General features: G+C 40.2%; 104 protein-coding genes, 3 pseudogenes and 2 riboswitches (2 of these 109 only partly in view). Of the genes and pseudogenes, 36 read left to right on the top strand and 71 right to left on the bottom strand.

Annotated elements, in window-relative coordinates:
* The 3 genes from LC090_RS19570 to LC090_RS19580 form a co-directional block, all read right to left on the bottom strand.
* Nucleotides 1–290, bottom strand: partial view of an ABC transporter permease gene (locus tag LC090_RS19570; protein ID WP_226659793.1) — the 5' end (the start) only. It extends 502 nt beyond the left edge of the window; 290 of the gene's 792 nt are visible here — the first part of the coding sequence; it begins with the start codon at nucleotides 288–290; the stop codon falls past the left edge of the window.
* A 4-nt stretch (nucleotides 291–294) separates the two neighbouring features.
* The gene (locus tag LC090_RS19575) at nucleotides 295–1,239 is read right to left on the bottom strand and encodes an ATP-binding cassette domain-containing protein (RefSeq protein WP_226659795.1); all 945 of its coding nucleotides are present in this window, start codon (nucleotides 1,237–1,239) and stop codon (nucleotides 295–297) included.
* Between the two features lie 138 nt (nucleotides 1,240–1,377).
* Nucleotides 1,378–1,746 (bottom strand): DnaJ family domain-containing protein, encoded by a 369-nt coding sequence (locus LC090_RS19580; RefSeq protein WP_226659797.1) that lies wholly within the window; start codon nucleotides 1,744–1,746, stop codon nucleotides 1,378–1,380.
* A gap of 185 nt (nucleotides 1,747–1,931) precedes the next feature.
* Between LC090_RS19580 and LC090_RS19585 the strand changes: the two genes are divergently transcribed.
* A complete protein-coding gene (locus tag LC090_RS19585) occupies nucleotides 1,932–2,057 on the top strand; it encodes a DUF2639 domain-containing protein (RefSeq protein ID WP_194220132.1) in 126 nt (41 codons plus the stop codon).
* Nucleotides 2,058–2,107: 50 nt separating this feature from the next.
* Here LC090_RS19585 and LC090_RS19590 read toward each other — a convergent pair whose 3' ends face one another.
* Nucleotides 2,108–2,809, bottom strand: a complete 702-nt coding sequence (locus LC090_RS19590) for a VCBS repeat-containing protein (protein WP_226659798.1) — start codon at nucleotides 2,807–2,809, stop codon at nucleotides 2,108–2,110.
* A gap of 123 nt (nucleotides 2,810–2,932) precedes the next feature.
* Here LC090_RS19590 and rarD point away from each other — a divergent pair, with 123 nt between their 5' ends.
* Nucleotides 2,933–3,874 carry an EamA family transporter RarD gene (gene rarD, locus LC090_RS19595; RefSeq protein WP_226659800.1) on the top strand — a complete coding sequence of 314 codons (942 nt, stop codon included), beginning with the start codon at nucleotides 2,933–2,935 and terminating at the stop codon, nucleotides 3,872–3,874.
* A gap of 12 nt (nucleotides 3,875–3,886) precedes the next feature.
* Here rarD and LC090_RS19600 read toward each other — a convergent pair whose 3' ends face one another.
* Nucleotides 3,887–4,609 carry a YqjF family protein gene (locus LC090_RS19600; RefSeq protein WP_226659804.1) on the bottom strand — a complete coding sequence of 241 codons (723 nt, stop codon included), beginning with the start codon at nucleotides 4,607–4,609 and terminating at the stop codon, nucleotides 3,887–3,889.
* A gap of 244 nt (nucleotides 4,610–4,853) precedes the next feature.
* Here LC090_RS19600 and LC090_RS19605 point away from each other — a divergent pair, with 244 nt between their 5' ends.
* Entirely contained in the window at nucleotides 4,854–5,885 is a 1,032-nt protein-coding gene (locus LC090_RS19605; protein WP_226659806.1) for an NADP-dependent oxidoreductase, read from the top strand.
* 123 nt (nucleotides 5,886–6,008) lie between these two features.
* Complete coding sequence (locus LC090_RS19610; RefSeq protein WP_226659807.1) at nucleotides 6,009–6,740, top strand: TspO/MBR family protein; 732 nt, start codon at nucleotides 6,009–6,011, stop codon at nucleotides 6,738–6,740.
* A gap of 45 nt (nucleotides 6,741–6,785) precedes the next feature.
* Here the strand turns inward: LC090_RS19610 and LC090_RS19615 are convergent, their stop codons facing one another.
* From LC090_RS19615 to LC090_RS19640, 6 genes are all read right to left on the bottom strand, one after another.
* The gene (locus tag LC090_RS19615; protein ID WP_226659809.1) at nucleotides 6,786–7,634 is read right to left on the bottom strand and encodes a YitT family protein; all 849 of its coding nucleotides are present in this window, start codon (nucleotides 7,632–7,634) and stop codon (nucleotides 6,786–6,788) included.
* A gap of 255 nt (nucleotides 7,635–7,889) precedes the next feature.
* Nucleotides 7,890–8,522, bottom strand: coding sequence for a response regulator (locus tag LC090_RS19620; RefSeq protein ID WP_226659810.1), 633 nt, complete (start codon nucleotides 8,520–8,522; stop codon nucleotides 7,890–7,892).
* Entirely contained in the window at nucleotides 8,519–9,547 is a 1,029-nt protein-coding gene (locus LC090_RS19625; protein ID WP_226659812.1) for a sensor histidine kinase, read from the bottom strand. Before LC090_RS19625 ends, LC090_RS19620 begins: the two co-directional genes overlap by 4 nt.
* The gene (liaF, locus tag LC090_RS19630; RefSeq protein ID WP_226659813.1) at nucleotides 9,544–10,269 is read right to left on the bottom strand and encodes a cell wall-active antibiotics response protein LiaF; all 726 of its coding nucleotides are present in this window, start codon (nucleotides 10,267–10,269) and stop codon (nucleotides 9,544–9,546) included. Before liaF ends, LC090_RS19625 begins: the two co-directional genes overlap by 4 nt.
* Before the next feature lie 107 nt (nucleotides 10,270–10,376).
* Nucleotides 10,377–11,015: a PspA/IM30 family protein gene (locus tag LC090_RS19635; protein WP_226659815.1), complete on the bottom strand. Its 639-nt coding sequence runs from the start codon at nucleotides 11,013–11,015 to the stop codon at nucleotides 10,377–10,379.
* Between the two features lie 23 nt (nucleotides 11,016–11,038).
* Nucleotides 11,039–11,371 carry a flagellar basal body rod protein gene (locus LC090_RS19640; protein WP_226659817.1) on the bottom strand — a complete coding sequence of 111 codons (333 nt, stop codon included), beginning with the start codon at nucleotides 11,369–11,371 and terminating at the stop codon, nucleotides 11,039–11,041.
* A gap of 195 nt (nucleotides 11,372–11,566) precedes the next feature.
* Between LC090_RS19640 and ytzI the strand changes: the two genes are divergently transcribed.
* Complete coding sequence (ytzI, locus tag LC090_RS19645; protein ID WP_226659819.1) at nucleotides 11,567–11,740, top strand: YtzI protein; 174 nt, start codon at nucleotides 11,567–11,569, stop codon at nucleotides 11,738–11,740.
* Nucleotides 11,718–11,912, top strand: a complete 195-nt coding sequence (locus LC090_RS19650; RefSeq protein WP_226659820.1) for a YwbE family protein — start codon at nucleotides 11,718–11,720, stop codon at nucleotides 11,910–11,912. Before ytzI ends, LC090_RS19650 begins: the two co-directional genes overlap by 23 nt.
* Before the next feature lie 42 nt (nucleotides 11,913–11,954).
* Here LC090_RS19650 and LC090_RS19655 read toward each other — a convergent pair whose 3' ends face one another.
* Entirely contained in the window at nucleotides 11,955–12,857 is a 903-nt protein-coding gene (locus tag LC090_RS19655) for an amidase (protein ID WP_226659821.1), read from the bottom strand.
* 45 nt (nucleotides 12,858–12,902) lie between these two features.
* Nucleotides 12,903–12,989: riboswitch (cyclic di-GMP riboswitch) on the bottom strand.
* 121 nt (nucleotides 12,990–13,110) lie between these two features.
* Entirely contained in the window at nucleotides 13,111–15,216 is a 2,106-nt protein-coding gene (locus LC090_RS19660) for a HelD family protein (RefSeq protein ID WP_226659823.1), read from the bottom strand.
* 219 nt (nucleotides 15,217–15,435) lie between these two features.
* Between LC090_RS19660 and LC090_RS19665 the strand changes: the two genes are divergently transcribed.
* The gene (locus LC090_RS19665) at nucleotides 15,436–16,779 is read left to right on the top strand and encodes a copper amine oxidase (protein WP_226659966.1); all 1,344 of its coding nucleotides are present in this window, start codon (nucleotides 15,436–15,438) and stop codon (nucleotides 16,777–16,779) included.
* A gap of 68 nt (nucleotides 16,780–16,847) precedes the next feature.
* On the opposite strand, the pseudogene LC090_RS19670 reads toward LC090_RS19665, so the two are convergent.
* The 7 genes and pseudogenes from LC090_RS19670 to LC090_RS19700 all read right to left on the bottom strand — a co-directional run.
* A pseudogene (locus tag LC090_RS19670) lies at nucleotides 16,848–17,285 on the bottom strand (peroxiredoxin-like family protein); the annotation flags it as partial.
* Between the two features lie 146 nt (nucleotides 17,286–17,431).
* Entirely contained in the window at nucleotides 17,432–18,043 is a 612-nt protein-coding gene (locus LC090_RS19675) for a DedA family protein (RefSeq protein WP_226659828.1), read from the bottom strand.
* A 244-nt stretch (nucleotides 18,044–18,287) separates the two neighbouring features.
* The gene (locus tag LC090_RS19680; protein ID WP_226659830.1) at nucleotides 18,288–19,616 is read right to left on the bottom strand and encodes an aspartate aminotransferase family protein; all 1,329 of its coding nucleotides are present in this window, start codon (nucleotides 19,614–19,616) and stop codon (nucleotides 18,288–18,290) included.
* Between the two features lie 27 nt (nucleotides 19,617–19,643).
* Nucleotides 19,644–21,041 (bottom strand): YjiH family protein, encoded by a 1,398-nt coding sequence (locus LC090_RS19685; RefSeq protein ID WP_226659832.1) that lies wholly within the window; start codon nucleotides 21,039–21,041, stop codon nucleotides 19,644–19,646.
* 118 nt (nucleotides 21,042–21,159) lie between these two features.
* On the bottom strand, nucleotides 21,160–22,545 hold the full coding sequence (locus LC090_RS19690; protein ID WP_226659839.1) for a sigma-54 interaction domain-containing protein: 1,386 nt from the start codon (nucleotides 22,543–22,545) through the stop codon (nucleotides 21,160–21,162).
* A 145-nt stretch (nucleotides 22,546–22,690) separates the two neighbouring features.
* Complete coding sequence (locus tag LC090_RS19695; protein WP_226659842.1) at nucleotides 22,691–23,134, bottom strand: staygreen family protein; 444 nt, start codon at nucleotides 23,132–23,134, stop codon at nucleotides 22,691–22,693.
* A 106-nt stretch (nucleotides 23,135–23,240) separates the two neighbouring features.
* Nucleotides 23,241–24,416 (bottom strand): endonuclease, encoded by a 1,176-nt coding sequence (locus LC090_RS19700; RefSeq protein WP_425590677.1) that lies wholly within the window; start codon nucleotides 24,414–24,416, stop codon nucleotides 23,241–23,243.
* A 271-nt stretch (nucleotides 24,417–24,687) separates the two neighbouring features.
* On the opposite strand from LC090_RS19700, the gene LC090_RS19705 reads away from it, so the two are divergent.
* Nucleotides 24,688–26,244 carry an ABC-F family ATP-binding cassette domain-containing protein gene (locus LC090_RS19705; protein WP_226659844.1) on the top strand — a complete coding sequence of 519 codons (1,557 nt, stop codon included), beginning with the start codon at nucleotides 24,688–24,690 and terminating at the stop codon, nucleotides 26,242–26,244.
* Nucleotides 26,245–26,261: 17 nt separating this feature from the next.
* Here the strand turns inward: LC090_RS19705 and LC090_RS19710 are convergent, their stop codons facing one another.
* Genes LC090_RS19710 through LC090_RS19735 form a run of 6 tightly spaced genes read right to left on the bottom strand, consistent with a single transcriptional unit; the run spans nucleotide 26,262 to nucleotide 36,906 of the window.
* Nucleotides 26,262–29,153 (bottom strand): ATP-binding protein, encoded by a 2,892-nt coding sequence (locus LC090_RS19710; protein WP_226659846.1) that lies wholly within the window; start codon nucleotides 29,151–29,153, stop codon nucleotides 26,262–26,264.
* Nucleotides 29,146–29,511, bottom strand: a complete 366-nt coding sequence (locus LC090_RS19715; protein ID WP_226659849.1) for a response regulator transcription factor — start codon at nucleotides 29,509–29,511, stop codon at nucleotides 29,146–29,148. Before LC090_RS19715 ends, LC090_RS19710 begins: the two co-directional genes overlap by 8 nt.
* 49 nt (nucleotides 29,512–29,560) lie before the next feature.
* The gene (locus LC090_RS19720) at nucleotides 29,561–32,836 is read right to left on the bottom strand and encodes a hypothetical protein (protein ID WP_226659851.1); all 3,276 of its coding nucleotides are present in this window, start codon (nucleotides 32,834–32,836) and stop codon (nucleotides 29,561–29,563) included.
* A complete protein-coding gene (locus LC090_RS19725; RefSeq protein ID WP_226659968.1) occupies nucleotides 32,837–34,225 on the bottom strand; it encodes a glycosyltransferase family 2 protein in 1,389 nt (462 codons plus the stop codon).
* A 13-nt stretch (nucleotides 34,226–34,238) separates the two neighbouring features.
* Nucleotides 34,239–35,282: a HEAT repeat domain-containing protein gene (locus LC090_RS19730; RefSeq protein WP_226659854.1), complete on the bottom strand. Its 1,044-nt coding sequence runs from the start codon at nucleotides 35,280–35,282 to the stop codon at nucleotides 34,239–34,241.
* A 25-nt stretch (nucleotides 35,283–35,307) separates the two neighbouring features.
* Complete coding sequence (locus LC090_RS19735; RefSeq protein WP_226659857.1) at nucleotides 35,308–36,906, bottom strand: diguanylate cyclase; 1,599 nt, start codon at nucleotides 36,904–36,906, stop codon at nucleotides 35,308–35,310.
* Between the two features lie 219 nt (nucleotides 36,907–37,125).
* Here LC090_RS19735 and LC090_RS19740 point away from each other — a divergent pair, with 219 nt between their 5' ends.
* The 4 genes from LC090_RS19740 (at nucleotide 37,126) to LC090_RS19755 (ending at nucleotide 41,809) form a co-directional block, all read left to right on the top strand.
* Complete coding sequence (locus LC090_RS19740) at nucleotides 37,126–38,658, top strand: FAD-dependent oxidoreductase (protein WP_226659859.1); 1,533 nt, start codon at nucleotides 37,126–37,128, stop codon at nucleotides 38,656–38,658.
* Between the two features lie 127 nt (nucleotides 38,659–38,785).
* Nucleotides 38,786–39,217 (top strand): MarR family winged helix-turn-helix transcriptional regulator, encoded by a 432-nt coding sequence (locus LC090_RS19745; RefSeq protein ID WP_226659861.1) that lies wholly within the window; start codon nucleotides 38,786–38,788, stop codon nucleotides 39,215–39,217.
* A complete protein-coding gene (locus LC090_RS19750) occupies nucleotides 39,210–40,400 on the top strand; it encodes an MFS transporter (RefSeq protein WP_226659862.1) in 1,191 nt (396 codons plus the stop codon). Before LC090_RS19745 ends, LC090_RS19750 begins: the two co-directional genes overlap by 8 nt.
* A gap of 98 nt (nucleotides 40,401–40,498) precedes the next feature.
* On the top strand, nucleotides 40,499–41,809 hold the full coding sequence (locus LC090_RS19755) for an alanine/glycine:cation symporter family protein (protein WP_226659969.1): 1,311 nt from the start codon (nucleotides 40,499–40,501) through the stop codon (nucleotides 41,807–41,809).
* A 39-nt stretch (nucleotides 41,810–41,848) separates the two neighbouring features.
* Here LC090_RS19755 and LC090_RS19760 read toward each other — a convergent pair whose 3' ends face one another.
* A complete protein-coding gene (locus LC090_RS19760; protein ID WP_226659864.1) occupies nucleotides 41,849–42,502 on the bottom strand; it encodes a histidine phosphatase family protein in 654 nt (217 codons plus the stop codon).
* A gap of 270 nt (nucleotides 42,503–42,772) precedes the next feature.
* On the opposite strand from LC090_RS19760, the gene LC090_RS19765 reads away from it, so the two are divergent.
* Nucleotides 42,773–43,768 carry an LLM class flavin-dependent oxidoreductase gene (locus LC090_RS19765; RefSeq protein ID WP_226659867.1) on the top strand — a complete coding sequence of 332 codons (996 nt, stop codon included), beginning with the start codon at nucleotides 42,773–42,775 and terminating at the stop codon, nucleotides 43,766–43,768.
* 102 nt (nucleotides 43,769–43,870) lie between these two features.
* Here LC090_RS19765 and LC090_RS19770 read toward each other — a convergent pair whose 3' ends face one another.
* The 8 genes from LC090_RS19770 to LC090_RS19805 all read right to left on the bottom strand — a co-directional run bounded on the left by LC090_RS19770 (nucleotide 43,871) and on the right by LC090_RS19805 (nucleotide 51,114).
* On the bottom strand, nucleotides 43,871–44,950 hold the full coding sequence (locus LC090_RS19770) for an AI-2E family transporter (protein ID WP_226659869.1): 1,080 nt from the start codon (nucleotides 44,948–44,950) through the stop codon (nucleotides 43,871–43,873).
* 165 nt (nucleotides 44,951–45,115) lie between these two features.
* Complete coding sequence (locus tag LC090_RS19775) at nucleotides 45,116–45,646, bottom strand: acyl-CoA thioesterase (protein WP_425590678.1); 531 nt, start codon at nucleotides 45,644–45,646, stop codon at nucleotides 45,116–45,118.
* Nucleotides 45,647–45,724: 78 nt separating this feature from the next.
* Nucleotides 45,725–45,908, bottom strand: a riboswitch (cobalamin riboswitch).
* A 142-nt stretch (nucleotides 45,909–46,050) separates the two neighbouring features.
* Complete coding sequence (locus LC090_RS19780; RefSeq protein ID WP_226659875.1) at nucleotides 46,051–46,701, bottom strand: DsbA family protein; 651 nt, start codon at nucleotides 46,699–46,701, stop codon at nucleotides 46,051–46,053.
* 4 nt (nucleotides 46,702–46,705) lie between these two features.
* Nucleotides 46,706–47,140 (bottom strand): DoxX family protein, encoded by a 435-nt coding sequence (locus LC090_RS19785; protein WP_425590679.1) that lies wholly within the window; start codon nucleotides 47,138–47,140, stop codon nucleotides 46,706–46,708.
* A gap of 107 nt (nucleotides 47,141–47,247) precedes the next feature.
* Complete coding sequence (locus tag LC090_RS19790; protein ID WP_226659877.1) at nucleotides 47,248–47,697, bottom strand: threonine/serine exporter family protein; 450 nt, start codon at nucleotides 47,695–47,697, stop codon at nucleotides 47,248–47,250.
* A 15-nt stretch (nucleotides 47,698–47,712) separates the two neighbouring features.
* A complete protein-coding gene (locus LC090_RS19795) occupies nucleotides 47,713–48,474 on the bottom strand; it encodes a threonine/serine exporter family protein (protein ID WP_226659878.1) in 762 nt (253 codons plus the stop codon).
* A 161-nt stretch (nucleotides 48,475–48,635) separates the two neighbouring features.
* Nucleotides 48,636–50,021, bottom strand: coding sequence for a tetratricopeptide repeat protein (locus LC090_RS19800; protein WP_226659879.1), 1,386 nt, complete (start codon nucleotides 50,019–50,021; stop codon nucleotides 48,636–48,638).
* A gap of 157 nt (nucleotides 50,022–50,178) precedes the next feature.
* A complete protein-coding gene (locus LC090_RS19805; RefSeq protein ID WP_226659880.1) occupies nucleotides 50,179–51,114 on the bottom strand; it encodes an alpha/beta hydrolase family protein in 936 nt (311 codons plus the stop codon).
* Nucleotides 51,115–51,435: 321 nt separating this feature from the next.
* On the opposite strand from LC090_RS19805, the gene LC090_RS19810 reads away from it, so the two are divergent.
* Nucleotides 51,436–52,854: an alanine/glycine:cation symporter family protein gene (locus LC090_RS19810; RefSeq protein WP_226659881.1), complete on the top strand. Its 1,419-nt coding sequence runs from the start codon at nucleotides 51,436–51,438 to the stop codon at nucleotides 52,852–52,854.
* Between the two features lie 96 nt (nucleotides 52,855–52,950).
* The gene (locus LC090_RS19815; RefSeq protein WP_226659882.1) at nucleotides 52,951–53,124 is read left to right on the top strand and encodes a CsbD family protein; all 174 of its coding nucleotides are present in this window, start codon (nucleotides 52,951–52,953) and stop codon (nucleotides 53,122–53,124) included.
* A gap of 43 nt (nucleotides 53,125–53,167) precedes the next feature.
* Here LC090_RS19815 and LC090_RS19820 read toward each other — a convergent pair whose 3' ends face one another.
* From LC090_RS19820 to LC090_RS19930, 23 genes and pseudogenes are all read right to left on the bottom strand, one after another.
* Nucleotides 53,168–54,268 carry a toxic anion resistance protein gene (locus LC090_RS19820; protein ID WP_226659883.1) on the bottom strand — a complete coding sequence of 367 codons (1,101 nt, stop codon included), beginning with the start codon at nucleotides 54,266–54,268 and terminating at the stop codon, nucleotides 53,168–53,170.
* An 18-nt stretch (nucleotides 54,269–54,286) separates the two neighbouring features.
* Nucleotides 54,287–55,900 (bottom strand): YceG family protein, encoded by a 1,614-nt coding sequence (locus LC090_RS19825; RefSeq protein WP_226659884.1) that lies wholly within the window; start codon nucleotides 55,898–55,900, stop codon nucleotides 54,287–54,289.
* A 167-nt stretch (nucleotides 55,901–56,067) separates the two neighbouring features.
* Nucleotides 56,068–56,880, bottom strand: a complete 813-nt coding sequence (locus LC090_RS19830; RefSeq protein ID WP_226659885.1) for an HAD family hydrolase — start codon at nucleotides 56,878–56,880, stop codon at nucleotides 56,068–56,070.
* Entirely contained in the window at nucleotides 56,880–57,965 is a 1,086-nt protein-coding gene (locus tag LC090_RS19835; RefSeq protein ID WP_425590681.1) for a cysteine protease StiP family protein, read from the bottom strand. Before LC090_RS19835 ends, LC090_RS19830 begins: the two co-directional genes overlap by 1 nt.
* A 38-nt stretch (nucleotides 57,966–58,003) precedes the next feature.
* A complete protein-coding gene (locus tag LC090_RS19840) occupies nucleotides 58,004–59,347 on the bottom strand; it encodes a phosphoribosyltransferase family protein (protein WP_369522776.1) in 1,344 nt (447 codons plus the stop codon).
* On the bottom strand, nucleotides 59,274–60,434 hold the full coding sequence (locus LC090_RS19845; protein WP_226659887.1) for an HpcH/HpaI aldolase/citrate lyase family protein: 1,161 nt from the start codon (nucleotides 60,432–60,434) through the stop codon (nucleotides 59,274–59,276). Before LC090_RS19845 ends, LC090_RS19840 begins: the two co-directional genes overlap by 74 nt.
* Nucleotides 60,435–60,514: 80 nt before the next feature.
* Nucleotides 60,515–61,240, bottom strand: coding sequence for a TerC family protein (locus tag LC090_RS19850; RefSeq protein ID WP_255648230.1), 726 nt, complete (start codon nucleotides 61,238–61,240; stop codon nucleotides 60,515–60,517).
* An 88-nt stretch (nucleotides 61,241–61,328) separates the two neighbouring features.
* Nucleotides 61,329–61,907, bottom strand: a complete 579-nt coding sequence (locus tag LC090_RS19855; RefSeq protein ID WP_226659889.1) for a TerD family protein — start codon at nucleotides 61,905–61,907, stop codon at nucleotides 61,329–61,331.
* A 68-nt stretch (nucleotides 61,908–61,975) separates the two neighbouring features.
* Entirely contained in the window at nucleotides 61,976–62,557 is a 582-nt protein-coding gene (locus LC090_RS19860) for a TerD family protein (RefSeq protein WP_226659890.1), read from the bottom strand.
* Nucleotides 62,558–62,587: 30 nt separating this feature from the next.
* On the bottom strand, nucleotides 62,588–63,193 hold the full coding sequence (locus tag LC090_RS19865) for a TerD family protein (protein WP_226659891.1): 606 nt from the start codon (nucleotides 63,191–63,193) through the stop codon (nucleotides 62,588–62,590).
* Nucleotides 63,194–63,446: 253 nt separating this feature from the next.
* Nucleotides 63,447–64,112, bottom strand: a complete 666-nt coding sequence (locus LC090_RS19870; protein WP_226659892.1) for a vWA domain-containing protein — start codon at nucleotides 64,110–64,112, stop codon at nucleotides 63,447–63,449.
* A gap of 18 nt (nucleotides 64,113–64,130) precedes the next feature.
* Nucleotides 64,131–65,165, bottom strand: a complete 1,035-nt coding sequence (locus LC090_RS19875; RefSeq protein ID WP_226659893.1) for an ATP-grasp domain-containing protein — start codon at nucleotides 65,163–65,165, stop codon at nucleotides 64,131–64,133.
* A gap of 25 nt (nucleotides 65,166–65,190) precedes the next feature.
* A pseudogene (locus tag LC090_RS19880) lies at nucleotides 65,191–65,814 on the bottom strand (TerD family protein); the annotation flags it as partial.
* Between the two features lie 124 nt (nucleotides 65,815–65,938).
* Nucleotides 65,939–67,885, bottom strand: coding sequence for a PTS fructose transporter subunit IIABC (locus tag LC090_RS19885; protein WP_226659894.1), 1,947 nt, complete (start codon nucleotides 67,883–67,885; stop codon nucleotides 65,939–65,941).
* A 102-nt stretch (nucleotides 67,886–67,987) separates the two neighbouring features.
* Nucleotides 67,988–69,925, bottom strand: a complete 1,938-nt coding sequence (locus tag LC090_RS19890; RefSeq protein ID WP_226659895.1) for a BglG family transcription antiterminator — start codon at nucleotides 69,923–69,925, stop codon at nucleotides 67,988–67,990.
* 142 nt (nucleotides 69,926–70,067) lie between these two features.
* On the bottom strand, nucleotides 70,068–73,139 hold the full coding sequence (locus tag LC090_RS19895) for a carbohydrate binding domain-containing protein (RefSeq protein ID WP_226659896.1): 3,072 nt from the start codon (nucleotides 73,137–73,139) through the stop codon (nucleotides 70,068–70,070).
* Nucleotides 73,140–73,169: 30 nt separating this feature from the next.
* Nucleotides 73,170–74,510, bottom strand: a complete 1,341-nt coding sequence (locus LC090_RS19900) for a glycoside hydrolase family 30 protein (protein ID WP_226659897.1) — start codon at nucleotides 74,508–74,510, stop codon at nucleotides 73,170–73,172.
* Nucleotides 74,511–74,527: 17 nt separating this feature from the next.
* Entirely contained in the window at nucleotides 74,528–75,874 is a 1,347-nt protein-coding gene (locus LC090_RS19905; RefSeq protein ID WP_226659898.1) for a GH1 family beta-glucosidase, read from the bottom strand.
* Nucleotides 75,875–75,888: 14 nt separating this feature from the next.
* A complete protein-coding gene (locus LC090_RS19910) occupies nucleotides 75,889–76,719 on the bottom strand; it encodes a carbohydrate ABC transporter permease (RefSeq protein WP_226659972.1) in 831 nt (276 codons plus the stop codon).
* Nucleotides 76,720–76,803: 84 nt separating this feature from the next.
* Nucleotides 76,804–77,703 (bottom strand): carbohydrate ABC transporter permease, encoded by a 900-nt coding sequence (locus LC090_RS19915; RefSeq protein ID WP_226659899.1) that lies wholly within the window; start codon nucleotides 77,701–77,703, stop codon nucleotides 76,804–76,806.
* Between the two features lie 60 nt (nucleotides 77,704–77,763).
* Nucleotides 77,764–79,077, bottom strand: a complete 1,314-nt coding sequence (locus LC090_RS19920) for an ABC transporter substrate-binding protein (protein WP_226659900.1) — start codon at nucleotides 79,075–79,077, stop codon at nucleotides 77,764–77,766.
* A 155-nt stretch (nucleotides 79,078–79,232) separates the two neighbouring features.
* The gene (locus tag LC090_RS19925) at nucleotides 79,233–80,249 is read right to left on the bottom strand and encodes a LacI family DNA-binding transcriptional regulator (protein WP_226659901.1); all 1,017 of its coding nucleotides are present in this window, start codon (nucleotides 80,247–80,249) and stop codon (nucleotides 79,233–79,235) included.
* A gap of 147 nt (nucleotides 80,250–80,396) precedes the next feature.
* Nucleotides 80,397–81,203: an alpha/beta fold hydrolase gene (locus LC090_RS19930; RefSeq protein ID WP_226659902.1), complete on the bottom strand. Its 807-nt coding sequence runs from the start codon at nucleotides 81,201–81,203 to the stop codon at nucleotides 80,397–80,399.
* Nucleotides 81,204–81,422: 219 nt separating this feature from the next.
* On the opposite strand from LC090_RS19930, the gene LC090_RS19935 reads away from it, so the two are divergent.
* The gene (locus LC090_RS19935; protein WP_226659903.1) at nucleotides 81,423–81,800 is read left to right on the top strand and encodes a PH domain-containing protein; all 378 of its coding nucleotides are present in this window, start codon (nucleotides 81,423–81,425) and stop codon (nucleotides 81,798–81,800) included.
* A gap of 79 nt (nucleotides 81,801–81,879) precedes the next feature.
* Here LC090_RS19935 and nhaC read toward each other — a convergent pair whose 3' ends face one another.
* The 4 genes from nhaC to LC090_RS19955 form a co-directional block, all read right to left on the bottom strand.
* Complete coding sequence (gene nhaC, locus LC090_RS19940) at nucleotides 81,880–83,313, bottom strand: Na+/H+ antiporter NhaC (protein WP_226659904.1); 1,434 nt, start codon at nucleotides 83,311–83,313, stop codon at nucleotides 81,880–81,882.
* 84 nt (nucleotides 83,314–83,397) lie between these two features.
* The gene (locus tag LC090_RS19945) at nucleotides 83,398–83,652 is read right to left on the bottom strand and encodes a hypothetical protein (RefSeq protein ID WP_226659905.1); all 255 of its coding nucleotides are present in this window, start codon (nucleotides 83,650–83,652) and stop codon (nucleotides 83,398–83,400) included.
* Nucleotides 83,653–83,703: 51 nt separating this feature from the next.
* Nucleotides 83,704–84,993 (bottom strand): Glu/Leu/Phe/Val family dehydrogenase, encoded by a 1,290-nt coding sequence (locus LC090_RS19950; protein WP_226659906.1) that lies wholly within the window; start codon nucleotides 84,991–84,993, stop codon nucleotides 83,704–83,706.
* Between the two features lie 27 nt (nucleotides 84,994–85,020).
* Complete coding sequence (locus LC090_RS19955; RefSeq protein ID WP_226659907.1) at nucleotides 85,021–86,223, bottom strand: ornithine--oxo-acid transaminase; 1,203 nt, start codon at nucleotides 86,221–86,223, stop codon at nucleotides 85,021–85,023.
* Nucleotides 86,224–86,519: 296 nt separating this feature from the next.
* Here LC090_RS19955 and LC090_RS19960 point away from each other — a divergent pair, with 296 nt between their 5' ends.
* From LC090_RS19960 to LC090_RS19980, 5 genes are all read left to right on the top strand, one after another.
* On the top strand, nucleotides 86,520–87,896 hold the full coding sequence (locus LC090_RS19960) for a sigma-54 interaction domain-containing protein (RefSeq protein WP_226659973.1): 1,377 nt from the start codon (nucleotides 86,520–86,522) through the stop codon (nucleotides 87,894–87,896).
* 180 nt (nucleotides 87,897–88,076) lie between these two features.
* Nucleotides 88,077–89,813, top strand: coding sequence for a sensor histidine kinase (locus LC090_RS19965; protein WP_226659908.1), 1,737 nt, complete (start codon nucleotides 88,077–88,079; stop codon nucleotides 89,811–89,813).
* Nucleotides 89,814–90,545 (top strand): LytR/AlgR family response regulator transcription factor, encoded by a 732-nt coding sequence (locus tag LC090_RS19970; RefSeq protein WP_226659909.1) that lies wholly within the window; start codon nucleotides 89,814–89,816, stop codon nucleotides 90,543–90,545. It abuts the gene before it with no gap.
* Nucleotides 90,546–90,683: 138 nt separating this feature from the next.
* Nucleotides 90,684–92,141 (top strand): carbon starvation CstA family protein, encoded by a 1,458-nt coding sequence (locus tag LC090_RS19975; RefSeq protein ID WP_226659910.1) that lies wholly within the window; start codon nucleotides 90,684–90,686, stop codon nucleotides 92,139–92,141.
* A gap of 41 nt (nucleotides 92,142–92,182) precedes the next feature.
* Nucleotides 92,183–92,356 carry a hypothetical protein gene (locus LC090_RS19980; RefSeq protein ID WP_226659911.1) on the top strand — a complete coding sequence of 58 codons (174 nt, stop codon included), beginning with the start codon at nucleotides 92,183–92,185 and terminating at the stop codon, nucleotides 92,354–92,356.
* Nucleotides 92,357–92,404: 48 nt separating this feature from the next.
* Here the strand turns inward: LC090_RS19980 and LC090_RS19985 are convergent, their stop codons facing one another.
* Nucleotides 92,405–93,229 (bottom strand): nucleotidyltransferase domain-containing protein, encoded by an 825-nt coding sequence (locus tag LC090_RS19985; RefSeq protein WP_226659912.1) that lies wholly within the window; start codon nucleotides 93,227–93,229, stop codon nucleotides 92,405–92,407.
* A 174-nt stretch (nucleotides 93,230–93,403) separates the two neighbouring features.
* Between LC090_RS19985 and LC090_RS19990 the strand changes: the two genes are divergently transcribed.
* From LC090_RS19990 to LC090_RS20010, 5 genes are all read left to right on the top strand, one after another.
* Complete coding sequence (locus LC090_RS19990) at nucleotides 93,404–93,646, top strand: hypothetical protein (RefSeq protein ID WP_226659913.1); 243 nt, start codon at nucleotides 93,404–93,406, stop codon at nucleotides 93,644–93,646.
* A gap of 187 nt (nucleotides 93,647–93,833) precedes the next feature.
* A complete protein-coding gene (locus tag LC090_RS19995; RefSeq protein WP_226659914.1) occupies nucleotides 93,834–94,784 on the top strand; it encodes an L-lactate dehydrogenase in 951 nt (316 codons plus the stop codon).
* A gap of 33 nt (nucleotides 94,785–94,817) precedes the next feature.
* Nucleotides 94,818–96,467, top strand: a complete 1,650-nt coding sequence (locus tag LC090_RS20000; RefSeq protein ID WP_226659915.1) for a lactate permease LctP family transporter — start codon at nucleotides 94,818–94,820, stop codon at nucleotides 96,465–96,467.
* Nucleotides 96,468–96,607: 140 nt separating this feature from the next.
* On the top strand, nucleotides 96,608–96,796 hold the full coding sequence (locus LC090_RS20005; RefSeq protein ID WP_160920597.1) for a spore germination protein: 189 nt from the start codon (nucleotides 96,608–96,610) through the stop codon (nucleotides 96,794–96,796).
* Between the two features lie 133 nt (nucleotides 96,797–96,929).
* The gene (locus tag LC090_RS20010) at nucleotides 96,930–97,730 is read left to right on the top strand and encodes an alpha/beta hydrolase family protein (RefSeq protein ID WP_226659916.1); all 801 of its coding nucleotides are present in this window, start codon (nucleotides 96,930–96,932) and stop codon (nucleotides 97,728–97,730) included.
* 63 nt (nucleotides 97,731–97,793) lie between these two features.
* Here the strand turns inward: LC090_RS20010 and LC090_RS20015 are convergent, their stop codons facing one another.
* Nucleotides 97,794–98,156: a winged helix-turn-helix transcriptional regulator gene (locus tag LC090_RS20015; protein ID WP_098446173.1), complete on the bottom strand. Its 363-nt coding sequence runs from the start codon at nucleotides 98,154–98,156 to the stop codon at nucleotides 97,794–97,796.
* Nucleotides 98,157–98,337: 181 nt separating this feature from the next.
* Here LC090_RS20015 and hxlA point away from each other — a divergent pair, with 181 nt between their 5' ends.
* The 6 genes from hxlA (at nucleotide 98,338) to LC090_RS20045 (ending at nucleotide 103,382) form a co-directional block, all read left to right on the top strand.
* Nucleotides 98,338–98,967, top strand: coding sequence for a 3-hexulose-6-phosphate synthase (hxlA, locus tag LC090_RS20020; protein ID WP_226659917.1), 630 nt, complete (start codon nucleotides 98,338–98,340; stop codon nucleotides 98,965–98,967).
* 6 nt (nucleotides 98,968–98,973) lie between these two features.
* Complete coding sequence (hxlB, locus tag LC090_RS20025) at nucleotides 98,974–99,528, top strand: 6-phospho-3-hexuloisomerase (protein ID WP_226659918.1); 555 nt, start codon at nucleotides 98,974–98,976, stop codon at nucleotides 99,526–99,528.
* A gap of 116 nt (nucleotides 99,529–99,644) precedes the next feature.
* Nucleotides 99,645–100,316: a phosphatase PAP2 family protein gene (locus tag LC090_RS20030; RefSeq protein WP_226659919.1), complete on the top strand. Its 672-nt coding sequence runs from the start codon at nucleotides 99,645–99,647 to the stop codon at nucleotides 100,314–100,316.
* Nucleotides 100,317–100,465: 149 nt separating this feature from the next.
* Nucleotides 100,466–101,524 (top strand): fatty acid desaturase, encoded by a 1,059-nt coding sequence (locus tag LC090_RS20035; protein WP_226659920.1) that lies wholly within the window; start codon nucleotides 100,466–100,468, stop codon nucleotides 101,522–101,524.
* Between the two features lie 125 nt (nucleotides 101,525–101,649).
* Nucleotides 101,650–102,786 (top strand): sensor histidine kinase, encoded by a 1,137-nt coding sequence (locus LC090_RS20040; RefSeq protein ID WP_226659921.1) that lies wholly within the window; start codon nucleotides 101,650–101,652, stop codon nucleotides 102,784–102,786.
* On the top strand, nucleotides 102,783–103,382 hold the full coding sequence (locus LC090_RS20045) for a response regulator (RefSeq protein WP_226659922.1): 600 nt from the start codon (nucleotides 102,783–102,785) through the stop codon (nucleotides 103,380–103,382). The genes LC090_RS20040 and LC090_RS20045 overlap by 4 nt, the downstream gene beginning before the upstream one ends.
* Nucleotides 103,383–103,396: 14 nt before the next feature.
* Here LC090_RS20045 and LC090_RS20050 read toward each other — a convergent pair whose 3' ends face one another.
* Nucleotides 103,397–103,633 carry a hypothetical protein gene (locus tag LC090_RS20050; RefSeq protein WP_226659923.1) on the bottom strand — a complete coding sequence of 79 codons (237 nt, stop codon included), beginning with the start codon at nucleotides 103,631–103,633 and terminating at the stop codon, nucleotides 103,397–103,399.
* A gap of 329 nt (nucleotides 103,634–103,962) precedes the next feature.
* Between LC090_RS20050 and LC090_RS22265 the strand changes: the two are divergent.
* Nucleotides 103,963–104,049: pseudogene (locus LC090_RS22265) on the top strand (YjcZ family sporulation protein); the annotation flags it as partial.
* A 133-nt stretch (nucleotides 104,050–104,182) separates the two neighbouring features.
* Nucleotides 104,183–105,208: a hypothetical protein gene (locus tag LC090_RS20060; protein ID WP_226659924.1), complete on the top strand. Its 1,026-nt coding sequence runs from the start codon at nucleotides 104,183–104,185 to the stop codon at nucleotides 105,206–105,208.
* Nucleotides 105,209–105,367: 159 nt separating this feature from the next.
* On the opposite strand, the gene LC090_RS20065 is transcribed toward LC090_RS20060, so the two are convergent.
* Together LC090_RS20065 and LC090_RS20070 are read right to left on the bottom strand one after the other, a co-directional pair.
* Entirely contained in the window at nucleotides 105,368–106,018 is a 651-nt protein-coding gene (locus LC090_RS20065) for an SDR family oxidoreductase (RefSeq protein ID WP_226659925.1), read from the bottom strand.
* A 113-nt stretch (nucleotides 106,019–106,131) separates the two neighbouring features.
* Nucleotides 106,132–107,439, bottom strand: coding sequence for an aldehyde dehydrogenase (locus LC090_RS20070; protein ID WP_226659926.1), 1,308 nt, complete (start codon nucleotides 107,437–107,439; stop codon nucleotides 106,132–106,134).
* A 266-nt stretch (nucleotides 107,440–107,705) separates the two neighbouring features.
* On the opposite strand from LC090_RS20070, the gene LC090_RS20075 reads away from it, so the two are divergent.
* The gene (locus LC090_RS20075; protein ID WP_226659927.1) at nucleotides 107,706–108,530 is read left to right on the top strand and encodes a Cof-type HAD-IIB family hydrolase; all 825 of its coding nucleotides are present in this window, start codon (nucleotides 107,706–107,708) and stop codon (nucleotides 108,528–108,530) included.
* Between the two features lie 332 nt (nucleotides 108,531–108,862).
* On the top strand, nucleotides 108,863–111,100 hold the full coding sequence (katG, locus tag LC090_RS20080) for a catalase/peroxidase HPI (RefSeq protein WP_226659928.1): 2,238 nt from the start codon (nucleotides 108,863–108,865) through the stop codon (nucleotides 111,098–111,100).
* A gap of 104 nt (nucleotides 111,101–111,204) precedes the next feature.
* Here the strand turns inward: katG and LC090_RS20085 are convergent, their stop codons facing one another.
* The 4 genes from LC090_RS20085 to gatB form a co-directional block, all read right to left on the bottom strand.
* Entirely contained in the window at nucleotides 111,205–111,516 is a 312-nt protein-coding gene (locus LC090_RS20085; RefSeq protein WP_226659929.1) for an iron-sulfur cluster biosynthesis family protein, read from the bottom strand.
* A gap of 223 nt (nucleotides 111,517–111,739) precedes the next feature.
* Nucleotides 111,740–113,107: a 23S rRNA (uracil(1939)-C(5))-methyltransferase RlmD gene (gene rlmD / locus LC090_RS20090; RefSeq protein WP_226659930.1), complete on the bottom strand. Its 1,368-nt coding sequence runs from the start codon at nucleotides 113,105–113,107 to the stop codon at nucleotides 111,740–111,742.
* 240 nt (nucleotides 113,108–113,347) lie between these two features.
* Nucleotides 113,348–114,295 carry a diacylglycerol kinase gene (locus LC090_RS20095; RefSeq protein WP_226659931.1) on the bottom strand — a complete coding sequence of 316 codons (948 nt, stop codon included), beginning with the start codon at nucleotides 114,293–114,295 and terminating at the stop codon, nucleotides 113,348–113,350.
* 296 nt (nucleotides 114,296–114,591) lie between these two features.
* Nucleotides 114,592–115,343: the 3' portion of an Asp-tRNA(Asn)/Glu-tRNA(Gln) amidotransferase subunit GatB gene (gatB, locus tag LC090_RS20100; protein ID WP_226659932.1), read on the bottom strand. Its footprint extends 682 nt past the window's final position; 752 of the gene's 1,434 nt are visible here — the last part of the coding sequence; its start codon lies beyond the right edge, outside the window; its stop codon occupies nucleotides 114,592–114,594.

A 115,343-nucleotide genomic window follows, 5' to 3' on the forward strand; every position in this document is an offset into this window, starting at 1 on the left:
GAAAAATACCCGTTTTCTAAATCCTTCACAAGAGCTTGCCCCGCACCACCCGCTCCTCCAATTGCTGCTGAAACGATTGATACTGGTAAAATAAATGCAAGATAGTTAGCCCCTTCAAATGCTGGAAGCTCTGAAATACCGCTTAAACCGCCTTCATAAACAAACAAAAAGAAAAGACTAATAATTAAGTTTGGGATAAAAATCAATGGGTTTCGGATAATTGTTACGATACTTCTTTTCGTAAAAACGAGTGTATCAACTAAGAAAGAGCCCTTTCTTTGTTCACTCATGTCCTCACGCCCTTTCCTTTTGCTCGTTCGTCACATTAATAAATACATCATCCAAAGAAGGAGGTTTAACATTTAGCTTCTTAGGTGAAAGGTTGTTTTCATCAAGCTTTCGGACGAGTTCAGAAAGGAGTTGCGTTCCATTCTCCGTATATAGCGTTACTTCATCCTTAGAACATTCAATATTTTCACCGAGATCTGCCAAAACCTTACTTGCTCTCTCTGCTTCTTCATCCGCTTCAAAAACGAGTTGGATCGCATCAAATCCAAGTGTTCTTTTTAACTCTTCAGCACTTCCAGAAGCTACGATCTTTCCTTGATTAATAATGCTGATTCGATCTGCAAGTTGATCAGCCTCTTCAAGATATTGGGTAGTGAGAAAGATCGTTGTCCCTTCCTCTCGATTTAACCGTTTAATTTCTTTCCAAATCGCTTGTCGGTTTGAAGGATCGAGTCCAGTTGTTGGTTCATCAAGAAAAAGAATTTTAGGTTTATGTACAAGCGTTAAGGCGAGATCCAGCCTTCTCCTCATTCCTCCAGAATATTTTCCGCAGGGGCGATCAGCAGCATCATTCAAATCAACTAGCGTAAGTAACTCATCAGCTCTTGTTTTCGCCTCTTTTTTAGTGAAGCCAAATAGCCTTGCCTGCATTTCAATTAATTCTCTTCCTGTGAGAACCGGGTCAATTCCCGTTTCCTGTAAGGCTACCCCGATATTCCAGCGGACGCGTTCTGGTTCTTCTCCAACATCTACACCGCCAATCCGAATCGTGCCCGTTGTTGGTTTTACAAGCGTGGTTAGAATCTGAACAGTGGTCGATTTCCCTGCCCCATTCGGACCGAGAAAAGCAAAAAACTCTCCTTCACCCACTTCAAAACTGACGCCCTGCACAGCCTTCACGTCTCCCTTATACGTCTTTACTAACTCATGAACTGAAATAGAACCATCCATTAGTACTCCCCCTCTTTTTCAGTGCGTCTTCGAACCCACTCTTCCATACTGTTATACATACATTCGCTTCAAAGGAACCTTCTCCTTTAAGCGAATGTGTAAAAAAAAGAACCCTTCAAAGTAAATGAAGGGGGGATATTACGATTCAGAAAGTTTCTTATTCACTTTATCCTGATATTCTGGAGGAAGATTTGCACGTCGCTCATAGGCAACTTGATTGTATCGAATCTGTTTCTCCGATAGACGCTTTTTTAATCTCTTCCTGTCTGTTTCATCTTCACAAAAGGTTAGGAGCTCTTCTAAAGATTGAATCTCACTTTTTAATTCAGCTTCTTCAGGGAGATAGCCACTATTCTTCATGACTTTGTAAGCAATTCGCAGATCCTCTGGAATCATCGATAGATCCTCAAGTTTTTGTGGTTTCCCCTTACCAGGCAGATTGTCAAAGTCACCGTTTTTCAAGGCAGTTTTAATCTTGTCTTCCGCGACAAGCCAGGCAAAATCCATGCGAATCCCTCCTTTCTTCTATTATCCATTTCGCTTTCTATTTTGTCATGAATAAGAAGAAGGAATTCTATTAAAAAAATTACTGTTTTACCCTTTTCAATAAATCCAATGGATGATAACATGGTTGACGGTTAAGGTTTATAGAATAATCCTTATAGAATTTTCACTAGAGAAAGGATGGTTCGATGCATTACGCAAGCAAAGGCTGGTACGTTGAACAGCTTAAAAAACATGATGTACGTTATATTGAAGGTCGCAAGACAGAGAAATTCAAGAAACACGTACTTGCATCTCTTCTTGAAAAGCAATAAATCAAATTTTCATTAAAAAAGGGGGAACAATTCCCCTTTTTACATACAACCTACCCAAAGATACATAACGTTTGATACATCGGAACGAATTGGTTTTCTTTCCACTGAAGCGGTGTTGAAAGAAAGCCTAGACCATCTGCATTATACCTTCCAATTACTCTCTGATAGACTAATAATTCATCAATACCGTCGCGCTGCAAGTCAATGGGATAGACGCCTCCTGGGGGCAACACGTCACCTGTTATCGGTGCTTTTAATAGACCATTCTCCTTATAAATTTCGGACAGGTATTCTCTTCCTTTATAAAGCAAACTTACAAGATAACTCTGGTTTAAGGTTTTATTTTCCACCTTCGCCTGATAGTGATCGAGATAATTCACTTCATACATAAACGCTTCATAAAAGCTTTGTTGATCAAAAAGTAATCTTAAAGATTGATTGAGAAAAGAATACAGAAAGTCATATGTGATTCCTCCACTTCCTCCTGAATCTGTACGCACTAATATTTCCTTTACCTTATTCCCTGTAAACTCTCCCAAATAAAGAGTAGGACGATAGCCGCTACTTCCAGGCAGTGAGAAAGAAACATCTAATCCTGAACCATCATTCTGAATCGTTAACACCACGTTATCGACAAACGGCGTGTCGGATCCATAAGGTTTCGTACCAGTAAGACGAACAAGATCCGGAAGCCCATTACCCGTTACGTCTCCAATTTGTTGATCTAGTAAAATCCGTTCAATTCTCATCACCTTTTCATCCTCCCTCTCTTCTACAATGTAATGTATGTTGCATCCCGAATTCTTTTTCATTGTAATGATTTGGAAAGGAAGCTAAACTGGTAAGAGTAACATGAGGGAAACGAGGATTAGCTTATGAAAAACTTAGATAATGAACAAACAATTGGCATACTTTCTGGTGCCGGCGCTTACTTCTTATGGGGCATTCTCCCGCTATATTGGAAGCTTGTTGGAAGTGTTCCCTCTGAAGAAGTACTTGCTCATCGTATCATTTGGTCGTTTGTTTTTATGACGATCATTTTAGCTGTGATGAGGAAAATGACTTCTTTTAAAGATGAACTGTACACAATCGTCCGTCAGCCTAAGAAACTGGCAGCCATAGCCTTTGCTTCCTTATTTATCACCATCAATTGGTATGCGTTTATTTGGGCGGTTAATCATGATCACGTGATTCAAACAAGTCTTGGCTACTACATCAACCCACTCATTAGTGTTCTTCTTGGAATCCTATTTTTAAAAGAAAGACTGTCATTCTGGCAGCTGATTTCTTTCTTGCTTGCGACAATTGGCGTACTAAATCTCGTATTTCGTTTTGGAGAAATACCGTGGGTTTCTCTTATTCTTGCGATGAGCTTCGGTTTATATGGCTTATTGAAGAAAAAAGCAAGACTCGGTGCTCTAACTGGATTAACGATTGAAACGCTACTTATCACACCGTTTGCATTAGTCTATTTGATAACAGTACGCTCTAGCGTTGCGGATGCCTTATATATACAGAATTCAGTTACTTTCAGTCTATTGCTTGGGGCAGGTGTAGTAACAGCTGTTCCTCTCTTACTATTTGCAAGTGGGGCTAACCGCATCTCTCTTTCGATGATTGGCTTTTTGCAGTACATTGCACCTACATTAATGCTCATACAAGGTGTCTTTCTTTATGGGGAGTCGTTCACTTCTGTACACATGGTTAGCTTCACGTTAATCTGGGCAGCGCTTGTCCTTTTCACTTTTGCTCGCACAAAACTATTTCGCAGGATTGAGCCTCGCTCCTTTCAAAGGAAACATTCACTCGAATCATAATCGAACACCAGGCTACTCTATAGGAGAGCCTGGTGTTTTTGTTAGCTTTTCAAACGGCCATAAATAAGTTGTCACAGATCGAGAAAAGTGAGTAATAAATGACTCATGATAATTGTATGTCTGAGAGAGCGTATCACGAAGCACGGCAACATCTACTTGTTGTAGTGGCCACTTATGATGCTTGATTTTTCCCTGATAGACGTTGTGCTCACGTACAATAAATAGTCGATCTCTCTCTGTCAACCAGTAATCAAGATTTCCTTTTGTCGTTTCGTAGGCTTCCCCTACTGGTTCGTATATAATATGATAGTCCGCTTTATTCGCATTTTTATGCGTTCGTGATGACCAGAAGCTAATTTGGTTTCCCTCTCTCTTTTTTCCCATTTTAGCGCGAAAGTACGGAAGATGAAAAAGATTCCGAGCAATACTGACTCCGGCTCTATGACTGGCATCAAGACTAAAGAAATAGACGCCGCGCTTTTCACCGTACTTCACATAAGTGCGAACATTTAACTCAAGTAGCCTTGAAGCAAATGGAACGGGAGGCAACCCTCTAAATCGAATATGCGTCATTTCAAATGGAACGATTCCAATCCATGCTTTACCATCAAATGTATCAACTTCTAATTGAGGTGGAAGCATTGATTGAAGCCAGGAGCGATTAACGGACCAGTGCAGGAATAAGAGGTCCTCCCAGGTTTGTTTCATGATCCATCCGCTTGTCTTTTGACTCAAATGGCTCCCCTCCTCTCACTTGTATCATAACCAATTAAGATGATTCTTTTCAAAATAAAGAAGCATTTGAATGTGCTCTTCTGCAAATATCTCTCATACTTCATGGGAATCCTAACAAGTAACCATTATCCTCTTTACAGAGCGAATGTTTTGATAAACTGTAACGTTTTATGGTACCGTTTAGGTGGAACAGCTTAGATAGGAAATGAATGAAGGATCAATCATATTAATGGAGGGATTATGAATGAGTAAACAAAGACAAATTCATCTAGCAAAGCGACCAGAAGGCATGCCTTCAATGGAACACTTCAACATTGTTGAAGCGGATATTCCAGCACCTAAAGATGGAGAAGTTCTTCTACGTGCACTATACCTTACAGTGGACCCATACATGAGAGGTCGTATGAGAGATGCAAAATCATACGTAGCCCCATTCCAACTTAATGAACCTTTAAATGGTGGGGTAGTAGCTGAAGTAACAGAGTCTAAATCTTCTCATTTTACTCAAGGTGATATTGTGATTGGTCACCTCAACTGGGAAGAATATTCCGTTGTCAACGAAAAGCACCTTCGCAAAATTGATCCAAGCGTAGCACCGATTACAACGCACCTTGGCATTCTTGGCATGCCTGGTCAAACGGCTTATTTTGGACTTCTAGACATCGGTCAACCTAAAGAAGGCGAAACAGTCGTTGTATCAGGTGCTGCTGGAGCAGTAGGTTCGGTCGTTGGACAAATCGCTAAAATCAAAGGTTGCCGTGTAGTTGGTATTGCTGGTTCTGATGACAAGATTGACTATATTAAAAACGAACTTGGCTTTGATGAAGGAATTAATTACAAAACACAGGACGTCTATCAAGCACTAAAAGATGCTTGTCCGGACGGCATTGACGTTTATTACGAGAACGTTGGTGGCGAAATTGGCGATGCTGCTATTAGCTTACTTAATAAATTTGCTCGTATCCCTGTATGTGGTGCTATCTCTTCTTACAATAAGAAAGAAGCGGATCTTGGCCCACGTGTTCAAGGTAAACTAATCCAAACTAGTTCACTTATGAAAGGCTTTACTGTTGGCGACTATTCTGATCGTTTTAATGAAGGTGCTGAACAACTAGGTAAATGGTTACAAGAAGGCAAGTTAAAATATGAAGAAACCATTGTAGAAGGATTCGAAAACGTTCCTAACGCATTCCTTGGTCTATTTGAAGGGAAAAACCTTGGTAAACAACTTGTAAAAGTGGCAGATCCAGAATATGCTACACTTCCAAATCGTTAAATACACTCACCTGCTCCTTAAACGGAGCAGGTTTTTTGTATGTGCTCATGCACATACAAAGACGGTTATCTTTAAGATGAAGAAGGAATAGTATGTACTATAGACTTTAACGAGGAGGTTCTTATGGGAAGATTTCTTCTTAACTTTATTGCATATATTGTCGTCGTAACGGTAAACGGGCTAGCTAATGCACTACCACTAAATGGACAAACGACTGGAGAAATTTCAAATAGACTAAATGTATTGTTCACACCTGCTGGTTATGTGTTTAGTATTTGGGGACTGATTTATCTTTTATTAGGCATTTGGGTTATTCGCCAATTTCCAAAAAGTCGTCGTGATCTGCCAATCTATCAGGAAACGAGTGGCCTATTTGTTGTAAGCTCTATCCTGAACAGCGTTTGGATCTTCCTATGGCATTATGAATTCTTCGGTTTATCCGTTATTGTCATGTTACTATTACTGTTTACACTCATTAGACTATACATGAAAGCCAAAGCAGCAGACGCATCTTTCTTTGATTTACTTCCTTTTTCCGTGTATCTTGGCTGGATTAGCGTAGCGACAATCGCAAATATTAGTTATTATCTAACCTACATCGACTGGGATGGAATTGGCCTCTCTGATGCAATATGGACATTCTTATTACTACTAATTGCTACCATTTTAGCTCTTACTTTCTTAAAGAAAGAGCACGATTGGGTTTATCCTCTCGTTTTCGTATGGGCCTTTATTGGAATTGGAGTAAAAAATCAAAATGCTGATGTTCCGCTAGTGGTTTATTCATCTTACGTGCTTGCCGCACTGATCTTTATCGTTACAATCGTTTATGCTTTTAAGTCTCAGAAACAATAAATAAAAGCCTCGCTTCCGAATGGAAACGAGGCTTTTTATCTATTATTAAGCAAGTGATTTAAAGTCCTGACCAAGAATTTCCTTCATACTGTGAACTGTAATAAAGGCTTTTTGATCAACCGCACCAACATGCTTTTTAAGTTTTAGAAGATCTTTTCTACCAAGGATCGTGGTAATGACTTCTTTTTCGTCTGAAGTGAAAGCACCTCTAGCTGTGTGAATGGTTGCGCCTTTCCCAATCACTTCGACAATAAAGGAACGAATTTCTTCGCTTTCTTTACTAATGATAACAATCTCTTTCTTCGCCTCGAAGCTTTGAAGCGTATAATCAATGACTAATCCGTTCAAAATGACACCGAAGATGGCATACATACCAATCTCAGGTCCGAAGAGTACGACTGAGAATAGGGCAATGGAGATATCTGAGATAAGAACGGCTTTTCCAACATCCATCGAGAAGTACTTATTTAGAATCATCGCAATGATATCGGTACCCCCAGTTGATGCTTTCTGATGAAACACAAGTCCCATACCAGCTGCAGCGATGCACTGCCCAATAATTAATTGAATTAAAATATCCTGGCTGAATGGCTCTGTTACTGGAATAAAGCGTTCAAATGCCCATACTGCAAGCGATAGAGCAAAACTCGCATAAATGGTTTTAACACCGAATTTAGGACCGAGAAAAAGAATTCCAACTAACAAAAGAACTGCATTCAAGATAATCATAAACATTCCGACTGACAGGTTTGGGACTAGATGGTTCATCAGAATCGACAAACCACTGACTCCCCCTGTTGCAAGACTATTAGGAGATAGGAAGAAATGAACGTGGGTAGCAACACCGAGCGCACCCAAAGTAATTAGCAGATAAGTTTTGATGTGATGAAGCATCTATTATCCCTCCCGTTGTTTTGTTTTCGTTTCATAAGCACAATCGGGATTATAATAGGGATTTCGAGCTTTGTAAACAACCTAAACCTAAGATTTTAAATTGAAGCGGTTACAAATAACAAACAGGTCTTTTGTACTATTAAATCAACCTTTTTCGACAGTTATATACAAGAATATTCTTAATTTTCGGTTGCGGTTGTTTTATTCTTTGCATAAAAAAAAGCAAAAACGCTTTTTGTTTTTGCTTTTTTCTTATCAGTTCACAAGGTTATGTTTAAATGCATAAATGACTGCCTGCGTTCGATCTTGGACTTCAAGTTTACTAAGAATGTTACTGACGTGAACTTTTACTGTTTTAAGAGCAATAAAGCATTCATCTGCGATGGTTTGGTTCGCTTTTCCTTGGGCCATTAATAAGAGAATTTCCATTTCTCTCTCCGTCAACTCTTCATGAGGTAGCGTTTGAACCGGACTGCGCATGCGAGACATCATCTTACCAGTGACTTCAGGTTCAAGAACAGATTCCCCATGATACGTTTTTCGAACGGCATTCGCAATTTCCACAGCTTTTGATGTTTTTAGCATATAACTAGTGGCTCCAGCTTCAAGTGCAGGATACACTTTCTCATCATCAAGAAAGCTTGTAACAATAATAATCTTGGCATCTGGCCACTGTTCAATAATGTGTTTTGTTGCTTCAATGCCATCCATCTCTTCCATCACAAGATCCATCAGAATGATATCAGGACGAAGTGATAGGGCTAATTCTACCCCTTTCTTTCCATTGTCTGCTTCTCCGACAACTGTAATATCCGCTTGAGCTGACAAATAAGATGATACCCCAATTCGTACCATTTCATGATCGTCAACAAACAACACGTTAATCATTTCGTTCCTCCTTCAACATGCGGTACGCTCACCTCTAGTCTTGTCCCCTTTTGTGGTAAGCTAACTAACTTCAGAACGCCTCCTATTTCTAGTGCTCTTTCGTTCATATTTTGCAGGCCATAGGAGGCAGCTTTCTTTTCATCCATCTTAAATCCAATACCATCATCAACAATCCTTAAAATCGTTCGGCCTTCCCGACGTATAAGAAGAACATCCAAAGTTGAAGCCTTGGCATGTCTCAATGTATTGGATACGCACTCTTGTAAAATACGAAAGAGATGGTCTTCCACACCTTTATCAAGCTCAAGGGTTTCAAGCTTCCAATTCACTTCAATCGGAACCTTTTGAGACAATTCGTTAAGAAGTTCCTTTATCCCTTCCTCAAGTGTGCGATCTTTCAACGCGGCTGGTCTAAGATGAAGCAAAAGGGCGCGCATTTCCAGCTGAGATTGATGAATGGTTTCCTCCACCATCCTAAGGTGCTTTGTTTCTTGATTATCCGTCTCATCTCGCGTTTCAGTAATCGCACTCATGAGCATCGAAGCAGCGAAAAGCTGTTGGCTAACCGAGTCATGTAACTCTCTCGCAAGACGATTCCGTTCTTCTGAAACAACTTGTTGAACACGTTTTTCATGATCCTCTGCTTTTTCATTCGCTAACTTTTGAGCTAGTCTAACCTGCTCATTCATTCTGTTTTGAAGCTTGGTGATCTGTTCAAAAACACCATTCAGACTTGTTCTATTTTTATTATGTATCGTTCGTCCTTTATCCAGTTCTTCAAGTGAATCCGCTACGTACTGAAGTTCTTTACTAACATATAAGCCCGATACTCCTCCTGCAGCACCTCCAAATAAAATGGATATGATGGGAACGATGAGACCGAATGGTAAATCCATTAAATCCTTTTCAAACAAAAGAGACAATGAAGCGATCGGATAGACAGATAAATAAGCCGCAGTAAAGAGGAAAAGCAGCAGAAGGGAAAGCAACGCACCAATGAACATATGACGCTGTATCACACTCATACGCGCTTCACCTCTAGATCCCCAGCAAACATAGATGTGACAAGCTTCACTTTCTCAGAAGCTTCCTCATACCCTTTTGTCTTATAAGAAAGCACTTGATTGAACATACCAGGCTCTTCATGATGAAATAGTATGGCAGATCCGAGTATAGATGAATGCTGAATACTTACTTCAAGCTCATAAGGAACAAGAATTTGAATTTTGCCCACGATGTTACGAATCATAATAATCGATTCGCCTTTCGGGAGGACCGTATAGCTTAAATCAATAACCGTTTCTCCAAAGCCTGCCTGGATGTTCACATCGTTCCATTCGTACACATGTTCATGTGTCCTTTGTTTTCCAACCCATCTGTTTTGAAAAATCGTCTCCTGGTGAACAAGGCACTCTTCCACATGCTCAGGCTTTTCTAATACGGGACGGATTTTTTTCGGTTTTTGTTTTGATTGGTAAAGTTGAAACCCAAGATATACTAACAATACGAGTAGAAAAAATTTAACAACAACCATATTCATAATGGTTGTAACAAAAAAGAAAATTCCTCCCCCCAGAAACACCTTTCCGGAAGCTCGTGGTAAACGCTTTCTTCCCATGTAAATCAATACACCGGATACGATTAACAAGAATAGAAGGCCACCATTTAAAGAAACTTCTAGTAATATTAGAATCACTCCAATAATAAGAAGCCCTTTAACCGTGTCACTATTTAAATTCCTCCACATTGGTGTCCCTCCATTCCTAAATCCATCTATCTGATCATTCTTGAATCGCTCATGACCAAAAAAGGCGCATGCGCCTCTTTTAGAATACCACTATTCTTCTGATGGTTTTAATGAGTCTCTTGTTTTTTTGTCTTTTTTTCTAAATCATGAAATTTCATATCCATGCTCGAAACATAATAATCTCGATTCACTTTCTTCTCAAGTCTTTCAATATACTTTTCCATCTCATCAAAGCGATTGAATGGTTGGTTTCCATGATGACTCTCTTCAAGAATCACGTCCATTTTGTGATGGGCTCTTACGCTATTTTCTTTCCCCATCAGCTCCATTCTCTTGAGTAACATATCTTTCAGTTTATGCTTCATCTTCTCATATTTTTGTTCAAGGTGTTTCAGCTCAAGTCCTGCTTCATCTACTAATTGAGATAACCGATCTGCTCTTTCTTCGTACTGAACTTCCTCTTGTTTAGCAAATTCATATAAATCCGTTTCACCAGCTTCACTTGCTAGAACAGCCTGTCCCGCTCGCTTCTCTGCATTTCTTCTCGCTTTAACAAGTTCTCTTCTAATTTCATCTAGAAGTGTCGACTGTCGTTCAACAAGTTTCTCCGCCTTCTCGACTTCCTGTTCGCACTGTCTGAGGTAGTGATTTAACAAAGACAGTGGATTTTTTTGTTCTTTCTGGTCCAGCATATTGTGAAAGTCAGCTTCGATTGAATGTTTGATGCGCGTTAGTAAGTTGCCCATATCATTTTCTCTCCTTTTTATTTTTAGCTTCGTTTAAGTTCATCCCACTGCTTCTCGAAATTAGTGAATGGATCTTCTGACTCTCCCGGCTCATCCCATTTTTTATAAATAACATAGAGAACATAGACCGCTACCAGGCCAAGGATAGCTGGCATATTTGCCACGGCCGTGCTTAAACCTATGATCCCTATAAACCCCCAGATGACTTTTCCAGTTGTTGAATCCGTTTGAAGAAATTTCTTAGATGCAACGTATAAGATACCCAGACTTATGATCATTCCTACTAGCGAACCAAGGTTTGCTAGCAAAACAATCGCAGCAATGATCCCTACTAATAGTAACCCTGCTTTCTTCATCAAGGTCGCCTCCTTTCATATCCTTATTCTATCTTCTGTCACTCGCTTTCATAATGAGCTAAAGCTATATCTTTACATACGACTTGAGGCCTAGTTAAATGATAGAACGTGTATCTATAAGGTTAGTGACTTTTCTATCTTCACCGAGCGAATCATGGTAAAGTGAAAACAGACAGCACGGAAAGGAGTTCGGGAATGGTTATTATCATTACAATTATCGTTGTTATCATTATGACGATTGTCATTGCCGCTGCTTTTGGAATGGCTGTATCAAAAGGATACAGTGTCAAACATACTGTCGATCCGTTACCAGAGGAACAACGGGAGACAGAGAAAGAGGGTAAACATGAACGGACAGAATCGAAGTAATATCACCCCTGGAAAAACCGTTGATATCGTTTTAAAACAGGACCAGCGTTCAGGTAAAACAACACGAGGCGTTGTAAAAGATATTTTAACAAAGTCTCCAACTCATCCTCACGGCATTAAAGTTCGTCTTGAAGATGGACAGGTTGGTCGTGTTAAAAGCATCTTGTCATAATCGTAAAACCCCCCGGAACAGATTCCGGGGGGTTTTACTTTCCTATGGCTTTAACGCCATCCAACTATCAAGATAATGAATGGAAAAACCATCTACAGCTGTTGAATTCTCATAAGCTGTTTTTATTTTGAGAAGCTCATCATTCATGATCGCTTCTCCTTCTTCAAAAAATGAGATATACGAAGCTTCTGACGTTTGTCCCGTCTCTACTCCGATGGAAACTTTTGTATGATGCTGTTGAGCAAATGCGATTTCATTACGAACAAGGGCAATAATTCCATTGCCTCCATCTGCACGATCTCGGTAAGCCATTAATGTTGTGACATCTACTGTCTGAATAATCCATTCAGCTAAATTTCCTGATCCATAACGATTTTGATAGGATTGCTCGTCAAACCAGAACGGTGTGTCGACTCCGAACATAATACCCAGGCTCTCCGTTCGTGCTTTTGCATTTGATAACCGATCCTGATAAAAGGCGATCGTGTTTTGGTAATTGTTCGTCCATCCTGAATGAAGATAAGGCTCAATATCAAGATGAACACCGCTAAACTTCTGGTAATCTGATGCATTCGCTTGATAAGATTCTAGCCAGTTAAATAAGTTACTTTGGTACGTAGCTCCTTTAATCGTTGCCCAGTTTGGCGCTCCATCAAGCGCATGAACACGGATCCCTTTAGCTGTTGCTTGTTCAATAAATGAGCGATAGGAAGATAGCGCGATTGAGCGGTTAATTTGTAAGTAGGCATCACTTACTTGTTTCTCTTCCATAAATTGAAGAACTTCTTCTGGTTTCGTTTCAATATCTCTTGTATTCCAAATCCATGTAGCAAGATCTTGATCCATTTCGCTCGCCTCAGCTTTCCCTTCAGACAGTGCTACTGACGGTGCAACACAGGCCAGTATAAAAAAGAGAATAACGCTAGCAACAGATAAATTCCTCACTTGTATGCTCTCCTTTTTTCTGAACCCAGGGCTCAGAATAAGGAGCCTGGCAGTCTGGCAGCCATTCGCATGAATGCGGGCAGGCCCATAACTTTGCGTCCCTATTTTTCAATAGGTTTGCCTTTTTCAGTTTTATCTTCCAACTACTTTTATTATCGGTAGACGGATCACGAGAGTTTAGATGAATTTCAGCATGTTTATTAAATAAAAATGCCCAGTCGATCATGCAAGTGTAACGGCTTTAAAGAAACGTTTAACCAGGCAACAATAGTGAGGGAGCATCGGTATAAAAGAGTTTTAGCTCATGAAGCGCTCTTGTACACCCTACGTATAAAAGTTTTGCATCTTCAGCGTTTAGCATGTAATTTTCTTTATTCACATTCGCTACGATTACACCATCAAATTCTAGGCCCTTTGTTAAATAGATTGGTACTACGGAAATGCCACCTGCATATGACCGATCGTCTCTTGATAGAAGGTTAACATCCTGCTCCTTAGAAAGCTCCTGATACAAGCCTTGGCATTCTTCTTCACTTCTTCCAACAATGGCAATGGTTTTCAACCCACGTCCCTTCATTTCCTGCGCTGTTTCAAACAAGGAGTCCACGAGTCTGTCTTTTGGTCTTTTACTAACGATAACTTTCTCCCCACTCCGAAATACCGGTATAGCCGGCTGAACCGGTATTTCAGCATGAGCGATCACTTTATTTGCAAATTCAATAATTTCTAATGTAGAACGATAGCTTTGTTCTAATTCTATATAAAGCTCTTTACCTTCAAAAAGATCCCTGAATTCTTCCCACCGATGAATTCCCTTATAGGCGTGAATTCCCTGTGCAAGATCTCCTAATATCGTGAAAGAGCGAGCGCGATTCACTTCCATTAACAATGCTAATTGAAATGGAGAGAAGTCCTGCGCTTCATCAATCACGATATGCTGAAAGACATCGTCCTTATGCACGCCATTTAATTTAAATTGTATATAGAGAAGGGGAGCTAGATCAGAGGAAGATACATTTTTCTTCTTTAAACCTTTTGCCGTTTCTATTATAAGCGCCTCATCTAGTATAGACTTTCTTTCGTTCTTAGTTATATATACCGGAGGATTTGCCTGAAATAACGACTTATAAAATGACAGTGCTGTTTGCTTCGGCCATTTTTTAAAATATTGCTTCAGTTGATCATTCGCTAGCTTACGATACTCTTTTTGTACATGACTTCCTTCAATCGACTTGATCTCATCTTTGATCCAGACTTTAAAGCGATTTATGATCATTTCACGCTTCCGTCCGACTGGGTATGCCGAGAGATCTTCTAGCCACTGTCGAATTTTACCTTCAGAGAGCGTACTTCCTTCAAATGGAGTGAACGACCCTTCTGGATTTACTGATTGACTATAGCTGGAAAGGGCAGCATCGATCCATTTTTTAAATGCGATCGATCCCTTCACTCTTCCGGCAGCCAAATCCATGTCAGGGCGCTCTTCTCCAAACCATTTTTGAAGATCATCTTCTGAGACATCTACGTTTATTTTTTCTTCAATCATCTTTATTGTCCAATCCGTAAAGGTTGATTGTTGAATTCCTCCAACACCCAACTCCGGAAGAACGCCAGAAATATAATCAAGGAACATACGGTTCGGTGCAAAAATAATCATTCTTCCTGCCTGAATCGTATCGCGATACTCGTACAATAAGTAAGCTAATCGATGCAGGGCGACGGTTGTTTTCCCACTCCCTGCTGCACCTTGAATGATTAATGGGGTCGACTGCTCTGCACGTATAATATCATTTTGCTTTGCTTGTATTGTGGAAACGATATCGCGAAGGCGATTATCTTTATTTTCACTTAGGCGGTATAGAAGAAACTCATCGGATCCACTTAATTCATCGCTTCCTTCTACATAAGTGTCCACCACTCGCTGAAGTTCTTTATCTCGAATCACAATGTTTCTTTTCAGTTCAATATTTCCTTCAATGACCCCATCTGGGGATAAGTAATAAACATCCTTTTCTGCTCCTGTAAAGGCATAGAACATACTGGCAACAGGCGCTCGCCAATCAACCACTAGAGAATCCTGTGACTCTCCATGTGCTACACCAACCTTCCCAATATAATAGGAACGTGATGACTTCTCTTCTTCTTGAAAATCCATCCGAGCAAAGTACGGTTCTTTTGCTGCAATGGCAAGTGATTGGCGCTTTTCCTCTCGAATGCTTTCAAGTGCCTGTTCTGTTACATTATCACCTGAATACCGGGGATATCCTTCCAACGCTTTTTCCTGCTTTGTAATCTCGGCAGCGATTTGATCGAGTTGCTGCTTCTCTTTTCGATAGGCACTTTGAGTCTTATGATCCAAGATCAGTTACCTCCTTATGAGATTTGTCTTTCAATGAGACAGAAATTTAATACTATCACAATGACAGTCTATCCACCAAGTTATTTTTAGAAAATTTAAAAATAAAATCTTTTCGAAAGAATGGTCTCTAAAAATGATCCAAATTCTTTATCACTTCGTTAGCTATGTGTAATCAAAAGTAACGGTAAAAAAAACGAGGAGCGTGAAGAGAAAATGAACATGAAAAAAGCATTTAAAAAATTAATGGTTCCAGCTCTAGGGCTAACCTTATTGTTCCCGACAGTTGCTGGTGCAGCTGAACCAGAACCAACGGTGAGTACACCAGCAGCAGATCTAAGAGCAACTCTTGACCAGCTCTTATCCGAACATTTTGTACTAGCTGTTACGTCTATGACAAAATCGTATGATGGCACCGAGGATGCTGAAGAAGTAACAGAAGCGCTTGATCAAAACGCTGCTGATATGACACCAGCCATCGCATCTGTTTATGGTGATGAAGCCGCACAACAATTTGAGGACATCTTTAGAGGTCACAATGATTATTCCGCAGATTTCGTAGAAGCTGCAACAGAAGATGATGCAGAACTTCGGAAAGAAGCTGAGAAGGAAGTAGATGAATTTGTTGATGAATTTTCCACGTTCCTTGATACTGCAACAGAAGGAAATCTTCCAAAAGAAGCAGCTGCAGACGTTCTGGAAGTTCATGAAGACCAAGTATTAACGACATTTGATGAGTATACAGAAGGAAATTATGAACAAGCTTACACGACATTCCGCGAAGGACATAAGCATATGTTTGCGATCAGTAAAGCATTATCGAGTGCGATCGTAACGCAAATGCCCGATAAATTTGAAAACACAAAAGCTGATACACCAGCTGCAGATTTACGCTCAACTCTAAACGGTTTAGCATCTGAACACTTTGCGCTTTCTTCACTTGGTCTTGAAAAGGGCTATGATCAATCAGAAGACTACGACTTTGTAAACTGGGCAGAAGACAGAAACACTGCTGACTTTAAAGCTGCAATCGGCTCAATCTATGGAGATGAAGGTGCCGCTCAGTTTGAGAAGATTTGGCAGGAAGACCACATCGCCGCACAAGCTGATCTTGTCGTAGCCTCTCTTTCTGAAGACGAAGAAGCGATGAAAATGGCAAAAGAACGTCTATTAACAACTTTCCCTGAAAATTTCGGTGCCTTCCTTGGAACATCAACAGAAGAAAACCTTCCAACTGATGCGGCAACGGAAGCACTTATGGCTCATGAAAAACAAGTCGTTGGATCATTTGAATCATACATGTCTGGTGATTTTAAAGCTTCAACTGATCAATTCCGTGAAGGCTATGCGTTCATGTTTGGTGTAGGTGAATCTCTAGGTGGAGCGATTGTTAAACAAATGCCGGATATGTTTGCTGGAGAAGCAATGCCTGGTGATATGCCTAAGACAGGTATGGGTGGCGCGAGCGAACAGTCATCTGACCTAACAGCTCTTTGGATTACAATAGGTTCTCTTGCAGTAGCTGGTTCAGCATTTGCTATTCGAAGAAAAGTCGTTAATCAGTAACTTACCTAATATCACCCCAAAAAAATAGATCGTAAAAATCGCTTCTAACATTGTTAGAAGCGATTTTACTATACATTATGTTTTTTTAACTCTTCAATGACAGAGTCGATTTTCGCATGATCCTCAGGAGATTGGTCGATATGATGCCAGATTAAATTCCCTCTATCATCATAAATCCACGTTCCACCTTGAATATAAACATCCTGCGTTTTCATAGATTTTAAGACAAAATCTTTTTTCTTTTGTTCTTTTGGAATAAATCCATCCATCTTACGAGTGATGAACCCGATAGCTGCTTGTCCAAGCAATTTCCATTTCGGCATCGTATGGTGACCCATTCCTCGATAGGCTTCTCTCTTCGGGTCCCCTGCAATAACAAACGGAAACTCTCCAAAAGCTTCAATAAACTGACGAATATATGTGGCATTTGAAGGAGCAATGGCTATAATTTGAAAGCCTTCCTTCTCGATTTCATTTACGCGCTTACGCAACTGCGTAAGATAGGCTCGACAAACTGGTCAGCCAAGATGACGAACAAATACAACCATCGATTTCTTATGATTAATCAGGTGGCGAAGTGTAACATTTTCACTTTCTGGAATTTCAAGCTGATAAGTTAATTGATCCAAAGTAACCTCTCCTTACTTACTTGTTATGACGTTTGGTCAGTGTTAACAACCTGTTTCTTGTGTTCAATTTTACACTTTTTCTGATAGTAGTGATACCCAATGAATCCAATAACTGCCACAATCAGAATCAAGAAGAGATATTTTTGAATACTACCAAAGATCGCTTGAACGGATTTGATGTTTCCATTTTTCCCTATCCATAACATCGCAATTGTCCATGGGAAAATTCCTATAAAGGTAAGAACACCAAATAACCATGCTTTCACCTTACTCATTCCAGACACATAGGATACGTAATTGCCTACACCAAGCGGTCGTGTAATCGCAATACTCCAAGAGCCACACTTTCTGAACCAGCGTTGCACTCGTTCTACTTTCTTCTTTTTAAGTTTTTTTTCTATCTTATCTTTTACTTTCAGTCCGATCCCATAAGGAATAAAGCTGAAAATTGTATAGATCACACTTGTCAGAAATGCATAACCAATCATTTCGATAACGGAAGCATTTAATAAGTAACCATACGTTAGTGTCATCATGCCACCAGGAAAAGGCAAAGATGATGCTTCAATCGCATTGCTTATCAGAAGGCCCCAGATTCCAAGCTCTTTTAGGAAGTGAATCAGAAATTCCAGCATAGTGGATCCGATCTCCTTTGCTCTCAAATTATGTCTGTTTATTAAGTTCCCTGATTGCCGAGCATGAAACCGAATTAGACCTGTCTAAATCTTCCATTCCGACGAATATCTTTGTTTTATCTGCGAAATTTAAAATATTTCCGCGGAAATGAAAAGATATTCTGAAATCTCTCGCCAAAATATGAGAAAACATCTTAAAATCATAAAAATCCCTATCACCATAAGAGTGATAGGGATTTTTCCATTATGATCCTACAGTGACGACCTGTTTTTCTTGTTCAAATGAAATCACAGCTTCTTCAAAAATGCGTAGCCCTTCGTCCAATTGTTCTTTCGTAATAATCAGCGGAGGAATCATACGAATGACTTCCTGATGTTTTCCGCAAAGATAGAAGAGCACTCCTTTTTCAAGCGAGAGATCTAAAATACGCATCATCCCGTTTCCATCAGGAGCCCCCGTATCTGGATCAATAATTTCAATTCCAATCATAAGACCTACGCCACGAATATCACCAATTACATGATGCTTTTCCTTTATAAGGGCTAATTTTTCTAACGCATATGCACCCATTGCCCGAGAATTTTCAAGTAATCCTTCCTCTTCAATCACATCAAGAGTCGCCAGAGCTGCTGAACAGGCAATTGGGTTCCCACCAAACGTTGTCCCATGTGTTCCCATTGGCCATTGACTCATTAATTCTTTTGAAGCGACTGTCGCACTTAACGGCAGCCCAGAAGCAATGCCTTTTGCGATCGCCATAATATCTGGTGTTACATCAAACGTCTGGGCAGCAAACCAATCCCCTGTACGGCCAAAACCTGTTTGAACTTCGTCAAAAATGAGTAACATACCGTGACGATCACAAATCTCTCTCACTTTTTGTAGCCATTCTTTCGGTGGAATGATATAGCCGCCTTCACCTAATACAGGTTCCACGATGACACAAGCCACTTCCTCAGGGGTTACTTGGTGGTCAAAAAGCTTTTCAAAATCTTTCTCAAGCTCAGAAACACAATAATCTTCTACATTTTGCCCTTCTGGACAACCAGCTACATCCGCATATGGAATTTGGTAGGTTAGTCCATTAGGCTGCAAGAATTTGCGGTATTTGCTTTTTGATGTACTCACCCCAAGTGCACCAAGTGAGCGTCCATGGAAACACCCAGTGAATGAAATAACATAAGGGCGCTTCGTTACATATTTCGCCAATTTCATTGCACCTTCAATGGCTTCTGTACCACTGTTTGCAAAGAAAAAGCAATCCAAATTTTTCGGCATAATGCCTTGGAGCCGTTCAGCTAGTTGAAGAATAGAGTCATACATAATGACGCCTGATGGTCCGTGCATCAAAGAATCAGCACCTTCCTTAATCGCTTGAACCACTTTAGGATGACGATGTCCCGTGTTTGCCACTGCAATCCCTGAAGTGAAATCAAGGTATGTCTTTCCATCAGCACCATAGTAATAGCATCCTTCTTCTTTCACAACAGGTAAGTTGGGATGATCCTTCGCCATACTGGGTGCTAGATAGTCTGACATGTTGTGATATCTCTGTTCAAAAGATGTAGCCAATGTGATGTCCTCCTTTAAATTCAACTTTTATAAAAAGAAATGAGCCATGATAACAATAATTGGAAGCGTAATAACCGTACGCTGTAAGAAAATGATCGCCAATTCAAGAACGGAAATAGGAATCTTTGATTTTACTAGTAAAATACCAATCTCAGACATGTAGATAAGCTGTGTTAACGAAACAGCCGCAATCACAAAACGAGTCAGTTCACTTTCGATCCCTGTTCCAATGACAGCCGGTAAAAACATATCCGCAAAACCAACGAGCATTGCTGGAGCTGCAGCAGCTGCCTCAGGAATTCGCATTAGCTCTAGAATCGGAACAATCGGCATTGATAAGTAGGTGAAGAAAGGAGTAAACTCCGCAATAATCAGAGCAATGGTACCAAGTGCCATCACCAGTGGAATCAAAGCGAAGTAAATATCTAGAACGGTATTCACGCCTTGCCCCGCTACATACTTAACCCCTTTAACTTCTGAAGCTTTTTCTAGCGCTTTTTGCATTCCCCATTTAAAGCTAGAAACACCTTTGGGGACCTCTTCTGAAATCTGCTTTCCTGTGCCTTCATAGTATGTGTCCGCTTTTCTCGATAGAGGCGGGATTCGCGGGCAAACAATCGCTGCTACTAGGCCGGCCACAACTACTGTAAAGTAAAATGGCACAAACATCTCTTCTAGACCTATGAAACTAATAACAACAAGACTAAACGCAATTGAATTGATCGAAAAGTTTGTGGCAATTACAGCTGCTTCTCTTTTCGTGTAATAACCTTCTTCATACTGTTTTGTCGTGATTAGTACTCCTACTGTTCCTGCTCCCATCCAAGAAGCAAGCGCATCGATGGAGGAACGACCAGGTAATTTAAACAAAGGTCGCATCACATGGCGGAGGGCTGTTCCAAAGAAATCCATTAAACCAAATTCTAGCAGTAGCGGCATGAGAAGACCTGCAAAGAGAAACCAAGCGGCAAGGACTGGCACAAGTGAATAAAGCATCGTCCCGCCTGATACATCTGAAATGATAAATTCTGGGCCAAATTTAAATAGTGTCATAACAGCGAAGAGCGCGCCAATCAATCTTGTACCGATCCAGAACCAGTTTACATAAAACAATTGTTTAAGAAATGGACGAAGCATGATGGCTTTAGGTTCGAACGCTTTTGCAACAATAGGAATAATAGCAGACAAAATAAGAATAGCTGTCATAAAACCAGGTAAGAATGGAGCGAGTGCCGTTTGAATGGATTCAGCTAATATCCCTACACCAATTGTCATTTTTCCGTTAAAAGGTACTGGGACAAGAAATAACAAGATACCAATTAAAGACGGAATGATAAACCACGCGTAAGCTTTTTTCGACTGAGATCCCTCTACCGACTGACTAGTACTTTCCAGAGGATACGACTTTTCCTGTTTCACTTCCATTTTTCACTCTCCTTCGACATTTTTAATATTAATTCATATTCTTGCATATAAATTACAAAAGAAGCAAGAGGTATTTTTACTCTTTGCTTCTTTTAACATGCAAGTATTATGCCATGATTTATTTAATTCTGTATTTTTTAAGTTTTCTAACTACTGTCGGTTGACTCATGCCAAGAGCCTCAGCGATCTTCGTCGTTGTACGAAAGTAACGTCTCGCCTGCTCAAGTCGTTCTTTCTCTACTTTTTCTACTGTTTCTTGTAATGTTTCATTAAAATTATTCATTTCTGAATAAGCTTCTGTTGATTTTTTATATGTAGGCGGCAAATCCTCTTCATGTATAACGAATGCATCTGAAGTAACAATAAGACGTTCAATCAAATTCATCAGCTCACGAACATTTCCTCTCCACGTATGTTGTGTTAATTCGTGAATCACTACCTTATTCAATATTCGCTTCCGTTTATACGCATTGCAGAAGTGATCGACAAACGATTGAATGAGAGGGAGGATATCTTCCTTTCTCTCTCGTAAAGGGGGAATCACTAACGGAACAACATTCAATCGAAAATATAAATCCTCTCGAAACATTTTTTCTCGTACCGCTTGTTCCAAATCTTTATTCGTCGCACTGATGATTCGAAAATCTGAGGTAACCTCTTTTCTTCCTCCTAAGCGATAAAAGCGTTTTTCTTGTATGAGTTTCAATACTTTCACTTGATTTTGGAGCGAAAGTTCTCCAATTTCATCGAGAAAAAGCGTTCCGCTAGCTGCCATCTCAGCAAGACCAATGCGCCCTCCTTTTCTAGCTCCAGTAAATGATCCATCTTCATACCCGAAAAGTTCCGCTTCAAATAAGGACTCAGGAATTGCCCCACAGTTCACTTCAATAAAAGGCGCATCTCTACGTTCACTTTTAGAATGAATGTAACGAGCAAGCTCTGTCTTTCCTACCCCCGATTCACCTAAGAGAAGAACGTTCACATCTACTCCAGCAACCTGCTTTCCAGTAGCCAGAATTTTTCTCATAGCATCACTTCGGGCAATCAGTCCCCCATCATCCTGCTGCTGTTTGAGCTGCTCCAGCTCATTTCTCACACGCTCCATCTCAGAAGACATTTCTTCCATTCCAGCCTTAATTTCCATTAACTCGGTTATGTCGTGTGAATAACTGACAATCCTTACAAGCTCTCCGATCTCGTTAAAAACAGGGAGGCCGGTTACGAGAAGCTTTTTCCCATCAGGGCCGGTTTGCACGAACGTAACACGCTTCTTTTCCTTCACGACTAGTGGTGTTGCAAGTGGTGTAAACAATCCTTCTTTTTCAAGATCATATACCGATCTCCCCATCAAATCATTGGCCTTCACGCCATAAACCATACCCGTTCCTTCACTTACTTTAACGATAATCCCATTTCGATCTGTTACTAAAATATCGTCTTGTAATGAATGAAAGATCGCTTTATATTCGTTCCACTCTGTCAAATGACCACCCCTATTATTCATTTTTGAATACTACTCGTACACCAACTTGAAAATCCGCTCATATACTTGTTTATTATTATTCATTTTTGAATAATTTCACATTTACATCTTACCATAAGTTAGCACTTCTAACAGATGGTAACCAAGATAATAGATAAAATGCCGCCTACTTCTGCTGGCTGTTTGTATACTGTCTAAATGACCCATAATATTCGTATGCTTCCCATTGCTCTTCATTAGAATCAAAGTAAATCCAAATTGGCACGTTATCCAACTCTGGATATTCTTGAAACAACGATCTATCACCTAATCTTATAGCCGTTAATGCTCCAGGCAACTCTTCACGAAAGATTCGATTTCTTATATTTGTTCTTCCTTCTTCTGTTGGATCATCAATCAAGACATAGACATAATAATAGAGTCCACAATCATTTCGGAATGTTCCAAGCACTTCATCTCTTAAAGAAGAAATACGGTCGATGGCATATTCTGTTCCAACTGTTAAAAATAATTCTCCCGTTAAATCAGAATGCGTTAATGTATACTTTCTTCCTACGATCCTTTTCTTCTCCTTCATTCCATCACGATACGTTACATAAGGTTGCCGCATTGATATTCCCCCTAATGAAAAGCCTATGGAGAATCATAAAATTTGGTGCCAGTTCATCTATTCCACAAAAAAAGCATCTGCTTTTACTCAGATGCTTCTTACATACTTACCAGATTGCTTCCACCCATTCCGGATGATCAATAAACGGATTCCGGTTGTGCTGATACTGATCATAAATCACATTATTTCGATTTTCTTCAAAAGAATCGACTGGATCCATTTCATTCCATGCTTTCAATACCGAAACTTTCCCGATATATGGTGCTGAACCATTGTTTACAAGGTCGTTCACTTCAAGGTCAACTTCCCCGCTATCCCCTTCGTACCGAACAGCCATGTAGAAAATCATTCGCGCTACATCACCTTTCACACTCTCACGTGGCTCCCAGGAGTCACTATCATAATAGTTACCAGGTGCTTCTGATTGAGGGGAACCACCGTTATCGAAATCGAGATTACCACGGGAGCTATTAACCGTTACATCTGTTGGACGCAGGTGATGAACATCGGTTCCTGGTCCCATCGATGTTCCAAAATCTCCGTGAGATTTTGCCCAAACGTGTTCCCGGTTCCAGTCGTCTACTCCTCCGCCGTTCTCATACTTGCTTTGGGACCTTCCACTATAAAGAAGAATGACGTTATTAGGATTTAACGGATCTTCGTCGGTAACCCTCAGGGCATCCCATACTTCACTATAAGAAAGCTCTGTATGATCATCAATAATCATGTGCAATTCTGTTTTCAAAGCACTACCGGTTTTACCTACAGCAGAGCGGTAGTATGTATCATCGTAAGGAGAGGATTCTTCTTCTCCTGAATCACCAGGATTTCCACTTCCCGCACCATCACCGAGTTCGATAGCCGATACGCTCTTAACACCTGCATGAGCAAAATAATCTGTTAAACTTCCATTTACAACAACGGATTCACCTATTAAATCCGGGTTGCTTTTTAACCCAAAATCACTTCGTAACGAAGATGGTACTTGAACAAAAAGCATCTCATTGACATTTGTTTCATTTGCTTGATCTGCAATTGCGATGGCATAATCATCTGAAAAATTAAAGGTTGCAATGGAAGATGTTGATTCTGGTTTTCCTACAATAAATCCTTCAACTGCTCCACTGCTCCCCTGATTTGCAATCCCCTGTGTAACGGAATATGGTGATGATGCTGTTCCTGAACCATCTGCAAATGATGGTGTAATCGTGAAATACATCATGATTAACGAAACAACTAACATAAAAACGACCGTTCCATAAGTGCGATGTGCCGTGTTCATTTTGCTTCCCTCCCCATAATAAATCCTTCTTGTACATGAAGCATCTTCTAGTTTAAACCTACACGATTAAGCTAGTGGAAACACGATGTAAATGTTCCTTTATTTTTAATAGGTCATATGCCTTAGGACGATTAAAACCATGCCTTTTTTACTATAAATTCTGTTCGTACGGAAATTCCCAACGTTTTCTCTTCTTCCTGACTTTCATCAAAGCTCATTGTCCGATATAATCAATGAGGATTGTTAAACCATTAATAAAGGATGTTTTCCTATGAGTATATTAACCGTAAAAAACCTTACGCACGGATTCGGTGACCGTGCCATCTTTGATGATGTATCTTTTCGTCTTTTAAAAGGCGAACACATTGGACTTATTGGTGCTAACGGCGAAGGTAAGTCAACATTTATGAACATTATTACTGGAAAGTTAGAACCAGATGAAGGAACTGTTGAATGGTCTAAAAATGTACGAGTTGGCTATCTTGATCAGCACACTGTTCTTGAACGCGGTATGACGATTCGTGATGCCCTTAAAGGCGCATTTCAGTATTTGTTCGATTATGAATCTGAAATGAACGAATTATTTGCAAAGATGGGCGAAGCTTCTCCTGAAGAGCTTGAAAAGTTATTAGAAGAAACAGGAACGATGCAGGATATGCTTGCAAATAATGATTTTTACGTCATTGATGCAAAGGTTGAGGAAATCGCACGCGGACTTGGGCTCGATGAAATCGGACTTGAAAAAGATGTTCAAGATTTAAGTGGTGGACAGCGTACAAAAGTCCTTCTTGCCAAACTACTTCTCGAAAAACCGGATATTCTTCTTCTGGATGAGCCAACAAACTATCTTGATGAGCAACATATCGTTTGGCTACGCCGTTATTTACAAGAATATGAAAATGCGTTTATTTTGATTTCGCATGATATTCCTTTCTTAAATAGCGTAATTAATTTGATTTATCATATGGAAAACCAAGAATTAACTAGATATGTTGGTGACTATGATAACTTCCTTTCAGTTTATGAAGTAAAAAAACAGCAGGTTGAAGCAGCCTTCAAAAAACAACAGCAAGAAATTTCTCAACTGAAAGACTTTGTTGCTCGTAACAAAGCCCGCGTTGCCACCCGTAATATGGCCATGTCGCGGCAGAAAAAGCTTGATAAAATGGACGTTATTGAGATTGCAAAAGAAAAACCAAAACCAGAATTTCATTTCAAACAAGCTCGTGCTTCTGGCAAGCTCATTTTTGAAACAAAGGATCTTGTAATTGGTTACGATGAGCCATTATCTAGACCGTTAAACCTTTCAATGGAAAGAGGTCAAAAAATCGCGCTCATGGGGGCAAACGGTATTGGTAAAACTACGCTGCTTCGCAGTATTCTTGGTGAAATCAAACCAATTGAAGGTTCAGTAGAGCTTGGTGACTATTTATATACTGGTTACTTTGAGCAAGAAATCAAAACTAGAACATCAAACACCTGTATCGAAGAAATGTGGCGAGAATTCCCGCACTACAGCCAGGCACAAATTCGCGCAGCTTTATCGAAGTGCGGTTTAACAACAAAGCATATCGAAAGTAAGGTCGATGTGCTAAGTGGTGGTGAAAAAGCAAAGCTTAGACTTTGTAAATTAATGAATACAGAATCAAACTTACTTGTCTTTGATGAGCCAACAAACCATCTTGATGTGGAGGCAAAAGCCGAATTAAAAAGGGCTTTAAATGAATACAAAGGAAGCATTATTCTCATCTCTCACGAACCAGAGTTTTATCAAGATATCGCCACCGATGTGTGGAATTGTGAAGATTGGACAACGAAACTCGTCTAGAAAAAAGGCTTATCCGATTAATCGGATAAGCCTTTTTCATTTTCTTCAATCGAATAATCAGGTACGAGTATCTTCCCGTTGTTATTCTCATTCATAAGAGATTTAATCAATGACTTTGTTAAATTCTTAGGAGGATACGGTTTAATGAGATAGTCTTTCGCCCCTAAATCAAATCCACGCTGCTTCTCTTCACTAACGGTGGAAACAAAGATCGGTATATTTTTTGTCCGCTCTGTTTCCTTTACTGCCTTTAGAACATCCCAGCCGCTCATTCGCCCATCTAACATAATATCAAGTACGATTCCTTTTGGCGTGGTTTGCTTAAGTAATTCAATCGCAGATTCTCCACTTCGACAATGATGAGCCGTAAATCCACTCTCCGTGATTTCTTCCATGAGTAAGAGTGCAAGACTATCATCATCTTCTACTATTAGCACTCCGCCATCTACTAATTCACCAAATTTTAGCGGCTTCTCTTCTAATTCAAGAGGGAAAACGAGAGTAAACGTGCTTCCTTCCCCTAATTCTGAGGTAACTAGGACGTCACCGTTATGGGCTGTCACGATCTCTTTTGATATTGCCAGACCGAGGCCCGTTCCACCAATTTGACGACGATCTGAATTATCGACACGATAAAATTTTGTGAAAAGTTTTGATAGTGCATCCTGTGGAATCCCAAGTCCTTCATCTTTAATATCTACGTAAAGATGATTCTTCTCTACTCTCAATCTTGTTAAGATCACTCCACCTTCTGGAGAATATTTAACTGCATTGCTGACAAAATTATTGAAAACCTGTTTAATTTTATCCTCATCACCAATAATCTCATGATGATCGGCCAGATCTTCCATTACAAAGGAGTGAAGTCTGGAATGATCACGATAACTATCAAGCACCTCTTCTATAAGTTCTTTTACATCAATACGTGTTTTGTCGTAGTTTTGTTTGCCCGCTTCCATCCGCTGAATATCAAGAAAATCATTGATCAATGACGTTAACCGCTTTGCTTCTTTATAAATTGTATTCAAATACTTTTTTTGTTTTTCAGGTTTTAACTCTTTTGAAAGCATAAGCTCTGTAAAACCAAGGACACTAGAAAGCGGTGTTCGTAATTCATGGCTAACGGTACTCACAAACTCGTTTTTCATTTCATCTACTTCATGTTCACGTGTTATATCCCGATGGACGAAAATTGAACCAATGAATTTATCTCCGTTATATAAGTGCTCGTAGTACATTTGAATACATAGCGATGGTTCCGTATTGGTTTGATAGATAAGTTCACTTTGCTTAGGCTTTACACCAGCTATCACATCGTGAATATACGAATTTACGACATTACGATCATCTATATCGACTTGCAATAGAAACTTCGAACTCCACTCAATAAATGGTTTTTCATTCGCACCATCAGGGAAACATGCATCTAACATCGAACACATCTGGTCATTAACAGCACGCGTTGTCCCTTCTCTGTCAACGAGCTGAATTCCTTCGCGTATCGTATTCAAGATCTCTCTATTAACCTGTCGCTCATTTTCTGTCGTTTCATATAGTCGGAGTTTATCGAGAGCGAGAGAAATTTGACGCGATAAATCGGATAGTTCCGTTACTTCTTCAGTAGTAAATTCCCCACCGATCCTCGTGATACAGAGCAAAGCAACGGCTTCGTTATCTGAAAGGACTGGAATGTAAAGATCATAGGAAACGCTATTTCCATCATGATAACCTGCTTCCCCAATCGAAGCAGCTCTTTGAACAATATGAAACTTTTTTTGTTCAATCGCTTTAACACCTGGTCCCTCTACTAGATGATCGATCCACTGGTGAACTTTCTCTTGACTAACACCGAGGGATGCATAATCCTTCCCTTGATTTAACATGACGATTATGCCTTTATCCGAGTTAAGGATGTGAATCATATTTGTAATGATACTTTGAAGTAGTTCACTTTTCGTTAAGGTAGACGCAAGCGAACGATTTAATTCGTTTCGATGTTCCAGCACCTTCTTTTGAATGTTCATCGCTTTAACATTTTGTTCAAGCGTAAATTTACTCCCTTTCAGCTCTTCGCTTTGCTCAATCAATGCTTCATTTGACGTAATAAGTGCTTTTTCATTTTGTTTAATGTTTTTTACCATTAAATTAAACGATCGAGCGAGTTCTCCAAGTTCGTCTGATCTTCTGAGATGAGGAACTTCCAAATTCCCTTCATTTTCACCTGACGACACTTGACTGGAAGCTAACGCCAATTCCCGAAGTGGTTTTCCAATACGTCTAGCCATAACACCAGCAAGAATCGTTGCAATTAAGAGTAGGAAAATAACAAATGAGACGAATACTATCTGTAGATTTGATAAGCGATTGATCAGGTTTTGCTCGGTTGTATAAATTTCGTTCTCCACATCAGAAACAAGCTCTCTCGTTTGATCTCTTAAATCATAGACTAAACTACTTCCCCCTCGATCTTGAGAAAGATTTTGCAACCCTTCTGTATCATCAGAAGCTACGTTTACTTTCGCTTCTTCAAACAAGTTATAATAATTGATTAACTCGTTCTGTAGATTTGTGATATAAGCTCTCTCTTCTTTAGTTTCTAGCTCTGGTTCAAGCTGTTTGATTTTATCAACAATTGAATTTTTCTGAGCCACATAATTCGTTAAAAAGGGCTTTTCGATGCGAAACCCTAAATACCCTCGCGCCTCAAAAAACATGTCGTTTAAACTATCTTCTAGCTCAACGGCATACTGTTGTTTTTGTCTAAGATCAATCACTTTCTTCTCGTACTTTGCTTCGATTGACTGACTATACAGCCCCATCCCAACTGCCGCAACTAAAATCAGAAACAAAAAACCACTCATAAACCAGACAAACTGCCGTGATAAACTACTTTTCCACCGTCTATTCACCTAAAATATCCCCTACCACGTTTGCTAGTTCTATCGGGCTAAACGGTTTGGAAATAAAATAGTCCGCACCTGCTTCTCTTGCAATCTCTTCATCTTTCTTTTGAGCTTTTGCAGTAAGCATCATAATTTTCACATCAAACTTTCCTTGCTCTCGAACCTTTTTAATTACTTCAAGTCCAGTCATTTCAGGCATCATATAATCAAGTAGGACAAGATCATACTCATTCGTTTCAATATAATCCAGTGCTTTCGCACCATCTTCCGCCTCATCGATTTCATAGTCATCAACTTCAAGCGTATCGACGATTAACATTCGTAGAATTTCTTCATCTTCTGCGACTAACAATTTTGGAGCCATGAAAATCACCCTTTTCAATTAATTGAAATAAGAATAGAGGGGCTTCCCTCTATTCCTTATATCGGCTAAACTCTTCCTGCATAATATAGTAAGATTGTTTTAATCTTTCATGGTAATTTGGTTCTCTCCATTTGTCCCAAGTAAATTCATGAAATTCGTCTAACTGTCCTTTTTTAGTAGATGGGCTTGTTTCATTAATGGAAGTGAGCGAGAGATTTGCATCTTCCACATCTCCTTCATATAACACAACGCCAACCTTAAAATCGTCTACTTTCTTTGAAGCTTTCAAACCTTCTTTCCACATATCACCCATAATTTCTTTTTCACTAGGATCTTTCACATTGAATAGAGCCCATGGTAAACGTACTTCAATAGAATCTCCTTTCACAATAAAATCTGAAAGGGAATTGTAATCAGCGCTCTCTGGATTTCCATTCCCATAGGTAAGAATGCCTGTTTCATAATCATCAAATGGAAACGTTTCGTTTGTGCTCGGAATCGTTAATTGCTTGTTCAATGCTAAACGGATCGGATGAAACACATCGTTATCCATTTTACTGGCATAGCTTTTTTCTTCAATTAAACCAAGATCTTTTGCATACTGGTAATAGAATGAATCATAGTAACTATGCACAGTAAGTCGTGAAGTTTCTTTTCCAGTAAGGTTAAGTATAAAATCAATTCCAGACGAAGACTTTAACTCTGGGTCTTTGGAAATAACCTTGCTTCCCTGCCCGTTAATCGTATCAAACAGCAGCATCGTCTTATCCTGTTCCATTTGTTCCGCTGACATGTTTTGATAATCTAAACGAAAATAAATATATTTTTCATCGCTAGTCATAAAGAAACGTTGGAGATTCTGACCTTTATCAGTTGATTCAAATAAAGGTTCTTCACCTTCCCAATCCGTGACGTCTCCGTCCACTTTTATTTTCAGCTTTTCACCTGGATCAAAACTCAATAATCCAAACTGCTGTTCATTTGTTTGATCATTTGACCAGAATGGACGCCGATCTGAGTTATCAACATCCATCGTATTCCACGTTCGTTTAAACCATTCATCTTGCCAGGAAAACACCATTCCACCGGCGTAATTTTCAGAAACAATGTTCTCAAACAATTGGGCATCTATTTGTCCCTGCTCCACTTCAGAATTCCCTCCCTGATTCATCCCATAGACATTACGATGAGTCATGCCTCTAGACGCTGGAATCCCAAATTCAGCCACAAGAACTGGCATCTCATGCACTTTTCTAAGTGCGTTAAGGTAGCCTGCATAGTTGTTTTTCTCCCCATTTTCATCAACATAATTCACGTATTCTTCTTCATAGTTTAGAAAATCTGGATAATAGGGATATATATGATAGGAAGCAAACTGACCGGCATAGTAGTTATCCTTCAATTGTATGACGTTCGGATCAACAGAAACGAGGTCTTCTTCTTCAGATGGCTCTGCAGGATGCTCAAGTAAATCAGTGGTTACCCAGTTTGTAAAGCTCACCGGTCTTTGCCACTTATATTTCTCCATTTCATAATGAACCGTGTCATCCATCATGTTTGCTACCCATATTTCAAAAGGACTGGCATCTTTCGTATCGAGAAAGCTACCTTTGTATTGCTCCATGTCACTATGTTTTTCATTTGTTACAACAACTACTTCTGGATCCCACTCAATTCCAAGAACCCATCCGAGTACGTACGGTGACACGTCTGCCGTATACCTGCCACTTGCGTGCCCTGCCCTCTCTTTAATGGTTGCATTTCCATGAATGAGGTCAACTGTATCCTTCATTGCTTTGTTAAGTAGTTCCATATTTCCTTTCGCAAAAGCATCTTTTGTTTTAAGTAAAGGCTCTTCTTCTACCCATACACCATGAAACAAATAAAGTGGCTTATTCGCTTCTTGATTATGTTCTAATAAGGCTTCATAAAAAGAAGGTGGATGAATCGTATAGATCCGGACAGCATTTGCATTCATATCAGAAATTTGTTTGAACCAGCGTTTATATTCTGATTTTGTGATCGCTGCTTCTCCTGGAAAATAACCTGGTTTTGAGATTCCCATATTCACACCTTTAATAAGTAGATCTTCCCATTCTCCATCCTGAAACACCTGGATTTTATTATCACCGACTTTACCCGCCACCTGAACACCTTGAATGGTTGGAGTGAGTATGTTACTCTCTACACTTTTCATTTCAGTCTTTTTAAGATTTTGTAGAACCGTTTCCATCATTGGCGTATACATCTTCCAGTAGAACGCTTCAAGCGTTTCGTTATCACCAGTCATCAATAATCGATTAATAGCTGGTAACCACTTATATTGGTAAAAACCCACATCCCCATCATGATCTGCGTAATCCCCTGCAAAGTAATACGACTGATTATGTTTCATAACGGCTGGAAAAGATAGAGGAATGCCTGACTCTTCTAGTAAGTTTTCTGCTTCTTCACTAACATCTAATGTATAGTTTGCCAGGATCTCTTCCTTGTCTTCTGCTTCCACGATATCAAACCAGTAATGATAGGACATCGATTTCTTCACTAAAGAATCTTCAAACCACTTTTGCCCATGTTCATTGAATGAAAATTGAACCGTTTTATCTCCTATCTCGTTTTTCTCAAGCACAATGATTGAGTCATCATCCTTCACGAAAATAAGGCCCTGATCGGAAAAACCCCAATCCTTACCATACTGTTTTTCGTAGTTGCTCACTGCCCAACCCGGAACCTCGCCATCGATTGAAAGGTCATCAAAATATCGTCCAATCCAACCAGACCATTCAAGATTTAAAATCGAATAGAGACCCTGTCGCGCCTTCTCCTCAGTCGGGCTACCGAACGCATTGAATTCAGCAATGAATGTTGATCCCTGCTGAACCGCTTCTGAAATAAGACTCACTTCTTCCTGCTTCATTCCACCATAAATAATTTCAGAGCGATCACCTTTGGACGCTTTCCCATACCACTCTTCTTCATATACACCATAGGAATCTGCTAGATAGATCAAGTCTTTCCCTACTAACGTGTCAGGAAAAGAGTCGATGCTATATTTCTTGCCATCTTCTGGACGGAATCCTACATAGTCTTCCGAAGCTTCATAAGCCTTTTCATTAGACTTCATCCATTTTTTATAATTCAGAAGCCAGGTGAGCCCTTTATGTTCCCTATACGTCTCATCTGGAATGGTTTTATCTATGATCACAATTTCAGAGGTTGATTTATCTTCTGTTAACCAGAACAGGACAGGAGTCAGCAGAATGAGTACAAATCCTATTACACCAATTAGTAAACCAATAATCGTCTTACGCTTTATGTGACCCACTTATTTTGAGACCCCTTTTCTGCTCATTTCTCCCCAGCTGTTGTTTCTACGAATAAGTTGAACAATTCCTTCTACTCTCCAAAAGACGGTGAGCGGTCTAAACCAAAACGCTTCAGAAAGCGAATAGAAATAAAGACGTACTAGATCTTGTACTTTCGAATATCTTCTTAAGCTCCACTCTTCTAGTAGCACAGCACTCATTGACAGAAGTGATCCATAAATAACCGCAAGTAGAAAAAGTAGAACGGCAAAAGAAGTGTAGATACCCCCGACAAACGGAGATAGCACCATAATGATATAGCCTAGTAATTCAATCACCGGACCTAGAAACTCAACAATTAAAAAGTATGGCATCGAAACGACACCGACAAGACCATACTTAGGGTTACATAGCATTTTCTTATTATGCCAGAGACTTTCGAAAAGACCCCTATGCCAACGACTTCGCTGTCTTCTTAAAATTTTCGAAGATTCAGGTGCTTCCGTCCAACAGACGGGATCAGGGACATACACGATTCTCTTACCTGACTTCTCTTCTTTAATTTGTTTGTGAAGGCGAACGACAAGGTCCATATCTTCTCCAACCGTATCTGTCCGATAACCGTTTACTTTAATGACACTTTCTCGATGAAATACGCCAAATGCGCCCGAAATAATTAACAGGAGATTATGTCTCGAAAGTCCAATTCTCCCCATAAGAAAAGCACGGAAATATTCGATCACTTGCATCACTACTAGAGGCCTTTTTGATAATTCAACCTTCATAACTTCCCCACGCTCAATCCTACAGCCATTTGCAATTCTCACACTTCCACCAACCGCAACAATTTCTTCTTTTGAATCTATAATTGGTTTCATCACTTTCGCAAAAGCATCTCGCTCAATAATTGAATCACCATCTAATGAGCAAAAGTAAGGATAGTGAGCAACATTTATTCCGGCATTAAGAGCATCTGCTTTTCCTCCATTAACTTTATCAACGGCATATAAATTTTCATAAATTGTTGATTGATAGACCCTTATAATTTCATTCGATTTAATTTGTTTTCGAATCACTTTCTCAACCTTAACCATTTCAAACGCCTGAATAACGGCTTCTAATGTTTGATCTTTTGATCCATCATTAATAACGACTACTTCATACTCAGGATAATTAATACTAAGAAGCGACCGTACACTCGGCACGATACCAGCCTCTTCGTTGTATGCCGGTACAAGAATAGATACAGGTCTTGTAAAAGAAGATTGAGACAATTCTTCATATGGCTCATGCTGATCAAGTTTGTATTCTTTTCTCAGTTGGACAGCAGAGATAAAAAAAAGAATAAGATAAAAAAATATAATCCCAACCATATACACAGCTACAAAAATAGTGAAAATAAGAAGCATGGTAGAAAATACACTAGTGATAGACACGATTTGTTCCTCCTCTGACTAGCCATTCTTTAGCAGTGTCGCGTGCAAATGGATCAATATGAGTAGCCGCAACATCTTCTAACAACGTTCGACCGTTTTGCTGAGCTAGAAGTGATTCTGCTGCAGTGGTTCTAACCCACCAGCTTTCGTCAGTAAGAAGGCGTAACAAATCTTCGAGGAAACGATGATCTCTCAACGGTTTAAGTAATTTAGCTGCCATCATTCTTTCTTGCCAGCTTTCTGCATGAAGAGACGGTTTAATCTGCATCACATCTGCCATATACCCAACTTTCACTAGAGCTTTAAGTGAACGAATTCGAAATTCTGTATCGTGCGACGTCACAAAAGATTCAATTGTTGGTAAGTATTTATACTCCCCCAGCTCACCCATTATTTCAATCAGAGCAAATTGAATCCATGAAGGAAAATCACTTATGGAATGAATAAAGTGATCTAAGTGAGCATCATCTAAGCGACGAAACAAGTCCAGATAATAAAAATTCGGATATTCCTTTTCTTCGATTAATAGAATGGCATAAAGACGATCATCCTGTAAGTTTGCTAGAATACGCAAAACCTGAATTACTTCCAATTCGCTCGTTCGTTTTATATCTAATAAACTCACACATTCTTCAACTAGCGAAACCATACGTAATTTTTCAATTCGATGCAGGGTGTTCATACGTATACTCCATCGGTGGTGTTGCAGTCTTTTTTTATAGTGATGATGTAACGTCTTTTCCACTAATTCATCCATTTGGACAGATGAAGGACGTCCTTTTATTAGAGAATAATAACGCGTGATCACTTCTTCAAAGGCTTCCATCATAGGGTGATTATCTGGTAAACGTAACTCTTTTTCACCTTGAATAGTGAGGGTAATATGCTCAAGGTAATACTTTTTCCATTCACTCTTCTTCCTATCAAAACGGTTCGATCGTACCTTTTGGGCTATCAGGAAAAGAAAAAGAACGGTTAATACAAGAAATAGGATTAAAAACACCTGGAAAATAATAAAAATGGCACTCATTCGTTCAATCGCCTCATTCTTTCTATTAAAGCATCTTCTGGATTAATCTTTTGATTCTAGCTTCTAATTCCCCCATACTAAATGGCTTTGTAATATAATCATCGGCACCAAGTTCCAGAGCTTTAACAATATCTTTCTCTGCTTTCCGTCCTGTTAGCATCATCACTGTATACTTGCTTTGACTACTTTCATGACGTAACTTCCGTAATACCTCAATCCCATCCATTCTTGGCATAATGCCATCGAGTAAGACAAGGCAAGATGAACCTGATTTATGCCAGTCATCTTCAAAAAAGCTCTCGCCTTCACGATAGCTTTTCACTTCAATTTCATAGTTTTCTTCCGGCTGAAACTGTTGAAGCTGAGAGGTGAGTAACGTACGTATAATTTCGTCATCATCTACGACAGCGATGCGTATCGTTTTAACGGGCTTTATGTCTGAAAGGTTGCTTTCATATATAACCATCTGATTTCGTCCATTTGCCTTTGCGCGATAAAGGGCTTCATCGGCCTGGTTCAATAACTTTTTATTAGGAGAAGAACCGTCAATATCAACAATACCGCCCGAAAACGTTACGGAGAAAGTCTCTTCTTTAACACGAAACACTTTTGATCGAAATCCAGTTAGCAAACGTTGAAGAAATTGATTTGCTTGCAACGAGGTCGTATCAGGCAAGATCAATACAAACTCTTCACCACCATATCGAATCAAGATATCCGTTCGTCTTTTTTCCTCCATAATGTATTGTGATAATTTTCTTAGCACCTGGTCACCAATTAAATGACCGAAGCGATCATTAATTAATTTAAAATGATCGATATCAAAAATAGCTAGCGTTGCTTTTTCTCCATTTCTGACAAGATCATAGCGCATATAATTTAGCTGACTATCAAGATATTTACGATTATAAGCCCCGGTCAATTCATCGGTTAGAACAGAATGGACAATTGTTTTCCTTTTTGCGATTTTTCCATTTACTCTTAATAGGTATTCTTCTACCGACACGTCCTGGTCAAGAAAATCATCTGCCCCAAAACGATACCCATTAATACGATTCCTGACAGAATGGACTGAATCCGTCATGATAAAAGGAGTGAATTGTAACTCTGCCTTTTCTCTGACTTCTTTCGCAATATCGGATTGATCCGCTTCAATTAGATGGTAATCGATGATGATGCAATCTGGATGCATATCGTATAACGCGGTTTGTGCCTTCTTAAGATCCATCGTTGCAAAAACGATATACCCTTCCATTTCCAACTGAGCCTTTCGCTCAATTAAAACCATTGGATTGGGATTGATCAGCATGATCATCTTTTGAACGTTTGTCTCTTCTTCTTTTCCTTTGTTTTCAAGAGCCGCTTCAAGAACCTCTTCCATTACGTTATCTAGAAGTTGAATGGTTTCTTCTTTTGTAATCATTCGTTCACTATCATGATTCATTTTGCCTAATAAAGCTTCCGCCTTTTCAGCCGATACTTGGTAGCCTACTGTGCCAGCAGTACCTTTAAATGTATGTAAAAAATGATATAATTCCTTTTCCGTCATACGCTCATTCTTCGAAGTTATTTCGTCATATTTTTCTTTCATATTTGAAACAAACTTCTTCTTATATTTCTCCAAGGTAAAGCCCCCTACTTAAATTCAATCGTGAATTTTGTCGAACCATTAAATACTATTATCATAATTTAGTTTAAGTTACCCTACAAGAAATATTGTGTTGAATTTCCATATTTTATTAAATTCGTTCAATAGCCCTCCTTCCTTCTTCCCCTCTTCATGCATGAAAATTTTTATGATGGAAAAAATAGGGGCGAATAAGAATGTAGAGGATGAATTGAAATGAACAGTAAACGCACATGGCCAGAGACTCCTGAACCTATCTGGCAAGATGATCATCACATTGACACACATCCTTCGCTCACTGAGTCCATCTCTACAGATGTCGTAATCGTTGGTGGGGGAATGACAGGTATAACCACTGCCTACCTATTATCAAAAGCTGGCAAGAAGGTTGTTCTTCTTGAAGCAAATCGACTGTTAAACGGAACAACCGGTCATACAACAGCGAAAATCACTACTCAGCATGACCTTATTTATGATGAGTTACTTAACCATTTCGGAGCCGAAAAAGCGAAACACTATTATGATGCAAACAACCAAGCGCTTCAGTTTATTCGTGAAACCATTGATGAGTTATCCATTCAGTGCTCTTTCACTGAAGAAGACGCATACCTCTACGCGACAACCGATCACTATGCCCGTAAACTAACGAATGAGATGAACGCTTACCACAAACTGGGTATCCATGGGGAATTTCAAAACGACCTTCCGATTGACCTTTCCATTAAGGGTGCCATTCTAATGAGTAATCAGGCTCATTTCAATCCGGTAGCTTACCTTTCCGCTCTTGTAAATAAGGTTAAAGAGCAACAGGGGCAAATATTCGAGCATACCGTTGCGATTGATGTGGAAAAAGGATTGAACCCTATTGTTGTGACCAAGAGCGGAGCAAAAATCTCGTGCCAAACAGTCATCGCTTGTACTCATTTTCCATTTTATGATGGTAATGCTCTCTATTTCTCTAGGATGTATGCAGAAAGATCCTATGTGATTGCTGCTAAAACGAAACAATCATATCCTGGAGGAATGTACCTAAGCGCCGATATGCCAAAGCGTTCCCTTAGAAGCTATCAAAAGAATGGTGAAAGCCTCGTTTTGTTCGGTGGAGAAAGCCACAAGGCAGGTCAAGGACATCAAGTGACGAATCACTACCAGGCCTTGAAGTTTTTTGGTGAAGAAATATTTGGTTTATCTCAAGTAGTAAATAGATGGTCTGCACAAGATCTTTTTACGCTTGATAAACTCCCTTATATAGGAAGAGTCACAAAAAACGAACCAAATATTCTAATTGCAACCGGATTTCATAAATGGGGCATGACAAACGGAACAGCAGCAGCCTTACTATTTAGAGACTATCTGCTAAATAAAGATACCCCCTACTATGACCTGTTTTCTCCCTCACGATTTCATGCAGACCCAAGTATTAAAACCTTTCTCATGCAAAACGCAAATGTGGCAAGCGAATTTATCAAAGGGAAATTATCGTTTACGAAGGAAATTTCGGATCTTGCAAAAAATGAAGCAGGTATCGTTCGAGTAAATGGGAGAAAAGCTGGAGCTTATAAAGATTCTAAAGGTGATCTTCATGTTGTGGATACCACCTGTACTCATTTATATTGCGAAGTAAATTGGAATGATGATGATCGAACATGGGATTGCCCTTGTCATGGATCGCGTTTCAGTATTGATGGCGAGGTGCTTGAGGGTCCCGCTGATCAACCGCTTACCAATTTAAAAGACGATCTTGATTAAAAAAGCCTTAACGGCTTTTTTATTTTTTTAAGCTCCTTCTCTTTACAACAGGTGAGAATGTCTCTAGACTATACCTTATGCAATTATTTACCCAGGTAAATAAAATGAGTGTTTAGTGGAGGAAGAAATGATTTCAAAGAGCGATATTTTTCATAACTTGCATCAACAAGTCCGTTTTATCACTAAAGAAGTGAACGAATTACTGAAACAGTATCACCTCTATAGTTCTCAATGGACCATTTTATACTGCCTCGATCAATTTGGGCCAATGAAACAAACGGATATCTGGAAATACTTAAATGTTGAAGCTCCTACGACAACTCGCACTCTTGTCCGAATGGAAAAAAGTAACTGGATTACGCGAATAGAAGGTTCTGACAAGCGAGAGCGAATTGTTCAACTGACCCCGGAAGCAGAGGAACGGCTACCCTTCATTAAAGAGTCTATTCAAAAACTAGAAGAGTCCCTCCTCTCGCAACTTTCTACTGAAGAACAGACTGAATTTTATTATCTTTTAAAACGAATCGGTGTAAAGAAAGGAGAACGACCACATGTCTAGTAAACAGCCCATTTGGACGAGAAGCTTTTTAAATATCTCGATTAGTAATCTATTTATCTTCATCGTGTTCTATGCGCTTCTAACACTACTTCCTATCTACGTAACAGAAGAAATGGGTGGGAGCGAATCTCAAGCTGGACTTATCATTACAATTTTCTTGCTATCTGCCATTATTGTTCGTCCCTTTTCTGGTAGATTAATTGATCGTTTTGGGAAAAAGAAAATGCTCGTAACAAGCGCAGCTTTGTTTGCAACAGCCTCTTTTTTATATCCATTAGTCGATAACTATGTTGCGTTACTTCTTCTTCGTTTCTTTCATGGAGTTTGGTTTAGTATTGTGACAACTGCTGCTGGTGGAATTGCAGCTGACACCATTCCCCGTGAACGACGTGGTGAAGGTCTTGGTTACTTTGCGATGTCTATGAACCTCGCAGTTGTCACAGGTCCATTTATCGCACTTACACTTCTTCAATACGTATCCTATATCGCCATTTTCCTAGTACTCAGCGGCATCATGACGATAGGGGTCCTATGTACACTCGGGGTGAAAACAATTGAAAATAACGCACCAGCACCTCGTCATTCATTAACATTCCATGACCTATTCGAGAAAAAATCCTTTCCTATTGCAATCGTTGGTCTCTTTGTCGCTTTTTCATATGCAAGCGTCATTTCGTTTATCTCGCTTTATGCGAAATCAATCGGTCTTCTTGAAGCAGCGGGATTCTTTTTCGCCGTATTCGCTGTAGCGATGCTCGTCTCGAGACCATTTACAGGAAGAATGTTTGACGTAAGAGGTCCGAACACGGTTATCCTTCCTGCATTTGTTCTATTTGCACTTGGACTCATTACGCTTAGCTTAACGACCGAGTCGTGGATGTTACTTTTTGCTGGTGGGTTAATCGGATTAGGTTATGGTTCCATTGTTCCAAGCTTTCAGACACTTGCCATACAAGCTGCCCCTGAATCTAGAAGTGCGCACGCAACCGCTACATTTTTCACCTTTTTTGATACAGGCATTGCATCTGGCTCTTTTATACTCGGCATTGTCGTTACAACAATAGGTTACGCGAATCTTTATATGATTCTCGGGATCTTTGTGATAGGGATTTTGTTCTTCTATCAATGGATTCAAAAACAGAAAAAAACAGAAAAACAGCTTCATTCTCAAACAAATTACTAAGGAAATGCTTACCATAGCGATTTAATGGGTTGAAGTATGGGGAAAAAATAAGCTATCATTGGAGAATCTTATTTTTTCATGAGAGCGAGTTGACGACAGTGCAAGCAATCGAAGCAATTAATGCGGTTCTCTGGGGACCCATTATGATATCCCTCCTCCTTGGAACTGGACTATTTTTCACAATACGTCTCGGATTTATCCAGTTTACAGGATTAAAAGAAGGGTTTCGCCAAACATTTGGTCCTCTTTTTTCAAAGAAGAAGCAAAACGGTATTTCATCTTATCAGGCACTCTCGACGGCCATTGCGGCTCAAGTTGGAACAGGAAACTTAGCCGGGGTCGCTACAGCTATTGCAGCTGGTGGTCCCGGAGCTATTTTTTGGATGTGGATCTCTTCCTTCCTCGGCATGGCCACAATATTTGCGGAAGCTGTTCTAGCTCAGAAGTTTCGCGTGAAAGAAAACGGGGTCATTAAAGGTGGTCCTGCATACTATATCCGCGATGGTCTAGGTAGTAAAAAACTAGCCGCATTTTTCGCCATCGCCATTATTTGTGCGCTTGGGTTTGTCGGAAATATGGTTCAATCCAACTCTATAGCCGAAGCTTTTCAAACCGCCTTTCAAATTCCGCCGCTTTTGATCGGTTTCGGTGTAGCGATCCTCATTAGTTTAATTCTATTCGGCGGTATCAACCGTATCGCCCGATTTGCAGGTAATGTTGTGCCAATCATGGCGTTACTTTACATTATCGGAGCGATGATCATTCTTATCTTACAATTTGATCAAGTGCTTCCAGCGCTATCCCTTATCATAGAATCAGCATTTACTCCAGAATCCGCTGGAGGGGGTGTGCTTGGTGCTTCTATTAAAGAAGCGATTCGCTATGGCGTTGCAAGGGGATTATTCTCAAATGAAGCTGGGATGGGATCAACCCCGCATGCTCACGCTGTTGCAGAAGTGAAGCATCCTGCCCAGCAAGGATTTGTGGCCATGGTGGGTGTCCTGATCGATACCGTTATTATTTGTACCGTTACGGCCCTCGTTATCCTTGTAACGGACGGAGCAAGTTCGAATTTAACTGGGATTGAACTAACTCAGGCCAGTTTCACAAGTGGGCTTGGAGGCTTTGGGGTCTATTTTATAGCCTTCAGTCTCTTGTTCTTTAGTTTTACAACGATTTTAGGATGGGCTTACTTTGGTGAAACAAACGTGAACTATTTATTTGGTGAAAAAAGCGTTCCTTATTACCGTGCCGCAGTACTTGTTTTCATCGTTCTTGGTACCGTCTTAAACGTTCCGTTCGTATGGCAACTTGCCGATACGTTTAACGCCTTTATGGTATTACCAAACGTTATTGCCCTCATTGCCTTAAGTAGCGTAGTCAAAAAATCATATAAAGAGCTCTCTTAATAGAAAAAAGCGATGCAGCAGCATCGCTTTTTTCTATCTTCATTTCTTTAGGTGAGCATTCATATTCAAACTACGAATAAGGATATCCTCCCGCTCAATATCCAGAACATTGATTCCCGTATTATCCTGAAAGATACGACGATAGTTCGAGAAAGGCATGCCTAGTATACCTGCAAGGAAGAAACGAATTGTATTGTTATGCGCAACTACGAGCACCGTTTCACCCGGGTGTTTTTCACCAATATCTTTAAAGAAGGCCGATGCTCTTTCATACATTTCACGTGCATTTTCCCCGGTTCGACCCGCTCTTGTTTCCCAAGGATTCTCCATCCAATTATTCCATGAGTCTGGATCTTCTTTTATGAATTCTGCTTTTGATCGTCCTTCCCACTCTCCAAAATCACCTTCATAGATCCGCTCATCTAATTGAATTGGTAAATCTCGTTCTCCTAAGATATGCTGAGCCGTATGATGCGCCCTTACTAATGGGGAGGCGTAGGCTCGATCAAACGCTATCGAGCTGAGAAAATCCCCTGCGCTTTTCGCTTGTGTTACGCCTTCATTAGACAATGCAACATCTGTTCTTCCACAATAAAGGTCTCCTGCCGCATTCCATTCACTCTCTCCATGCCGTATGAGATAAATACGTGTATGTAATTGTTTTGTATTTGTGTCTGAAACATTATGATTCAAAATTTGTTCACTCTCTCCTACAATTTTCTATCCTTCATTATGGCTGGCTGATCATGGAGATGCAAGTATAATCGAAGGTTTCTTCGGACACAAAACTCAGATCGTTTACTGTGCCAGCTGTCTATCCATTATATAGTGGTCTAAAGAGCAGGATTGATAAGGCTTTGACTAAAATCAAAGTCGTCTCACTATACCAACCAAATGTAAAGCGTTAGGATAAAACTAGAATGCTCATACTAATAAAGATATTTGGAAGGAGTTGCAACACGATTGATAAACTTAAGTATTCTTGATCAAGCTCCGATTCCTTCAGGAAGCGATTCTTATCGAACACTGGAAAACACTCGTGATCTCGCTATTTTAGCCGAAAACTTAGGATATAAACGATATTGGTTTGCAGAACACCACAGTACGAAAGGGTTAGCTAGTACAGCTCCAGAGATTATGATGGCCCATATCGCAGCCACAACAAACCGAATCAAAGTAGGGTCTGGAGGAGTTTTACTTCCCCAATATAGTCCATTTAAAGTAGCTGAAAACTTTCGACAGCTAGAAGCCCTTCATCCAGGTCGAATCGACCTTGGTGTAGGACGGTCTCCAGGGGGAACAGCTAAAACGAGACTTGCTTTAACTGACGGCGTAAATAAAAGCTTAAATGAGTTTCCCCGTCAATTGAAAGAGCTTTCTCACTATTTAACTGATTCAATGCCGAGCGGACACGAGTATGCTGGTATTAAAGCAGCACCACAAACGAAGACTCCGCCTTCACTCTGGCTTCTCGGTATGGGAGAAAATAGTGCAAAAAAAGCGGCTGAGTTAGGAATTGGATATGTTTTTGGACACTTCATAAAGCCCGCTCGCGGAGAAAACACGCTAAAAACATACTACCAGTTGTTCAAACCCACTTACTATAGCCCTTCTCCATCAGCTATCATTGCGCTGTTTGTTGTCTGTGGCGAAACCGATGAGCATGCTGAAGAACTTGCTCAAAGTCAGGATCTATGGCTTTTACGTGTTGAAAAAGGGCTCGATAGCCGCGTCCCATCTCTTGAAGAAGCAAAGGAATATCGTTATACTGCTACCGAAAGAGACAGGGTAAATATAAATCGAAAACGAATGATAATCGGTTCACCGTCTACAGTTAAACAGAAAATCGATCAATTAGCCGAGCTTTATCAAACTGAAGAGTTCATGGTACTGACAAACCTACACGACCCGAACGACCGAAAAAATTCATATGAACGCCTAGCAAACATTTATTTATAATTTAATTTGCTACAACTGTATCGTTAATGAACACGAAAACAACTAAGGTAGGTCAACTATGAAAACGCCTCTCTTTCATTAATGAAAGAGAGGCGTTTTCAGTTATTCTGTTAATTCAGATCGATGCCGTATTCGATAGAATTCATAGAAATTCTTAACGATCACCTTAATGACTGAATAAAGCGGAATGGCAATTAGCATTCCAATGAAACCATATAAAGCAGCCGCTACAATTAACAATAAAATAATCGTTAAAGGATGAATGTTTAATCTCTTACCTAGAACCACAGGGGCTACGAGGTTTCCTTCTAACTGTTGAACGACTATTGTAATGATAATCACATACAAGGCTAAAATAGGTTCTTGAGTTAAAGCGATCACTAGAGCAGGAACAACACCAATAATAGGTCCAAAAAATGGAACAACTGCTGTTACCATAACGAATAGTCCTAATATGAGGGCATAAGGCAGACCTATGAGTAAATAGCCTACGTACATCAAGACCCCGTCTACGACTGCTACAATAATTTGCCCTATGATATAGGCAGATAACGTTTCATCAATTTTATGAAGAATCTTTTTCCCTTCACCTTGATGCTTATTAGGGAGATATTTCAGCAGAAATGGACTTAGTTTATGATCGTCTTTAAGGAAATAGAACAGGACAAAAGGCACAATTACAAGAACAGTAGTTGCACTTGTTAGTGCACTCACAACCTGCATCATATGATCACCTAAATTTTGTGTTAAGTTACCCAAATAGCCCGTTGCTTTTTGTCGGAGATTTTCTACTGAAACCATCTTCATATCGTTCTTTTCCATCATTTTTTCTGCTTCTTTTGCTGATTCCTTCAACTTCTCAGGTAATTCCTTTGAAAACTCAGAAACCTGACTTTGAATCGGATTGGCTAGAAACGTAAACCCTGTGTACAAAACACCTGCAATCGCTAAAAATACGATTAATATTGCGGCCAAATCCGACACGTAGGGGATTTTCTTGATTAACTTAACGATCGGCTTAATCGCATAATACAAAAATCCAGCGATAAGCACTGGATAAAACAGTGTACCGATAATGGTTTTTACTGGCTTCAATAAATCTAACTCTGTTAAAAAGAAAAAACATATTAATAATAAAATAATGCCTGTTATATACTTAAAAAAATCATGCTTAATCCACATTGGCCGTCTCCTTTGTTTATTTCATTCCACTCACTCTTATACCACTCATTCATCTTTTCCTAACTTCGATTTCAAAAAAAGTTTATTATTCCAAGTAATTGAGGATGGCGACGCCAATTTCGATTAAGAAAGGAGAAGCAGATCACTCAGCTCCTCCTTTTCATGTTATAATTTGGTTAATATTTCCGCTAAATTCTTACTTGTTACTTTACGGTCCATTCTTTTTTGAGCTCGTTTTCGCGCCAGTTCATTAAGTTGCCTTTCACCTTCTGTTTCTGGTTCAATTCCAGGAACTTGCCTCGGCTTTCCCTCAAGTAAAGCAACAAACGAAATAAAGCACGTTGCTGCTATTCGATTGGCACCTGTCAATAAATGTTCAGCGGTTACTTTCACAAAAACTTCCATAGAACTTTTTCCTGTCCATATGACAAATGCTTCATAATGAATCGAATCTTCTTCGGTAATAGGATGCAAAAACTCAACTGTGTCCATCGATACCGTCACGCACTCTAGACGAGCATGCCTTGTTGCTGCAATTGACGCTAGCATATCCATGTCTGCAAGTAGTTTCCCTCCAAATAAGGTTCCGTGACTGTTCAAATCCGGAGGAAAAATACGACTGCTTTTATAGACTCTTGATTCGCTTACTGTCTTTTTCATAACCTCTCTCCTTCTCCAAAACAATAAAAAATGCATACTCTTAACTTAAGAGCATGCATAACGAATAGGCATCATTTAACCTTCTCGATACACCCCCCTATCATCCGTAGGTCAACCAGTGTTTTAGAAAAGGCAGGTCTCCTGACTCGAAGCTTCTTAGAACGAATACTCCTTCCCTATCATTGATAAGTGGACTAACGCATCGTTTATACTTCTTACAGTGGCGGGACCGCATTGGATTTACACCAATTTCCCTATTATGTACTGGGTTCAGTACACCTTTTCCATATTTATTCAATTGTACCTCTCTATTCTTCACGTTACCCAAATGAAAGTCAATACTGTTTCTTAATCAAACGTTTAATTAACATCAATTTTATTAAACAAACGTTTGATTAACACGATCATAATAAAAAAGACGTCCTAATGACGTCTTCTGTTTATTCATTCGTTGATTCCTCAACCAATTGATTTAGTTCTGATAAACTGCTTCCATCAAAGCGTTTACCATCCACAAATAAGGTAGATGTTTCAGGCACATTGTTCTTCTGGGCATAAGCAATGTCCGCTTTTACTGATTTTTTACCAGCTCCACTTTTATAAGCTTCTACGACCTTATCCGTTTCTTCTTCACTCACTAGGCCACTAAGGATATTTGTGAGAAAGGCGAGCGTTAACTTGTTTTTTCCATCCTGTTGTTCATCATAGACAACATGATGAAATTGCCAGAACACGTCGTTTCCAAGTTCTTGGTAAACCGCTTCAGCAAACTCAGCCGCTCTCGTTGAATCCTCATTTAGAAAAGGATGATGGACAAAATAAAATTTCACTTTACCTGTTGCAATCAATTTCTCTTGAAGCAAAGGAAAAAAAGAGCGATTAAACGATTGACAGGAAGGGCATTTATAATCACCGAATGCAACCAATTCAACTGGTGCCGTCTCTTCTCCGAGAACAGGCTGAGATTCTAATTGAAAACCTTTCGTATCAGCGAATGGCTTAAATCGAAGGCTAATCACCAAAAGAACAAGCACAATTGCTATTATGAAGAAAAACCATCTGACACTGCGTTTTAACTTAGGCTTAGCCATTCACTCACTTCCTTTTTAATCCTTCCGCTTTCTGATCATTATGAAACGACCAGCCTTTTTTCACGAGGTAGGTGGACAGGCTATACGGACCGCCACCGCTTAAAAACAGAGAGAGCGACATCGCTAGAATAGCGATATCTAATTCATATCCGCCAAGCATCCCCGTTGATCTTTTCACAGTCAGAAGTGCACCAATTAGGATCATAGAGAACAGCACGCTAATGAGGCGCGTTCCTATGCCAAGAATCATGAGCACCCCTCCTGCTAATTCAATAACAGCGACAACATAAGCCAGAAATCCAGATATCCCAATTGTTTCAAAGAAAGCTACTGTGTTTGCAATGCCTTCTGAAAACTTTAAATAACCATGAGCAAAAAAGAGCATACCTACGACCAATCGAATTGTTAACAATCCGAGATGGGGATAGGTTTTCATCATTGATCCTCCCCCAGATACTAACATTATTTGACACCGTTCGACAGAGCCATCTGTTTAAACGGTATCATACGGTCTGGATAGATTGCAAAAGGATTACGAACTATTTTTCACTGCTTTTGACGTCTCGTAAGTGTCGAATGACGGATGATTTGGTTAATTACTTCTGAGAATACTAATCCAACAGCAATGGAACCGGAAATCATAAAGGCTTTTGCTGCAAGATTAATGGCATTGTTGTAGTCATTCTGAACAAAATTCCGCATCGCATCATACGCGAGTCCACCAGGAACAAGTGGAATAATACCCGCTACGCTGAAAATAATAACGGGTGTTCGGTACATTTTTGCGAAAACCTGGCTAATAACCGCAATAAAGAAGGAAGCTGTCACTGTTGCAACAACCACATCAATTCCTGATGCTTCCATCACGTAATAAATCATCCAACCGCACATACCCACAAACCCACCTTTAATAAGAGAGGATTTTGGGGCATTAAATAACAAGCCGAAAGCTGCGCTTGCCACAAAGCTCGTTAAAATCTGAGCAATCAATGTCATTTGCTTACTTCCTTTCTACAAAAATGATACAACAAGCGCAATACCCGCACCGATCGCAAACGCTGTTAGAAAAGCCTCTGCTCCTTTTGATAAACCGGAAATGAGATGTCCAGCCATCAAATCTCTTACAGCATTCGTAATTAACAAACCGGGAACAAGGGGCATAACCGATCCAATGATAATTTTATCGAGTTGTTCACCAAGTCCTAATGTAACAAATAAGACAGCAAGAAGACCGATAATAAATGAAGCAAGAAACTCAGAAAAAAACTTAATCGGGACGAGACGATTAAATAGCGTTACGCTATAAAATCCGCCTCCGCCCGCAAGGACTGCAGGCACAAAATCATCCCACTGCCCTTCAAACATAATTAAGAAACAACCACTAGCGACCGATGCAGCTATCAATTGTTTTGGAAAAGTATATCTCTCTGTCATCTTGTCGAGACGATAAAGCTCATTATAAGCTTCTTGAATCGATAGGTCGCCACTACTGATTCGTCTTGAAATGCTATTTACTTTTGTCACCTTATCGAGATCAGTTGTTCGATCTGAGATCCGGATCAACTGTGTTTTGGAAGGCTCAGGACCTTCTATTGAAAAAATAATACCCGTAGGTGTTACGTAACTATTCGAATGAGCTGCACCATAAGCGTCCGCTATTCGCGTCATCGTATCTTCAACCCGATACGTCTCACCACCGTTTTGGAGCATAACCTTTCCCGCTAATAAACACACTTGGATAATGTCATACGCATAACTCGTTTGATTTTCCATACCTCGCTCCTGACAAGCTTAAAATAATCGTATTGATGACACTTAGTTTATATGAATCTGCTATTAATTATCAAATATTAACAAGAATCGCGTCCATCTCTTCCTTTCAATCATTTCGCTGTGCACTAGGAGTAGAAAAAATAGCGCAGGCTGAGCCCGCGCTATTGCTGTGAAATTCTTTGCATCTGTGAATAGATCGACATATACGTATTGGATTCTTCTACCTTTCCCATCTCCCGGTAAACTTTCGTTAACCATTGCACTGGAGTTGGGTCAGTTGGATGAAGCTCCATCTCCCAATCGAAACAGGTGATCGCTTCATCATATTGTTTCATTTTATGGTAAAGCTTGCCTAGCTGAAATTGCTTATCCGGATCGTCCTGAATCTCTACCATCGTTTGCACAGTGGATAATATAGATAGATCCTGGTTTTTCTCCATAAAAGGCTTCACCCAGCTATAGACGTAACTTAAACCAAATTCATGGAGCATTCTAGGGATAAGCGCATGGAGCAAACCGTCCAAGTAAGAGCGATTGTCCTTAAGTTCGAGCAAGCTTTGGAGAGATGTGAATTCAATAGACGTAATCGGGATACTGTCATCTTGAAACGCTTGAAGTAAAAGCTCATATTCACTTTGCGCAATCGATCCCTGTCTTTGTGATAGTAAGTGAATCGCTTCGCTTGTTTTATTTAAATAAATGAGTGCTTCAAAAGCGTTTTTTCTGAGTGGTAAATGGTGAGGTGCTTCAGCATACAGTAACCAAAGCAAACGGGCTCTTTCAGATTCTGAGAGCGATACATGTATAAGTTTTTGTGGATCCACGTTCTCCTCAACAGGAGAATGGAGAAAAAGATGGAGTCGTAGTGCGGATAGCTCAATCAAACGTTTTTCTTTACGATAAAGCGATTCAAGATAAGTCTGATTCAACTTCAAATCATCGAAAGCCTGAATTTCAGCAAACAGGGGGTCTGCCTCTACAAGCTCATTGTGGTTTCCTTCATATATGCTACGGATTGTTTGATATTCTAACTTGCGGGCCAGTTCGAGCGCCCATTTATTTGTCGGTTCATAATGGAGCATGGTAGCTAAAATTTGAAACGCTAAGCGCATTTGTCCGTTTCGTCGATAATCGTAGAAGTGCTTTCGCATTAACTTTATAATCGTTTCTTTGGAAAGAAATGAGTCGAAATAAGAGAAAATAAAGGATGTTTCTTGAGGAGTGTAACGGTTTTGAACAGATTGAAAGACTTGCTTTGTGGATTTAAGAAGAAATGTTCGATCAGATAAAAAATGATCAATAAGCGGATGTGATGCATGAAGAACGATCCCTTTTTGAAATGCTTTTTCAATGAGAGAATCACTCTTTACTTCGGCCGTTTTGCCAGTAATAAAATCGTCTTTATAGAAAAATAGATAGAATTTACTTCCGTTCGCCTTCTCTGCTTCAAGAATTTTCATTCTGTGATGAATCGCAAGGCGTTCAACACGTAATTGGACTTGTCGTTGATTCGAGATGACAGTAACACTTTGAGGTTGCTCGATCATTGAAATCCCTCCCGGGCAGAGCTGAATTTAATACCTTCCACCTATATTCTACCACTCTGTTGCACAGGAATAAAGCGAACAATCCTTCCTTGCCTATAGAGATTCCTAATAAAGTATTCTAAGAGAGGCGAGCCTCCCTTGGAATATGCTTTTCCTTTTAGTGCTTTCTTAGCCAGTCTGATACCAGCTGCTTTAATTCAGGATCGATCGGTTGCTTTACTTGATTTTTATAATCATTCATAATACTCGAGAACCGATCAGGTACCTCTGTTTTGCGCAATAAGTGTGTGACGTCAGGGAGAATATGACTTTCACACTCCCCTTTTACAAGGTTGCACACAACTTCTGCCTGCTCACTTTTTACCTGAACGTCTTTCATACCCGATATTGTGAGAACAGGGCAGTCTATTTTTGTTAAATATTCACGAACATCAAAATGTTCGTGTTCTCTGTTCCATTTTGCATTTATTTTCTGACCATTATAGTGAATGACATCGGCATCTGTACCCTTAATTTTTTCCGTCAATTTTTCATTCATTTTATCGAGCTTTTGATCAGCCTTAATTAATCGAAGCAACCACCCTTGAAAACCGTCGATCGTTTGCATATCTCTTTTCATTTGTTCTCGTTGCCAGGCAGTGGTTTCACCAAGGGGCTCTGCAGATGGAGATAAAAGAATCATTCCCTGTACTGGCACACGATCATGAACAACCGGTGCTACTAAGCAACCTTCACTATGACCAAGAAGGAAGATTCGATTTTCATCAATGCTTCTATGAGATTTAACAAAATTAACGACAGCTACAGCGTCCTCAATAAAATCAAAAAATCCCGCTTTATAATAATCTCCTTTACTCTCACCAACTCCCCGCTTATCATAACGGATCGTTGCAAAACCTTCTTCATTCGAAAGTGCTGCCATTTCTTTAAATGTATTCATTTTTAGTTTTTTTGCATTTTCGTTACGATCGATAGGACCGCTACCGTGAATCATTATAACAGCAGGATACTGCTCCCCACTTCCAGAAGGTAAAGAAAGAGTCGCACTAATTTGATTTTCGCTTTCAATAATCACATCACATTCTACCATCATAAAACTCCTTTTTATAGATGATCAGTAGTCTTAATAGGTTGTCTTTCATTATACCTTACTCTTTGAGGATAATAGAAAGACTGTTATATTTTATGATGTTAGATTATCTAACATCATTAATCACTAATCTCACTAAAAACATGTATAATGGGTTTTTGTGCAACAGATTCTAACGTAATGTTGTTATTGTCAGAAAATACCGTATTTTTTCCATTTTTTTTAAAAAGATTCCTTGCTCGCGTTAGATTCTGAACAAATAAGGGAAGTGTGATACTATCTCTCATTCCTCTTTCCTAAATCTTTTATAGAAGGGACTTACATATGGATATTCTAAAAACGATTGTTGATGCCGGTAACGAACTGATCTGGTCGAATGTCTTAATTGTTATTCTTATTGGTGTCGGATTGTATTTTACGATTCGCTCACGCTTTGTTCAATTTCGCCTTTTTGGTGAAATGTTCCATGTGTTAGCTGAAAAAGACACGATGAAAGGAAGAAAAAACTCAGTCTCGAGTTTACAAGCTTTCTTTATTAGTACGGCATCCCGTGTCGGGACTGGAAACCTTGCCGGCGTAGCCTCTGCCGTAAGTATCGGTGGGCCAGGTGCTGTTTTCTGGATGTGGGTTATTGCCCTACTCGGTTCTGCAAGTGGATTTGTTGAAAGTACACTTGCCCAAATCTATAAAGTTCGTGATGGCGATGACTTTAGAGGTGGCCCTGCTTACTATATGCAGCGCGCGCTAAATGCTAGATGGTTAGGAATCATTTTCGCTGTCTTAATTACGTTCAGTTTCGGGCTTGTATTTAACTCTGTTCAATCAAACACGATTGCCCTTGCCTTTGAAAATTCATTCGATGTCAATCGATGGGTATTGGGTGCGATCTTGACCGTGGCAACTGCTATTATTATTTTCGGTGGTGTTCGTCGAATTGCAGTTGTTTCACAAATCATCGTTCCAATAATGGCTGGAATTTACGTCATCGTTGCGGCTTTTGTTCTAATCGTAAACTTTACTGAAATCCCTGCAATGATTGCACTTATTTTCCAACACGCATTTGGATTTAAAGAAGTGACTGGAGGCGGAGTTGGAGCAGCAATGCTACTAGGTATTAAACGTGGCCTCTTCTCTAACGAAGCCGGTATGGGTAGTGCACCAAACGCAGCTGCTACTGCAGACGTTTCTCACCCGGTAAAACAGGGTCTGATTCAGGCGCTTGGTGTGTTCGTTGATACGCTACTGATTGCAACAGCTACAGCCTTTATGATTCTAATGTCAGACGGTTATGTTGACTCAAAACTAGATGGCGTCCAACTGACACAAGAAGCAATGAACCAGCATTTAGGCAGCGGGGCTGGAATCTTTGTTGCTGTCGCCGTTCTTTTATTCGCTTTTAGTTCAATTATTGGGAACTATTATTATGGTGAAACAAATATTGAATTTATTAAATCAAGCAAAACTGCCCTTCTTATTTACCGACTCGCCGTGCTCGCTATGGTAATGTTCGGTGCGAAAGCCGGTTTCGGTATCGTATGGGGCATGGCCGATCTTTCCATGGGTCTTATGGCCCTTCTTAACTTAATCGTTATCTCGATTATTGGTAAAGTTGCCTTTGTGGCTCTTAAAGATTATCGAGAGCAGCGTAAAGCTGGGAAAGATCCACAGTTTTATGCCGATACGATTAAAGGCTTAAAATCGGATATATGGACGAATAAGCCAGTGAAAGACAAATCCAACTAAATGACTATTTTTCACCCCATGAAGGAAATGCCAGTTTGGCAACTCCTTTCATGGGGTATTTTCTTTTATAGAAACAGGAAAGGAGCGGTTTATCTTATGAGTAATAATAAAGGGTTAAGTGACAAAGTAAAAGGTGCTGTTTCCAAAACAAAAGGTGAAGTAAAAGATCAGATTGGGAATGCAAAGAATGACCATCGTCTTCAAGAAGAAGGAAAGCGAGATAAGTCGAAAGGCGAATATCAGGATCGTAAGGGAAATTTAAAAAATTAACAAAAAGGAAAGGAGAGCCGCTTTGCTCTCCTTTCCTTTTTGTTTAGGATCGACCTGAATTATTTCCGATCTTCTTCATATTATCTTGGAGTTCTAAAATACGCTTCGTACCTTCATCTCGCAGACGTTTATTCTCGTCCTCTATCGCACGCGTTTCTTCCATCCCTTTGACGATTGTGTTCCAGGATTCCTCAATCGTTTCTATCTTCACACTTGGTCTTCCTGACAATTTCGCAATCTCAACACTTTGATTTGAGATATTCTGCGCATTGTTTTTCAACATTTCATTTGTACGACGATCCAACTCATTCATAGAGTCAGCAACAAGCTTTTGACGCTTTGCTGTTACAGCTTGTATGACACCATTTTTGAAAACGGGGATTGTAATAATAAACGCTGAATTGATCTTTCCGATTAGCTTTGTATTTCCTCGTTGTAGCAGACGAATTTGTGGAGCGGTTTGAATCGCAACCATTCTCGCCATTTCAAGATCATATATTCGTTCTTCAAGCGTCTGAATGGCATTATTCAACGTATCCAGTTCCATCTGAGCCATTTGATCTCCAGCATTAACCTTTTGTTGAATAGCGGGGACTTTGTCTTGAAGCTCTTCTAGCTTAATCTGCCCTGCAACGACGTATTTCTCCAACTCGACATAATAGTTTAGATTATGCTGATACATTTCATCTAGCGTACCTGTTGACCGTGACATTTCATCTTTATACTTCGAAATTTCAACATGTACTTTTTCAATTTCTCCACCAAGCGTTTGATATTTACCAAAAATCTTTTCAACCATATCGTTGCCTTTTTTGAAGAACTTCGAAAGGAATCCTGTTTTTGGTTCTTCGAAATCTTTTTTATCAAACCTGTCCATAATTTTTCCGAGCTGCTTCAGCATCTCGCCAGAATCTGTAACGCTCGTTGTGCGCATCATCGATAATATTTTATCGGAGAACTTCGAGATCTCAACAGCAGGTTCTTTCCCAAATTCAAGTAAAGCCATTTGGTCTCTTACATCAATTTCACCAGCAAGCTTCTGAACTTCTTGCTCTTCGCGAAGTTTCAGCCGAACATCTTCTGCCTTAGCTTCTGTGATCTCTTCATTTTTATCAAGCGTTGTTAAACTTGTATCATTCGTCATCGACGATCACTCCCCTAATTATAATTTAATGGATTTAAACAGCTTACGAAAAACGGAAGGTTCCTTAAAATCTTGACGATATGCCATTTCTTCTAACCAGTGAATATCAAACTGATTGGAATCTATATAGCGCTCAATGCACTGGTGTCCAGGTGGATTATATAAAATAATATCGATTCCAAATTCATTTAGCAGGTGTAAGACCGCTGCATCTGATCGAGACAGCGTTCCGTTCATTTCCGTATTATATAAAACAACTTTCGGGACTTCCTGAGAATAATCAAACGTTTGCATTAAATGAACAAACTCATCAGGAATTTTGGTTGTTTGTGAGAAAAGGTAAAGTTTTATCTCTTCTTCTGACTCATGGCCTTCAGGAAGTAGCTTAGGATTGCTACACATTCTCGAAATCGCCTGTCCAATTGCCTTCTGTGTTTCATTTGGCAAGTGCTTATACTGCCACCAGTTTCCCTGCATCATGATTTCCGGATCCAGTACATTTTCTTGATTCAAGGCATGCTGATAATGAAACTTCTGGTTTGCTCGTGTTTCCTGGGTGAAAGGGAATTGACGAATCATAACAGTTGATTTTGTTTCGCTTATATCTTGAAGTCTGTTCCAATATTCCTTCTTATTCTCGGAAACTCCCATAATTTTGGCGAATAACGAAGGGATATGAACGGTTCCGTTTTCTACTTTGAAACTTGGCCGAATGAATGCTTTTTCCTTTGCAATTAAAAACAGTTCATCATAGGTAGTTTTTAATGTGACGGACTTTGGAGCATAACTTCTTAATTGCCATGGTTTAAACAATTGTGACCCTTCATGATGAAGGACCGTCTCCATTTCTTTCGTTGCTCGATAGGCGACAGTAGAACGTCTTTCCGGCTTTTCAATCGGAAAAGGTTCAAGCTTAGTGGTTGCAGGAAGTTTACGCTTCTCCATTAATTCTCCATCAGGATCAAGCTCATAAAACGAATCAATGCCTTCAGGATGAAAATAAAGCACATCACAACCTAGCTCTACTAAATAAAGCAAGAAATATTGCTGACTTGTTGTAGCCTCTCCGTACCATACAACCCCTGGCATTTTTATTTCAAACTCAGTTTCTGCTAGCCACGGATCGAGATGATTCCATGTCCATTTCACTAAATCAACAAGAACTCGACGGAATTCAGGATGACTAAAACCGCCTTGATGTCGTTTTTCAAAAAGCTCAAGGATTGCTATTAATGATTTTCGCACATGGCGATGTAACGCCGGATTCTGATGAGAAGGAATAAGCTTAGCGCCTTCTAAGAATGCAACGAATCGATTCGCAGAGAGACCGTTTTCCTTTTGGTTGATCGCATGAATCGATTGAATCGATTGAAGTCGTTCAGGGCTTATCACTTTATTTAATTCTTCACTTAACACGTGAATCTCGTTTGACTTATACAGTTCGTGTAATTGTAGAAAATAGTCGTTCTCATCATAGTAGCTTCCCAAGAATCGTCCCACTATTTGTGTAATCCTTAACTCTTTTCCATTTTCATAAGAATCCCGCTCTGGAAACGACTGAAATAGTCGTTCTTTTAAATCATCATCATCAAGCGATGCTTTCTTGATCAGAATTTGATCATAGTGACTCATGATGTTTTCCCCGCTTTCTCATTCCTTTCCGGAGGATGGCCAATTAGGATCAAGCCTCCTTACATTCATACGATTTTTAGTATAGCGCGTTCGTTTAGCGTGGTCGCAGTCTTTGTCTCAATATAACATTTTCTATCTTTCAGAATAACATACTATTTCTTCCATGCTTAACTGTTTTGTTCTGAAAGTAGCTTGCTTAACGACAAGTCTTCCGTAATGGATAACAGAATCTCGTCTGAAGCAGCCATTCCATGTGCTTCTGTTTTATGTAAATTTGGATAGCTTTCAAGAACTTCACCATGCGACGGAACAAATCCCTTGTCCCCATACTTAATAAGTTCATAGTCTAATAGGGAGTCTCCTGCTGTATAAACATAAGAAAGCCCTAGCTCATCCTTCAAATATTCAACCGCTTTCCATTTGTTTACTGGATTTGGAACAAAGTAAAGCTTTCTTCCCTGAAGACTCGGTTGCCAACCTTGCTCACGCGCCCATTCAAACAAAGCAGAAAGTTCTTCTCGTGACACTTGATCACGTCGAATAATGAGATAAACAAAGAGATAATCTGCCTGGCGAATGCGATCCACCCAGTTCCCTGTAATTAGAGCCTCTAGTTGACGTATAAAAACAGGAAGAGATAAGCACGTCTCTAGGGATGCTTTTAACTGATCTGACCATCCCTTTACAACTTTCCCATCTTTTAAAATATGGCCTCCATTACTTGTCACAGCATACTCTGGTTGAATGGTATGTTGAAACAGCGTAATTCGTTGGTATTGTTCAATCGTTCTCGTTGTAACAGGAATAAAGAAGATTTCATTATTCAATTGTTGCAAAGCTTTACGTGAATAACTCGAAATATAAGAAATGTCTTTTCCATCAAGCGTTTCAATCAAATGAACTTCTGGCACAGCACCAGGCTCAATCATTCGATGAGAATAAATTAAGGTGCGATCTAAATCGCTCGCAAATGCTCTCATTATTCTTTCTCCATTGGCTGAATAAGTCCACAGCATGAGTAAGACATAGAAGAGTACTCTTCTATTGGTACGCCCCGATCCCTTGCTAAAATCAAAATATGTTCAAGGTTCATTTCAGCGTTTGGATGAACGAGGATCTTCCATGGTACCCGTCGCAGTAAAACTCTCGTTGTTTCTCCAACACCTGGTTTAATGAGGTGATGATTCGTTATACCAAAATCGCGCTGAATATTCTCAATTGATTCTAGTCCTTTCCACTCAGGCTTCCGTTTCTGCTTCGTAATCGCTTCTACTCTGCTTTTCACGTCGTTATCTATAAAAGGAAACTGACTGCAAATCGTATCAATATACAAATTTGATACATCTTCTGAAGCAAGCTCAGCGTAGTATTTCGCTCCATGAAAATCCCCTTCATGAATCCAGCGGTTATTTAACACAGTGCGACTTACAAGTCCTGAAACAGTTGAATTTAAACAGGCGCTTGGAATAAGAAAATCTTCCCTGGTACCAAATAGAGAAGAACAGTCTCCAGGATCAGCTAAAACAGCTAACTCACTGGATAGATTCGCCCCCGTCAATTTATTGAATTCAGAAACCGACTTCGTTAATTCGTTTGTAATCGCTCCTTTACCCGTCCAACCATCAATAAATGAAATCGAAGAGCCAGGATGTTTATTTAAAATATATCGAAGTGCTTCCTCGTCAATCCCTCTATCGCGAATAATTGAAATGCTGTAATGAGGGAAATTTTGATCGTACTTATAAGCAAGATAGCGTTTGATCAAAACTCCGATTGGCGTTCCTGCTCGAGCTAAAGAAACCAGTACGGTTTGAAACCCTCTTTCCGCTACAATTTGTTCGGCTACCACGCCTACGGCTACGGCGACTTTATGTTTTGTTTCCTCAAGTGAAGCGTAAAACAGCTTCATGTATTCTTCGGTCGGCTTATATTCAATTGGTAGCATCTCTGAATAGTGAGTTCCTTGTTGAATCGCTTGCTCTCTCTCATCTGTGCTTTTTTCCATCGTTATCTCTGATAAATCTTTTAAAAGAAAAGTGACATCTTGCTCAGGATAGCTTCCCATTCTAGTAATCTGTGCAGTCAATTCATTCATTCCTTTCTTCACGAACACGTTACGATATAAACCGTTTTAATTTCTCGCTCATTTAATAATGTAGCGATCTCCATAACATTCTCATCTGACACACGTTTTTCAAAGAAAACAAAGACCTCATCATATTCACCTTTTGGAATGTTATAAACATAGTGTTGAATAGCTTGATCTTCTGGGTTTTGAAAAGTGAAGCCCTCTGTAATGGCATAATTATCAAGATTAACGGGTTGGATAGGACTTCTCGTAGTAGAATGATAGGAGATATCTCCCTCCAAGTAAGAGGCAATCTTCATTGGAATGTACATAAACTCGCCCGTTCCAAGACATAATGTTTTTCCACCAAGTGGTTCTTTGTTTAAAAGCTTCGAAGCCTTCTGACATGATTCTTCTATCACTGCTTTATCCGCTTCGTTAATGCCAAACCTCCCACTATAAGAAAGGTAGCCATTCTCGGGTAAGGATCGAAACTCCGATGAAAGGTTAATTCGATGAAAAAACGGTTCTACAGTTGAAGCTTCAATTGAATAAAAGTCATTGATTGGGCGTTCAAGTGGATGGCCTTCAAACGCAATCGTCCCTTTAAGTAGTGATTCGACTCGGATCGTTATGCCTAGCTGTTTCTCCAATGCCTGATATTGTTCCATATGTTCTTCCGATCGCCAATCCAATAAAGAAAGAACAACGTAATGCTCGCGAGGGTATTTAGCGTGAAGCTCGTGAATAATGTTAAGACATGTTTTGCCCGTCGTAATTTCATCATCCACCAATATGATGGGATTCGGTTTCTCAAGGATCGAGCGATTGGCATAACAGCGCTGGTCTACAGCATGAGAGTGTTCTTCTTTAAAGTTGAACTCTGGTACAAGATCACCTACATTCTCTCGGGTTGTGTGGATATAATAACCCTGTTGAAAGCAATCAAATACTCCATGACCAAGGGCTGTGGCCGTTTCAGCAAATCCAATGACAATCGGAGGTTCTTGAAGAGCAAGGGAGTTCCTTCGCAACATTTCGTAAGCTCTTTGAATGTCTTCGTTTTGATCACTTAAAAATCCATCTCGAATTTCTAAAAGGTGATTAACTGAGTGCCCTGTGACCCGTTCATAATAAGTAGAAGCAAGCAGTCCTGAAGCAAGCAGTGGTTTATAAGGATTAACCGGAAGATGCTTGCCAAGTATTTTGCTAACAAATAAAAAACCGCGTTTTTTATTGATGCGCGCTGCCATATTGAAGAACTCCGAGATTGGAAGATCTAACGCATTTTGAGTAATTTCAAGATTAACGTTCATATCCGACAGGATCGGAATATGGTATTGTTTCGGTAAGCATTTTGAAGAAATTGTACTTGTCATGATACACCCCATAGATCAATGATTTCGTCATAACTTTCACTGCCCACTTATAATGTGGCTTAATCTCATTCATTTTGTTTTGAGAGTTACTTTTTAGAACTCCAATATCTCCATTTGCATTCTCAAGGATACTAATCGCATCCAGGTACTCTTCCTTTGATACAACATTTACGCTTTGAACAACGTTAAGGTGTGAGGGATGAATAACCGTTTTTCCGATTAAACCATTCGTTAAATCAAGTAAGGTCTCATTTAATAGTCCAGTATTATAATCAGAGATGTTCTGATCTCCTCGCTCTCTTAATTCCTGGCGACTATTGAAATATTCCCAAACTGGACCAGAAACCACAAAGCTTCTCCCAAAATAGTTGACCACATCTGCTATAAAATCTCTCATAACAGAAATATCATAAATCGTTGATTGTGCACTGCGGCGAATCCCATAAAGTCCACAAAGGTCTGTCGCCCCGATCCGTACATTTAGGATGGAAGATTCGTATTCTTTGAACAGCAATGAAAGAGAGTGGAATTCCGTGTAGCGAGTTTCCTTATAAAAAAGTTCTGGAGACTCTAATATTGGCATGCCGTAAAGCCGCGTTCCCGCTGTTTTTTCCACATCTCGTAAAGTATGTAAGTACTCTCTACCATTACTTGTTGTGAACTTAGGAAACACAAATCCTGTTAAATAAAGAATAGAAGTTCCTAATTTTCTTGCCACTTCTTTTAATTGATTGGAAGAGCGGACGCGAATAAATAAGAGAGGTAAGTTCTCCCAATTCAGTCGCTCTTGTAGCATCGCATCTTCAATAGCCGATAGATGGTCTACGGTTTGGTCAATTGCCTCCTCTACACAGTTGTCTCCGATTGCATCTTCAAGATCGAGAACGATCGTGACCACTTCTTTGTACTTTTGTTGAATCACCATAGTGGCAATGTCTTTTCGAATGGCAGGCATATACAAAGCAGCCCCTACCGCATAGGCGAGCTGTTCACGAGCTACATGTTTGTGGATTGGAGATGGTTTCTTAAAGAAAATATGCTCTTTTTGTATCGGTGATAGGTATTGAAAATATTCCAGCTTCTTCACCCCCTATGATCTTTTATATCAAAATTTTGGTTTCATTGTATAAAAAAGAAGGAGAGCACCCGCGTCTCCTCCTCTTTCTGCTATTCGTTCTCTTTTGCTGAAGCTGTTTCTTCTGCGTAAGGACGATTTCGGTTATTAATGTAATGAACAACAAATGTTCCAAGGAAAGCAAGAACAATGATCCCAAAGAAAGCTACGTGAGGAATTTCAATGTGGAACACGCTCAGGAACATCTTCACTGAAATAATGGCAATTAATACAAATGCTGTATTTTCCATTTCAGGTACTTTTTCAATCAATTTAAGGAATACACCCGCAACAGTTCTCATAAGAAGAATACCAATCATTCCTCCAAGAAGCAGTACCCAAACTTGTTCTGAAATGGCTAATGCCGCTAGGATACTATCAGCAGAAAACGCGATATCCATTAATTCTACTGAAATAACAGTAGCCCAGAACAACCCGAATGTACGTACAAGCCAGGTATCTTTTTTCATACCCTCTGTGCCTTCTTCTCCACCTTTACTTCTGAAGTGTTGAATCACAATCCAGGCAAGGTATGCCGCACCGAAGACTTTTATCCACCAAAATTTAATAAGGTACATCCCGATCCCAATAAATAAGAATCGGAAGAAATAAGCGCCTATTAAACCATACGTTAACGCTTTTCTACGCTTTTCTGGGGGAAGGTGTTTTACCATAACGGCAAGAACGAGTGCGTTATCAGCTGATAACAACCCTTCCAGAAGAACCAATGTACCAATAAGCCCCCATGCAACAGGGTCCGTTAAAACTTCTCCCCACATTTCCCAATCAAAGAAAGAGGCATATGTGTTTAGAATTTCTTGTAAGATTTCCACTTGATGTTTCCTCCTAATGTCAACTAGCTAAGCCTTAAACCTCAAGGCCATAATTTCTGCAAAGCGAAGCAAGGCCACCTGAGAACCCACTTCCGATTGCGTTAAACTTCCATTCATTCCCGTGGCGATACAGTTCACAAACGACAACAGCCGTTTCTATTGAAAAGTCTTCACCAAGGTCAAAGCGCAACAGCTCTTCTCCTGTTGATTCATCCGCTAGACGAACAAAAGCATTGGATACTTGTCCAAAGTTTTGATGACGTGATTCCGCATCATGAATTGTAACGGTAATCCCGATTTTATCAACATGAGCTGGAATTTTTGAAAAATCCACGATCAGCTGCTCATCGTCTCCATCACCCTCACCAGTGCGGTTGTCACCTGTATGAATAACTGATTTGCTTGGATGCTCTAAGTTGTTATAAAAAATGAAATCTAGATCATCTTGACAACGATTATTGACATCTACTAGAAATGCAGATGCATCTAAATCAAAGTCTGATCCACCTTGATATTTGTTCGTATCCCAACCAAGTCCAATAAGTCCTTTAACGAGTCCAGGATTCGTTTTTGTTAAGTCAATTCTCTGCCCTTTAGATAGTTGAATGCCCATTATGATCCCCCAATTCGCGTTTATATTGGAATGGCAAGAGGGAACGTCCCTCTTGCCAAAAGAAGAATTTATCCGACTTGCAAACCAAAATCAGTTGCAATTCTAGCAAGTCCACCTTGATAACCTGAACCAACTGCAGAGAATTTCCACTCGCCGTTATGACGATAAAGTTCCCCTACAATGATTGCCGTTTCAATTGAGAAATCTTCTCCAAGATCGTAACGAATGAGCTCTTCGTTTGAATCTTCGTTAAGGATGCGAACAAATGCATTTGATACTTGGCCAAAGTTCTGATTACGTGATTCTGCATCATGAATTGTGATAACAAATGAGATCTTTTCGACTTGAGCAGGTACATCTTGAAGGTGAACTTTTACTTGCTCGTCATCTCCTGAACCTTCACCTGTACGGTTATCTCCTGTATGAACAACAGAACCGCCGCCGCCTTCTGTCTGATTGTAGAAAACAAAATCTTTATCAGATGAGCATTTACCGTTACTATCTAGTAGGAAAACACTTGCATCAAGGTCAAAGTCATTACCGCCATCGTATTTATTTGTGTCCCAGCCAAGTCCTACAATAACTTTTGATAGACCTGGATTCGTTTTCGTTAAATCTACTTTTTGTCCTTTAGATAATGATACAGCCATGCTAGTCAGCCCCTTTAGTATTTTAGTAGTTTAATATTTTTTCGCAATGTCGCTTAAGCCAGCATCGTTCGTTCCATTTCCAATAGCAGCAAATTTCCATTCACTACCGTGACGATAGATTTCTGCAACGAATAGGCTTGTCTTACCAGAATAGTTATCCGTAAGATTAAATTTAAGCATCTCTTCTTGATTTGTCTGATTCACCACGCGGATAAACGCGTTCTGAATCATACCAAAATCCTGTTTACGTTTTACAGCATCATAAATATTAACAACAAATACAAGCTTCGTAATTCGTTGTGGCACTTTTCCAAGATCGACCATGATTTGTTCATCATCACCGTCTCCGGCACCCGTTAAGTTATCACCTGTGTGATTAATACTTCCACACGCGCTCTTTAAGTTACCGAAATAAATTAAATCTTTCTTAGAAGTTAACTTATCATCCTCAAGCATTAGAATCGAAGCATCACAGTCGATATTAGCTCCGCCGCTTCCCCCTCCAAAGAGACCGCCTAGAAGACCACCCTTTTTTTGCTCAACCGGATCCCAGCCTAAGCCAACCATAATTTTCGATAAGCCGGCATTTCCTTTCGTTAAGTCAATTCGTTGACCTTTCTGCAAAGAAATTGTCAAATCGTTTCACTCCTGTTAGTAGATTTAAGTTCTTAATGAAGTATGAAATGGTACATATGAGATTTACTAGTTAACTGCCTATTCTGTAATACGCGCCAGGCTTCAGAAAGTTTCATGTTTCAACAAAAAAATTTGCTGCAAACACTAAAACCGATTCTTTCTATATAAAACTAACATATTTTCTACTAAAATGATTCCTTTAGCCTTTGGTCAACAATGATAAATTGAAAAGATTTTGTCGATTCTGTTAACGTTACTGAATGATCTTTTTTTCTTTTGCTTCTTTCAGCCAATCTGGAAATTCATTTAGAAGATTATTGTACAACACTTCATCACTTGTACGGTCAATATCTTCTATATGGAAGAAGTTGGCGTTATCAATGAATCTTCCCGTCATTGTATCCAATTTCTCTAACACGTCAAAATTCGAATCTCCTATACCAATAAACTGCCAAAAAAGTGGTTGGTCTGAGGATTCAACAATGGCTTTCTTAATGCCACGTTTACAGCCGCCATCATTAATAAACACAATAAATACCGGTTCGTTAGAAGGGTCTTCATTAACGTATTTCCCAATCACGTCTTCCATTACTTGCGGTTCATCGTTCCTTCCAAATTTATGGACAAGGTCGTTCGAAAGAATTTGGCGATCCACATATCCTTCGAAATCAAATTCTGTAACAGGCTTCAATCGACTGAACTCGTTGTCGTATACCCACACATCTAGTAAGCCATCATCATCAAATTGACTTGCTACCGCAAGAACACGTTCCACTACTTTTTGTACAGTACCTTCTTTATATAGTTTTCGCATCGATCCGCTGATATCTAGGACAAGTCCTACTCTTGCGACAACTTGATCAAGATTTTTCTTCTTTAACACAATACCTGCGTTCTTTTTCATTAATGTAATACTCATCTGGTTACCTCCTTCATATTAAGAAAGAACAACTTCTTTTTCGATATGACTGGCGCGTATTCCCATTGCGGGATCTAACTTTAGAAATTCATTTCCACCATTTTGTAACAACTTGATCGCTTCATAAGGAATGTTAATGCCTGATAAACAGCTAATGTTTAGTCCGCCGGCCATCCTTGGATTAATTTCAAGAAGCTTTGGAATGCCATTGCTGAACTTCACTTGAATATTTGAAATATAATCAATTTGATACTCTTGATGAATCGCCCGCGCAATTTGAAGTAACTCCTCATTTTCCTCAAGTTCCCTTACTCGTCCTTCTACCTTCTTTCGAGGGATAGCAAGATGTAGTTCGCCATTGTACGCAAGGCAGTCAATGCTATATTCATATCCATCTAAATACTCTAGTACCATCAAATCTTGAAATGACTCTTGCTGACTTAAGATTGAGCATGCATGTTCATACGAAATCCTTCTCGAAACCCCTTCTGTCAGAAGCTCTTCAATCGTTTCCTGCTCCTCTTTTATCACACGAAAACCATTCGCACCTTCACCGATAACAGGCTTAAAACAAACGGTGTGACCTTTCTCTCGAAGGAAATGATACGCTTTTTTGAAATCTTCCACTTTGTTAACAACTGCATAATCCGGAAGAGGCACGATTGATTTTCCTAGCTCTTTTTCTTTTATAAGAATGGATTGGTACATGGCCGCTTTGTTGTCCATGAGAGCCATTAGTTCTGCATTACATACGAGAACTTTCACACCAATGCTGTGGAATTTCGAAAGGTTTTTTGAGATGAGGACATTTTCTTTACGTGGGATAAACAAATCGATCTTCTTGTCGATACACGTTTGCAGGCAATACTCAACGTACTCCTGACCATGTAGATCAGGTTCGACGAAGCCATGATCACAATACTGTAAATACAAAGCATCTTCATTTGGATGTGAACCATATACTTCGAACACTCTTCCATCATTGTTATGGCGAATCAGTTCTATGTAATGTGCCACTGTTGTAAACCATCGATTAAACCAAATTCTTGTCATGTGTTTCTCCTTTTTTGTATGAAAACTATTTAGATCCTGCCGTCCACTTCATCTTCCATTTGTAGGCCCGGTCCATTTGTTGATGTCCACTGAAGTACTCTACAAGCCTTCTTACTTTAAATGTTTTATCGTTGATATTTTCGATCATGGCAATGGCACACATATTTTGCCCGTTGCGATGCTCATCTAACTTCACAGTGATATCTTCTCCATCATCGTATGTTAACGTGACAACGCCATCAGCTTCTGACCAATTTACTGCTCCTTCATAGATAAATGCATAAATGAGAACGCGCTTGATTTCTGAAATACGGCTCCCATTAATTCGCAAGTTTTCTCCACCAGCAATTGCACCCGTTCGATCATCCGCATCCAATTGCATATAAGGAATTTGCTCAAACGCCCCAAAGGCATCTCCAAGTGCTTGAACGCACCCCTTCTTTCCATTCTTTAGTTCATAGAGACAACCAAGATCAAGATCTGTATGTTGAGATTGTGTTTTGTTTTTAAAAAAATTTGAGAAAAAACCTGAGGGCTGCTCATTGCTTCCTATACTCCAATTAAGATTGACCAGTATCTCTCCCAGAGGCATGCTTGATTTAGAAAGGTTAATCGATTCTCCCTTTTTCTTTAATTCAATCACTCTGACACCCCAATCCGTAAAATCATATTCCAATTTTAAACATTCGACACATTTCAAAATACTCCTTTTTTCGTCAAAAAAATAAAGCGCAAACCTTTATAAGGTCCGCACTCTATTTTTAATTAAACGTTTATTTAATTTGTTCTAATAGATCATAAGCTTCTTTCTTTGTTTGAACTGTTAAAAGATTTTCTCTAAATTGATCATCCATCAATTGACGTGAAAGCATTTGAAGAATTTTTAAGTGAGCATCTCCTTCGCTCTCTTTCGGAACAGCAATCATAAAAATTAATCGAGCCTTTGTTCCATCTAAGCTGTTCCAATCGATTCCTTCTGGTTTCAATCCAAAGACGACGCGTGGTTCACGTACAGCAGAAGATTTTCCATGTGGAATAGCGATATTCATTCCGATTCCTGTCGAACTTTCATTCTCACGGCTAATGATTGCGTCTCTAAATTGGTGGCTTGAATCAATAACGCCTTCTCCTTCTAATTTCGCAATCATCTCATCGATTACATCGTCACGATTTGAGCCTTTTAGTTCAATGTCAATGAGCCTTTCATTCGTAATATCTGTAAGTTTTGTGATTTCGGTTGCGGTAGATTGAGGCTCTTTTATATTTTGAGTAGGCTGCTTCTCCGCTAATTCTTCACTATTTAGTTCCATACCAACTCCAGCTACCTCGACAACAGCATCTTTTTTCAATAAGTTAACTAGAATAGCTGTTACAAATGCTCCTACAATAACGGCCAAGAAAAACATCAATACATTATCTATTGCACCTAGAACCGCTACAATTGGTCCACCATGAGCAACCCGATCTCCTACATTTCCCATCATCGCTATAACGGATCCTGTAATTGACCCTGCCATAATACTCGGAATCACTCGAATTGGGTCCTGAGCAGCGAAGGGAATAGCTCCCTCAGTAATGCCGAACAGTCCCATTGTAAAAGATGCTTTTCCGGTTTCTCTCTCGGCTTCTTCATATTTTCGCTTTTTAAGAAATGTTGCAAGTCCCATCCCGATTGGAGGGATACAGATGGCGGCCGCGATTGGCCCCATGATTTCATAATTTCCTTCCCCAATCATTGCAGCACCGAATAAGAATGCAACTTTATTAACAGGCCCTCCCATATCAAAGGAAATCATTGCTCCAAGAATAACGGCTAGAAGAATCGAACTTGTTCCTTGCATTCCTGATAGCCAGCTCGTCAATGATTCAAATACCTGTGCAACTGGAGCCCCTACAATAAAGACGAATATTAACCCAACAATGAGCGACGCAAAAACAGGTATAATGATAATTGGCATAATCGGCTGTACTGCTTTAGGTACCTTAATACGTTTAATGGCTAGTGCTACATAACCAGCCAAAAAGCCAGCGATCATACCACCAATAAAACCTGCTCCAGCTTCACTTCCATAGAAACTTCCATTTGCAGCGATATATCCACCAATCACCCCTGGAGCAAGACCAGGTCTATCAGCAATACTATAGGCAATAAAACCAGCAAGGATAGGGATCATGAATGTGAATGATGCTCCACCTAATTGTTCAATTGTTTTCCAGAATGAATCTTCAGGAATGACAAGACCACTTTCTGTCGGCTTTCCTCCTATTGTTAAGGCAATAGCAATTAATAATCCCCCTACAACGATAAACGGGATCATATAAGATACACCATTCATGAGATGGCGATAAATTGGGTTTTGCTTATCTTTCTTATCCTTCTTATCCTCATTTTCTTTACCGCCTGAACTAAATACCGGCACCTCACCATTTTGGTGCTTGTTAATTAACTGTTCAGGCCTACGTATACCGTCCTGAACCCCAACTATGAGAACTTTTTTACCGATAAAACGTCCCTTTTCAACCGTTTTATCTGCCGCAATAATTATGCCATCGGCTTCCTCTATGTCTTTCTTAGAAAACTCATTCTCTACTCCAATTGATCCTTGAGTTTCAACTTTCATTTCAATGCCTAACTTATCGGCTGCTTTTTGAAGATTTTCAGCTGCCATGTAAGTGTGCGCAATTCCATTTGGACACGATGTAATCGCTAACAATTTCATTTATTATCCCCCTCTTCATTCGTAATCGCTTACATAAATCGTAACGTAAGATTAGAATGAAAAAGAGTTAATATTTTACCGGAGCTTTCGGTAAAGTAGACTTTATTTCTCAGTTACATTTGTTTCCAGACAATTGATAAAATCCTTTGCGCTTTTTTGTTGTGTTAACTTTTTTAAGAAAAAAGGGTGCTCACTAATTGAGGAGATCTCCCTAAACAACTCACGAGTAACGCCATTCCCTTGATTTCCAAGAGCTAATAGAAATACCAAATTAACCTGCTCATCTTCCCATTCAATCGGCTCTTTCAACACGGCAACCGCTATACCCGATTTATGTATAAGGTTAGGGTTACCATGAGGAATTGCAATGCCAGAACCAATTGCGGTTGAAGAGGTTCGCTCTCTTACAAGAGCATTGTGCACATATTCTTTTTTTACAAATCCCTTTTCATACAAAGCATTCGAGAGCATTTCAATGACTTTATAGCGGTGATTTTCATCATGCTGAACGAACACAAGATCCGACTGAAGATAAGTAGAAAATACGGCATTGCGCCTTTCTTCACGGTTTGCTTGATCCAATTCTCCCATAAAGGATTTCAACTTACTTTCCTCTTCAATATTAAGAAGTGGTGAAATGACAATATGGGGAATCGAGTGACGCTCCAACTCAACTGTAGAGATGATAAAATCCACTTGATGGTGATTAAGAAAATCTTGTAATGCTGTACGTCCTATACAGTTTAAAATTGTCAAAGAAGAAAATTTCCGTTCAAGCTTTGTTTGTAGCAGTTGAGACATCCCAACACCTAAATGACAAACAATCACCACATTCTTCTTTTCTCCACGATTGGATTGTAACCGCTCAACCGCAGCTTCAAAATGAAGGGTTAAATAAGCTATTTCATCCTCTGGAACCGATAATTTCCACTCATCCTTCATTTCTTCTGTTATTTGAAGTAATAAATCAAACAAGTAGGGATACATGCTTTTAATCTCTTGAAGCATAGGATTAGACACAGATAGCCCATACTGTATGCGGTTTAAAGCCGCATACAGATGCACCAAAAGACCCTCCAAAAGGATAGAGTCAGCATTAAAAGACAGATTCGTCATTTCAGTCATTTTATTGATTAACGCTAATCCAAGTCTTTCCACCTCTGGCTCTCGTATGATCGAAACACCAGTGCGTTTAGCCCCTATTAAATGAAGGGCAAGGTAAGCAACCTCACCTGCTGGAAAATGGACGACAAAGACGATGCCTAGCTTTTTAAGAATAGATTTTGACCACTCATACTCTTCATATTCTTTGATTTGCTCTTCTTCCTTATCGGTAACTTGGATCGGTTGGCGTAGTTTAGTTCTTTTAATAATAAAAAGGGTATGATAAAGAAGGTTTTCGAAAGATTCATCTGTATACGTAATCGAGTGCTCTTCTTGCAGGTTTCGTAATTCCTTTTCGACGAGCTCTATTTCATATAATGTGAACTGCTTCTTTAAGAACGGACGAATAAGTGTCTCATCTTGTACAAGTTTACCTAGATTAACAAGAGCGCTTCGACGTGACCGTTCTTTCCCTTCAATCATTACTCCTACTTTTTGTCTTGAATGTAAGGTTAAATTCATGGTTTCTAACCATCGGTTGATTTGTTCGAGATCTCTTCTAAGAGCCGAGCGATTGATAAAATGACTGGTAGAAAGAGCGTGTAATGTCATCGGTTCACTTGCTGTTAATAGCTTATATGCGAGCTCAAGCAACCTTTCGTTTTGAGAAATTTCCACAGGATTGCTATTTTGAAATGAAAACTTCTGATAAAGCCAATCACGATCGTCATCCTCTATGACTAGTTGGATTCCAAGTCCAGGTCTTCGAATGAGCGACCCATTTGTTTCTTTTTTTATATAGGGTTGTAGAAAATCTAAATCGTTTCGAATCGTTTTATCTGAGCAACTTAACCGATCAGCTAATTCTTTGACAAGAAAAAACCCTCCATGGTTTTCTAATAGAAGACGCATTAATTCCCTATGTCGATCTTTCATGTTTTCACCTACTTTAGATGTTCAACTAAATACTTATAAAGAAGTATAGCAAATATAGATAGACAAAAGAAAAATGAGAGGGATTCTTGTTATAAGAATCCCTCTCATTTTCACTAATTTTATTTTCGACAAATCTTGAGCTTTATCGGGTAGTGACAGGCACTATCTCCACGTTGTCTAACACGATGGTTGATGGGGTAGCCACGCCATCAATTTTTCCAACTTCAAAGACAATCTTTCCATTTGCACTTGTTGCTTGATCCATCTGGAAAGTAAAGGAATGCGTTTCTATTTCTTCTCCAATAGAAACCTTTTTGGTTTCCATAAACGGAATGAACCAAGGATCTGAGGTTAATGGTTCACCGATGACAAGGTTGATATCTCTTGCTACTGAAGCCTTAGCGTCAAACGATACAGTATACGTTGTTCCTTCTTCTAAGAAAAGATTTTCCTGGAATACTTGAGGACTGTATGACTGCTCACCCGTTTTTGAAACAACGATCTTCATCTGTCCATCCTCATGAGCAATCTCGCCTTCAGCTACACCGCTCCATTGATCTCCCCACCATGATCCCCAATTTGTTAGCGCATTAGAGAAATCACCATTTCTCAAAACTGTATCAGAACCGGATTGCTCTGGGGAAAGGACAATCCAATCCAGGTTCAAATTAGCAGCATTAACCTGAAGGGTTTGTATACCTTTCTCTAAATAAATGGTGTCAGTAACCGTCTTCCACATGCCCCAACCACCTGTTTGGGCAACGTCTATCGAAGTCAGTTGATCTGCCTCTCCAACTAGAATTTCACCCATTCCTCGTGTACCATCGTACACGTTCCCTGCTTTACTCAGCAGTGTGACATTAGCTCCATCTCGACCTGAAGCGACTTGATAACGTACAGTATAATTGCCCTCTTTTTTCACATCTACTGCATACTGCATCCAATCACCTTCATCAATCCAGCCAACACTTTTGCCATCTTCTCCAACCTGAACACCGGACATCGCTTGAAACTCTTCCGCTTCTACTTTCGTAACACCATCAATTGTAACAGGTGGTGCTACGCGTTTCATTTCTACATTATCAATCGTTACACTCGTACGACTGCTGCCACCTAACAAAAATTCAAACACTGTTTTAGAATCAGTTTCTTTCATATCCAGCATCACTTGATAAGAACTCATCTTTTCTGTAATGGAAATCTGTTTATCACTAACGTAATCTTGTGAATGATCTTCATCTGTTAGTCGTACTCCAACTGATCTTGCTTCATCCGCTTTTGCATCGAAGGTCAGAACGTAAACTCCTTCTTCAACATTCAATTTATCCTGACTGAGACGTACATCCTCAAGTTCATTCGATTTTTTAACATCAATTGTGATTTCACGAGATGGAATCGCTTCCCCTACAGAAGCATTTGCCTTTGCTTTTCCTTCCTTCTCAAGATCCCAGAAAACCATTCGGTCATTTCCTTGATCAAATGTTCCATTGTAAATATAGTTTCCAGTAGGAAGAACTTTTTTCGAGGCATTTGGATCCTTTGGCAGTTTAACGAGACTGACATTATCAATCCAGACTGGTAAATCCGAGCTCTGTCCCATGTTGAACTCGATGCGAGAATGCGGATCAGTTCCATTCTCCATCTCAAATTCATATGAGTAAGTTTGATAATTTGAAGACAGGTCTACACTTTTATCTGAAAGATACCTAGCAAATCCCTGTTCAGGACCAGAAACATTCACAACCATTCCACGATCACCGCTTGAGCGTGCGTCAAATGAAAGCTTATATCGTTCGCCATTCTCTAATGGTACATTGGGCTGCACAAATTGAATCGCATAAGGCTGATCACCTGGATCAGAGATCGTTACTTTTGCTTCTCCATCCACTACTGCCGCTTCCCCTGCACCACCAAATAAATCGGATGGTTCAAATGGTTGGAAGTCCCAGTACTCAAGATCTTGATCAAATGCACCGTTATACACATAGTCTCCATTAACGGGGTCCCTTAAATCTTCAACAGTTTCTTCAGTTACTGGCCGCTCCCCAGCTTCACGGTATTCACCATCAAGCTCATATACTTTCACGTAATCAACGAGCATCTGATTTGGAAAAATAGTTGAATCATCCGGATAACCTGGCCAATTTCCTCCAACTGCCAAGTTAAGCTGCAAATAAAAATCGCGATCAAAAGGTGCTGGGTACGTATAGGGTGCCGCTTCATTTTCGTTTTTAGTAAACCAGTCATTTTGCTTCGCATAGAGAATACCATCCACATACCAGCGAAACTCGCCTGGTTCCCAGTCTAATGTAAATGTATGATAGTCATCAGAAAAATCACCTACAGGAAGATCATAAGATTCACCTGTATTTTTCCACGGATTTCCATAATGAAGCGTGCCATATACCGTATCAGGATCATGACCAAGAAGCTCCATAATATCGATTTCTCCAGTTGCTGGCCAACCTGAATAAAGCTCATAATCCGTTGGCATCATCCAGATGGCTGGCCACATCCCTTGTCCCTTAGGAAGTTTGGCTTTAATTTCATAACGCCCATATGTCCAATCGCCTTTATTCTGGGTTGTTAACTTTGCAGATGTGTACTCGTTTCCTTCGAATGACTCCTTATGTGCTTCAATAACTAACGAACCATCTTCAACTCGAGCATTCTTTTCTCGATTGGTGTAATTTTGCCACTCATTGTTTCCGTAGCCGCCGCCACCCTGTACAAAATTCCACTTGTCTTCATTGATGGTTTCTCCATTAAATTCGTCTTCCCAAACTAAATTCCATTCTTCTTTTTGAATGTCGCTTTTCTTTAGCTCAACCTGCTTAAATTCGACGATTTTATTTTCTTCATCTAGAGCATAAATCATCACGTACTTATTAATTTTTTCATCTACACCAGACAAGTCTGTTCCAGAGACATAAGGGTTCGTAACAGTACGATCATCTGGTACATCTTCCCCTACCTTTGCATTTATTGGCTCATTTGAAATTTTCACAGCAAGATGTAAATTATCTTGAACAGAAGCCCTTACTTTCGTCGTACCGTGAACTTTTCCTTTCATTACAGCAGGATGAAAGGATTTCGCAACAACCAGTTCACTAGTGTTTTTTTCTTTTCCTTTATCAAGACTCGTGGCAGCAGTTGAGACAGCAGGACTTAAAACAAGAACACTTGCAAGTAAAACAGGAAGTACATTGCGCATATGAATTTGTCCTCCTCAGGATTTAAAAGATTATAGAAGTACGGTTGAAATAGAATGAGCTGGCATTTCTACTGCCAACACTTGATCTTGTAACATAAGGTTAACGATCGTACTTTTATCATTTTCATTCATCATCACAACAACTATTTCTCCAGTCGTATTCCGAAATGCTGTCGTTTGAATACGTTCAGTTGGTTCACTACAAGAAATACGAACTGCTCCCGGTTTTACATATTTACTAAAATGACCAATGTAATAATAAGAGCTATTGTAATGAACATCACCTGTTTTCGTATCGACGATCACCGGAGCATCGCAATAGTTACCTACATGATTTGGACCGCCTTCTTCGTTCAATACGATATTCCAATCAATCCAGGCCTCTAAGTAATTATTGAAGTCCCCAATGATATTCCGTGCATACCTTTCACCGGTATGCCACGCTCCGAGTTGTACTCCACCTTCAATACAACCTTCCGTAAAAATAAGGTGCTTATCCGGAAACGCATCGTGAACTTTTGTTAAGTTCTCAAATTCCTCTGAGACGTACCAGTGAAGTCCAGTTCCCCATACATATTGAGCTGCCTCCGGGTCGGATAACACCCCACTCGCACGGTCAAACACAACATCCCGATTGTGGTCCCAGATAATCACCTTCAGACCTTCTCTACCACTTTTTCGGATCGCTGGTCCAAGGTGATGCTTAATAAAATCTCGCTCTTCTTCTGCCGTGTAGAGACAAGAATCCCAAACTTGCTTTGCTTCAGGTTCATTTTGAATGGTTAGCCCCCAAATGGGGATCCCTTCTGTTTCCATCGCCTCGATATACTTCATGTAATAATTCGCCCAGACAGAATGATACTCAGGTAAGAGCTTTCCACCATGATTCATATCATAATTGCTTTTCATCCAATGAGGCGGACTCCATGGGGACGCGACGATGTTCAACTCTTGTCCCGCTATTCTTGTTGCATCTTTGATAAGAGGGATAACGAGATTCTTCTCCCTCTCAATCGAGAAACTTTTTAATTCCTCGTCACCTAAATGCACATAGGTATAATTCTCAAGCGAAAAGTCACAGCTATTGATGTGTGTTCTCCCAAAGCAATAACCAAGTCCATCTTCAGGATGAAAATAGCGATAAATAATTTCATTTCTTTTTTCTTCGCTAATGAGAGAAAGGGAGTAGGCAGCCGCCTCCGTAAAGGCACCGCCAAATCCCAAAATGGTTTGATAGGTTGTTTCTGGATCAAGCATAATTTCAATTGCATCATTATTCTTGTGAGAAGAGGGCTGGAGGGGTTGTTTTACCTGAAGGAGATCCCCAGTATCTCTCGCCGATTGAATATGAGTAATCGTTTTTGTTTTCACTACTTTTCCCCTTCCTCTCATGCGTTAAGTGGTAAAACAGATCCTCTATTCTTTACAATGTCTGCATACCACAAAGCACTGTCTTTCCAAATTCGCTCCTGCGTTTGATAGTCTACATAAATAATGCCAAATCGCTTATCATAGCCAAAGCTCCACTCAAAGTTATCAAGCAGTGACCATAGGAAATAACCTCGAATATTCATGCCTTCTTCATTTAAATCGGATATGGCTTGAAGGTGCTTTTCGACATAATCCATTCGCTTTTGATCATGTACACGACCGTCTTCCACCAAATCATCGTAAGCCGCACCATTTTCTGTAATATAGATTGGGAGATTTGTATAGTCATTTCTTAATCTTCCAATTAAATCTTTAAACTCATTCGGCGCAATATCCCAGCCCATTCCAGTTTTCTCATAATCAGAATGTGCCCCCTGTGTCATAAAATCATTTGCCGCATTAAATTCAACTAAGCCACGGCTGTAGAAGTTAATGCCGAAGAAATCGCATGATATGGAGATTTTCTGCAAATCGCCTTCTTGAATAAAATCAAAATTATGAACATACTTGGAAAACAAATTCATCATGTCGACTGGATAGCTTCCTTTAAAAACAGGATCTAAAAACCAGCGATTCGAATAACCATCTGAGTTATTTGCTGCAAGTCGATCGTTGACTGAATCTGTTTTTGGATAAACTGGCGATAGATTTAACGTAATGCCAATGGAAGTTGTCGATGCCAATTCATTTTTCAACAGGTTCACGGCTTCTCCATGAGATAAAAGCATATGATGAACAGCACGAACAGCTTCATCTAAGTTCGTATGACCCGGAGCATGAACCCCCAAATGATATCCAAGGAAGCCAGCACACCATGGCTCGTTGTGAGTAATCCAGGAATCTACTAATCCATCAAGCTCACGGAAGCAAACATTAGCATATTCTAAGAACCACTTTACGGAATCACGATTGACCCAGCCGCCTTCTTCATGTGCCCACATCGGGAGATCCCAGTGATAGAGGGTAACAGCTGGCTTAATGCCTTCTTCACGCAATCGTTTTGCTAATGTTTTGTAGAAGGCCATTCCCTCCGGATTATAATCTCCCTTTGTTGGGAATATTCGTGGCCAGGCGATGGAGAATCGGTAACTGTCTACACCAAGTTCTTTAATAATTTGGATGTCTTCTTCATAGCGATGGTAGTGATCACAAGCTACATTACCATTGTGTTGTTCATACACTTTACCTGGAATATCACAGAACATGTCCCAGATAGAAGGAGTTCTGCCTCCCTCGTTGTGGGCTCCTTCAATTTGATACGAAGATGTTGCCGTTCCGAACGTAAAGTCTTTATTGAAATTCATATACTTCCACTCCTCTACTCTTTAACAGCTCCTGCTGAAATACTATTAACGATGTACTTAGATAAAAATAGAAAGGCGATCATAATTGGCACAACTGAAATAGCAATTCCAAGATACATTGAACCTAAATTCTGTGCGACCTGCGATCCTTTTAGGAATCCCATCAAAACAGGTAATGTGTACTTTTCTGGTGAAAATAGAATCACTAACGGCATAATGTAGTTGTTCCAAGAGCCGATGAAAGTAAAGATCGACATAGTGGCAACCGCAGGCATCATAATCGGAATCGCAACCGTATGGAAGATCCGCAATTCGCTTGCTCCGTCAATTCGAGCAGCTTCAATTAAACTTGGATGAAGTGTTGTTTGAATGTACTGACGTAAGAAGAAAACGACAAATGGGCTGGCAACTGCTGGAACAATCAACGGGATGAACGTATCTAGGATGCCTAGGTTTTTACAAAGCTCATAGAATCCGATTAACCCTAACTGACCTGGTACCATCATCATGACAAGCATAAAGACAAACAAGAAATTCTTTCCTTTAAACGTATAGAAAGCAAAGCCATACGCAGTTAGAGCTGAAAAATAGCCAGTTAAAAGCGTGACAAGCACCGAGATAATTAAACTGTTTTTAAAACCATTCCAAATGTTTACATATTCCATCATGGTGCGATAGTTTTCCATCAGTGCCGTACCAGGAATTAATGTAAATCCAGTAAGAATCGCATCATTTGAACGTGTTGCATTGACGAGCATCATAAGGAATGGAATAAAACAAATAATCGCAGTTAAAATGAGTAGCGCATAAATGATCCCCTTCACAAGAGAGCGACGCTTCTTCATCTTTTTTTCTTGAGGAATCAGCGTTCTTTTCGCCAGTTGTTCAGGCGTCACATTGTTTTCGATTTCTGATCGGTCGATCATGATTTACACCCGCCTCGCTTGTTTACGCTCGTTGCCATACATCGATTTAAAGACAATTGCTGAAAAGATTACTGTAATAATAAACAGCCCATATGCAACTGCAGCAGCGTAACCATAATTGTTATACTTAAAAGCCTGGTTGTATAAATAGAGCACCATCGTATTCAATGATCCATCCGGAGAACCAATTCCATCGGTTAAAAGCATAGGTAAATCAAAGAGCTGGAGACCACCAATTAATGAGGTAATCATAATGTAAAGAAGGATCGGTTTTAGCAAAGGTAGCGTAATTTTTGTGAAGGTTTGCCAGCGATTCGCTCCATCAATTAAGGCAGCTTCATAGAAATCAGTTGAAATTCCTGAAACACCAGCCATAACAACGATGAAAGAATGGCCAAACCACATCCACGTGAGAATAAGAGAAACTGAAAGTTGAGCAGTTGTTGGCTGATTTAACCAGTTAATTGGCTCTGAGATAATCCCGATATTCATTAAAACCATATTTAACGATCCGTGCTGCCAATCTAGTAGAATGCCAAATAAAAGAGCTACCGAACTGACCGTAATTAAATTAGGCAGGTAGAAAATCGAGCGGAAGAATGAAAGTCCTTTCATTTTCACCCGCGCATCTGAGAAGATCATAGCTAGAATTAGTGCAATGACAATTTGGAGGGCAAAGTTCACACCCCAGATTTTCCATGTATTAAAGAAAGCCTCTACAAAATAAGAATCAGCAATTAATCGTTGGTAGTTTGCAAAACCCACTACTTCTGCGGTTCCACTACCACTATAATTTGTAAAACTATAGTAGAAGGTTAATGCTACGGGATAAATATTAAATATGAGAAAAATGATCCAAAACGGTGCTATAAAAGCATACCCATAGCGGTTTAGATTCTTCATCTCGTTGCTCCTTTCAAAATAAGATAAGCGGTATAAGAATTCTTACACCGCTTACACTTCTTACTTCTTTGGTACTTTCAATTCAGGGTAAGCATTTTGTGCTTTCTTATAAAATTCAGCAATCGCTTCGTCCTTTGATTTCTTCCCGTCAACATACTCCTGAACCGCATTACCATAGAATGTATCAAGCTGCTGATCGTACTTTGTTACGATGCCTGGCTCAATGCTCTTTGCTTGCTCAAGGAAGAACTGGTAGTTGTTTTGTCCGCCAAGGAACTCATCACTAAAGTCGCCCTTGATTTCGTTCGTAACTGGAAGGTAAGAAAGAACATCGCCTGTTTCTTTCGCCCAATCTGTTAGGAACTCATCATCTTGTGTCATCATTTTCACGAAATCATACGCAAGCTCTTTATTCTCAGACTTGTTGTATACACCTAACCACGTACCACCCCAGAAATAAGGGCTTGGACCGCTTGTTACCGCCCAGTCTCCAACAGAATCTTCTACATTTGTCTTCAAGACACTATGTAGACCCCATGTAGGAAGAACATAAGAGAAAACTTCTGTCTCAGTTTCTTTGCCGCTCTCTTTTACCTTAATTGGCTTGTCCATCGCTTCAAACCATGATGGAGACCATTCTGGTGCAAGCGCTGTATAGCTCTCTTCACGAAGTTTTTTCGCATAATCTAGAAATTCGATTTTTTGATCTGTTAACTTTAATTCGTCCTTTTCATTTACCCAAGCTTGAGGATCATCACCTTGAGAGAACCAGCGAATTGAACCTTCATCTGGGAACATACGGTAACCCTTTTCCTTCATTTTTTCGGACACTTCAAATACTTTATCCATGGACGTCAGCATTTCACCAATTTCAGCAGGATCATCTGTGCCAAGTACTTCTTTCGCAATGCTGCGTTTGTAATAAATTCCACCAGGTGTTGTTTGCCATGATAGCGCTCTCACATCACCGTTTTCATCTTTACCTAAATCAAATACGTAAGGTACATAGTTATCTGAAATTTCGTTTGCGTTATACGGATCCTCAGAAAGATTTTCCCAGTAGCCAGCATTTACCCATTGCTTCAAAAAGGCAATTTCTCCAGTAAACACATCCGGTGCTCCGACACCACTTTCAAGAACAGGCTTAAGTTTTGTTGGATAATCAGCAATTGGTACAATCGTTAATTCTACTTTCACACCATTTTTTTCTTCGAATTTTGTAATGGGTTTCTTTAACTCATCGGTAAAAGACCAAACTTTTAAATCAACATCTTTGTCCCCTTTTGCTTCTCCTGAAGACTCAGAATTTGAACAACCAGCTAAAACCCCAAACAACAAGACGAGTGACATCATAAGACCAATTACCTTTTTCATGAATGAGCCCCTTCCTTTTCCCCTAAATAATTTGTTATTTGAAAACGAAACCGGTTTCGAAAAGTGTACAAAATAAAATCGAAAGCGGTTTCGATTTAACCAAAAAAATATAAAAACACTCTATTGAAAGCGGTTTCGTAAGCGCCTAAAAAAAATTATTTTTTCTTTAGCCGTTTACAAGATTCTCTTTCCATTAACTCGACTGGGATAATTTCTTCTGTGATGATTTTTTTCTTTTGAATGATTTGCTTCATAAGAAGCTGAGTGGCACGAATGCCAATGGCATCAGTATCCTGTTTAATTGTTGTTAATTTCGGCGTTACATAGCTTGCCATTTCGATATCATCATAGCCGATGATTGAGAGATCATCCGGGATGTTGTATCCTCTTTTTTTAGCAGCTTCCATCGCTCCAATTGCCATATGGTCCCCTGCTACAAAGATAGCTGTAGGTGGTTCTTTTAAATCAAGAAGTTTGTCCATGGCTTTCGCGCCTTCTTCAATAGAGAACATTCCACCATTCACAAGATAGCCTTCTATTATCGGAAGCTTTAACTTCTTCATTGCGTCCTTGTACCCTTGAATTCTTACTTGACCAGCGTAGATTGAAGGCTCACCTGAAATATGGGCGATTTTCGTATGGCCGAGCGAGTACAAGTAGTTAATTGCAAGTGCCCCACCGGAAAGATTGTCAGAGAATACGACACTACAGTTTTGATTACTCATATCGATGACAACAATTGGAATGCTAGCATCAATCATTTCTTGCACCTGTGGATCATTAGGATCTGAGCAGATGACCACAATACCATCTACACCTCGATACTTAAAGTGCTCAAGGTAACTTGATCCTCTGTTACGCAGGTTCCTAGAAGCAAGAATAAGGTCATACCCTTCCTTCTCAGCTTGCTTACGAAAACTTTCAATAACAGCACTGAAAAATGGATGCTTCATTCCAATCTCATTGTCCTCAGAAAACATAACGCCAATGGTCCAAGACTTCTTCGTTGAAAGAGATTGGGCATGTGCATTTGGTAAGTAGCCCATTTCAGCAGCAGTATCAAGAATAGCTTGCCGTGTTTTTTTGCTCACATCAGGGTAATTATTAAGAGCTTTGGAAACGGTCGTACTTGAAAAACCAGTTTTTTTCGCTAAGTCATAGATTGTAATCATCTTGGTCTCCTCTTGATCGAAAGCGCTTTCGTTGATGTTATTATAGCCTAGCATTTTTGGATAAGCAATAGCTTTTTTTTATAAAAATGAGAAAGTTTTTTTGCTAATAAAAAGACAAGTAGACTGGCTACTTGTCTTTATGATGAGCTATTTTAGATTACCGATAAATTCATCTACAATTTGATTAAACCGATCCGTTTCTTCTATAAAAGGACAATGACAACTCTCTTCAAAAAGGACCAGTTTTGCATCGGGAATTTCTTTTTCTAAATATTCTCCTGCTGCTACTGGTATGAGCTTTTCTTCTTTTCCAAAACATAATAATGTTGGTTTTGTGATCTGATTTAAATAAGGACGGCAGTCAATGATTGATTGATCGAAAAGAATGGCGCTTGCAATGGAAGCCGGCATTTTCGTTGTCTCCTCTACCATCCACTCGAGCTCAGTTTGAGATCGCTCCTCTTTAAACATGAGAGGAATAAACCCTTGAAGGAGCCCCTTCTGATCAGATTGAATGTCTCTCATCATCCCTGTAAGTGCCGGGAGATCAAATGCACCAATGTCAAAATCAGGCCATTTGAAGTCAGATGCGAGTTCATCAACGATTACCGTACCTTTCACATTGTCTTCACCGAACTGATGCAAGTATTCCCAAATAACGAAGGCTCCCATTGACCAACCGACTAGGGTAACTTCCTTCAGATGAAGCTGATCAATAAATTTCTTTAGATCACGAGCATAGTTAGCCACTGTGTGCCCCGTTTGAACGTGAGAGGATTGGCCATGACCTCTTAAATCTAGTGAAATCGCACGATATTTTTGCCTGAAGTACGGTAGCTGCTTTTTGAAAAAGCGGCTACTCATCCAAACGCCATGAATGAAAATGATAGGACGTCCCATACCAACATCTTCATAATAAATTTCTAAATCATCTTCAATGTTCAAAAATGGCATTGTTACCCCTCCTATAAATAAGAAATAATTGCCGTTAATCCTGATTAACTCGAGTTTATCACGAGCATCATACGATACGTATGCAAGAAACACGACTTTTATCCATATATTGCTCGACAGCATTCGAGCCAGTTCGGGTGGTCAGTTCGGGTGGTGACAGGCACTACCTATGCTAGAATATGAGAGAGACCACAATTCAAATGTTAAGGAGGAGTTATAATGGGCATTTTAAGCGGATTTATGGGAAATGCTTCAACGATGAAGAAAGAAGATGTGAAGAAAGAGCTATCTACCATTCTTTCAGAAGCAGAAGAGGTGAATGCCGCATTTAAGCTTGTGAGGGATTTAATCGTCTTTACAGACAAACGACTTTTGTTTGTTGACAAGCAAGGCATGACTGGCAAGAAAGTTGAGTATCACTCAGTTCCTTATAAGAGCATTTCGCACTTTAGCATTGAAACGGCTGGACACTTTGATCTTGATGCAGAGCTTAAGATCTGGATCTCAAGTTCACAGACTCCTACTTTCTCGAAACAGTTTAAGAAAGATGATAGCATTTATACGATTCAAAAGATCCTTACAGAGCTTTGCGGATGATTCCCCAAAAGATAGAAAAGCAGAATCCTTTCCATACGGGATTCTGCTTTTCTATCTTTTTATTAACATACCTTACCTATTATCCAACATCCTCTACCTTCTCTTCATCCTCCACCCCATTCATTCTCTCTTCTTTCGTCATATAAGCAATTGTTAAACCACTCCACGCAAAGATAATCGACAGAACAGGAACAAGATAGTTCAAAATGGCATAAGGGGCATATTCTAGAACCGATACTCCTAACGTACCAAATATAAATACAGCACACGTATTCCATGGAACAAACACGGAAGTTAATGTCCCACCATCTTCAATCGCACGTGATAAATTTTTCGGATGAAGATTAAGCTCTCTATATCTTTTTACATACATCCTGCCTGGGAGCACGACTGAAATATACTGCTCTGCTGTTAGAACATTTGTAGCAAAGGCAGACATCACCGTCGTCGTTAATAACCCCTTCGCTGTCTTCGCTATTTTAATAATTTGAGTTACGATCGCATTTAGCATTCCCGTATTCTCCAGTATTCCACCAAACGTCATCGCACAAATAACGAGTGATACGGTGTACATCATATCGTCAATACCACCGCGATTAAAAAGTTCATCGATTGTTGCATTTCCCGTCTCGATGGAAAAGCCGCTTTGTAATGTATTCACAGCTGTTCCAACATCACCACCTTGTACAAAAATGTCTGCTAGAAATCCTAGTATAATACCAGCCATTAAGGACGGTATAACAGGCACCTTTTTAGAGACCAATACGATGACTAGTGCAGGCGCTAAAAGCAACCATGGCGAAATAACGAAAGAATCTTGTAGCACATTCATAATGGAGTCGATCTTTTCAAAATCTATTTTATTAGAGGCAAACTTTGTACCTAAATACCAGTACACACCAAGAGCAATAATAAATGCCGGAACGGTCGTATACGTCATATGCTTGATATGATCAAATAGATTCGCTCCTACTGTTCCAGAAGCTAGATTCGTAGTGTCTGATAGAGGAGACATTTTATCACCAAAATACGCCCCTGAAATAATCGCCCCAGCGACCATACCTGAAGGAATTCCCATACTCAATCCAATTCCCATCCCCGCAATTCCGATTGTTCCCATCGTTGACCACGAGCTTCCAGTCGCAATGGAGACAATCGCACAAATGACGGCAATAGAAACTAAGAAAAAAGCAGGCGATATGAGCTTTAAGCCATAATAAAACATTGTCGCAACAATTCCACCGCCGATCCACGCTCCTATGACAATACCTACAAGAATGATGATAACCACCGCTGGTAATGAAAGACGGATACCTTTATATATACTAGATTCAATTTCACCCCAGCTATAACCAACAAACCACGCTATGAAAGCGGATACAAAAGCACCTAAAATAAGAGGGACGTGCGCACTTCCTTCAAACACGACAATCGTAAAACCCATCGCAATAATCATAGCTATAAACGGTATAATTGCTAAACCAAAAGTCATCTGTTTGCCGCTTTTCCTCATTCGCTTACCTCCAATTTGACTTCCCATCGTCTACCTATGTACCCTTTCTGCCTATACAGAAAAGGGTGCTGCGTTTCTATCACTTCAATCGCTACCGGTTATTAACAAATCATCTCTCAACGTTCCTAAAACTGTAATAGGTGTGATCTCTTCACCCTTCCTTACTTCGATCGAAAGAAGATGTCCGCTCACTCCAACATGAACGTGTTCAAGTTTACCTTCAACTGTCTTAACTAAAAACAAGGTTTCCCACTCATATACGTAATCCAATGGTTGTATAACGACTTGCTCAATTGTTCCATAGTAAGGACTGTTAATTGTATGAACGATCTCATTCATTCTTTCAACCTCCCTTTCGTTACAATAATTTAAGAGCCGCTTTAACTCAACCTAAACCCAACCTCGAAACTTTGAAGCTTCTGCCATCTTTCGAATTCCGGCCATATAAGCTGCTAACCTCGTATCTACTTGATAAGTTTTTGAGATTTGATAAACTTTGGCAAAAGACTCAACGATCACTTTTCGCAACCTTGCTTCTACTTCTTCCTCAGTCCAATAATACCCTTGATTGTTTTGAACCCATTCAAAATACGAGACTGTTACACCACCTGAACTTGCAAGCACATCAGGAACAAGTAAAATACCTCGCTTCGTTAAAATTTTGGTGGCCTCGATTGTTGTCGGTCCATTTGCAGCTTCTACTACTATGGAAGCTTTAATGGCTGCTGCATTTTCGATGGTGATTTGATTTGAAATCGCAGCCGGAACAAGAATATCGCAGTCTAGCTCAAGTAGCTCCTTATTCGTAATCGTATGATTGAATAAAGTTGTCACCGTTCCAAAACTATCCCGGCGATCCAGCAAATCATCAATATCTAGTCCTTCAGCATCGTAGATCGCACCATAGGCATCAGAGATCCCAATGATTTTAGCTCCTGCATCATGCATAAATTTCGCTAAGAAACTACCAGCATTTCCAAACCCTTGAATCACGACGCGCGCTCCCTGTAGCTTGATTCCTTTCTTTCTAGCAGCCTCTTCAATACAGATCGTTACGCCACGAGCTGTTGCTGTTTCCCTTCCATGAGAGCCACCAAGCACAACTGGTTTACCCGTAATAAATCCCGGAGAATCAAATTCACGAATCCGACTGTATTCATCCATCATCCAGGCCATGATTTGAGAATTTGTGAAAACATCTGGAGCAGGAATATCTTTTGTCGGACCAACGATCTGGCTGATGGCGCGAACATAGCCACGACTCAACCGTTCCAATTCGCGGAATGACATCTCACGAGGATCACAAATAATCCCGCCCTTTCCACCGCCGTATGGTAAATTCGCAATTCCACACTTTAAACTCATCCATAAAGATAGAGCCTTCACTTCATCTTCAGTTACCTCTGGATGAAATCGCACCCCACCTTTTATCGGTCCCACGGCATCATTATGTTGGGACCGATACCCGGTAAAAATTCGAACCTTATCATTATCCATTCGCACAGGAATGCGGACAGTTAGCATTCTCATTGGTTCTTTTAAAAGTTCATACATCTCATCTGAATAACCAAGTTGATCAAGCGCTTCTTTCACGACGATTTGAGTGGAGTGAAATAAATTCAGTGATTCCGTATCTTGTTTTTCAGCCTGCTTTAATTGTTGGCTAACTGCCGCTTCCATGTAGACACCTCTTCTTATTTAATGTTCTTACTTGGACAACACATTTACGATTTTAGCTATAGCCCAATCAAGATCTTCTTTTGAAATGATAAGCGGTGGCGCAAATCGGATCACCGTATCATGCGTTTCTTTACATAAAAGCCCTTCTTCTTTTAACTTTTCGCAATAAGGTCTTGCTGGCTCTGTTAATTCAACTCCGATAAATAGCCCTTTACCGCGTACTTCTTTTATAAGAGGATTATCGATTTCCTTTAATTTTTCTTGAAAATAGTTGCCAAGCTCAAGTGAGCGCTGAGCTAACTGTTCTTCTTCTAAAACTTCAAGCGCAGCAACCGAAACGGCACAGCCAAGTGGGTTACCACCAAATGTTGATCCATGGGATCCGGGATTGAAGACACCAAGAATCTCTTCATTAGCTGCGATACATGAGATTGGGAAGACGCCTCCGCCTAACGCTTTTCCGAGAATATAAATATCCGGCTCAACATTCTCCCAATCGCACGCAAATGTTTTACCCGAGCGCCCAAGACCTGCTTGAATTTCATCTGCAACGTAAAGTACATTATTTTCTTTACAAACATCATAAGCTTCCTTTAAAAAGCCATCGGGAGGAATGACGATCCCTGCTTCTCCTTGAATCGGTTCAAATAGGAAAGCAGCTGTATTTGGTGTAATGGCATTTCGTAGCGCATCAATATCACCGTAAGGAATTAATTTAATACCCGGTAACATTGGGCCAAATCCTTTCTGGTATTCAGTCTCAGAAGAGAGGGATACAGCCGTCATTGTACGTCCATGGAAATTCCCGACGCATGCAATCATTTCAGCCTGATTTTCTGAAACGCCTTTCACATCATAAGCCCAGCGTCGCACTGTTTTAATCGCGGTTTCCACTGCTTCTGCCCCAGTGTTCATTGGAAGAACTTTTGCTTTATTTGTAAGCTTTGCTACCTTCTCATAAAACGGAGCCAATTGATCGTTATGAAAAGCTCTAGAAGTAAGTGTAATGCGATCAGCTTGATCTTTTAACGCTTGAATAATCTTCGGATGACGATGCCCCTGGTTTACTGCTGAATAGGCACTTAGCATATCCATATATCGGTTGCCTTCAGGATCTTTTACCCATACTCCTTCAGCTTCCGTAATAACAATTGGAAGTGGGTTATAGTTATTTGCTCCAAATTGGGTTGTTTTTTCAATTACATTTTCAGTCGTTGTTTGTGTCTTCATGTTCTTCCTCCTTTAAAAGTTCGCCTCATCTAGAGAAGCAAAAAATAACATCGTTCTCTCTCCTTAATAATAAGCAAGTTTTATGCCAACTTTTAATACTGGTTTAATCTTAGGAATGACGGAGGTTACTACATGTCGATACGCAAAATATTTTTGCGGGTGATTAATTTATTTTGCAGGTAACCGCAAAATAATATTGCAATCCATGTCCTTCCATACATACAATAGCGATAGTAACAAAGGAGGTACGTAACTTGGAGAATGAAGCGGAGAACGATTGGAAAGTCCTTAAAACCATGAATCGAGTATATAAAAAAGTCATCGACGAGATCGATGTCGGCGTTCACGTCATTGATGAAAAAGGGAAAACGATTATTTATAACCCTAAAATGATGCAAATTGAAGCCATGGATCGCCAGGATGTTCTTGATAAATACTTATTAGATGTCTTTATGTTCTCAGCGAATGAGAGCAGCACACTTGTTAAAGCACTTCAAAAGGGCATCAAAACGTCGAATGTGAAGCAAACGTATTTCAATAATAAAGGGAAAGAAATCACAACAATAAACAACTCATTTCCAATTTTAGAAAACGGTACGATCAAAGGCGCAGTCGAGATATCCAACGACGTGACAAAGCTTGAGCGGTTAATTCGTGACAATATGAATCGAAAAGGAAACACTCGATTCACATTCGATAGCATTATTGGAGGTAGCCCCGCCATTCAAGAAGTGATTGAGAACACAAAACGGAGCACAAGGACATCGTCGTCTGTTTTGATCGTTGGGGAAACTGGAACTGGGAAAGAATTATTTGCTCAAAGCATCCACAATGGTAGCCACCGATCTTCCGCTCCGTTTATTTCGCAAAACTGTGCTGCCCTCCCAGATAATTTAATTGAAAGTCTTTTATTTGGTACAAAACGCGGTGCATTTACAGGGGCTATGGAACGTCCAGGATTATTTGAACAAGCAGAAGGCGGAACGTTATTGCTTGATGAAATCAATTCATTAAGTATGAATTTACAAGCGAAACTGTTGAGAGTGCTACAGGAAAAAACAATTCGGCGCATTGGTGACACAGAGGATAAAGTCATTGATGTCAGAATTATCGCTACAATGAACGAAGATCCGATTGAAGCCATTGCGAATGAACGAATGCGTAAAGACTTGTATTATCGGCTTGGGGTTGTGACATTATTTATCCCCCCACTTAGAGAAAGGAAAGAGGATATCTCTTTGTTAGTGGACACGTTTATTTCAAAATATAATGATCTCTTCCAAATGGACGTGAAAGGAGTAGATACCGAAGTCTCTGAATCATTTCAGGCTTACGATTGGCCAGGGAATGTACGAGAATTGGAGCATATTATTGAAGGGTCAATGAATTTAATGATGAGCGAAGACGTCATTGACTATTCTCATTTGCCAATTCAATATCGAAACAAATCGTCATTACAAAATGGAAGGCATACGATTGATCCTGAACCGCTAACCACTCATCATGCAAATCAAATCATCCCATTGAAGGAACAAATGGAGAAAGCTGAAAAAGTTTATATTCAACAAGTGCTTAAAGAAAACAAAAACAATATCTCGAGAACAGCACAAGTATTAGGTCTGAGTAGACAAAGCTTGCAGCACAGGTTAAGAAAATTTGATATTCAAACGTAAAATAAGAGGTTAAATGAAAAACTGATCTTATGTGAGAGGCATTTATCTTCTCTCTTCCATCTATTTAACCTCTTCATGAAAACCCGTATAATAAGAAGTAACCGCTTTACTATTCGACAGAATTTGACTTAAACCGGGTGGTGACAGGCACCGGAAAGAATCGGAAAGGAGCTTTTCCTCATGTTCGAACTCTTGCTTACGATGCTAGAGCGACTTGGCATTATCGTTACAATTGCATTTGTGCTAACCCGCTTTCGCTTCTTTCGAGATATGATATACAGCGATCAGCTTGCTCGTAAGCAGCAGTATGTTGCGATTGGCTTCTTTGGTTTCTTTGGGATCATCGGAACGTATACAGGATTAACATTTAGTACAGATTCACTCCAATTTAATTCCTGGCCGCTTGAAGTTTCTTCTGACGAAGCAATTGCGAATTCAAGAGTAATCGGGGTCGTTCTTGCTGGACTTCTTGGTGGAAAGAGGGTCGGCTTTGGTGCTGGACTTATCGCCGGGATCCATCGTTATATGCTTGGGGGATTCACAGCATTTGCTTGTGGACTTGCTTCCATTATTGCTGGACTTATCGCTGGCTCTCTACATAAACGCAATCGCCATGTAAAACTTCGATCAGCCTTCATGATCGGTGCAGGTGCAGAAGCCGTTCAAATGCTTATTATCTTGATTCTTTCTAAACCGTTCCAAAATGCCATGGCTCTTGTAGAAGTGATCGGAATTCCAATGATTCTCGCAAACGGAATTGGCTGTGCTCTCTTCCTTCTTATTATAAAAAATGTTGTAAACGAGGAAGAAAAAGCTGGTGCTCTTCAGGCTCAGAAAACCCTTCGTATCGCGGATCAAACACTTGGGTATCTCAGACAGGGACTTTCCAAAGCTTCAGCTAATGAAGTCTGTCAGATTCTTCATCGTGAAATTGAAGGTAGCGCAGTGGCTATAACGGATCGTACCCACATTTTAAGTCACGTTGGCCTAGCTAACGACCATCACCAATCAGGACACGTGATTCAAACGACTATTACGAAAGACGTGATTCATAACGGCGAAATTGTAATAGCAAATGATCAAACCATTCACTGTGCCGAGAAAAATTGTCCGCTCGGAGCAGCCATTATTGCTCCACTTAAACAGCGGGGTAAAACGATTGGCACGCTCAAATTCTATTTTCGATCGGAAAAAGAGATCACCCATATTATTACTGAGCTCGTTCTCGGTCTCAGCAACCTTCTTAGTAATCAGTTAGAAATAGCTGAAGCAGATAAAGCCTATCAACTAGCAAAAGAAGCCGAGATCAAAGCATTACAAGCACAAATCAGTCCGCACTTTCTTTTTAATTCACTTAATACGATCATTTCGTTAATTCGAATTGAACCTGATAAAGCACGTAAATTACTCGTTTCCCTTTCACACTTTTTAAGACAGAATTTATCTGGCACAACAGCGAACATGACCTCGCTTAACCAGGAGTTAAAGCATGTAAAAGCCTACCTTGAAGTGGAAGAAGCTCGTTTTGTAGACAGATTATCTGTTAACTATACAATCGATGAAAGTGTATTATCCGTTCAATTGCCTCCCCTTACATTACAGCCGATTGTTGAGAATGCGATTAAACACGGTATCAAAAATAAGGAAAATGATTGTCTCGTTGAAATTACGATTGCTCAACATTCAAATGGGGTTACTGTTTGTGTGACTGATAACGGGGAAGGGATTTCCCCTGACCGTTTATCAGAGCTTGGCAAAGCACATGTCTCTTCTGAAACTGGTACAGGCCTTGGCCTTTATAACGTTAACCGTCGCCTCACAATGCTATTTGGAAACGAAGCAAGCCTTTCCATTCATAGCGAACCTTTTAACGGTACAACCATTTGCTTTGTGATTCCACTAATGGAGGACGAATAGATGAACGAAATCAAATGTTTAATCGTAGATGATGAACGCTACAGCCGCCAGGAACTCGTTCATTTACTCTCATATAGTAAGTTAATAAATGTCATTGGTGAAGCTGATTCAGGTGAAACAGCAGTGATCAAAGCACTTCAACTCCAACCAGATGTTGTTTTTCTTGATGTGGAGATGCCCAAAATGAATGGGATGGAAGCAGCAAAAGCCTTATTAGAACTAAAAAAACCACCGCACATCGTTTTTGCGACTGCTTATCCTGAATTTGCTGCAGAAGCTTTTCGATATGAAGCGGTTGACTATCTTCTGAAACCTTATGATGAAGAACAACTTCATCAAACCGTACAACGTTTAGAAAAGTTGATGCAAATATCTACTACTAAAGAAGAGCCTCCTTCAAAGAAAGGCAAGCTCTCAGTTGAACTAGAAGGTGAGATTCATTACCTCGATCCCAATGATATCCTCTTTATTTTTCGCGATGAAAAAGTCTCACGAATCGTTGTAAAAAATGGCGAATACGAAGTGAAGATGGCGTTAAAAGAACTTGAAAGCCGACTATCCTCCTTCTCATTTTTTAGAATTCATAAAGGATATCTTGTTAATCTTCACTACGTGACGCGCCTGACCCCCTGGTTTAATGGTGCTTATCAGCTTGAATTAGAAGGATATGAGGAGAAACTTTCGGTCAGTCGTAATTATGTAAAAGCGCTACGTACGGAACTTGAATTGTAATTCCGAGTGCATTTCAGTCTTTCATACTGACATCTCAATCCAACTTTCAGACATGTTAGAGCGGAATGAGTCCATTCCTCCCTCTCATCTCTTATAATTTATGTAAACGCATACATTTGTACGGAAAGGGATGATTTCATGTATACATTTCTAGCAGGAATTGCACTTCTAATTATTGGTTATTTTACTTATGGTAAATTTGTAGAAAAGGTTTTCGGCATTAAGGAAGCTCGTCAAACCCCGGCCTATACCCATCAGGATGGCGTCGATTATCTTCCAATGAACACGAAGAAGAACTCCTTGATTCAATTATTGAACATTGCAGGCGTTGGTCCAATCTTCGGCCCGATCCTGGGTGCACTCTACGGGCCAGTGGCTTTTCTCTGGATCGTATTTGGTTGTATTTTCGCAGGAGCTGTTCACGATTATCTTACAGGAATGATCTCCATTCGTAACAGGGGCGCTCACTTACCTGAACTTGCAGGAAAATTTCTTGGAAAAGTGATGAAGCACGTTGTGAATGCATTCGCTGTGCTACTTCTCCTTCTAACAGGAACAGTGTTTGTAACAGCACCAGCTGGGCTATTGAATAACTTAATGAACGGTTGGGCAACAATGGGCCTTATTCTAGGAGCGATTTTTGTTTACTATATCCTAGCTACACTATTACCGATTGATAAAATCATCGGACGCTTTTATCCGATTTTTGGTGCACTTCTTCTTATTAGTGCACTTGGCGTTGGTGCTGGGCTTGTGTTTACCGGCGCACCGATTCCTGAAATCACACTAAGTAACTTTCACCCTGACAATGCACCGGTATTTCCATTGTTATTCTTAACGATCTCTTGTGGAGCACTTTCTGGTTTTCACGCGACGCAAACGCCGATTATTTCACGTACAACGCAAAATGAGAAACAAGGTCGTAACATCTTCTACGGAATGATGATTGCAGAAGGTGTCATTGCGATGATTTGGGCTGCTGCTGCTATGAGCCTATTTAATGGACCAGTTGGGCTAAATGAACTGCTCGCAAATGGTGGGCCGGCTGCGATTGTAAGTGAAGCTTCTACGCTCATGCTTGGTGCGATCGGTGGAACGCTTGCCATTCTTGGTGTCATTGTCCTTCCAATCACGTCTGGCGATACGGCCTTCAGAAGTGCTCGTATGATTATTGCAGACTACTTTAATTACTCACAGCGTAAAGTAACAAATCGTCTCTGGATCGCACTACCGCTTTTCGTTGTTGCATTTGGGCTTACAAAGATTGATTTCACCCTTCTATGGAGATACTTCTCATGGGCCAACCAATCTACTGCGATGATTGCCTTATGGGTTGGCGCGATGTACTTGTTTATTGCAAAGAAAAATTACTGGATTGCCATGATTCCAGCGATTTTCATCACAATGGCAACGACCACTTATATTCTAAATGCCCCAATCGGCTTTCGCTTACCGATGAACGTCGCTTACATTGGTGCTACCATCATTACGATCGGCGTTATTGTAGCTTTCTTCTACTCTGCTCGTAAGCAACGCGCTGCTAACATTCCACTCGAAATCGATATTTCCGGGTGGGATAAGGATAGTGTCGCTTAAAGGGTTAAGTTAAACAGAGAATCCCCTTTGGCGGATCGTGAATGAAACCAAAAAGGTGTGATGATATGGGCTGCTGCCATTCGAAAAACAAAACGACTCTTGAGGAAGAGGAAGAACGAATTAATGAGAAGGGAAAAGAACAACTCCCTCTTTTTGGAAAAGTGATTCTTAGCGTTTTGTTTCTTTGTGGAATTGCGCTAATCACCTATTTATGAAAAATAAAAAGGAGGGAGATCAATTTCATGATCTCCCTCCTTTTTTTACTACTCAATCGAAAGATGGCGAACTCTATCAGGATTATACTCATTGAGCCAATCATTCGCTTCTTGAATCAGCCACCCTCCGAACTGATCCAAAAATTGAGTAATCTCTTCTCTCGATTTTATTGGGTATACTGCATAAATTAATGCCTGCTTCATACATGACTCTTTATGAGGAAAGAAGTTGCTAAACAACGTATAAGCTGGATAGAGATCTCTTGTATACTTTGGATCTTTCTCCATTACAAGCGCGAGACCGCTCCGGACAATGATCTTCATAATCCATCCGCAGCAATCAGCTATATCTTCAACATCTTCATTTCCAACTAGCTCCCTTTTTGCTTGATTAATGTGATTTTCTAGCTGAATTAGATGATCATTTGCAAGAGCGCGGTCTGGTTTATAATTTGGAATAGCTTTTGCCACATCGTTTCCATACACAAGTAGACTAGACGTTTTTATCATAAATGGAATGATTGAAAAGCACGTTACTTGTTCTAGCTCTTGTTGTGAAAAGAAACTGACCTCACAACCATTCACCAACGGAAATTCATCGGTAATGATTTGATTGAGGAACTCAGCTATTTGCTCATTTTCATGCTCCGTTAAAACAATGAGGTCGAGATCAGATATACCCTCAATTCCCTTACCCTTTGGGACTGAACCTCGTAAATAAATGCTTTGTAAAGGCACTTTTAGCGTTAAGATCTCAACTGCACGATTGATTGCATTTCGATAGTTACCCACCTTCTCCCGTGACGTATCGTTTACCAAATACCCTTCTTCATTCACCGCATAAAAAGACCCTATTGGTTTAATCGCGTTCATCCGCCACCTCCAATATTTTATCTTTATCATAGCTACTTTGTTTTTTATATTAAAGAGTTTATTACAATTCCATTCCTGTCCAAACCTCTTCTACTTTTGGTTCATAGATTAATAGTGTACAGAGAGTTCGGAGAGTTCTATAACTCTTACACTAAATTAGAAATGAGGAATCACATGTCTTATCACAACGAGTTTAACAACAACATTGGCAGATGTGTGGCGATACGTTGTCATGACGGTACAACGCACTATGGTTACATTGATCATTGTGATCGTGACAATGTCTACCTTCGCCCAATGGAAGGCGGTAATGACGGTCCCGGCTTTGGAAGCTACTTCTTCTTTGGAGCCGCTCTTATTGCTGTTGGCCTAGCTTCAATTGCCGCCTATAGCTGGTCCCCATTCTTCTTCTGGTAAAAAAAAAACGCTCAAAAATTGAGCGTTTTTTTACATACCTTTCTAATTCAATTGCATTTATTTCACCTTTTAAAATGAATTTTAAATGTAAACCTTTTCATGTGATTTCCGTCACATATGAGCCATTTCATTCACGTTATAGTATGTATGTGAAAGACATCACAAACAATAGATTGGTGGAATTGATATGAAAAACGAACGATATACAACGAGAGTTGCTGTCATTGGAACTGGTTTTGTTGGGACAAGCTATGCTTTCGCCTTATTAAATCAAGAAGTTGTGAATGAAATGGTACTTATAGACTTAAATAAAGAAAAGGCTGAAGGAGAAGCCAGAGATTTAAATCACGGGATGCCATTTGGATCAGCTATGAGAATTTGGGCAGGGGATTATGAGGACTGTCGAGATGCTGACATTGTCGTGATTACAGCTGGCGCAAATCAGAAGCCTGGGGAAACGAGACTTGATCTTGTTGAGAAGAATGTAAACATCTTCAGGGGAATTGTCACTGCCGTTATGGAGAGTGGGTTTGACGGACTATTCATCATTGCAACAAACCCAGTGGATATCCTCTCTTATGCGACTTGGAAATTCTCTGGTCTACCGATGGAACGTGTTATTGGTTCTGGTACGATTCTCGATACCGCAAGACTTCGTTACTTAATCGGCGATCATTTCCAGGTGGATTCTCGAAATGTTCATGCCTATATCCTCGGTGAACATGGCGATACGGAGCTTCCAGTTTGGAGCCACGCAACCATTAGTAGCCGTCCAGTAACGCAAATGCTATCAGAAGAAGAACTGCCAGTACTTAACGAAATTTTCACAAATGTCCGTGACGCAGCTTACCACATCATTAATCGGAAAGGCGCAACTTATTACGGAATTGCCATGGGACTTGTTCGTCTGACCAAAGCGATTTTAAGAAACGAAAGCTCTATCCTAACGATTTCAACATTGATGCAAGGTGAATATGGTCTTGATGACATCTACATTGGCGCCCCCGCCATTATCGACAGAAACGGTATTCGAGAAATTGTAGAGCTTGACCTCACAAACAACGAAATGAAGCAATTGCATCATTCTGCAAGGACGTTAAGAGAAGCAATGAAACCCTGTTTTGAGACGGTAAATTGATACCCCACTATAACACTTAAGAGGTGATTCCCCATGGAAACATGGACACAAGTATATGACCCATTTAATAACATCTGGCTATCCGCTTTGATTGCTCTTATTCCCATTATTTTTTTCTTTCTTGCACTTACTGCTTTTCGAATGAAGGGACATATTGCTGCTACGGTTACAGTGATGCTTGCGATCGTGATTGCGGTCCTCTTCTATGATATGCCAATCACAATGGCCGCAGCGACAACTGGTTACGGATTTGCCTTCGGCTTATGGCCGATCTCTTATATCGTTATTGGAGCTGTCTACCTTTATAAACTCTCTGTCAAAAGTGGGCAATTCGATATTATCAGAAGTTCAATTGTATCCATAACCGATGATAAACGAATTCAAATGTTGCTCGTCGCCTTTTCATTCAATGCGTTTCTTGAAGGCGCAGCTGGTTTCGGAGCACCGATTGCCATTACAGCCGCTCTTCTTGTAGGTCTTGGTTTCGAGCCACTTAAAGCAGCTGGACTGTGCTTAATCGCCAATACGGCTAGCGGCGCATTTGGTGCAATGGGGATTCCCGTTATTGTAGCCGGACAAGTAAGTGGGCTCCCTCCAATGGAAATTGGTCAATTTCTTGGCACATCTCTTCCATTTATCTCTTTCACAATTCCATTCCTACTCGTCGTGATTATGGATGGTATGAAAGGCTTGAAAGAAGTATGGCCAGCAGCTCTCGTTGCCGGTAGCACCTATGCCATTACTCAATGGGCGACAGTCACATTTATTGGACCTGAGCTCCCTAACATTACATCTTCTATCGTTAGTTTAGTAGCCGTAGCTGTATTCGTGAAAATGTGGCATCCAAACGTGCAGCAAAACCATACGATTGATCCAGCTGAAGCACAGCTTGCTGTTTCTCTTGATCCAGAAGCTCAGCTAACAGCAGGGCGAATTTTAAAAGCATGGTCGCCGTTCATTGCTTTAACCGCAATGGTCACAATTTGGAGTCTAAAGCCTTTCAAGAATTTATTTGTAGAAGGTGGATTACTTGAAGCAACGACCCTTCAAATTCCTGTACCTGGACTCCATAATCTCGTTATTAAAACAGCACCAATTGTAAGTGAACCAACACCTTATGGAGCCATGTTAAAGCTTGACCTTCTCTCTGCGACTGGCACAGCCATCTTTATCGCTGGGATTCTATCTATTTTCATTCTTAGAATGAGTCCTAAAACAGCTCTAGAAGCATTTATAGAAACAGTAAAGGAACTTCAAAAACCAGTTCTTACAATTATGATGGTATTAGGATTTGCCTTTATCGCAAATTACAGTGGCATGAGCTCTACCTTAGGACTTGCCCTTGCTGCAACCGGAGGCATCTTTCCCTTCCTATCTCCACTCCTTGGATGGATTGGCGTTTTCTTAACAGGTTCTGTTACGTCTAACAATGCCCTTTTCGGGAACTTGCAACAAATTACTGCTCAACAAATTGCTGTGCTTCCGATGGTACTCGTTGCTGCGAATACCGCAGGGGGCGTAATGGCAAAAATGCTTTCTCCCCAGTCAATTGCTGTCGCAACTGGAGCCGTTGGTCTTGTTGGACGTGAAGGCGATTTATTCCGCTTCACTTTGAAATACAGCTTCGTATTCTTGCTCATTACCGGGGTTATCACTTTCTCACAAGCGATTTTTATCAGCTAATCATTTACGTGGGAGTCAGAAAGCTGACTCCTTTTTTCCTGGTATACAATTTGGACATTCTTTTTCCGACATGTCCAAACAGAAAAATCTAGTTGTCCATATACTGTTAGGAGTAGTTGGCTATTGAGGAGGGAAAACAAATGGGTTGTTTTATTCGAGGTCCGGTCGTGATTACAAACAATAGCGGTACAGTCGTTCAATGTGCTCACACGATCTCTCCAATTTCCGTTAGTAACACGGTATCAGGATCAGGGGGTGGAAATACTGGATCTTTCATACTCGTAAACAATTTTTACAGCATCGCAAAAGGAATTAAGCTTGGTGATTAGGCCTCATTATTCATTATATGCAGTCAAGCCAATCGTTTAACGATTGGTTTTTTCAGTTTTCTATTTGATGAAAGTTTTACTGGATGTGCGATAATAGTGTGGAAATGAATTGATCAGAGAGGTGGTTACGAACGTGGAAAAAATTTTCTATGGCGAAAACGAAAATCAATTTGGTGAGCTACGTCTTCCAGAAGGAGATGGACCGTTTCCTGTTGCAATCGTGATTCATGGAGGCTTTTGGAGAAAGCCGTTTACACTCGAAATAATGAGAGAGGTAGCGGAAGATCTAACAGCAAGCGGGTTCGCCACATGGAACATTGAATACCGTCGCACCGGACAAGAAGGTGGGGGGTATCCCGGGACGCTTACTGATGCTGCTGAAGCAACTGACTACATAAGGGTACTTGCAGAATCTTATCCACTCGATCTAAACAAAGTAGTGACAATTGGCCATTCAGCTGGGGGCCATCTTGCTACATGGATTGCTGCTCGTCACCGTATAGATAAGAATAGTGAATTATTCATTACGGATAACCCTCTTCCTATTCACGGCGTGATTAGTCTTGCGGGTGTGAACGACCTTGAAATGATGCATGGTGTTCACGAATACAGAGATCAAGCCCTCTCTCTTGAGCCAAATAATCCTACTGCAGAACTACTAGGCGGTTCCCCTCAAGAATACCCGGAGCGCTACAAAAATGCTTCACCTGTTGAACTTCTTCCCCTTGGGATTCAACAAATTCTCGTTCACGGGGCACTCGATATCAATGTCCCGATCGGCATTAGTGATTACTATCACCGTGAAGCTGAAGGTGAAGGCGATTTTGTTAAACTTATCGAGCTTCCTTCAGCAGAACACTTTGTGCTAACTGATACGACTTCTTTTGCATGGGAAACAATTAAGGAAGAACTTTCACTATTAGTTAACTATTAAAACAAGCAAAAAAGCCGTCGCCTGCTATCAGATCTGATAGCAGGCGACGGCTTTTCATTTAAGTTAGACCGATTCTTTCGTTTCAATCGGTTTGCCAAGAACATTCTGATTGTAATTCTTCCCCCACTCATACATGGAGTCGAGTATGGGCATTAATGTTTCACCTTGCTCGGTAAGGGAATACTCTACCTTCGGAGGAACAACGGGGTACACTTCTCGATGAACAATTTGGTCATCTTCTAATTCTCTTAGCTGGTTTACTAGCATACGCTGTGTAATTCCCGGCATAAGGGACTTTAATTCACCAAACCGTTTCGTACCCTGTTTGCCTAAATGCCATAAAATCAGCATTTTCCACTTGCCTCCGATAACCGCAAGCGTTAATTCTTTTTCACAGTAAAATGTTTTATCCTGGGTGCGTGACACGAAATCACCTCCGTATAAGCCCAGTATAACGCATAGTATACTTTTTGACACTATGTAAGTTTAATGTGCGTACTTACGTAAATAGATAGTAAGAAGTATACTTGCTACTACACCAACAGATTGATTATATTGGTGTCGGATAAGAGAGAAAGAAAAAATTTGGATTGGGAGTGAACATATTATGAAATTACAGCTAGCATTAGATTTGGTAAACACAGAAGAAGGTATTGAACTAGTAAAAGAAGTTCAGGAGCATATTGATATCGTTGAAATCGGTACGCCGATCGTCATCAATGAAGGTCTTCGTGCTGTCAAAGATATGAAAGCAGCATTCCCTAACCTTGAAGTTCTTGCAGACCTTAAAATTATGGATGCTGCAGGTTATGAAGTTATGAAAGCATCTGAATCTAACGCAGATATCATCACCATTCTTGGTGCTGCTGAAGATGAATCAATCAAAGGTGCTGTTGAAGAAGCGAAGAAACAAGGTAAGGAAATCCTTGTTGATATGATGGCAGTGAAAGATCTTGCAAGTCGTGCGAAAGAAGTAGACGCGCTAGGCGTTGACTATATTTGTGTTCACACTGGATACGATCTTCAAGCAAAAGGCCAGAACTCTTTCGAAGACCTTGAAACAATAAAAGGCGTCGTAAAGAATGCCAAAACCGCTATCGCTGGTGGCATTAAGCTTGATTCTCTTGAAGAAGTTGTAAAAGTACAACCAGACCTTGTCATCGTAGGTGGCGGTATTACTGGTGAAGACGATAAAAAAGCCGTTGCATCAAAAATGCAAGAGCTTATTAAAGGATAATGCATCATGCAGACTACTCACTATTTAGCTGAAATCATTGATGAGCTAAATCGTTCAGTAGATCTCATTGCTGACGAAGAAGCGGAACAGCTCGCGAACGAAATTCTCAAAGCGAACAAGGTTTTCGTTGCTGGCGGTGGCCGATCTGGTTTTATGGCAAAGTCTTTTGCCATGCGTATGATGCATATGGGAATTGATGCTTACGTTGTTGGCGAAACGGTCACACCGAACTTTGAAGAAGGTGATCTAATCATCATCGGATCAGGTTCCGGTGAAACAAAACAGCTCGTTTCCATTGCGAATAAAGCCGCCAATATCGGCGGAAAAATAGCCGCTGTTACAATTAATCCCGACTCCACAATTGGCGAGCTAGCAGACATCATCGTAACACTACCAGGTTCACCAAAGGACCAGTCCGGTGATCACGAAACGATTCAGCCAATGGGCTCCTTATTTGAACAGACTCTTTTACTTTTCTATGACGCGATTATCTTACGCTTTATGGAGAAGAAGGGATTAGATACGAATAAGATGTTTGGGAAACATGCGAATTTAGAATAGTTTTTCTTAAGTCCTGGGGAACCTCTCTATAGAGGTTCCCCAGGACTTTTTGTGATTCATCTATTCTTTTCAAAATAAAATGTTTATAATTAGGAAGAATTTTTTGGAAATGGGAGGTGAAACCAATACTTAGAAATAGAATCCAAACCACTCTGCTCTCAACACTGTTCTTCTTAAGCCTATGCATTATCGTATTTTTAATCGTAGGAATCTTACAAGGCAAATCATTCTCAATCGACCTCACCTTTTATGAATACATTACAAGCACACTTTCAACTGAATGGCTGTCCGTATTTGAACAAGTATCATTTTTGGCGTCTAAACCGGCTATTATTGTCATTTCTCTTATGACACTCTTTTTCTTATGGTTATTCAAAAAAGATTATGCAGGTATGATAACGATGGTTGTGTTTGTAATGGGTGGCAACGTCTTGAACAAGCTTATAAAGAGTTGGACACAAAGAGAGCGGCCAGCAGTGAATGGGCTTGAAGAAGGATATAGCTTCCCAAGTGGGCACGTAATGGTTGGTTTTATCATGTATGGCATCATTGTTTATTTGATTTATCGTCACTCTTCCCATACATTATTAAAAGTCATCAGCCTCATCACTGTCACCTTATTCCTTGTAATCATTGGAATCAGTCGTATTGCTACCGAGGAACATTATGCAACTGACGTTCTCGCAGGTTATGGCTTCGGCGGAGTCCTTCTCGTCATTGCGATAAAAGCACATCACTACATAGAAAAAGAAAGAAGCGCAAAGCACCAAGTTCACACAGGTTTTTAAAAAGACGCGTTCGTTTTCCTTAAATCTCCAACAAACCCATGACATTTATCATGGTGATGTCCTGACGTTTGTGTCTTACACCATGACACTCTATCCTCTATCATTAGGCTTAACGTTATTTCAACTATGCCTAACAAAGGGGTAACCATATGAATGAACAAAAACAAAAACAAAAAGAATTGAAAAAAAGTGTATCAACTTTCGCAAAGCCCGACACGGTCGTAGGGGTACGACAGCTCTTGAACACCCTTCTTCCATTCTTATTGCTATGGTTTCTGGCTTATCAGAGCCTAAGCATCTCTGCCTGGTTAGCCGTTCCACTTGCGATGATCGCAGGAGGATTTGTCGTTCGAATCTTTATTATCTTTCACGATTGTACACACGGCTCTTTCTTCAAGAGTCAAAAAGCAAACCGGATCGTGGGTACGATCTCTGGAATCATCACACTCTTCCCGTTTGAAAAATGGAAACGTGAGCATAACATTCATCACGCAACGAGTGGAAACTTAGATAAGCGCGGAACAGGCGATATCTGGGTGATGACCGTTGAAGAATATGCTTCTGCCTCTTTCTGGGGTAGACTTGCTTATCGACTCTACCGTAACCCGATCGTCATGTTTGGTCTTGGTCCGATCTATCTTTTCCTTATCGCTAACCGTTTTAATCGTAAAGACGCGAAACGTAAAGAGCGCATGAGCACATACATTACCAACGCATCAGTCGTAGCGATTTATTCTCTATTAATTCTTGCGATTGGCTGGGAAGCGTTTCTTATCATTCAACTTCCAATTCTTTATGTTGCAGGGTCACTTGGAATCTGGTTGTTCTATGTCCAGCACCAATTTGAGGACTCTTATTATGAAGATGAAACTGAGTGGGACTTTGTAAAAGCAGCAGTTGATGGCAGCTCTTACTATAAGCTTCCTAAACTCCTTCAGTGGGTATCTGGAAGTATCGGTTATCACCATGTGCACCATCTAAGTCCAAGAGTGCCTAACTATCATTTGGAAAAGGCGCATGAATCAACACCACCATTGCATAAGGCAACAACAATTACGTTATTATCAAGTCTTGAATCGATTCGATTCCGCCTTTATGATACAAAAAACAAAACGTTTGTTACGTTTAAAGAAGTAAAACCTCTTCTTAAAAATCCTGCAAAGCTTGCGATGATGACTACGAAAAGACCAAGCTTCCAGGAAAAATAACACGATTTAAACCCATTCAGCTTGGATGGGTTTTTCAATATCTATAAAGAAATTGTACTAAAAGTGACAGGCGCATACAGATGGTATATCCTGTAACCATAGCGCATCGTCGAAAGGAGATCCCTATGCAAAGCTGGTATCATATCATTCCTAAGAACACCGGGATCAGTTCTTACGTTTGGATTATTTTTTGTCTACTTCCATTCTTTTTTATATTCCGATCATCATCAGTTATTGAAATCACAATCGGCATCTTTGTCATCTTATTATTTTTCTTATCCTATCGTTTGTCATTCATATCAAATAGCAAATTAGTCTATTTATGGGTCAGCATTGAAATGGCGATTAGTATTGTGATGACAATCTTATTTGGGTACGTATACTTCGCTCTATTTTTAGCCTTTTTCATTGGGAGTATCGAAAACAAAGCAGGGTTTCTCTCACTCTATGTTGTTCATTTAACAACAACGATAGCAGCAACAGTCATTATCTTCTTCACTCATGATGATTCTTTGCTTCCCCAACTACCATTTATTTTCATCTGTGTACTGGGTGTGGCTCTTCTCCCCTTTACGATTCGCTATCGTAATAAACAGCACCGACTCGAACAACAATTACAAAGCGCTAACGAGAAAATTTCACAGTTAATGGTCATTGAAGAAAGAGAACGGATTGCCCGAGATTTACACGATACACTGGGCCAAAAATTATCCATGATCGGATTAAAAAGTGATTTAGCTAGAAAACTCATCCCAGTAAAACCTGACGCAGCCATTAATGAGATTCATGATATTAGACAAACAGCTAGAACCGCGTTAAAGGAAGTTCGCGAAATGGTTTCAAATATGCGTGGAGCCAGACTAGAAGATGAATTGTTACGTGTGCAACAAATTTTGCAAGCAGCTGAAATGGAGTTTCAACTAGAAGGAAGCCATCAGCTCGAAAACACCCCATTACTCGTTGAAAATGTCTTAAGCATGTGCCTGAAAGAAGCCGTGACAAATATCGTAAAACACAGTAACGCTACAAGGTGCAGAATTCTTATTGAACAATCCCCAACCGATGTGCTCATTAAAGTAGAAGACAACGGTGACGGCATTCAAAGCGGTACGACAGCGTTCAAAGGTCATGGGCTACAGGGAATGAGGGAACGACTTGAATTTGTAAACGGCTCGCTTGAAATTGAATCATCCAATGGCACTACTTTAAACATTCGAGTACCAAATGTGATTCAACAAAAAGAACAGGAGGGATCGGTGTGATACGCATCGTACTTGCGGAAGATCAACGTATGCTCCTTGGAGCACTTGGCTCTCTACTCGATCTAGAAGAAGGAATGGAAGTTGTCGGTCAGGCAACAAATGGTGAAGAAGCGATCTCATTAGTGAAAGAATTGAAGCCTGATATTTGTATTATGGATATCGAAATGCCGCTTAAAAGTGGGCTGGATGCTGCTGAAGAATTAAGTAATGAATCTTGCAAAATCATTATTCTTACCACCTTTGCTCGCGCTGGTTATTTTGAGCGAGCACGGAAAGCCGGCGTTAGCGGTTATCTTCTAAAAGACAGCCCGAGTGATGAACTGGCTAGCTCCATTAGAAAAATTATGGAAGGGCAGCGAATTTTCGCTCCTGAGCTGGTCGATCTTGCTTTTGGCAACGAAAACCCCCTAACCGAACGGGAAAAGCAGGTGATTCAACTGATGGCTGATGGTAAAAATACGAAAGATATCTCAAGTGAACTATATATCACTCCAGGTACGGTTCGTAATTATATTTCAGTCATTCTCGATAAATTAGAAGTCACAAACCGAATCGAGGCGATCTCGCGCTTCAAAGAAAAAGGCTGGTTCAAATAATGAACCGGTCTTTTTTAGAAATGCTTCTTTATACTTGAAACAAATTCTGTTCCAATACGATTCGCTTTTCCTTCGCGATGACGGACAAGGGCAAGGTACACATGGTCATGTTCTCCTTCTTCGATCTCTACCATGACAATGTCTCGCTCCCTTAATTGCCTGTTACCAAACGAATAATCAATTCCAAGGGTAACCGCTATCCCCCGAATTACCGCATTTTTTATCGCATCTGTATTATTTGTAGTAAACAAAACATCTGGCGAACCATATTTCGATAACGTTTCCGAAAGCGATTAACGGCAGTGTCGTCATGGCTGATGAAGGATACGCTTCATTTAAATAGTGCTAGAAAAGCCCTGCTATTCTCAAACTGGGTTTTCCTTTAAGCTCGAGATGTTTCAAGCGGTTCACCTATCTTTTTTCTAACTAGTCCAACACCTAAGCACCATCTCGTTCTCCTTCATACACTAAAGAAGAAACTATGGAAGGAGATGATTTCATGAGTTATGGTTACGGATGTGGAAACCAGGTCGGTGGCGCTGGATACGGCGGTTGCGGAAACCAGGTTGGTGGTGCTCGTTACGGGAATGGCTTTGCGCTAATCGTTGTATTGTTCATTCTTCTTATCATCGTTGGCGCCGCTTTTGTTAACGGTAAAGATTGCTAATAATTTATCAAAACCATCGGGGAGACTCCCTGGTGGTTGTTTTTTATTTACGAAGAAATATTTGGAAAAGATCCTTTTTTTAACTGTATTTTTGATAGAATACAGTTATTACTACTATATAAAGGAGTCTTTTATGAGAAATCGTTTCCTCTATTTATCTAGCGTTCTTTGCTTCACCCTACTCACCTCCTGTGCAAACAACGACTATCAGAATGCAATGGACAAAGGGATTGAAAGCTTAGGAGAGCAAGATTATCACCAAGCAGCGATTTATTTTGAGGTCGCTTCCTCGGAACAAGCAAATGATAAAGAAGCACTTGCTTATTTCGAACAAGCAAGTCAAATGGAAGATGCCATTAACTATTATGAGCAACAAGATTACATAGCTGCATTAGATGCATTTGAGGTCGTTACAAATCTAGATAAAGGTTTAAAAACGATAACATCAGAAGCTCAAAATTGGAAGAAGACGATTCTTGATGAGCGGGAAGAACTGGCAGATACAGAGGAAGAAATCGAAACAATCAATCAACTCATTTCTTCCAAAGAATATACTAGAGCCCTCAATCAGCTTCAGTTATTACAGACTAAAGTAGAATCAGATGAAGCCCTTTTATATTATGAAAATGAATTAGCGAACCTAACAGAAAGAATGAATGACGCTTTAGATGAGCTAAATAAGGTTTCTCCAACTACAAAGGCGCTTGTAGAAAAACCTATTAAACCAAAAGAAGAACCTGTGAAAGTTGAAGAAGATTGGACCTATGATACCTACACGAATGAAAGATTCGGCTTTTCTATCCAATATCCATCTGTCTTAACCGTAGGATCCCCTCCAACGAATGGTGATGGATTGAATTTTTCTAATGACGAGCTAGAGATCACCGTTTCCGGATCGCACAACAGTATGGACGAATCAATTGAATCGATTTATCAACAAGCGATTACTAATATTGAGGTTCCTATCGCTTATGACCGATTGGCTGATCATTGGTTCGTCTTATCCTACGTAGAAAATGGGATGATTATTTATGAGAAATTCTTTTATGGCGATAATGTTTTCAATCGGTTTATCATTACATACCCTGAAAACAAACAAGAGGTTTATGGTCCGGTGACGACTCATATTTCTGATACGTTTATTCCATCAGCAAACTAAACTCTAGCCAATTTTTTTATGATTTAGATGAGGTGAATGAGGGGCTGGAGAATGTTGATGTGAAACATTTTTTGTAATAAAAATAGCAAAACAAAGCCCCTTGCGTGGACAAGGGGCTTTGCTTGATTCAATCTATTTTCTTTGGAAATCAGTTATCACTTAGAGTGATTTGATTCCTTCTTTAATTGGTGTTGTTCCTGTGACAACCTGAAACTCCTTACCAATCGTTTCCTCATTTTCTAACGTCGCTACAATAACACTCGCAACATCTTCACGAGGAATTTCATTTCTTTCTACTCTAGTTGCCGCATTGATTTTGCCGATTCCCTGGTCATTTGTTAAAGCACCTGGATGGATAATCGTATAGTCTAAATCCGTTGCTCTCAACCACTCGTCTGCATAATGCTTCGCTGCTACATAAGGGGCAAAGGATGAGGAAGCAGACTGAATTGCTTCTCGCGTTGTATCATAAGAACTAATCATCACAAATCGTTTTACACCAGCTTCTTTCGCTGCTTCAATCGTTTTAACAGCTCCATCTAGATCAACTAGCATCGTTTTGTCTGCACCAGTATTTGGACCAGATCCTGCTGTAAAGACAATCGCATCCACGCCTTCAGCCGCTTTCGCAATCGCATTAACGTCTTCTTCTAAATCAACAACAGCCGTTTCTGCCCCTAACTCTTTGAAGTAAGAAGCCTGTTCTTCTTTACGAATCATGACTTTCGCTTCTAGATCGTTATGCTCTTTAATAAAGGAAGTTAAATGCTTCCCAATTTGACCGTTTGCTCCAACAATAAGTACTTTCATTCTTTATACACCCTTTCTAGTATATTAACCTATTAAACGAAACTTCAGTTTCAATGTTGTCTACTTTCGTAATATACCCTTTATGAAGCGTCATAAAGCATGAGAATATGCTGTTATTTTTTATTCGAGCGTTTCAAAATGCTTTTGAAGTGTGAGAACGTATCAAAACTCGCTTTCCCATGATAAGCTCCCAAGCCACTATTCCCTACACCGCCAAATGGAAGGTAGTGAGAAGTCATATGATTGATGGTATCGTTGATTGCTCCGCCACCAAATGAAATGTTATTTAACACTTTCTCTTGCACGTCTTGATTATCAGAGAAAAGATAAAGGGCCAGTGGTTTCGGGCGCTCTACTACTGCATCAATCGCTTCTGAAATTTCATCATAAACAAGAACAGGGAGAATAGGTCCAAAGATCTCATCTTGCATCACAGGATCTTCCCATGAAATACGATCTAAAATGGTTGGTTCAATGAATAAACGTGATTTGTCAGCGTTACCTCCCGCAACGACTTCGCCATTACTTAAAAAATCATTCAAACGATCAAAATGACGTTCACTCACCACGTGTGGAAAATCCAGGTTTTCTGAAACATTCTCCCCGTAAGTGTTGGTGATTACTTCTTTCATCTTTCTAATTAATTCATCTTTTACGTTTCGATGGACAAGAAGATAATCTGGAGCGACGCACGTTTGACCTGCATTCGCAAATTTACCACGTGCAATACGTGCTGCTGCTTCATCAAGATCAGCATCTTCGTGCACGATGGCCGGGCTTTTCCCACCTAGCTCAAGCGTCATAGGGGTTAAATGCTTCGCTGCTGCCTCTGCCACAATTTTTCCAACGCCAGTACTACCCGTAAAGAAGATGTAATCAAAGTTTTCATTTAGAAGAGCTGTACTTGTCTCTACTTCGCCTTCAACTACACGTAAGTATTCCTCAGGGAAATTCTCATTAATCATCTTAGCTAAAAGATGAGAGGTATGAGGAGTTAGCTCAGAAGGTTTTAAGACGGCACTATTCCCAGCGGCAATAGCTCCTGCTAGAGGCGCAACAGCTAGTTGAACCGGATAGTTCCACGGTGCGATGACAAGAGCTGATCCATATGGTTCAGGAACAATAAAGCTTGTAGCGCCAGCATGAGTAGAAGGTGTTTCCACTTCTTTAGATGTAGACCAGGAAGATAAATGCTCAATCATAAAGTTAATTTCACCAACAACAAGACCAATCTCTGCCCGCTTTGTTTCGACTTCAGGTTTATTCAAATCTGCTTTAAGCGCGACAATAATGTCTTGTTCATGAAACGTCATGAGCTCTTTCAATTTTGTTAACGTATCGATTCGAAATTGCACATCTTTTGTTTTCCCATTACGGAAAAATGACTTTTGCTTTTTTAAAAGTTCTTGATAGTTTTCCATTTATATACTCCTTTGATTTGTTTAAACATTTCAAAATAATATTCATTGCTTTTAAAGCTGGATGATGAGTTCAAAGATACTCCTCTAACCAAAGTTAATCAATTGATTTGCATTGTAAAGGTTTTCCACTCAGACAATAATCTTTTCACTTAACGATGAACTGCACAGCGAATCCATTACTTTTTTCCATTTTATAAACCCTCCCCCCTTTTCACCTGAATTCTAGTAAAATGGTAGGGAAACTAGCTAAGAGAGGAAAATCACCTATGACTTATAAAATGATTGTATTAGATTTAGACGATACATTGCTCAATGCCGAACAAATGATTTCTACTCGAAATAAAGAAGCCCTCATGCAAGCACAACAAGAAGGAAAGAAAGTTGTGCTTGCCTCTGGCCGCCCAACATTCGGAATGGTCTCCTATGCCGAGGAGCTGCGTCTCGCAGACTACGAGAGTTATATTCTTTCATTTAATGGTGGAAAGATTATTAACTGTCAATCTGAAAAAGATTTCTTCAGTCAGACACTGTCTGTCGAAGCTGTGCAAAGACTTCATGAAATTAGTCTAAGAGAGAATGTGTACATTCATACGTACATAGGAGATGAAATTATTACCACAGAAGAAAATCCCTACACAACGATTGAGTCTGATCTGACAGGTCTACCAATCACTGTCGTTGATTCGTTTATCGATCGTGTGAAGGAACCAGTAGTTAAAGTTCTGATGGTTGGAGAACCAGAACACCTTAAGAAAGTGGAAACCAAACTTCAAGAGGAGTTAGGAGAAGAATTTAGTGTAATGCGCTCCAAGCCTTACTTTCTCGAATTCACTCATAAAGGGATTACAAAAGGGACAAGCATCGAGAAACTGATTCATGAACTCGGCATTAAACGTGAAGAAGTGATCGCAGTTGGAGATAGCTACAACGATCAAGAAATGATTGAATATGCCGGCCTTGGCGTTGCGATGGGAAATGCGCCAGATGATATCAAAAAGATTTCTGATTATATCGCGGATACGAACGAGAATGACGGTGTAGCAAAAGTGGTTGAAAAGTTTCTTTTGAAGGATCAGCTTATTACAAAATAGGTTTTAAAGGAGAGGAGGTTTACTTCCTCTCCTTTTCTATTTAACGATATGCTCTTAACTTTTTTTTGAAAGAGGTAAACTCGAAAATAGATCGAAAGTATATAGTTAAGGGGATAAATAGAATTAAACATTTGCACATCTTCTTCCACCTTCTAGTTACATCATTTACTAGTCTTCTTTTTCATTAATTGTAACCGCTTTATCCGTCGTCGTTTTGAAAATATTTTGTGAAAATTAGTTCACAACTCTTCCAAAATGATTATTAATTTATTATAATTATAATCTAATAGGAGTTACAATTAATTTTCTTACATTCGAAAGGAGATTGAAATATGGATAATAACGAAATGCACAACAGCCAAGCTGGGAAATGTCCTGTCTCTCATGGCCAAACGAAGGAAGATAGCGCGATTACAACGACAAAAGTCGGAACAACGAATAAAGACTGGTGGCCAAACCAGTTAAACTTACACCTCCTTCAACAGCATGATCGCAAAAGCAATCCTATGGGTGAAGACTTTGACTATGCTGAAGAATTCAAAAAGCTGGACTATTACGCACTGAAGCAGGATCTTCGTGACTTAATGACCGACAGCCAGGACTGGTGGCCAGCTGATTACGGACATTATGGACCTCTCTTCATCCGTATGTCATGGCACGCAGCAGGTACATATCGTACTGGTGACGGACGTGGCGGCGGCGCTACTGGTTCACAGCGTTTTGCACCACTGAACAGCTGGCCTGATAACGCGAGCCTTGATAAAGCACGTCGTCTTCTTTGGCCAATTAAGCAAAAGTATGGAAATAAGATTTCTTGGGCTGACCTCCTCGTCATCACGGGTAACGTTGCCCTTGAATCAATGGGCTTGAACACATTTGGTTTTGCCGGAGGACGCGAAGACGTGTGGCATCCAGAAGAAGATATTTATTGGGGTACCGAGAAAGAGTGGCTAGGTGACAACCGTTATTCAGGCGACCGCGAGCTTGAAAGCCCGCTAGCTGCCGTTCAAATGGGTCTTATTTATGTTAATCCTGAAGGACCAAATGGCGAACCAGACCCACTAGGAAGTGCACGTGACATTCGTGAAACATTTGCGCGTATGGGAATGAATGATGAAGAAACAGTTGCCTTGATTGCTGGTGGTCACACGTTTGGTAAGGGGCACGGAGCAGGAGACGCTGAAGCTCACGTTGGAGCCGCCCCGGAAGCTGCTGATATTGAAGAGCAAGGCTTTGGTTGGAAGAACTCTTACGGAAGCGGAAAAGGTCGTGACACGATTACAAGTGGTGTAGACGGCGCATGGACTGCTAATCCAACAAAATGGGATAACGGCTACTATGACTTACTATTCGGATATGAGTGGGAATTAACAAAAAGCCCTGCAGGTGCACACCAATGGAAGCCTGTGAATCCTAAACCAGAGCACCTTGCACCAGATGCTGAAGATCCTTCCATCAAAGTGAATACAATGATGACAACAGCAGATATGGCGCTTCGTGAAGATGAAATCTATGAAAAAATTTCACGTCGCTTCCATGAGGATATCGAATATTTCGCTGACACTTTTGCACGGGCGTGGTTCAAGTTACTTCACCGTGACATGGGACCAAAAGAAAGATACCTTGGCCCTGAAGTACCACAGGAAGATTTGATCTGGCAAGATCCAATCCCGAATGTTGACTATGAATTGACTGCTGCTGAGGTTGAAAACCTGAAAGCTAATATCCTCGACTCCGGATTAAGCGTCAGCGAGCTTGTGACAACAGCTTGGGCTTCTGCAAGTACGTATCGCGGCTCTGATTATCGCGGTGGTGCTAATGGTGCGCGTATCCGCTTAGAGCCACAAAAGAACTGGGATGTAAACGAGCCAGAACAATTATCAAAAGTACTATCCGTATATGAGAAAATCCAAAGTAAACTTGATAAAAAAGTTAGCCTTGCTGATTTGATTGTTCTTGGAGGTAGTGCAGCTGTAGAGAAAGCGGCTAAAGATGCTGGTGTTGACATCACTGTTCCATTCGCACCAGGACGAGGGGATGCAACGGAAGAACAAACAGATGCTGAAAGCTTTGACGTATTAGAGCCAATGGCTGACGGCTTCCGTAACTATCAGAAGAAGGAATACACGTTAAGTCCAGAAGAGCTACTCGTCGACAAATCCCAACTTCTTGGTCTGACTGCTCCCGAAATGACTGTGCTCATTGGCGGTATGCGCGTACTCGGAACAAACCACAAGGGTACGAAGCATGGCGTGTTCACTGAACGCGTTGGTACACTAACGAACGACTTCTTTGTGAACCTACTCGACATGGGCATTGAATGGAAGCCAGCTGGCTTTAATGAATACGAAGGCCGTGACCGCAAAACAGGCGAACTCGTACGCACCGCTTCACGCGTTGACCTTGTCTTCGGTTCAAACTCCATCCTTCGTGCTTATGCAGAAGTCTATGCACAAGAAGACAATAAAGAGAAATTCGTGCGCGACTTTGTGTCGGCATGGGTGAAGATTATGAATGCGGATCGTTTTGATCTTAAAGCAAGCAAGAATAAGATGGCGTCTAACGCTTAATAAATCAAAAAAGCACCATCTCATACGCTTCTAAGCGTTTGAGATGGTGCTTTTTTTTACGAATATGATTCTTTCAATTCTTACGTTTACACACTTAAATTTAATTACTTTTCTAATGGCAAATGAGAACTGAGAATTTCACTTTTGCTTTTTAACATATATGCATTTCTTTTACTAGAGTAATCAATGATCATATCTTCTTTAAAAAAGGATTCGTGCTTAACTCCTAAAACCACAGGCTTATAATTAGTCTCTACCAACTTCTCGCCTGCCTGTGCTTCTTTGGAAGACAAAGCTTTAAATGTGATCCAATCCGCACCAATACTACATCCACCTAAACTAGGATTCAGCTGAAAAGCTACGTGATCCTCTGTATTTAAATGTTCAATTGCAGCGTCCGTAAACGTAATAGTCACGTAAACCTCACTCCTTCTAGAATACGATAGTGCTTCACGCCTAAACCATATCATACCTCTATATTCCGTTCAATTTAATTGCACTCTATTCGATTTCACAAAATATGATTTCAACAGGCATAACAATTATAGAGACGTATCCTCCTATAAACCGAATACTTTATTGCAACTAATTAAAATCCCACCTTAACTTTGAAGTTAAGGTGGGATTTTGTGAAGTTTATTATAGCTCTAGTACGGCTACGCACTCGACGTGCGTCGTATGTGGAAACATATCAACCGGCTGAACTTCCTTTGTTTCAAACCCACCATCTTCTAGGATGCGCAGGTCCCGAGCTAGCGTTGCCGGGTTACAGGATACATAAACGACTTTCTCAGGCTTCATATCAATAATTGTTTGAAGGAGCGCTTCGTCACACCCTTTACGTGGTGGGTCAACGACGATCACGTCAGGCTTGATGCCCTGCTCTTTCCAGTCTGGGATGACGTTCTCTGCTTCACCAACGGCAAACTCTGCGTTTGTGATGCCGTTTAGTTCAGCATTACGCTTCGCATCTTCAATCGCTTCTGGTACGATTTCAACGCCATACACTTGCTTCGCTTTTTTCGCAAGGAACAGGGAAATCGTACCGATCCCACAATAAGCATCGATGACCGTTTCATTCCCAGTCAGTCCAGCGTATTCAAGCGCCTGATCATAAAGGACCTTCGTTTGATCGGGGTTTACTTGATAGAATGAGCGAGCTGAGATCGCGAATTTAATGTCGCCGATCGTATCGTAAATGTATGGTGATCCCCATAGGACGCGGGTTTCGTCACCAAAGATCACGTTTGTGCGCTTTGGATTCACGTTTTGAACAATTGATTTCACTTTCGGAAGTTGCTCAGTGATGTCTTTTATAATGTTCTTACGATTCGGCAAGTCTTTGTTCTTGGTTACGATGACAACCATGATGTCGTCTGTTCGCTTTCCGTATTTTGCAACAACGTGTCTAAGCGTTCCGCGATGTGAGCGCTCGTCGTACGCACGGATGCCGTACTTTTCAGCAATCTCTTTCACAACGCGTAGAACTTCATCGTTTTCCTGCTCTTGAATGAGGCACTGGTCCATGTCGATAATCTGGTGACTGCGCTGCTGGTAGAAGCCTGCAACGATTTTTCCATTCTGCTCACCTACTGGAACCTGCGCTTTGTTGCGGTAGCGCCATGGATCTTCCATGCCAAGCACAGGGTGAACGGGTACATCGATCTTGGCGATGCGCTCCATTACGTCTTGAACTTGCTTGTGCTTGAATTTCAACTGGCTATCGTACGTCATGTGCTGTGTTTGACAGCCGCCACACTGATAGAAGATCGGGCATGGCGGGGTATTGCGGTCTTCGCTCTCAACTTTTACATCAACCAGCTTACCGAAGCCGTAGCCTTTCTTTGTTTTAATTACTTTCACGTCCGCGGTTTCGCCCGGAATACCATACGGAACGAAAAGCGTGTATCCATCTACTTTCGCAACGCCTGCCCCATCATGGGAAATGTCTCTGAACTCTACTTCGACAACGTCATTCTTTTTTACAGGTACTTCTTGATTACTCATTAGGTTTCCGTCCTTTTCCGGTCGATTTCATGTACAAAAATTGTACCACAGTGTGGCAAGATCGCGAAATGAAAGAGCGCGGGTCGTATTCGGTGTGCCTAGTGGTCGCAATAGCGTGGTTTATTGGCCAAAATTGAATGATATTGGCCACCCCGAATTCACAACCTACTTCCATCCTCATAACCCCAAGAACAACAGAAAAAGCCAGAGCTCATCGTCTCTGACTTCTCTCCTTCATTTCTACTCACCAGAAATGGCGCGCTTATGCGCGGCTTCTTCTTCATTTGTATGTTTCTCGCTCGTTTCTTTTGGAACAATCATCGTAATGTGACGGTATAAGTTCGTGAACTCAGCTGGAAGCGGGCCACCGTACTCTCCGTCCAGGTTGAGCTGCATTTTATCAACTGATTCCACTTTAATGTGACTTGCTTTTTTGTAGACCACATTTGGATCATTGATATGATCACCGCGTAATGCACTGCTTGCGATCCGAATGAATTCTGCGATGTTCGTCTTCTTTAGAATCATAAGATCGAATAGTCCATCATTCAACGACGCATGTGGTGCCAGCTTCTCAAATCCGCCGATGGAGTTTGAGTTTGAAACAAGGAAAAGCATAATTTCACCTTCAAAAAGCTTACCGTCGTATTCAATCCTGGTTCTTGCAGGGCGAATCGATGGAAGCATCTCAATGCCTTTCATATAGTAAGCTAGCTGGCCAAGCATGGTTTTAAGCTTACTTGGTACTTCATACGTTAATTCTGTCAGGCGTCCGCCACCTGCGATGTTGATAAAGTAATGCTCGTTTACTCGACCGATATCAATAGGCATTTCAAGACCATTGCAAAGGACGTCCATCGCCCCTTCAATGGTACGTGGAACGCCAATGGCTCGCGCAAAGTCATTGGTTGTACCAACTGGAATAATCCCCATCTTCGGGCGATATGGCTGTTCAGCGATACCGTTGATTACTTCATAAATTGTTCCATCTCCACCTGCTGCGATCACAAGATCAAATCGACGGTCTACGGCAATGCGCGCCGCTTCTGTTGCATCGCCTTCACATGTAGTTGCATGGGCAGATGTCTCGTACCCATTTTTTTCAAGGCGTTCGAGAATATATGGCAGTGACCTTTTCACTTGTTCTCTTCCGGACGTTGGATTATAGATTAGTCTCGCACGTTTCATCCTTCATCATCCTATCTTCTCTATCTTAATTCTTCATGCAGAATGTTTGTATTCGTTCAATCTTAAAGCATATCAAAGCACGCGGCATTTTAAGTGTCCTCGTAACTCATTTATATGATAGTCGCAAACAAAAAACGCCCACATTCTCGTGACCGTTTCCCACCGATTAACCTTCTGTTCTGATTATAGGCTTTTCCCTAAAAAAAAGCAAAGCCGAAAATAAGTGAATAAGGTGAACATGCTTCACCTCTTCTTTAGACATAAAAAAACCCTCCACAACGGGAGGGTTTTGCCATTTAGCGCTTATCCATTTCTTCTACAATAAGCTTGTTAACCATTGGAGGGTTTGCTTTCCCTTTAGTAGCTTTCATCACTTGACCAACAAGGAAGCCGAGTGCACGGTCTTTCCCGTTTTTGTAGTCTTCAATAGATTGTTCGTTCTCGTCAAGAATACCTGAAACGATGGAACGAAGCTCGCCTTCGTCAGAAATTTGAACGAGGCCTTTGTCTTTTACGATCTGTTCAGGATCTCCGCCTTTTTCGATCAGATCTTTGAATACTTTCTTCGCAATCTTAGAAGAAATTGTTCCCTTTTCAATAAGAGAAATTAGCTTGCCGAGGCCTTCTGGCGTTAAGGCTACTTCATCAATTTCTTTGTAGTTTGCATTCAAGTAAGCAGACACTTCACCCATCAGCCAGTTGGAGGTCTGCTTCGGATCAGCTCCCTGACCAATCGCTACTTCAAAGAAGTCCGACATTTTCTTGGACTGAGTAAGGACCATCGCATCATACTCTGGAAGATCATACTCCTTCACATAGCGCTCACGACGAGCATCTGGAAGCTCTGGAATATCTGCACGAACGCGGTCCATCCATTCTTTATTGATCGCTAGACGAACAAGGTCTGGTTCTGGGAAGTAGCGGTAGTCGTCAGATCCTTCTTTCACACGCATGAGAATCGTTTTCTTGCCAGCTTCGTCGTAACGACGCGTTTCCTGACCGATCACGTTTCCTGCAAGAAGTTCTTTCTCCTGACGTACTTCTTCAT

This window comes from Guptibacillus hwajinpoensis (assembly GCF_020524165.1).
Classification (GTDB): Bacteria; Bacillota; Bacilli; order Bacillales; family Guptibacillaceae; genus Guptibacillus; species Guptibacillus hwajinpoensis_D.

Excerpts from the sequence above, each read along its gene's own strand:
- LC090_RS19925 (WP_226659901.1), bottom strand. The coding sequence starts at position 80,249 with ATGATTACAATCTATGACTTAGCGAAAAAAACTGGTTTTTCAAGTACG.
- LC090_RS19860 (WP_226659890.1), bottom strand. The coding sequence starts at position 62,557 with ATGGCTGTATCATTATCTAAAGGACAAAAAGTAGATTTAACGAAAACG.
- LC090_RS19750 (WP_226659862.1), top strand. The coding sequence starts at position 39,210 with ATGTCTAGTAAACAGCCCATTTGGACGAGAAGCTTTTTAAATATCTCG.
- LC090_RS19895 (WP_226659896.1), bottom strand. The coding sequence starts at position 73,139 with ATGCGCAATGTACTTCCTGTTTTACTTGCAAGTGTTCTTGTTTTAAGT.
- LC090_RS19980 (WP_226659911.1), top strand. The coding sequence starts at position 92,183 with ATGAAACCAAAAAGGTGTGATGATATGGGCTGCTGCCATTCGAAAAAC.
- LC090_RS19790 (WP_226659877.1), bottom strand. The coding sequence starts at position 47,697 with ATGACATTGATTGCTCAGATTTTAACGAGCTTTGTGGCAAGCGCAGCT.
- LC090_RS19950 (WP_226659906.1), bottom strand. The coding sequence starts at position 84,993 with ATGGAAGCGGCAGTTAGCCAACAATTAAAGCAGGCTGAAAAACAAGAT.
- LC090_RS19970 (WP_226659909.1), top strand. The coding sequence starts at position 89,814 with ATGAACGAAATCAAATGTTTAATCGTAGATGATGAACGCTACAGCCGC.
- LC090_RS19785 (WP_425590679.1), bottom strand. The coding sequence starts at position 47,140 with ATGATGAAAACCTATCCCCATCTCGGATTGTTAACAATTCGATTGGTC.
- LC090_RS20095 (WP_226659931.1), bottom strand. The coding sequence starts at position 114,295 with ATGAAACGTGCGAGACTAATCTATAATCCAACGTCCGGAAGAGAACAA.
- LC090_RS19580 (WP_226659797.1), bottom strand. The coding sequence starts at position 1,746 with ATGGATTTTGCCTGGCTTGTCGCGGAAGACAAGATTAAAACTGCCTTG.
- LC090_RS19745 (WP_226659861.1), top strand. The coding sequence starts at position 38,786 with ATGATTTCAAAGAGCGATATTTTTCATAACTTGCATCAACAAGTCCGT.
- LC090_RS19585 (WP_194220132.1), top strand. The coding sequence starts at position 1,932 with ATGCATTACGCAAGCAAAGGCTGGTACGTTGAACAGCTTAAAAAACAT.
- LC090_RS19605 (WP_226659806.1), top strand. The coding sequence starts at position 4,854 with ATGAGTAAACAAAGACAAATTCATCTAGCAAAGCGACCAGAAGGCATG.
- LC090_RS19695 (WP_226659842.1), bottom strand. The coding sequence starts at position 23,134 with ATGCGGCAACCTTATGTAACGTATCGTGATGGAATGAAGGAGAAGAAA.
- nhaC (WP_226659904.1), bottom strand. The coding sequence starts at position 83,313 with ATGAGGAAAAGCGGCAAACAGATGACTTTTGGTTTAGCAATTATACCG.
- rarD (WP_226659800.1), top strand. The coding sequence starts at position 2,933 with ATGAAAAACTTAGATAATGAACAAACAATTGGCATACTTTCTGGTGCC.
- LC090_RS19960 (WP_226659973.1), top strand. The coding sequence starts at position 86,520 with ATGAATCGAGTATATAAAAAAGTCATCGACGAGATCGATGTCGGCGTT.
- LC090_RS19615 (WP_226659809.1), bottom strand. The coding sequence starts at position 7,634 with ATGCTTCATCACATCAAAACTTATCTGCTAATTACTTTGGGTGCGCTC.
- LC090_RS19820 (WP_226659883.1), bottom strand. The coding sequence starts at position 54,268 with ATGACGAATGATACAAGTTTAACAACGCTTGATAAAAATGAAGAGATC.
- LC090_RS19575 (WP_226659795.1), bottom strand. The coding sequence starts at position 1,239 with ATGGATGGTTCTATTTCAGTTCATGAGTTAGTAAAGACGTATAAGGGA.
- LC090_RS19840 (WP_369522776.1), bottom strand. The coding sequence starts at position 59,347 with ATGACAAGTACAATTTCTTCAAAATGCTTACCGAAACAATACCATATT.
- LC090_RS19795 (WP_226659878.1), bottom strand. The coding sequence starts at position 48,474 with ATGGAAAATCAAACGAGTTATGCGTATGACATTATCCAAGTGTGTTTA.
- LC090_RS20035 (WP_226659920.1), top strand. The coding sequence starts at position 100,466 with ATGAATGAACAAAAACAAAAACAAAAAGAATTGAAAAAAAGTGTATCA.
- LC090_RS19830 (WP_226659885.1), bottom strand. The coding sequence starts at position 56,880 with ATGAGAGCATTTGCGAGCGATTTAGATCGCACCTTAATTTATTCTCAT.
- LC090_RS19770 (WP_226659869.1), bottom strand. The coding sequence starts at position 44,950 with ATGTGGATTAAGCATGATTTTTTTAAGTATATAACAGGCATTATTTTA.
- LC090_RS19995 (WP_226659914.1), top strand. The coding sequence starts at position 93,834 with ATGAAAAACGAACGATATACAACGAGAGTTGCTGTCATTGGAACTGGT.
- LC090_RS19625 (WP_226659812.1), bottom strand. The coding sequence starts at position 9,547 with ATGAGTGTGATACAGCGTCATATGTTCATTGGTGCGTTGCTTTCCCTT.
- LC090_RS19775 (WP_425590678.1), bottom strand. The coding sequence starts at position 45,646 with ATGCATTTTTTATTGTTTTGGAGAAGGAGAGAGGTTATGAAAAAGACA.
- LC090_RS19620 (WP_226659810.1), bottom strand. The coding sequence starts at position 8,522 with ATGATTAACGTGTTGTTTGTTGACGATCATGAAATGGTACGAATTGGG.
- LC090_RS19610 (WP_226659807.1), top strand. The coding sequence starts at position 6,009 with ATGGGAAGATTTCTTCTTAACTTTATTGCATATATTGTCGTCGTAACG.
- LC090_RS20070 (WP_226659926.1), bottom strand. The coding sequence starts at position 107,439 with ATGGAAAACTATCAAGAACTTTTAAAAAAGCAAAAGTCATTTTTCCGT.
- LC090_RS19985 (WP_226659912.1), bottom strand. The coding sequence starts at position 93,229 with ATGAACGCGATTAAACCAATAGGGTCTTTTTATGCGGTGAATGAAGAA.
- LC090_RS19855 (WP_226659889.1), bottom strand. The coding sequence starts at position 61,907 with ATGGGCATTCAACTATCTAAAGGGCAGAGAATTGACTTAACAAAAACG.
- LC090_RS19650 (WP_226659820.1), top strand. The coding sequence starts at position 11,718 with ATGAACGGACAGAATCGAAGTAATATCACCCCTGGAAAAACCGTTGAT.
- LC090_RS19740 (WP_226659859.1), top strand. The coding sequence starts at position 37,126 with ATGAACAGTAAACGCACATGGCCAGAGACTCCTGAACCTATCTGGCAA.
- LC090_RS20065 (WP_226659925.1), bottom strand. The coding sequence starts at position 106,018 with ATGAAAGTACTTATTGTTGGAGCAAACGGTCAAATTGGGAAGCATTTA.
- LC090_RS19965 (WP_226659908.1), top strand. The coding sequence starts at position 88,077 with ATGTTCGAACTCTTGCTTACGATGCTAGAGCGACTTGGCATTATCGTT.
- LC090_RS19635 (WP_226659815.1), bottom strand. The coding sequence starts at position 11,015 with ATGGGCAACTTACTAACGCGCATCAAACATTCAATCGAAGCTGACTTT.
- LC090_RS19890 (WP_226659895.1), bottom strand. The coding sequence starts at position 69,925 with ATGAAAGATCGACATAGGGAATTAATGCGTCTTCTATTAGAAAACCAT.
- LC090_RS19810 (WP_226659881.1), top strand. The coding sequence starts at position 51,436 with ATGGATATTCTAAAAACGATTGTTGATGCCGGTAACGAACTGATCTGG.
- LC090_RS19665 (WP_226659966.1), top strand. The coding sequence starts at position 15,436 with ATGAAAAAAGCATTTAAAAAATTAATGGTTCCAGCTCTAGGGCTAACC.
- LC090_RS20075 (WP_226659927.1), top strand. The coding sequence starts at position 107,706 with ATGACTTATAAAATGATTGTATTAGATTTAGACGATACATTGCTCAAT.
- LC090_RS19715 (WP_226659849.1), bottom strand. The coding sequence starts at position 29,511 with ATGGCTCCAAAATTGTTAGTCGCAGAAGATGAAGAAATTCTACGAATG.
- LC090_RS19915 (WP_226659899.1), bottom strand. The coding sequence starts at position 77,703 with ATGAAGAATCTAAACCGCTATGGGTATGCTTTTATAGCACCGTTTTGG.
- LC090_RS19920 (WP_226659900.1), bottom strand. The coding sequence starts at position 79,077 with ATGAAAAAGGTAATTGGTCTTATGATGTCACTCGTCTTGTTGTTTGGG.
- LC090_RS20040 (WP_226659921.1), top strand. The coding sequence starts at position 101,650 with ATGCAAAGCTGGTATCATATCATTCCTAAGAACACCGGGATCAGTTCT.
- LC090_RS19815 (WP_226659882.1), top strand. The coding sequence starts at position 52,951 with ATGAGTAATAATAAAGGGTTAAGTGACAAAGTAAAAGGTGCTGTTTCC.
- LC090_RS19800 (WP_226659879.1), bottom strand. The coding sequence starts at position 50,021 with ATGATCGAGCAACCTCAAAGTGTTACTGTCATCTCGAATCAACGACAA.
- LC090_RS20000 (WP_226659915.1), top strand. The coding sequence starts at position 94,818 with ATGGAAACATGGACACAAGTATATGACCCATTTAATAACATCTGGCTA.
- LC090_RS19730 (WP_226659854.1), bottom strand. The coding sequence starts at position 35,282 with ATGAGTGCCATTTTTATTATTTTCCAGGTGTTTTTAATCCTATTTCTT.
- liaF (WP_226659813.1), bottom strand. The coding sequence starts at position 10,269 with ATGTGGAGGAATTTAAATAGTGACACGGTTAAAGGGCTTCTTATTATT.
- rlmD (WP_226659930.1), bottom strand. The coding sequence starts at position 113,107 with ATGAGTAATCAAGAAGTACCTGTAAAAAAGAATGACGTTGTCGAAGTA.
- LC090_RS20005 (WP_160920597.1), top strand. The coding sequence starts at position 96,608 with ATGGGTTGTTTTATTCGAGGTCCGGTCGTGATTACAAACAATAGCGGT.
- hxlB (WP_226659918.1), top strand. The coding sequence starts at position 98,974 with ATGCAGACTACTCACTATTTAGCTGAAATCATTGATGAGCTAAATCGT.
- LC090_RS19705 (WP_226659844.1), top strand. The coding sequence starts at position 24,688 with ATGAGTATATTAACCGTAAAAAACCTTACGCACGGATTCGGTGACCGT.
- LC090_RS19700 (WP_425590677.1), bottom strand. The coding sequence starts at position 24,416 with ATGAACACGGCACATCGCACTTATGGAACGGTCGTTTTTATGTTAGTT.
- LC090_RS19955 (WP_226659907.1), bottom strand. The coding sequence starts at position 86,223 with ATGAAGACACAAACAACGACTGAAAATGTAATTGAAAAAACAACCCAA.
- LC090_RS19990 (WP_226659913.1), top strand. The coding sequence starts at position 93,404 with ATGTCTTATCACAACGAGTTTAACAACAACATTGGCAGATGTGTGGCG.
- LC090_RS19675 (WP_226659828.1), bottom strand. The coding sequence starts at position 18,043 with ATGCTGGAATTTCTGATTCACTTCCTAAAAGAGCTTGGAATCTGGGGC.
- LC090_RS19850 (WP_255648230.1), bottom strand. The coding sequence starts at position 61,240 with ATGTGGGGAGAAGTTTTAACGGACCCTGTTGCATGGGGGCTTATTGGT.
- LC090_RS19825 (WP_226659884.1), bottom strand. The coding sequence starts at position 55,900 with ATGAGTCACTATGATCAAATTCTGATCAAGAAAGCATCGCTTGATGAT.
- LC090_RS19885 (WP_226659894.1), bottom strand. The coding sequence starts at position 67,885 with ATGAAATTGTTAGCGATTACATCGTGTCCAAATGGAATTGCGCACACT.
- LC090_RS19910 (WP_226659972.1), bottom strand. The coding sequence starts at position 76,719 with ATGAAGAAGCGTCGCTCTCTTGTGAAGGGGATCATTTATGCGCTACTC.
- LC090_RS19685 (WP_226659832.1), bottom strand. The coding sequence starts at position 21,041 with ATGGAAGTGAAACAGGAAAAGTCGTATCCTCTGGAAAGTACTAGTCAG.
- LC090_RS19870 (WP_226659892.1), bottom strand. The coding sequence starts at position 64,112 with ATGAGTATTACATTAATGAAAAAGAACGCAGGTATTGTGTTAAAGAAG.
- LC090_RS19780 (WP_226659875.1), bottom strand. The coding sequence starts at position 46,701 with ATGGCTAAGCCTAAGTTAAAACGCAGTGTCAGATGGTTTTTCTTCATA.
- katG (WP_226659928.1), top strand. The coding sequence starts at position 108,863 with ATGGATAATAACGAAATGCACAACAGCCAAGCTGGGAAATGTCCTGTC.
- LC090_RS19905 (WP_226659898.1), bottom strand. The coding sequence starts at position 75,874 with ATGAATTTCAATAAAGACTTTACGTTCGGAACGGCAACATCTTCGTAT.
- LC090_RS19725 (WP_226659968.1), bottom strand. The coding sequence starts at position 34,225 with ATGCTTCTTATTTTCACTATTTTTGTAGCTGTGTATATGGTTGGGATT.
- LC090_RS19945 (WP_226659905.1), bottom strand. The coding sequence starts at position 83,652 with ATGAATGAGATCGTTCATACAATTAACAGTCCTTACTATGGAACAATT.
- LC090_RS19935 (WP_226659903.1), top strand. The coding sequence starts at position 81,423 with ATGGGCATTTTAAGCGGATTTATGGGAAATGCTTCAACGATGAAGAAA.
- LC090_RS19690 (WP_226659839.1), bottom strand. The coding sequence starts at position 22,545 with ATGAATAATAGGGGTGGTCATTTGACAGAGTGGAACGAATATAAAGCG.
- ytzI (WP_226659819.1), top strand. The coding sequence starts at position 11,567 with ATGGTTATTATCATTACAATTATCGTTGTTATCATTATGACGATTGTC.
- LC090_RS19835 (WP_425590681.1), bottom strand. The coding sequence starts at position 57,965 with ATGGGAAGCTATCCTGAGCAAGATGTCACTTTTCTTTTAAAAGATTTA.
- LC090_RS19975 (WP_226659910.1), top strand. The coding sequence starts at position 90,684 with ATGTATACATTTCTAGCAGGAATTGCACTTCTAATTATTGGTTATTTT.
- LC090_RS19875 (WP_226659893.1), bottom strand. The coding sequence starts at position 65,165 with ATGACAAGAATTTGGTTTAATCGATGGTTTACAACAGTGGCACATTAC.
- LC090_RS19930 (WP_226659902.1), bottom strand. The coding sequence starts at position 81,203 with ATGCCATTTTTGAACATTGAAGATGATTTAGAAATTTATTATGAAGAT.
- LC090_RS19640 (WP_226659817.1), bottom strand. The coding sequence starts at position 11,371 with ATGAAGAAAGCAGGGTTACTATTAGTAGGGATCATTGCTGCGATTGTT.
- LC090_RS19805 (WP_226659880.1), bottom strand. The coding sequence starts at position 51,114 with ATGATGGTAGAATGTGATGTGATTATTGAAAGCGAAAATCAAATTAGT.
- hxlA (WP_226659917.1), top strand. The coding sequence starts at position 98,338 with ATGAAATTACAGCTAGCATTAGATTTGGTAAACACAGAAGAAGGTATT.
- LC090_RS20060 (WP_226659924.1), top strand. The coding sequence starts at position 104,183 with ATGAGAAATCGTTTCCTCTATTTATCTAGCGTTCTTTGCTTCACCCTA.